The sequence below is a fragment of the Streptomyces spiroverticillatus genome (assembly GCA_014650415.1).
Classification (GTDB): Bacteria; Actinomycetota; Actinomycetes; order Streptomycetales; family Streptomycetaceae; genus Streptomyces; species Streptomyces spiroverticillatus.
This window is the reverse complement of record BMUX01000013.1, coordinates 113,146-227,473: the sequence shown is the minus strand read 5'-3', so window position 1 is coordinate 227,473 and position 114,328 is coordinate 113,146. Positions and strand designations below refer to the sequence as shown.

Here is a 114,328-nt window from a genome sequence, read left to right as displayed (position 1 = left end):
TGTGCGTGGCGGTGAGCATGACGTTGGACTCGGTCCACTCGGGCGGCAGCCTGCGCACGACCTCCTGGACGATCCCGCCGGACATCAGCGGGAGTTCGCACACCACCAGCAGGACGCGCCTGTCGCCGGCGCCGGTGCCCTCGGCGAAGGCGAAGGCCCGCGCGCGCAGGCGCGTGTGGAGGCCCGTGGTCTGCTGTCCGGCCTTCCCGTAGCCGAGCATGCCGCACTCGGCGGCCTCCCCGGTGATGTCGGAGATGCCTCGGCCGGCCAGGTGGGTCATGGATGCTCGCTCTCGGGAAGTGCCTTGTTCTGCACGGGGGTTGCTTCCCCCGCTTCGTCGCGTACGGGTACCGCTCCCCCGGTGCCGGAGGTGTGCGCCGCCCTGCGCAGGAGGAGACCGGCGACGGCGGCGGCGAAGAACATCAATACCCCGTACGTGGCACCGGGGACTGCCATTTCGGTGTTGTGGAGGATGCCCATGGCGATGGTGATGGCCAGGGTGGTGTTGTGCAGGCCGATCTCCATGCAGGAGGCGATGGCCTGGCCGCGCTCCACCTTGCACAGGCGTGGCACCCAGTAGCCGACGGCGAGACTGAGCACCAGCAGGGCGACGGCGACGGGTCCGGTGGAGCGCAGGTAGTCCAGGAGGTTCGCGCGCTCCTGGAGGGCGGCGCCCAGGATGATCGCCACCAGGATGACCACCGAGGCGATCTTCACCGGGCGGTCCATGCGGCGGGCGAAACGCGCGGCACGCGCGCGTACGTACATGCCGATCGCGACGGGGACCAGGACGATCGCGAACACCTGGAGCGTCTTGGCGAACTGGAGGCCCAGTTCGGTGCCCTCGCCGAGGAAGTGCTGCGCGGACAGGTTGAACACCAGCGGCAGGGTGACGACGGAGATCACCGAGTTGACGGCGGTGAGCGTGACGTTGAGGGCGACGTCACCGCCGTAGAGGTGGCTGAAGAGGTTGGCGGCGGTGCCGCCGGGCGAGGCGACGACCAGCATCATGCCCACCGCCAGGACCGGCGGCAGCCCGAAGGCGTTGACCAGGCCGAAGCAGACGGCGGGCAGCAGCACCACCTGGCAGCCGAGTGCGACGACGGTGGCCTTCGGTTGGGTGAGGACGCGGCGGAAGTCGGCGGGGGTGAGGCCGAGCCCGAGGCCCAGCATGATGATCGCGAGGGCGATCGGCAGAGTGACGGCGGCGAGGTCCACGGGGCGTCGGTCCGCGCTGCCGGATCAGTCGAACAGGTCGGGGTCGGAGGCGGTGATCTGGTCCAGCAGCGGCTGCGCCTGGAACCAGCCCGCGAAGGAACCGCCGAGCTGCCCCCGGGTGCGCAGGGCGGTCTCGCGGTCGATGTGCTTCGGAGTGCCCGCCGCCATCGCCAGGAGCTGCGCCTGGCAGGAACGTTCCATCGTGATGAACCACCAGACGGCCTCGGCGACCGTGCGGCCGACGGTGAGCAGGCCGTGGTTCTGGAGGATCACCGCCTTGTACGAGGCGAGGGCCTGCCCGATGCGCTTGCCCTCCTCGGCGTCGCTGACCACACCGGTGTAGTCGGTGTAGAGGCCGTGGTCCTCGAAGAAGGCGCAGGCGTCCTGGGTGATCGGGTCGAGCGGGACGCCGAGGCTGGAGAAGGCCTTGCCGTGCAGGGAGTGCGAGTGGGCGGCGGCGAGGGCGTCGGGACGGGCCTGGTGGACGGCGGCGTGGATGACGAACGCGGCGCGGTTGACCGGGCGGTTGCCGTGCAGGAGGTTGCCCTCGTGGTCGACCAGGATCAGGTCGGAGGCCTTGATCAGGGAGAAGGCCATGCCGAAGGGGTTCACCCAGAACCGGTCGGGGTGCTCGGGGTCGCGGACGGTGATGTGCCCCGCGACGCCCTCGGAGAAACCGAACTTCCCGAACAGCCGGAATCCGGCGGCGAGTTGCTCCTTGCGGTACCGCCGCTCCTCCTCGACGGTGTCGTGGACCGGGGGCGTGGGGAGCGACACTCCAGGCGGCAGGGGGCCCGCGGCTGCGGCGATGACCTGCTCCATGGTGGGGGACGTCATGGCGGGCTCTCCTCGTCGGTCGGGCCGTGCGGGCGTACCGACTGGATGGTTTCCAAGCGGGTCGGCGCTGTCAAGGAATTCGGCGCGAAACACCTTCCGGCGAAATCCCGGCATACCGCCCTGACCTGGGCGAACACCTGATCTCAGGGCCATTGTCAGTGGTGGGGTGCAGACTGGCCGATACCTGGAGACAACGACGTCTGGGAGGTGTCGGCCATGTCCGACGTACTGCTCGCGGTAGGCACACGCAAGGGACTCTTCCTCGGCCGCAGGCGCGGCGGCGGGGAGTGGGAGTTCGAAGGACCGCATTTCAACGCGCAGGCCGTGTATGCGGTGGGGATCGACCGCAGCGGGGACGCGCCCCGGCTGCTGGTCGGCGGGGACAGCGCGCACTGGGGGCCCTCGGTCTTCCATTCCGACGACCTCGGGAGGACGTGGACCGAGCCGGAGAAACCGGCGGTGAAGTTCCCCAAGGACACCGGGACTTCGCTGGAGCGGGTCTGGCAGCTGCACCCGGCGGGGCCCGCCGCGCCGGGCGTGGTCTACGCGGGCACGGAGCCCGCCGCGCTGTACCGGTCGACGGACCGGGGCGAGACCTTCGAGCTCGTACGACCACTGTGGGAGCATCCGACGCGCTCCCGGTGGGTGCCCGGCGGAGGCGGCGAGGCCGTGCACACGGTGGTGACGGACCCGCGCGACGCGGACCTGGTGACGGTGGCCGTGTCGACGGCCGGGGTGTTCCGGACCCGGGACGGCGGGGCGAGCTGGGCGCCGTCCAACAAGGGGGTGTCGGCGGTCTTCCTGCCGGACCCGAACCCCGAGTTCGGCCAGTGCGTGCACAAGGTCGCGCAGGACGCGGCGGATCCGGACCGGCTGTATCTCCAGAACCACTGGGGTGTGTTCCGCAGCGACGACGCCGGGGCCAACTGGTCGGACATCGGCGAGGGGTTGCCGTCCACGTTCGGCTTCGCGATGGCCGCGCACCCGCACCAGGGGGACACGGCGTACGTCTTCCCGATCACGGCCGACTCCGACCGGGTGCCGGCGGACCGCAAGTGCCGGGTCTACCGGACGCGGGACGCGGGCAAGAGCTGGGAGCCGCTGACGGCGGGCCTGCCGCAGGAGGAGCACTTCGGGACGGTGCTGCGCGACGCGCTGTGCACGGACGACAACGAGCCCGCCGCCGGGGTGTACTTCGGCAATCGCAACGGCGAGGTGTTCGCGAGCGACGACGACGGGGACAGTTGGCAACAGCTCGCCTCGCATCTGCCGGATGTGTTGTGCGTACGGGCGGCGGTGATCGCTTGAGGGATGGATTCGGAGAGATCGGGGAGCGGGAGCCCGTTGTCGGACTAGCCCAGTAGAGTGACGCTTCGTGGCAGCAAGATCATTGAAAGAGAGCGTCGAGCCCGGTTGGGCGGACGCGCTGGAGCCCGTGGCCGGACAGATCGCCGCGATGGGCGACTTCCTGCGCGCGGAGGTCGCCGCGGGACGTCGATACGTACCGGCGGGGCCGAACATCCTGCGGGCGTTTCAGCAGCCGTTCGACGAGGTGAAGGTCCTGATCGTGGGTCAGGACCCGTACCCGACACCGGGACACGCGGTGGGACTGAGCTTCTCGGTCGCGCCCGACGTCCGGCCGGTGCCGCCGAGCCTGGACAACATCTTCTGGGAGATGCACACCGACCTCGGGCATCCCCGCCCGTCCAACGGGGACCTCACCCCGTGGACGCAGCAGGGGGTGCTCCTGCTCAACAGGGCGCTCACCACCGCGCCCCGCAGGCCCAACGCCCACCAGGGCAAGGGCTGGGAGCAGGTCACCGAGCAGGCCATCACGGCGCTGGCGGCGCGCGGCAAGCCGCTGGTGGCGGTGTTGTGGGGCAGCAACGCCCGCAGCCTGAAGCGGCTGCTGGGCAGCGTGCCGGTGGTGGAGTCGGTGCACCCCTCGCCCCGGTCCGCGGACAACGGGTTCTTCGGCTCCCGGCCCTTCAGCCGGACCAATGAGCTGCTCACCCAGCAGGGGGCCGCTCCGATCGACTGGAAGCTGCCGTAGCGGGGGCCGCCGCGGACGCCGCCGACGAGTACGCGCTCGGGGTCGACTCGGGCGGCTCCGGCGTCCGCGTCGCCCTCACACCCGTGAAGACGGGCACGCCCGACGGGACGGTGACGTACGCGTCGCCGCCCGTGGTCTCGGACGTGCCCGTGCCCACCGGCCCCGCCGGGATCGACGCCGACGGCATGGCCGCGCAACTGGTGCCCGCCGCGCGGGAGTTGCTGGCGCGCACCGGCGGCGGGCAGCTCGCGGCGGTCTGCGTGGGTGCGGCCGGGATGGCGACGCTGGGTGACGACCTGCGGGCGCGACTGCCCGGGGTACTGGCCGAGGAGTTCGGGGTGCGGCGGGTGGCGCTGGCCGCCGACGCGGTCACCGCGTACGCGGGGGCGCTGGGGCAGCGGCCCGGGGCGGTCGTCGCCGCAGGCACCGGCCTGATCGGCGTGGGCACCGACCTCACCGTCTGGCGGCGGGCCGACGGCTGGGGGCATCTGCTGGGCGACTGCGGCGGCGGCGCGTGGATCGGCCGGGCCGGGCTGGAGGCGGCGATGCGTGCGCACGACGGGCGCGCGGGCGGTTCCGCCGCGCTGCTGCGGCGGCTGGAGGCGGTGTTCGGGTCGGCGGCCGAGCTGCCGGGGCTGCTGTATCCGCGCACCGACCGACCTGCGGTCCTCGCCGCCTTCGCCCCGGAGGTCGCCGCGTGCGCCGCCGAGGGCGACCCGGTGGCCGAGGGCGTGCTGCGGGACGCCGCCCGGCACATCGCGGAGTCGGCGGCGGCCGTGTGTCCGCCGCCCGGTGCCGGGGCGACGCCCGAGGTGGCGCTCACCGGTGGCCTGTTGAAACTGGGCGAGCCCCTTCTCGTACCGCTGCACGAAGAGTTCGTCCGCGCGCTGCCGCTCGCACGGCGGGTGGAGGCGCTGGGGAGTCCGCTCGACGGGGCGCTGGTGATCGCGGCCGCTCTCGCCACCGACAACCTGTCATTCCCGTACGATCCACGCATGTTGTGCGTATTCGGACATCAAACCCGTTGATTTCGCGCGCATTCGTCGTCATTCCCTGGATAAAACGGGACAGATACCTCTCGAATACACCCTCCCCGAACAGCCGCACCCGCAAAGCCAGTAGCATGCGGCGCCATGAGCTCCCCCACTGGGCCCGCTTCCGGCCTGCCTGTACGAATGCCGCGCCCCCGCCAGCCCGGACGACACCGTCGTCCGGAGCCCGTGGCGGCTCCCGAGGGCGCACCCGCACTTGTTCTCGCCGTTCCCGGCGAGCCGACCACCGCCACGCGCTGCCTGGCGGAAGAACTCCTGAGCATCGCGCGTTCCGAGCTGCCGGGCCTGGACGCCCGCATCGGTTACCTGGACGGCGACGACCAGGGCGACTACCCCGAGTACCCGACGCTGGACGCCGTGCTCGCGCACGCCGCGACCGAGCGCACCGCCCGCTACGAGCTGGCCCTGGCCGCCGGCCGCGAGGTGTCGGCCCCCGAGGGCCCGGTCGCCGTCGTGGTGCCGCTGCTGGCCGGGCCCGAGGCGTCCACGATGCGGCGGATACGGCAGGCTCTCGTGGACAGCCACGCCGCCGCCGAGCTGACCGACGTCCTCGGCCCGCACCCGCTGCTCGCCGAGGCGCTGCACGTGCGTCTGTCCGAGGCGGGCCTCTCGCGCGCCGACCGGGCGCGGCTGTTCACGGTCGCCACGGCGGCCGACGGCATCGTGCTGGCCACCGTCGGTGGCGAGGAGGCCGTGCAGGCCGCCGGGATCACCGGCATGCTGCTGGCCGCGCGCCTCGCGGTGCCGGTGATGGCGGCGGCGCTCGACGAGGAGGGCTCCATCGCCTCGATCGCCGAGCAGCTGCGCGGGTCGGGTTCCGCGAACCTGGCGCTCGCCCCGTACCTGATCGGCCCGGAGGTCGCCACCGACCTGCTGGAGACCGCCGCGAAGGAGGCGGGCTGCGCGTTCGCCGAGCCGCTCGGCGCGTACCCGGCGATCGGCAAGCTGGTGCTGTCGCAGTACGCGACGGCGCTGGGCCTCACGCCGCAGCAGGCGGCGCCGGTCCACTGACGGACGCAGACAGGCACAGCGAAAGGCCCGCACCTCATCGCCGAGGGTGCGGGCCTTTCGCGTGCTGAAAAGTGCGTCAGGGGCGTCAGCCGAAGACCACGCAGGACGCGGCCGGGGCCTCGATCGAGCCGCTGCGGCTCGGGACGCCCGACGCGGGGTCCACGTCGAACCAGGTCACGTCGCCGGAGCGCTCGTTGGCGGCGTACAGGCGGCTGCCCGTCGGGTCGAGCGCCAGGTCGCGCGGCCAGTGGCCGCCGCAGGGCACGGTGGTGCGCAGTACGGCCCCGGCGCCGCCGTCGGTCAGCTCCAGCACGGAGATGCTGTCGTGGCCCCGGTTGGCGACCCACAGGAAGCGTCCGTCGTGCGCGACAACACCCTCGGAGGCGTAGCTGCGCTCGGCGGTCTCCTCCGGCAGCAGAGGGGCCTCCGAGAGCGGCGTGAGGGTGCCTGTGGCTGCCTCCCAGCGGCAGACGGTGACCGTGGGGGTCAGCTCGTTCACGACGTACGCGTACGCGCCTGTGGGGTGGAAGGCGAGGTGGCGCGGTCCGGTGCCCGGGCGCAGCGCCGCCTCGGCGTGCACGGTGAGGGCGCCGGTGCCGGTGCCGAGCGCGCAGACCCGTACCGAGTCGGTGCCGAGGTCCACGCTGAGGACCCAGCGGCCGGACGGGTCCGGCAGCACCTGGTGGGCGTGCGGGCCCTGCTGGCGGTCCGTGTCGGGGCCGCTGCCGCGGTGGTGGAGGACGCCGGACGCCGCGTCGGGGGTGCCGTCGGTGCGCAGCGGCAGGACGGTGACGCTGCCGGAGCCGTAGTTGGCGGTGACGAGGTGACCGGCGGCGAGCGCGAGGTGGGTGGGCGAGCTGCCGCCGACCGGGACCGGCTCCCCCAGCGGGCGGGGCAGCGCGTCGGCGAGGTCGAACGCCGCCGCCGCGCCCTCCTCCGTCTCGCTCACCGCGTACAGCAGGCGTCCGTCGGCGGAGAGCGCCAGGTACGACGGGTCGGCGACGGCGTCGGTCGCGCCGAGCGCCGTGAGCGCGCCCGTCTTCGGGTCCACGGCGGCGGTCACGACGCCGCGCCCGCCCGCCGAGGTGAACGAGCCGATGAAGGCGCGCGCCTCCTGGGATTGAGACCCCGTTGCCCTGCTGCTCACCGTGCAGCCCCTTTCCGCGAGTTCGTGTGCGTGGGGCGACGGTAGCAGGGCGGTCTAGACCAACCGGTGCCGCTGTCTAGAGTCCGGCCTCGCCCCGTGCCCGGACGAGTGCGTCGTCGTGGTGCGTGAACAGCGGCGACAGTTCGGTGTTGTCGTACGTCCGGTGGAAGACGCCCGTCGCCGCGCTCGACATCGGCGGCACGATCCACGACCAGTCGGCACCGACCTGGCGGCCCTTGCCCTCCTCGCGGTCGAGGTGGGTGAGGAAACGTTCCGACTCGGTGTGGTGGTCGGTGATGGTGATGCCCGCGCGGTCGAAGGAGTGCAGGACGGCCCGGTTGAGCTCCACCAGGGCCCGGTCCTTCCACAGCGAGCGGTCGCTGGTGACGTCGAGCCCGAGGCGTTCGGCGAGCGGCGGCAGCAGGTTGTACCTGTCGGCGTCCGCGAGGTCGCGCGCACCGATCTCGGTGCCCATGTACCAGCCGTTGAAGGGGGCGCAGGGGTAGCAGATCCCGCCGATCTCCAGGCACATGTGGGAGATCGCGGGTACGGCGTGCCAGCGCAGCCCCCACTCCTGCGCCCAGGTGTCCTCGGGGTGCTGGAGCGGCACTTCGAGCACGGCGTCCTGGGGGAGCTCGTACCACTGCGGCTTGTCGTCGCTCCCCTGCACGATCAGGGGCAGTACGTCGAAGGGGGTGCCGGGTCCGCCGCGCCAGCCCAGCCGCATGGCGAGTTCGGTGAGGCCGGTGTTGCGCGGGTCGCCGACGATCTCGCCGGCGGCGGCGGTGTAGCCCGCGTACCGGATGAGCTGCTCGTTCCAGACCCGCGGTCCCGGGCGGGCGGGGGTGTCGGGGGCGAAGACGGTGATCAGGGGTCGTATCCGTCCCCCGTTGCCCGCTTCCCTCAGGTGCTCGACGCACTCCCTGGCGACGGTGTCGGCGTCGCTGATGTGGCGGCGGTCGCGGACGCGCAGGGAGTTCCAGTAGAGGCGGCCGATGCAGCGGTTGCTGTTGCGCCAGGCGACGCGGGCGCCGAAGGCGAGTTCGCCGGGGGTGTGCCGGTACGTTCCGGTGGCGTCGATCTCCGCGTGCACGGCGTCGAGGCGCGGCCCGGGGTCGCCGTGGGCGGGGGCCTCGCGGTGGTGCAGCCGCACGAAGTCGTCGGCGAGGCGGTGCAGGGTGTCGAGGTCGAGGGCGTAGGCCCGGTTCTCGGGCTGCGCGGCGGCACTCCGCTCCGGCACGGGCAGCAGTCCGCCGTGGGCGACGGGGCACTGGGCGGCCCCCGTGCGGGCGCCCTCGGAGAGGCTCCAGCCCCGGTCGTGGCGTTCGGGGGCGGGGGAAGCCGGTGCCGGGTGGGGCTCCGCCGGGGCGGGGCCCGGTGCACCGGGGAGCTTGGCCGCGTGGAGCGGGGTCACCGGGACCGGAACGCGGCGCTGAGCAGCGTACGGAGCGTCCAGGAGAAGCTGCGCGGGGACCGGACCGCGATTCTGCCGGGGGATTCCGGCAGCCGGGTCGGCGGCGCGTCCCGGGCCGGCGGCGGAACCGGACCCGTCCGGCGGGGTGGAACCGGACCCGTCCGCCGGGTCGGCGGCGAGTCCCGGACCGACGGCCGGGCGAGGGGCGAGTCCGGGCGCCGGTGGGGTCGTAGTGCGGGGCGGCCCGGGGGTGGTTTCGGGTGCTTCCCCGGTATCCATCGCTTCCACGGCGTGGTCCGCCGGTGTTCGGCCGGACATCCGGTCCACGGCTCGCTGAAGATCGTTGCGCATCCTGCTCGCATCCCCGGGCATCGACGATTCACGCCCGGCACATGCGATCTGTTCGCCTCTCCGGGCCGTTCCTCCCGCATGATGCCGCCGGGTTTACCCCCGCTGAGGGCGGATCATCCGGATACGCGTCGGACGACGGGGAGCGCGGGGAAGCGTTCAGGGGCGCGACGCGGATGGCGCGCGCCCCTGAAGGGGTGCAAGGGACTTCACGTGCCGAGCAGTTTGGCCTTCGCCGCGGCGAACTCCTCCGGCGTGATCAGCCCCTGCTGCGCAAGCCGGCCGAGCTGCGCCAACTGCCCCACGACGGACGTGTCGTCGCCCGCGATCCTGGCGCTGATGTGCGTGGCGTCGCTGCCGGCCTGGCTCCTGGTGACGGGCAGGCCGCAGATGCAGCTCCGGGAGGACGGCACCCCGCTGCGCTGAGCGGGACACCGTACCCGTACGTACGCATCAGAACGCCGTACGTACGGATCAGAATCAGCAGTCCGCCACCGAGGAGGGGCGCACCTTCCCGCTCAGGGGCACCGCCAACTGCGCCAGCGCGCTCTCGATGGCGTGCAGGTGCACGAGGGCCGTCAGGTCGGTGGCGTGCTCCTCGCCGGGGGCGGTGTGGGTTCCCGCGACGGCGTTCCCGGGGGTCGTCAGCGCCTCCACGGCCTTCTCCACCCGCCAGCACGCGGCCGTCAGACGGTCGTCGTGGGAGGCCTCCGCGTCGGCGGCGATGCGGGCGAGCCCGCGCACCTCGCGGGCGCAGTCGTCGAGCAGGGCCAGCACCTGGCGCGCCCGGCCCTTGCGCTCGCGCAGCGGGTTCAGGGGGTGGACCAGCGGGGCGAGGGAGAGGCGTACGCGGCCCAGCAGGAGCTCCAGTTCGGCCACGCTCGCGGCGGGGTCCGCGTCGGGCTTCCCGGCGAGCCGGTCGGCCGCCGCGGAGGTGCAGCGGTGCACGCACTGCGCGGCGCGGTGGATCCAGTCGTTGGTGGTCGCGTGGGTGGTGACGGGCAGGACCAGCAGGACCGCCAGGGCCACGCCCGCCGCCCCGACACCGGTCTCGGCGAGCCGCAGGACCAGCAGGTCGTGGTCCAGGACGCCGAGCAGCCCGTACAGCAGCCCGGCCATCACGGTCACGGCCAGCATCATCCAGGTGTACGAGACGGCGGCCGTGTAGAAGATCCCGAAGACGCAGACCGCGACCAGGATCGCGGTCGGGACGGGGGCGCCGTCGAGTTCGACGGCGACGACCAGGCCGATCACGATGCCCGTGAGGGTGCCCGCCACCCGGCGGAAGCCGCGCACCAGGGTCTCGCCGCGCGAGGTGGTGTTCACGAAGATCCACCACACCGTGCCCACCGCCCAGTACCAGCGGTCCTCGGACAGCACCTGCCCGATGGCGAGCGCGAACGCCGAGGCCGCCGTCGCCTGGATCGCCTGCCGGGTGGTCACCCGGGCGAACCGCCGTCCTGGCACCGGGACCGGCAGCACCGGGGGCGGCACGCGCCTCTCGTAGCACCAGAACCCGAAGCGGACCGTCGAGGAGGCCAGCAGCGCGAGCGCGATGGCGGTGTACAGCTCCGGCAGCTGCGCGGGGACGGCGTGCAGGAACTGCGTCATGAAGAAGGTCATGAACGCGAAGATCCCCAGCGCGTGCCCCCGCGGCCCCCAGCGCCGCGCGTAGACCCCCGCGCACACCACGGCTAGGAAGGCGCCGTCGCGCAGCCAGGAGTGGTCGTGCAGCGACGTCGCCAGGGCCAGCACCGGGAAGCCGACGACCGGCAGGAGAGCGGTGGTGACCGCCTGCTTGGCGACCGTGGCGTCGGCGACCGTGAAGAGGGCCAGCAGCGCCGCCAGACCGGCGGTGATCGCCGCGACCAGCGAGTGGCCGACCAGCCCCGACAGGGCGACGGCCAGGGCGATGCCCAGCACGGCACGCAGGCCGCTGCGCAGCCGCATCCGGCCGGGATCCGGCGCCACGAACACCCGCTTCAACACTCCCGCACTCCTTGGAGGACACCTGTTTCGGACATGGAAAAGGCGCCGCTGGTCCGGTCCGGCGGCGTCGCCGGGCCGGGCGCTGCGCGGCGCCATCAGTAGGCAGAGGAAAGCATTAAGTGGGACAGTGGCTCAACTCGCCCTGCGGGAGCTGTGCCATTGGTACAGCCGCAGCAGGGAGCGATGAGCCACGAGGAGGCCAACGGACCATGGTGGTGCGACTTGTCAGTGGATGAGCTGGACACCCGCATTCTGCGGCTGCTGATCGAGCAGCCGCGCACGAGCGTGCGCGAGTACGCCCGCATCCTGGGCATCGCGCGCGGCACGCTCCAGGCCCGGCTGGACCGGCTGGAGCGGGAGGGCGTGATCACCGGCACCGGTCCCACCCTGTCCCCCGCCGCACTCGGGCATCCGGTGCTGGCGTTCGTGCACGTCGAGGTGACGCAGGGGCATCTGGACGAGGTGGGGGACGCGCTCGCCGGGGTGCCGGAGATCGTGGAGGCGTTTTCCATCACCGGCGGTGGTGACCTGATGACACGGGTGGTGGCACGGGACGCCGGGCATCTGGAGGACGTGATCCAGCGGCTGATCCAGGTGCCGGGCGTGGTGCGCACGCGGACGGAGGTGGCGTTGCGGGAGCGGGTGCCGCACCGGCTGCTGCCGCTGGTGGAGGCGATCGGGAGGGCGGCGAAGGGGCGGTGATCCGTTGGGTCATGCTGGACCCATGAGCACTCCGCGGCCTCTTTCGGTCATCTTCGATCTCGACGGCACTCTGGTGGACAGCGAGCCCAACTACTACGAGACGGGGCGCAGGCTCCTGGCGCGGTACGGCGTGCCGGACTTCACCTGGGAGGAGAACGCCCGGTTCATCGGCATCGGGACGCGCGAGACCCTCGACATCCTGCGGGAGCGGTACGGGATCGGCGTCGGCCTCGACGCGCTGCTGGGCGAGTACAACGCGCTGTACCTGGAGCTGGCCCGCGCCTCGACCGAGGTCTTCCCCGAGATGCGCAAGCTGGTCGAGCGGCTGCACGCGGAGGGGGTGCCGATGGCGGTGGCGTCGGGTTCGTCGCGGGAGGCGATCGTGGCGGTGCTGGAGGGCACCGGGCTCGACGCGTACCTGGGCGAGGCGGCGGGCGCGGTGGTGGTGTCGGCGGAGGAGGTGCCGCACGGCAAGCCCGCTCCGGACGTGTTCCTGGCCGCAGCGGCGCGGCTGCGCGCCGAGCCCGGCTACTGCGCGGTGTTCGAGGACGCGGCCCCGGGGGTGACGGCGGCGCTGGCGGCGGGGATGCGGTGCGCGGCGATTCCGTACGCGGAGGGGCCCGCGCCCGATGCCGTACGAGCGTCGGATGTCGTACGAGCAGACGCACCCGATGCCGTACGAGCGCCCGATGCCGTACGGGAAGACGCACCCGGTGACGATCAGCCCGCCCCGCTCGACCCCGCCTTCGCCACCGCCGATCTGCTCTTCTCCGGCGGCCAGGCCGACTTCACGGCGGAGGCGGCCTGGGTCTGGCTGGGGCTGGCCTAGCCGGCAGCGGAAGCGGGCCCTCCCGTCGGACGGGAGGGCCCGCTTCCGGCATCAGCGGCCGAACGTCAGCAGTTGCGCCGACGCCGATCCGCCGCCCGCGACCGCTTCACCCGTCGCGTTCCAGCCGCGCTGCGGCGCCGTGACGGCGGTGTCCTTGCCCTTGCCGTTGAGGCTGAGGGTCAGGCCGCTGTACCGGTTGACCAGCCGGTACTCCCCGGTGGCGACGGACGGCCCACTGACCGGGCCCGCCTGCACGACCTTCTGGAAGGACCACTGCTGGGCGACCTCCGGGGTTGCCCCCTTCGTCCCGACGCGCACCGCCGCACCCCAGGCACGGCCCGCGTCGCCGCTGCCGTCGACGCCGAGCACCTGGCCGGTGGCGGCGTTGGCGATGGTCCAGAAGCCGTCACCGGTGCTGGTGAAGCGCCACTTCTGCGAGGCCGCCGCGCCGTTCGCGGGGGTCGTGGCGAGCCCGCCCCCGCGCTGGGCGAGCGAGAGGCCGTTGCCGGCGGCGATGCGGTACGAGCCGGTCGCGTTCACCGGCGCCTGCGGCAGGTCGGCGGCGGACTTCGGGGCGATGGTGACGTCCGCGTACTCGCCGTCGTACTTCGAGCAGTAGAAGGAGCAGTACGAGCGGAACGTCTTGCCCAGCACCGTTGACGAGGTCAGCGACTTGGAATCGAGGAACCACCGGTACCAGGACGCGTTCGGCAGGCTGTCGACGGCTCCGATGTCGGTCCACTTCTGGGTGGCGAGGTCGTCGGTGGCGTAGAAGCGCAGCGGGGTCTTGGTGTCGGTGGCCTGCGCGATGTTGTTCTGCGGGGTGCCGATGTACTTGCCGAGGTAGGCGTTCCAGGCGACGTTCATGACCGCGAGCTGCGAGTGGTCGGGCAGGGTGCCCGCCTTGACCTGGTCGCGGGCCTTGCCCTTGGTGGTGGGCTTGTAGTCCTCGTCGGGGGCCGTGTAGCCGGTGCCGACGCCTTCGGACGGGATGATGTTGGACTCCTGGCCGCCGGTGCCGGGGCTCTGCCAGGCGCCGTTGAACCACTTCTTCCAGGAGGACTTGGCCATCTTCTGGGAGATCGGTGCGCGGGCCACGTGCTGGAGCCAGACGGCGCCGCCGCCGGACTTGTTCAGGACGCGGGAGGCGTAGAAGGCGTAGAAGTAGCCGGAGGCGTTGTCGACGAAGAGGCGCTGGTCGCCGTCGCCGTAGTGGTACGTCTCGTTGGGGAAGCCCGCGGTGTCGTCGCGCTTGGTGGAGAACGGCGAGGTGATCGCGTGGTCCTTGATGTTCCAGGTCTTGCCCTGGTCCTTGGAGACCGCGTAGTCGATGCCGTCGTAGTGCATGCCGTCGCCGAAGGGGCGGGGCGTGAACTCGTTGTGGACCAGGCCGTACCAGTCGCCGGAGTCGGGGTCGACCCAGATGCCGCTGATGTCGCAGTAGTTGGGCTGCGAGTAGCCGGAGGGCTTCGGGGTGGGGGTGGACTCCTTGCCGGTGGGGCTGTTGTTGCAGCGCCAGGTGGTGTCGTCGTTGCGGTCGAGGGGATTGGCCGGGTTCACGGCGGAGCTGATCGGGTCCAGGGCGGACTCGTCGAAGTTCTTGCCGGAGTAGAAGCTCCACTTGCGCGGGTCGTTCGCCGCGTACAGGGCGTGCGCCTGGCCGTAGTAGAACTTGCCGTTCTTGTCCGTGTAGACGGAGGCGGGGGTGTCGTCGGGGCGCTGGTACTCGACGGCCGCTCCGGCCGAGAGGTTGTACGCCGTCGGTGCGGGCGCGGTGGGCGCGTTCCACTTCTGGGTGGGCTGGGCGGGGTCGCAGGGGGCGAGCCCGATCCGCGCGTTGTTGACGACCGAACCGCCTTGCACGGCAAGGCACTTGCCGGACTTGGCGCTGTATATCGTGCCGTCGGGCAGGAACTTGAACTTCTGCTGCCGCGCTCCCGACGTACAGGAGTAGAGCTGTACGAGCGCACCGTCGGCGTTCGAACCGCCGGTCACGTCAAGGCACTTGCCGTAGACCGTGACGCGCCCGTCGCTCTCCCAGGTCCACTTCTGGGCGGAGGCGCCGTTGCAGGTGAAGACCTGGATGACGTTGCCGTTGCCGGTGCCGAAGTCGGCGTCGTCCAGGCACTTGCCGCCGATGGTGACGGTGCCCGCGGCGGCCTTGGGGGCCTGCGCCGCGGGGGCGCCGGACGCCGCGCCCGTGGTGAGGGCGGCGGCGAGCGTGATGGGCAGCGCGAGGCCCGCCCTGCTCCACTTCGCCAGTCTGTGCTGCCTGTGCGGCCTTCGCTGCATGGGGATCCTCCGGTACGGGATGGGGGGCGGAAGGTGCGATGCGGTACGGGGGAGGCGCACGGGCCGGGGCCCGCTCAGAGCACCCCGAGTTCGCCTGCGAGCACGAGGCAGGAGGCGCCCACCAGGGTCAGATCGACGTCCCCCGCGAGCGCCCTGACCTGCAAGGACGCACTGATGGGGGCGAGGGTTCGGGCGCGGGCGGTCGCGGTGACCGCATCCAGGAAGCGGCCCTCGACGAGGTCGGCGGGGCCGGTGAGGACGACCTCGTTGAGGTTGAGGACGCTGATGATCGGGGCGAGTACGGTGCCGAGCGCGCGCCCGGCGGCCGACGCGATGCCGGGGCGTTCGGCCTCGGGCGCGCGGGCGAGGCGGGCCCGCAGACGGGTCGCGTCGATGAGCTGATCGAGGCAGCCGCGCCGCCCGCACACGCAGGGCTCGCCGTCCTCGTCGACGGTGACGTGCCCGATCTCGCCGGCGGCGAACTGCTCGCCCTCGACCAGCCGGCCGCCGACGACCAGGCCCGCGCCGACGCCGTGCGCGGTCGCGACGACCATGAGGTTCTGCACCTGGGTGCGCCGGAAGTGCAGGACGGCGAGGGCGTCGACGTTGACGTCGTTGCCGACGTAGGCGGGCACGCCGGTGGTGGCGGCGAGCCGCTCGGCCAGGGGCAGGTCCTCCCACTCCAGGTGCGCGGCATGCCGTACGACTCCGGTGTCGTCGATGATGCCGGGCGAGCCCACACCGATGCCGAGGACCCGGCGCGGCGACAACTCCACGAGCTGCTGGGCGAGTTCGAGCACGGTTTCGGCCGCCTGTGCACCGAACGCGCCGCCCAGCGGCACCTCGGCCCGGACGACGACCTCGCCGCGCAGATCGAGGACGGCGCCGGTGAAGCGGTCGCTGTGCGAGAGGTCGAGGGCGACGATACCCACCGCGTCGTCGTCGATCCTCACGAGCGTGGCGGGCTTGCCCAGGCGGGCGTCCTTGCGGGGTCCGATGTCCACGACCAGTCCGTCCGCCTGGAGTTCGGCGACGAGCGCGGAGACGGTGGGGGCGGTGAGACCGGAGGCCCTGGCCAGGTCGGAGCGGCTCATGGCGCCCTCGCGGTAGAGCGTGGCCAGGACGTACGAGCGGTTGTGCACCCGGCTGTCCTGGGTGCGGGCCTTGGTGCGGGCCGGGGGTCTGCGGCGGGCCGACGAGACCTGGAACAGGCCCCTCTGACGGCTGCTCTCCTGCACGGTGCCGGACCGCCTTCGGTCGGATCGGGGGACGCCCCGGGGTTTCTAAGGCGTCTTTAGTTAAGACGCTTCAGATGGTCGATCCGCTGTCGTGCAACTGTCAAGGGACAGAACGGAATTGGGCCCCGCGAGCACCACTGCTCCGGGCCCATAACACGCGTCGTATGCCCTTCCGGGATGACCCATGTCGTCATGTCCACGCCCATACTCGCGACGTACGTGTGAAGCACGTGTGACGTACGGGTAAGGCGGCGCTCACAACTACGGGTGCGACGCCCCTCGGCGCCCTCGCCCGCACACGTACGGCAACGAACAGCTCTCCCACCCCCACCCACGAACGGAGTGGACGTTGCGACCCAGCAGATGGACGGCGACGGTGGCGGCGCTCGCGCTGACCACGGGACTCGTGAGCACGCTCGCGAGCACCGCGGCGGCCGACGTCAAGCCCCCGCCCGGACCCCAGGCAGGCAGTACCCCCGCGGCGCGTGCGATCGCCGCGGCCGACGCGGCGGTGAAGAGCGGCTTCGACGCCGCCGTCAACGCCGCCTCGGAGACGTATGAGAGACAGCAGGTCACGCCCTGGGTGAAGGGCCTGTACTCGGTGGCGTACGAGCGAAGATACCGGGGCCTTCCGGTGGTCGGCGGCGACGCGGTCGTGCTCGCCGACGGCGAGGGGAACGTACGCTCCCTCCAGTCGGCCTCACAGACCCGTATCGACGTGTCGATCCAGCCCTCGGTCACCGCCAAGCGCGCCGAGACCGTCGCGCGCACCAAGCAGGTGAAGACCGACAAGGTGAGCGGCAGCCGCCTGGTCGTCAAGGTCAAGGACGGCAAGCAGGTCCTCGCCTGGGAAACGACTCTGATCGGTCGTCAGGCGAAGGCGCCGAGCAAGCTGCACGTCTTCGTGGACGCGCGCACCGGCAAGGTCGTCGACAGCTACGACGAGGTCGTCGCGGGCACCGGGAACAGCAAGTGGAACGGCCCGAGCCCGATCCAGATCGACACCACCAACACCAACGGCACCTACACCCTGCGCGACCCGAACCGCCCCGGCCTCAGCTGCGCCGACTACAGCGGCGGCCAGGTCTTCTCGAAGTCGACGGACAGCTGGGGCAACGGCAACCCCACGTCCAAGGAGACCGGCTGCGTCGACCTGATGTACGGCGCGCAGCAGCAGTGGAACATGCTCTCCCAGTGGCTCGGCCGCAACGGCGTCAACGGGCAGGGCCGCAGCTTCCCCGGCAAGGTCGGGCTGAACGACCTCAACGCGTACTGGGACGGCAGCTCCGTCACCATCGGCCACAACAGCGCCAACGAGTGGATAGCCGGCGCCGATGTCGTCGCCCACGAGTACGGGCACGCCATCGACTCCAACACCCCCGGCGGCACCAGCGGCCAGGAGTCCGGGCTCGGCGAGGCGACCGGCGACATCTTCGGTGCGCTGACCGAGGCGTACATGAACCAGCCGGCCCCCTACGACGTCCCCGACTTCACCGTCGGCGAGATGATCAACCTCCAGGGGCGCGGGCCGATCCGCAACATGTACAACCCGTCGGCCGTGAACAACGACCCGTCCTGTTACAGCTCCTCGATCCCCGGCACCGAGACGCACGCCGCCGCGGGCCCGATGAACCACTGGTTCTACCTGCTGTCCGAGGGCACCAACCCCGGTGGCGGCAAGCCGAATTCGAGCACCTGCAACCAGTCGACGCTGACCGGCGTCGGCATCCAGAACGCCGGAAAGATCTTCTACGGGGGGATGCTGCTGAAGACCAGCAGCATGTCGTATAAGAAGTACCGTACGGCGACGCTGACTTCGGCGAAGAACCTGGACCTGGCGACCTGCAACCTGTTCAACAAGACCAAGGCCGCCTGGGACGCGATCAGCGTGGGCGCGCAGCCCGGTGACCCGACCTGCGTGCCGAACAACCAGGACGACTTCTCGCTGGCGCTGAACCCCACGTCGGGCACCGTCCAGCAGGGCTCTTCGGTCTCCACCACCGTCACCACCAACACCACCACGGGCAACGCCCAGCAGGTGGCCCTGACCGCGAGCAACCTGCCCGCCGGGGTCTCCGCCTCCTTCAACCCGGCGACCGTGCAGTCCGGCCAGTCCTCCGTACTGACCCTGACCGCCACCGCGAACGCGGCACCCGGCTCGACCACGATCGGCGTCAAGGGCCAGGGCACCGCGCTCTCCCACACGGTCGACTACGTGCTCAACGTGGGCGGCACCGTGCCGCCCACCGACCCGCCGAACATCAGCGTCGACAACGTCCGCGCGCACCTCGCCCAGTTCGGCACGATCGCCTCGCAGAACGGCGGCAACCGCCGTGCGGGCAGCGCCGGTTACACGCAGTCGCTGGCGTACGTGAAGGGCAAGCTCACGGCCGCCGGTTACCAGGTCTCCGAGCAGGCGTGCACCAGCTGCACGTACCCCTCGAACAACCTGATCGCCGACTGGCCGGGCGGACCCGAGGACCAGACGATCATGTTCGGCGCGCACCTGGACGGCGTCTCGGCGGGCCCGGGCATCAACGACAACGCCTCCGGCTCCGCGACGCTCCTGGAGAACGCGCTGGTCCTCGCCCAGAAGAACCCGACGATGACCAAGCACGTGCGCTTCGCCTGGTGGACGGACGAGGAGCAGGGCCTCAACGGCTCGAAGTTCTACGTCAACCGGCTGACCACCGCCCAGCGCGCGGCCATCAAGGGCTACTACAACTTCGACATGGTCGGCTCCACCAACGCCGGCTACTTCATCAACAACGTCAACTCCACCACCGCCGCTCCCCTGAAGGCCTACTGGGCCTCCCTCAACCTCGCCCCCGAGGAGAACGTCGAGGGCCAGGGCCGCAGTGACGACGCCTCCTTCCAGGCGGCCGGCATCCCGACCTCCGGCTACGCGGCCGGGGCGAGCGCCCGCAAGACCGCCGCACAGGCGCAGAAGTGGGGCGGCACGGCGAACGCCGCGTACGACTCCTGCTACCACAGCGCCTGCGACACCGTGAACAACATCAACGCCACGGTCCTGGACCGCAGCGCCGACGGCGTCGCGTACGGCATCTGGAAGACCTCGGTCGGCACCGGTACGCCGTCGCGGGACTTCTCGGTCGGCGTCAACCCGGCAGCGGGCAGCGCCAACCCGGGCGGGAGCACCACCGCCACGGTCACCACCCAGACCGTGAGCGGCGACCCGCAGCAGGTGGCCCTGACCGTCTCGGGCGCGCCGTCCGGCGTGACGGCGACCGTCAGCCCGACCTCGGTGCAGTCCGGCAGCAACGCGACGCTGAACGTGGCGGTCGGCGCGAACACCGCCGCCGGTACGTACACGCTGAACATCACCGGTACGGGCACCACCACCCACAGCACCAGCTACACGCTGACCGTGGGCGGCGGCACCGGCTGCACCCCGCGCCAGCTGGTCACCAACGGCGGCTTCGAGAGCGGCCAGACCGGCTGGACCACCACCAGCGGTGTCATCACCACCCAGGCGGGCCAGCCCCCGCACGGCGGCACCTACAAGGCGTGGCTCAACGGCTGGGGCACCCCGCGCACCGACAACGCGGCCCAGACGCTGACAATCCCGAGCGGCTGCGCCTCGTACAAGCTCTCGTACTTCCTCCACATCGACACGGACGAGAACGAGAACGTGGCGTACGACAAGTTCACCGTCTCCGTCGGCAACCAGACGCTCCAGTCCTTCTCCAACGTGGACGCCAACACCGGCTACGTGGAGAAGACGGTCGACCTGGCGCAGTTCGCCGGACAGACGGTGGCGCTGAAGTTCAACGGCACCGAGGACCAGTCGCTCCAGACGTCGTTCGTCGTGGACGACGTGACGGTGCAGGTGAGCTGATCCTGCTCCAGGAGTGACCTCGCTCCTGAGGTGAGCCCACTCCTCCCTGGCGGCCCTTCCCCCGACTGCGGTGTCGGGGGAAGGGCCGCCTTTCGTACGTCGAAATCAAGCCAACATCCCTGTTGCGCCTGCGACTTGCGGGGTGATGTGACCGGAGCCACACCCTCCACCGGTCCCTACTTAGGCAAGCCTAAGCTAAGTTAACTCCTGTCCGCCTCCCACCAGGAGGCACCTGACGTATCGGAGATCGACTCGGCATGTCCACCATCACCCGCCGCTTCCGTCGCACCGCCGCCACCGCCGTCGCCCTCGCCGCGGGCAGCTCCCTCGCCCTGACGGGCACGGCCACCGCGCAGGGCAAACCGGCCGCCGGTTCGACGGTGACCTCCGCCCAGCTCACCGCCGGCCTCTACCAGTCCGCGTACTCGGAGCGGAACCACGTGCTGTGGGCGACCGCCGCCGTGGGCCGCCCGCCGGTCACCAAGTCCTCGCTGCTGAAGGTCGATCCGCGCTCGCTGGCGGTGAAGGCGACGTACACCCCGCCGGTCACCGACCCGGCCACCGGTGCCGTCGAGGCCGTCTACGGTGTCGCGGTGGACGACGAGCACAACACCGTCTGGACCACCAACACCCGCAACAACTCGGTCTCCGTCTACAGCCAGCGCGACGGCAAGCACCTGGCGAGCCTGCCGAACGTGGCGCACGCCCGCGAGATCGTCGTCGACGAGCGCCGCGACACGGTGTGGGCGAGCGGCTTCGGCGACGGCACGCTGGTCGCCTTCGACTCGCGCACCTTCAAGGAGAAGAAGCGCGTCACGGTGACAGGCAGTCAGCCGACCGGGCTCGCCGTGAACGAGCGCACGGGCACGGTGTACGCGGCCGACCTGGGCGGCGACCGGATCGTCGAGGTCTCCCCGTACGCCAAGGAGCCGCGCCTGATCCCGACCGGTGACGGCCCGATCTCCGTGGCCCTCTCCGCCGACGGCCGCACGGCCTACACGGCCGACCAGGCGGCGGGCACGCTCTCGGTCGTCGACCTCCGCAAGGGTGCGGTGTCCAAGACCGTCCCGACCGGCGCGGGCGCGCTCTCGGTCGCGGCCGACGCGCGCACGGGCAAGGTCCTGGTCGCGAACCGCGGCGCGGGCAACGTCACCGTGGTCGACCCCCGTCGGGGCACCGTCGTGGAAACCCTCGCCACGGGCGCCAACCCGAACCACATCACGGTGACGCGGGGCACGGCGTACGTCGTGGACAAGTCCGCGGTGGGTGCGGAGCGGCAGGACCAGGCGCACCGGATCCGCATCGCCCGCTGACCCTCCGCGGGCCGGCTCCACTCCCCCTGGCTGTGCCCGGGACCCGAGGTGACGGGCCCCGGGCACAGCGGTGTGCGGTGCCCCTCCAGGGGCGCGGGGCTGTACCGCTGTGCGGCTGCCGCCGGGGGGGCCGCTGTACGGCTCCGCCGCGCGGGCGCGACGTCCTGCGCCGGGCGCGCTCCTGCCGTGCCCCTTCAGGGGCGCGGGGAACTGCGCGACCAGCCACCCACCCAGCCGCGCGGCCGAGCGCTTTAGGTGAAGGGGCGGGGCTGGGGCCTCCTTGGCCCAGCGGGCCGGGGCCTCGCCTACCCGGCACCGGGAGGCGCCCCGAGGGCCCCGGGGCCGCGCGCACCCGGCGTGCAAGGTGCGGGCAGGGGCCGGTACCGGGGCGGGCCCGGAGCGAGAGGGGCCGCCCCCCTTGCCCGCCCGTCCCGCCCCCGGGGGGCGGCCCCGCCGCCCAAGGGGGCTGGGGAAAAGGGGAAGGGGAGAGGGGACGACGTCGGCGCCCGGTGTCGCGGGCGTACAAGTGAGGGGCCCGGCGCGGGAATGCGCCGGGCCCCTCGCGTCGGGCCGGGACCTACGCCCCGCTCTCCCGCAGCATGTCCTCCCGCTCGACGTACTTCACCCGCTCACGCCCCTCCAGCGCCCCCAGCGCCTTCTCCGCCGCGTCGAGCTTGTACCAGCCCTCCCACGTCGTGAAGCGAACCCCCCGCTCCCCGAGGAACGCCTCGACCGCCTCCGCCTCCGGCGCAGCCGGCTCGTGCAGCCGCCCGCCCGCGAAGTCCTCCAGCAGGTTCGCGACCGTCTCGTTCGCGTCGCCCTTGGTGTGGCCGATGAGGCCGACCGGACCGCGCCGGATCCACCCGGTGACGTACGTCGACTGGAGGTGCTCCCCGGACTCCTCGATCACGCGGCCGCCCGCGTCCGGAACCGTCCCCGACGCGACGTCCCACGGCAGCTTCGGCAGCTCGTCCGAGAGGTAGCCGACCGCGCGGTACACGGCGCCGAGCTCCCAGTCCTTGAACTTTCCGGTGCCCTTGACGTTGCCCGTGCCGTCCAGCTCCGTGCGCTCGGTGCGCAGGCCGACGACCTTGCCGTCCTCGCCGAGGATCTCGGCCGGGTTCTCGAAGAAGTGGAGGAACAGCTTGTGCGGGCGGTCGCCGATGTCGCGGATCGCCCAGTTCTCCAGGGTCTTGGCGACCATGTCGGCCTGCTTGTTGCCGCGCCGGGTGGCGATGGAGCCCTCGTCGTAGTCGATGTCCTCGGGGTCGACGATGACCTCGATGTTCGGCGAGTGGTCGAGCTCGCGCAGCTCCATGGGGCTGAACTTGGCCTGGGCCGGGCCACGGCGCCCGAAGACGTGCACCTCGAGAGCCTTGTTGGCCTTGAGGCCCTCGTGGACGTTCGGCGGGATCTCGGTCGGCAGCAGTTCCTCGGCGGTCTTCGCCAATATGCGCGCGACGTCGAGCGCCACGTTGCCGACACCGAGCACGGCGACCTTCTCGGCCTCCAGCGGCCAGGTGCGCGGGACGTCGGGGTGGCCGTCGTACCAGGACACGAAGTCGGCGGCTCCGTACGAGCCGTCCAGGTCGATGCCCTTGATGTCGAGGGCACGGTCGGCGGTCGCGCCGGTGGAGAAGATCACCGCGTCGTAGAAGGACCGCAGGTCGTCCAGGCTGATGTCGCCCGGGTAGTCGACGTTGCCGAACAGCCGCACCTGCGGCTTGTCGAGCACCTGGTGCAGGGCGGTGATGATGCCCTTGATGCGCGGGTGGTCGGGGGCGACGCCGTACCGGATCAGGCCGAAGGGGGCCGGCATCCGCTCGAAGAGGTCGATGGACACACCGGGTTCGACCGCCACGGCGGATTTCAGCAGCGCGTCGGCGGCGTAGATCCCGGCGGGGCCGGCTCCGACAATTGCTACCCGCAGGGGGCGAGGCATGATCAGTTTCCCTTCGAGGAACGACAAGCGGAATCCAGCTGCGACCGGCTGCGGCGAGCTGGTGGCCGGCTGCGGAGAACTGGATCACCCCGAAGCCTAAACTAAGGCAAACCTAAGTCAGTAGCCGGGTCCGATCTATGACCCCATAAGGCCGACTTATGAGATCCCAAAGCAATCCTGAAGCCCTCCCCCGCCTTCCCGATCCCTCTTGACTGGATACCCCCCAGGGGTATGGTGAGTGCCACGAGCACACGCTCCGCACCCCCCATTTCCGAGGAGATCGCCATGAACACAGGCCTGAGGATCACCGCGTACGGTGCGGCTGTCGCCGCGACGTTCGGCGCGGCCTACGGCATCGGCAAGGGCGTCGGCCCGCTCGGCGAGGAGCCGAAGCCCGCCCATGCCGCCGAGCAGCACAAGGAGCCAGGTCCCGGCGGCAAGCAGGCCACCTCCCCCGCGGGCGGCCTCCAGATCTCCGAGGCCGGGTACACCCTCGCGCTGGAGACGCCCCGGGTCTCCCCCGGCGAGCGCACGGCGCTCCGCTTCTCCATCAAGGACGCGCAGGGCCGCAAGGTCACCGCGTACGAGCGCGAGCACGAGAAGGAACTCCACTTCATCGTCGCCTCGCGCGACCTGACGGTCTTCCGCCACCTGCACCCGACGCGCGCCGCCGACGGCACCTGGTCGACCACCGCCGACCTGCCGGCGGCGGGCGGCTACCGGGCCTTCGCCGACTTCAAGCCCGCGAAGAAGGGGGCGAAGGCCCTCACCCTCGGCGCGGACCTGGCCGTCTCCGGCGCGTACACACCGAACCCCTTGCCCACCCCCTCCCGCACGGCGACGGTGGACGGCTACCAGGTCACCCTCACCGGTGCCCTCAAGCCGGGCAAGAGCACGCCGCTCACCCTGAAGGTCGCCAAGAACTCCCGGCCGGTCACCGACCTCCAGCCGTACCTCGGCGCGTACGGCCACCTCGTCGCCCTGCGCTCCGGCGACCTCGCCTACCTCCACGTGCACCCGCACGGCACCCCCGGCGACGGCACCACCCGCCCGGGCCCGGCGGTGACCTTCAGCGCGACCGCCCCGAGCCAGGGGACGTACCGCCTCTTCCTGGACTTCCGGCACGAGGGCAAGGTCCGCACGGCGGCCTTCACCGTCGAGGCGGGCACCGCCGGGGACACAGCCGCTGCGGACGACACCGCGCAGCCGGACGCCCACGACGACGCGCACGGCGCGACCGACCAGCACTGACTCCGCGCCCGGAAACTCACGGGCCCCAACTCACGGGCCCCAACTCACGCCCTCCAGAACACCCCTGATGCCACATCAATTTCATCTGTTGCTCGCATCCCTCTACCACTGGCATGTGAACTGTGAAATTGTACGGTCACACTTTGCAGGGCCATGACAGCCCCGCACGTGCTCAACTGCCCTGTCTCATCAGGTCAGTTGCGGTCAGTCCCCCCACGCGGCCGTGCCCCACGCACGCCTGCCGACCGGCCTGGAGGCCCCTTTCCCATGCGCAGACCCCCCACGTCCCGCAAGATCTCCCGCCTGCTCATACCCACCGTGGCCGCCGCCGGCCTCGGGCTGAGCCTGCTCGCCCCCGTCAGTACGGCGGCACCGGCTCCCCTCGACGCCCGCAAGCCGGTGCCGAGGGCCGCGACCGCTCCGCTGCCCGCAACGGCCACCGTGCTCGCCGCCGACCTCGCCCCCGGACACGCCGCGACTCCCGCGCGCGGGCTGGCGAAGGAGGCGCGTTCCGCCCAGCGGGCGCCGCGGCCCGCGACCCAGACCGCCAAGGAACGCAAGGAGGCCCTCGCGGCGGCCGTACCCGCCGCGGAGTGCAACGTCGGCGACTTCACCTCGAAGACCGGCGCCGCGCTCGTCGACCAGATCAAGCAGTCCGAAACCACCTGCGTCAACACGCTGTTCAGCGTGCGCGGTGCGGACGCCAGAGCCCTGTTCCGCGAGGAGCAGATGGTCACGGTGGCGAACGCACTGCGCGACGTCTCCGCCAACTACCCCGGGGACAACAGCACTTCGGCCGCCCAGCTGGTCCTCTACCTGCGCGCCGGCTACTACGTCCAGTGGGGCGAGCCCGACAACGTGGGCGAGTACGGTCCGGCGCTGAAGAGCGCGATCCAGAGCGCCCTGGACGCCTTCTTCGGCTCCGCCCATGCCTTCGACGTCACCGAGGCCAACGGCGACACCCTCTCCGAAGCGGTCATCCTCATCGACAGCTCCGGCGAGAACATCCGCTTCCTCAACGTCGTCAAGCGCCTGCTGAAGGACTACAACTCCTCGTACGACGCGTTCTACGGCATGGTCGCGGCCGTCAACAACACGTACACGGTGCTCTTCCGCGGCCACCAGCTCCCGGACTTCGCGGCGGCCGTCAAGGCCGACCCGAGCGTCCTGACCGGTCTGCGCGACTTCGCCGTGGCCCACGACGACCTGCTCGGCACCGACCGGTCCTACCTGACCAGCAACGCCGGCCGCGAGCTCGGCCGCTTCCTGCGGCACGCCGAACTCAGGGACACCGTGAAGCCGTTGGTCAAGGAGCTGCTCTCCCGCAGTCAGATCACCGGCCGCACCGCACCGCTGTGGGTCGGCCTCGCCGAGATGGCGGACGCGTTCGACAAGGCGAACTGCGCCGAGTACGGCACCTGCGACCTCCAGGACCGGGTCCGTGACGCGGTCCTGCCGGTCAAGCACTCGTGCGGCCCCAGCGCCAAGATCCTCGGCCAGCAGCTGACCCAGGCCGAACTGGCCGCCACCTGCACCAGCGTCCTCAACCAGGACCAGTTCTTCCACAACGTCGCCAAGGACCCGGGCCCGGTCGAGGACGACAAGAACACCAACATCGAGATCGTCGCCTTCGACTCCGGCGACGACTACCGGACGTACGCGGGTGTCGTCTTCGGCATCGACACCAACAACGGCGGCATGTACCTGGAGGGCGACCCGGCCGCCGAGGGCAACCAGCCCCGCTTCATCGCCTACGAACAGCCCGCGTCCGACGGCTCGTTCCAGATCTGGAACCTCAACCACGAGTACACGCACTACCTCGACGGCCGCTACAACATGCACGGCGACTTCGCCGCCGGGCAGACCACCCCGACCGTGATGTGGGTCGAGGGCTTCGCCGAGTACATCTCGTACGCGTACCGGGGCGAGACCTACGACCGGGCGATCGAGGAGGCCGGCCGCAACACGTACAAGCTCAGCCAGCTCTTCGAGAACACCTACGAGAACTCCGACACCACCCGCATCTACCAGTGGGGCTACCTGGGCGTCCGCTACCTGCTCCAGTCGCACCCGGACGACGTGGCCACCCTCCTCGGCCACTACCGCTCGGGCGACTACGAGGCGGCGCACACCTTCCTGCGCGACACCATCGGCACCCGCTACGACGCGGACTTCACCGACTGGCTCGGCAAGTGCGCGGGCGGCGCGTGCGGTGAGCTGCCCGCCGTGAGCGGCCGCTGACCCCTGCGCCCAACGGGCCCGGTGCCCCCGCACACGCCGTCGTGCGGGGGCACCGGGCCTTCGCAGTTCCCTGGCCCGCGAGAGCTGGGCAAGCCCGGGGCGAAGGACTAGCGTGCACAGTGCCGCCCCGGCCCCCGGCTGCGCCACCCGCATCGCCCCGAGCCGAGGAAGCCATGAACTGCTACGACTGCCATCTGCTGAGCATCACCACCCCCGCCGTCGCCGTCTGCTGCCACTGCGGTGCGGCCGTCTGCCCCGAGCACACCAAGGCCGACGCCCAGGACGTACACCGCACCGAGGGCATGGGCCTGAGCACGCTCGACCGGTCGGCCCGCCGTCTGACCTGTCTCACCTGCCACGACGCGGAGCACCAGCTCTGACCGGTCACGCCCGGGGCCGCATCCCGAACAGGAAGCGGGTCACCCGGGTGCGGCGGACCAGCAGGTCGTAGGCGAGGAAGGTGACGGTGAGGGAGATCGCCACGATCGCGAGGTACTTCACCGGGATCGGCGCCGGCCAGCCCGTCACGAAGTAGGCGGCGGCGACCACGATCGGCTGGTGCAGGACGTACAGCGGCAGCACGGCCGCGGCGAGATAGCCGTACAGACGCCCGCGCCCGGGACCGGCCGCCGCATCCCCTTCGTCGTGCGACCGCTTCAGCCGCCGCCGGTCGAGGAGCCCCGTGACCGCGACCACCAGACACCAGCCGGCCGCGCCGAACAGTGCCCGCGAGACGGTGGCCAGGACGGTCATCTCCGTGAACGGCTCGTCGGCCAGGGCGAATCCGGGGGCCGCAGCCACGAACACAAGCACCCCGAGCCAGGCGGCGACCGCCGCCTCGCGCCGCAGCACGGTACGGAACCGCTCGTCGCAGGCCAGCACGTAGCCCGCGACGAAGAACAGCAGGTACGACCAGCGGTGCCAGCCCGCGTACTCCTGCTCCAGCCGTGCGAAGGCACAAATCGCAGCGAAGACCAGGGCGGGCAGCAGCACCAGGCCCCGCCGCCGCACGGCCGCCTCCGCCACCCGGTCGCCGACGCGCCGCACGCGCGCGTGCGGCAGGTACCGGTACAGCGGCACCAGCAGGAGGGAGAACGTCAGCAGGAGTACGACGAACCAGAGATGGCCCGTCTCGAAGTGCTCGCCCTGGACGACGAAGGGGAACTCCTCGGGCTCCAGGTGCACGTCGTAGAAGCGGGGCAGGAAGCCGAGGTACGACTCGTGGTACCCGGCGTCCGCCGCACGCAGCCGCAGCCACTGCGGCAGCGGGTTCAGCAGGAGCGTTACGAGGACCAGCGGAACCCCGAGCCGCAGCAGCCGCTCCACCGCGAAGCCGCCCGCGCCGCGCCGCCGCAGCGAGTGGCGGGCGCCCAGGCCGGAGATGAGGAAGAGCGCGGCATCGCCCAGACCACCCCGAGCCCGGCGATGATCACGACGGCTTCGGTGGTCTCGTCGTTCTTGACGTAGAAGTCGTCGTCGGCGGCGAAGACGAGCGCCGAGTGGAAGAAGATCGGCCCCAGCACGACGAGCAGCCGGATCAGGTCCAGTTCCGGCCGCCGCTCCGGCAGCGGCACCCGCTCCGGCTCCGGTTCCGGCTCCGTACGCGTCGTCATGGCCGCGCCCCCCGTCCGCCCGTACCCACCAGTGTGGGAAGAGCCGCAGCCGGGCGCCGGCCGCCGGGCAGAACCGGCGGAAAAGGGGGCCCCGGCGGCCTCAGCCCAGGAAGCTCAGCCGGACCTTGCGGTCGGGATTGTCGACGTTGGTGTCGACCAGGCAGACGGACTGCCAGGTGCCCAGTTCCAGGCGGCCCCCGATGACCGGGAGCGTCGCGTGCGGGGGCACGAAGGCGGGGAGGACGTGGTCGCGGCCGTGGCCGGGGGTGCCGTGGCGGTGCTGCCAGCGATCGTCGGCGGGCAGGAGGGTGTGCAGGGCGGCCAGGAGGTCGTCGTCGCTGCCCGCGCCGGTTTCGAGGACGGCGATTCCGGCGGTGGCGTGCGGGACGAAGACGTTGAGGAGACCGTCGCGGCCCCCGGCTGCCCCGGCGAGGAAGTCGGCGCAGGCCGAGGTCAGGTCGGTGACGGTCTCCGTCGAGCCGGTGGTGAGATGCAGGACGCGGGTGGTGAATGTGTCGGCCATATTTCCATGTTCGCCCATGGGGCCCGGAAATGGCCGCCTGGTGGGATTCGGCATCCGGATGGTGGGACGACGGTTGACCGTGGTCCGGCGTGCTCGCTACGTTCTGCGCCATGTTGCGTTCAGCTCATCTCACCACGCGCGGTCACATCGACCTGCTGCGGGTGGCCTCGGCCGGTTGTCGCCGCGGCTGCTGACGCCTTTTCACCTCTCGACGCGCCTCGTGTGTGCGTGTCACCCCTGTGCTGATTGAGGGCTGAGCCCTCGTCGTCTTCGTGCCCTCTCCGCCGTCCGCGCGGGTGCCGGGGCGCGCCCGCATTCCTTCTCTCCCTGGGAGCCGTTCCATGACCGTCAGCCATGCGCCGCCGGATATTCCGGATTTGTCCGTACGTGCCGAGGCCGCTGCCAAGACCGCCGCCGTGGCCGGGCCCGAGCTGGAGCCCGTGGAGCCCCGGGGGTCGCGCAAGGGCCGGTTGCGCAAGGTGCCGCGGTGGCTGCGGCGGACGGTGGGGCCCTTGCTGCTGCTGGTGCTGTGGCAGGTCTTCAGCGCGACCGGGGTGCTGCCGGGCGACGTGCTCGCCTCGCCCGGGACCATCGCCCGGGCGGGCGGCGGGCTGATCGCGGACGGGACGCTGCCGGACGCGATGGCCACCTCGCTCCAACGGGTCGCCGTCGGGCTGGTGTTGGGCGTCGCGGTGGGCGTTTCGCTCGCGCTCGTGTCGGGTCTCTCGCGGCTCGGCGAGGACCTGGTCGACGCCAGCGTGCAGATGCTGCGGACGGTGCCGTGGGTCGGACTGATCCCGCTGTTCATCATCTGGCTGGGCATCGGGGAGGCACCGAAGGTCGCGCTGATCGCGCTGGGTGTCGCCTTCCATCTGTACCTGAACGTGTACGCCGGGATTCGCGGGGTCGACGCCCAACTCGTGGAAGCGGGCGAGGCGTTGGGGCTCGGCCGGTGGGGGCTCGTACGGCACGTGGTGCTGCCGGGGGCACTGCCCGGGGCGATGACCGGGCTGCGGTACTCGCTGGCCACGGCGTGGCTGGCACTCGTCTTCGGCGAGTCGATCAACGCCGATGCCGGGATCGGATTCCTGATGAACCAGGCACGCGAGTTCTTCCGCACGGACGTGATCGTCGTCTGCCTGGTCGTGTACGCATTCCTCGGCCTGATCGCCGATGCCGTCGTCCGTCTCCTCGAAAGGCTGCTGCTGCAATGGCGACCGACCTTCACCGGGCAGTGAGCCCGGCCTCCACAGACACCGCTGCCGCCGTACGGGTGGAGGGGCTGACCCGTTCGTTCGACGGGCGTGCGGTGATCGACGATCTCGAACTGACCCTGCAGCCGGGCGAGTTCACCGCATTGCTCGGGCGCAGCGGGTGCGGGAAGTCCACGCTCCTGCGGGTACTGGCCGGGCTCGACCGGGAGATCGAGGGCACCGTCCTCGTGCCCAAGCGCAGGGCGGTCGCCTTCCAGGCACCCCGGCTGATGCCGTGGAAGCGGGTGTGGCGCAACGTGCTGCTGGGGCTGCCCGGGGATCCCGGCAGGGAGGTGGCGGAGGCCGCACTGGAGGAGGTCGGGCTCGGGCACCGGTCCACCGCCTGGCCCAAAACCCTGTCGGGCGGCGAGGCCCAACGGGCTTCCCTCGCAAGGGCGTTGGTGCGCGAGCCTGATCTGCTGCTGCTCGACGAGCCGTTCGGGGCGCTGGACGCGCTGACTCGGATCAAGGCCCAGCGGCTGGTCGCGGAGCTGTGGCAGCGGCGCGGCTGCGCCGTCCTGCTGGTCACCCACGACGTCGACGAGGCGCTGCTGCTGGCGGACCGTGCACTCGTGATGCGGGACGGGGTCATCGCGTACGACACCCGGGTCGACCTGGAGCGGCCGCGCACCGTCGGCTCGGACGGGTTCACCGCGCTGCGCTCACGGCTGCTGACCGAGTTGGGGGTGGAGGAGGCGGGTGCGGACGTCTCCCGTGCCGCCTGACCGTTCCCCTCCACGAATTCCCCCCTTGCTGTCCTGAACATCCCGAGAAAGGCCCTGCCGTGAAACGGCCCCTGCTGATCGCCGCCCTGCTGCTCCCCCTGACCTCTCTGCTGCTCACCGGTTGCGGCGGCGCCTCGTCCGCCGACACGTCGGGGGGCTCGTCCTCCGACGGTTCCGGTTCCGTGACGCTCAACGTCGGTGACCAGAAGGGCGGTTCGGAGGCCATCCTGCGGGCGGCCGGCGAGCTGGACGACCTCACATACAAGATCAAGTGGTCGACGTTCACCTCCGGGCCGCCGCTGCTGGAGGCGATCAACGCCAAGGCCGTGGACGTGGGCGGCGTCGGCAACACGCCGCCCGTGTTCGCCGCCGGTTCCGGGTCGAAGATCACGGTGATCGGTGTGTCGCACGGTTCGTCGGCGGGCGAGGCGATCGTCGTGCCGAAGGACTCGCCGCTGAAAACGCCCGCCGATCTCAAGGGCAAGTCCGTCGCGGTGGCCCAAGGAAGCTCCGCGCACTACCAGTTGGTGGCCGCGCTGAAGAAGGCCGGGCTCTCGCTGAGCGACGTGAAGGTGAAGCTGCTCCAGCCCGCCGACGCGCTGGCCGCGTTCAGCCGGGGCAAGGTCGACGCGTGGTCGATCTGGGACCCGTACACCTCGCAGGTCCTGCGCACCCCGGGCACCCGCGTCCTGACGACGGGCGAGGGCGTCACCAACGGGCTGTCCTTCCAGGTCGCGGCGCCGGGTGCGCTCAAGGACCCGGAGAAGTCGAAGGCGCTCGACGACTATCTGAAGCGGCTGGAGCGCGCGCAGGCCTGGGTGTTCAAACACCCGGAGGAGTGGGCGAAGGTCTGGGCGAAGGAGACCGGGCTGCCGTACGAGGTGGCGCTGGACTCCGTGAAGCGCACGGCCGGGACCCGGGTGCCGGTCGCGCTGGACGACGCGGCCATCGCCTCCGAGCAGCAGATCGCGGACACCTTCGCCGAACTCAAGCTGATCCCGAAGAAGTTCGTGTTCAAGGACTACGTCGACACGCGCTTCAACGGCAACCGTCCGCCCTCCAGCACCCCTCCCCTCTCGTACGGAAAGGCGTCCTCCTGATGAGCGTCCACCTGCACTGGTTCCTGCCCACCGGCGGCGACGGGCGCACGCTCGTCGACCGGCACGCGTACACGGACGGCGGCATCAGCCGCTCCCGGATCGCCCCGACGGCCGGGGTGCGGCCGCCAGACATCGAGTACCTGACCCAAATAGCCAAGGCCGCCGAGCAGTTGGGCTTCGAGGCGGTGCTGACGCCCACGGGGACGTGGTGCGAGGACGCCTGGCTGACGACGGTGGCGCTGGCCCAGCACACGGAGCGGCTGAAGTTCCTGGTGGCGTTCCGGCCCGGGGTGATCTCGCCGACGCTCGCCGCGCACATGGCGGCGACGTACCAGCGGATCACGAAGGGGCGGCTGCTGCTGAACGTGGTGACGGGCGGGGACTCGGTCGAGCAGAAGCGTTTCGGGGACCACCTGGACCACGACCGGCGGTACGCGCGGACGGCGGAATTCCTGGAGGTCGTGCGCGGGGCGTGGGGCGGCAAGCCGTACGACTTCACGGGCGAGCACTACCGGATCGAGGGCGGGCTGACCGCGCTGCCGCCGGACCCGCATCCGGAGATCTTCTTCGGCGGGTCCTCGGCTGCGGCCGGTCCGGTGGCGGCGCAGCACGCGGACGTGTATCTGACGTGGGGCGAACCGCCGGCGCAGGTGAAGCAGAAGATCGACTGGATCCGGGGGCTCGCGGAGGAGCGGGGGCGCACCGTCCGGTTCGGCATCCGGCTGCACACGATTTCGCGGGACTCGGCGAAGGAGGCGTGGGCGACGGCCGACCGGCTGCTCGACGACCTGAGCCCGGAGACGATCGCGGCGGCGCAGGAGGCGCTCGGCAAGAGCGAGTCCGTGGGGCAGCAGCGGATGCTGGCCCTGCACGGCGGCTCGCGGGAGGGTCTGGAAATCTCGCCGAACCTGTGGGCGGGTGTGGGTCTGGTGCGGGGCGGGGCCGGGACGGCGCTGGTGGGGAGCCATGCGGACGTCGCGGACCGGATCGAGGAGTACCACGCGATCGGGGTCGAGCACTTCGTGCTCTCCGGCTATCCGCATCTGGAGGAGGCGTACTGGTTCGGGGAGGGGGTGCGGCCGGAGCTGGTGCGGAGGGGGCTGGTAGCGGGGTTCTGACCGAATCCGGCCGGATTCTGGCCGCCGGGAAGATCCACGGCCCGCACCCCGTTGGTAGAAACATGAACAACTTCGGGGTGCGGGACGTGGACGTCGTCGTCATCGGTGCCGGGCAGGCCGGACTCTCGGCTGCCTACCATCTGCGCAGGTCGGGGCTGGTGCCGGAGCGGGACTTCGTCGTCCTGGACCATGCTCCGGCGCCGGGTGGCGCCTGGCAGTTCCGGTGGCCTTCGCTGACGTACGCGAAGGTGCACGGGATGCACTCGCTGCCGGGCATGGAGCTGACGGACGCCGATCCGGCGCGGCCCTCCTCGGAGGTGATCTCGGAGTACTTCGCCGCGTACGAGGAGGCCTTCGACCTGCGCGTCCACCGGCCGGTGCATGTGGAAGCCGTGCGGGAGGGCGAGGACGGGCGGCTGCGGGTCGAGACCTCACAGGGCGTCTGGCAGACGCGGGCACTGATCAGCGGGACCGGCACCTGGGACCGGCCGTTCTGGCCGCGCTACCCGGGGCAGGAGCTCTTCCGGGGGCGTCAGCTGCATACCGCGAACTACCCGGGACCAAAGGAGTTCGCAGGTCAGCGGGTCGTGGTGGTGGGCGGTGGGGCGTCGGGGACGCAGCACCTGATGGAGATCGCCCCGTACGCCGCCGGGACGACCTGGGTGACGCGGCGGCCGCCGGTCTTCCGCGAGGGCGAGTTCAGCGAGGAGTGGGGGCGGGCCGCCGTCGCGCGGGTCGAGGAGCGGGTGCGGCAGGGGCTGCCGCCGGAGAGCGTCGTCTCGGTGACGGACCTGCCGGTCAACGACGCGATACGCGCGGCGCGGGCGAACGGGGTGCTGGACCGGCTGCCGATGTTCGACCGGATCACGGAGACGGGCGTGGCCTGGGACGACGGGCGCACCGTCGACGCGGACGTCATCCTGTGGGCCACCGGCTTCCGGGCGGCGGTCGACCACCTGGCCCCGCTGCGCCTGCGGGAGACGGGCGGCGGCATCCGCCTGGAGGGCACGCAGGTGGCCCGGGACCCCCGGATCCAACTGGTCGGCTACGGCCCGTCGGCCAGCACCATCGGCGCGAACCGTGCGGGCCGCGTGGCGGTGCGGAACGCGCTGCGGGTGGTGAAGGGGGCGGCCGCACGGGCAGGGGTGTAGTCGACCCCTCCGGCGCCGCCACGCCCCCTCCGGGTGCTAGCCCTTGCGGCGGTTGGCGTTGAATTCGGCCACGTTTCGCTTCTGGACCTCGTAGTCGTGCGTGAAGCGTGTGTCGCCCGGTTTCACCGTGACGAAGTACAGCCAGTTCCCCGCCGGGGGTGTGCGGGTGGCGCGGACGGCTTCCAGGCCGGGGTTGCCGATGGGGGTCGGCGGCAGGCCCTTGCGTTCGTAGGTGTTGTACGGGCTGTCGATCCGGGTGTCCTCGTGCGTGGTGTCGAGGGTGCTGCGGTTCATCGCGTAGTTGAGGGTCGAGTCCATCTGCAGCGGCATGCCGGCGGCCGTGCGGTTCGCGATGACCCGGGCCACCTTGCCCATGTCCTGCGGGGTGTCGGCCTCCGCCTGGACGATGCTCGCGATGACGAGCTCGCGGTGCACGTCGGGGCCCGTGCCCAGGCGTTCCTTCGCCGTCTTGACCATGTACGTGAGCAGGCTCTGCGCGGTGGCGCCGTCCTTCACCGGGTACGTCGCCGGGAACAGATAGCCCTCCGCGTTGCCCTTCGCCGCGGCGGGAAGGCCCAGGTTCGCGGTGGCCGCCGCCTTCTTCGCGGTGCCGGGCGCCGCTCCGACGGCCTTGTCCACGGCCGCGTACACCTGCGAGGAGCGCCAGCCCTCGGGGATCGTCAGGGCTTTGGCGTGGCCGCCGCCCTCCTTCTTCCACAGCAGGAACAGCACCACTCCCCCCGCGACGACGCCGAGCACGGCGAGGGTGCACACCAGCAGGACCAGTCGGCCCCGCGACCTGCGGCGCGGCGGGGGCGTGACTTCCGAGGGCTCGAACTCCATACCGGAACGCTAACCCGGCGACCGAGCCGTCCCGCTGCCGCCTCGGCCTGATGGACGCACCACGGCGAACACGCGAACACGGGATCGGATGTTCGCTGGAACGCGTGATCGCACCGGCTTTCCTTGCCCAACTCCCTTGAGGCGTACGAGGCTTACGGTGCGCAAGCGACGGGCTGCAGACCGTGTTCGCGCTGTCCCACACATGCACGCGTAGGCGGCACACGGGTGCCGCAGCACAAGGAGAACCCAGATCATGAACCTCATCACCGACCTCCTCGCCGGCGTCTTCCACTTCCTGGGCTGGATGGTCTGACCGAGGTCCCGCCGCAGCGCCGTTCCTCCCCCGTCCCAGGGGAGGGGCGGCGCTGCCGCATTTCCGAGCGTGGGCGGGCGTTCCCGCTCACGGTGCCGTGAGGATCTCGGTCCGGGAGTCGCGGCGCACCAGCGCGGCGTACCGCCCGTCGCGGGCGAGCAGTTCCTCGTGCGTGCCCCGCTCGCGGACGCGGCCGGCGTCCAGGACCACGATCTGGTCGGCGTCACGGACCGTGGAGAGGCGGTGGGCGATGGTGATGGTGGTGCGGCCGGCGGAGAGGTTGTCGATGGCCTGCTGCACGGCGTGCTCGGTGCGGGTGTCCAGGGCGCTGGTCGCCTCGTCCAGGATCAGGACGGGCGGGTCGCGCAGGATGGTCCGGGCGAGGGCCAGGCGCTGCTTCTCGCCGCCGGAGAAGCGGTAGCCGCGTTCGCCGACGAGGGTGTCGTAGCCGTCGGGCAGCGAGGCGATGTGGTCGTGGATCTGGGCGGCTTGGGCGGCCGCGACCAGTTCTTCGTCGGTGGCGTCGGGCTTGGCGAAGCGGAGGTTGTCGGCGACGGAGGCGTGGAAGAGGTACGTCTCCTGGGAGACGACGCCCACCGCGCGGGCCAGGGAGTCGAAGTCCAGGTCGCGGACGTCCGTGCCGTCGAGGGTGACGCGGCCGCCCGTGACGTCGTACAGCCGGGGCACCAGGTAGCTGAGGGTGCTCTTGCCGGAGCCGGTGGGGCCGACGACGGCGAGGCTGCCGCCCGCCGGGACCGTGAGGTCGATGCCGGTGAGGGTGGGGCCGGATGTCGCGTCGTAGGAGAAGTCGACGTTCTCGAAGCGGACCTCGCCCCTGGGGGTTTCCAGCCGGACCGGGTTCTCGCGCTCGGTGATGTCGACGGGCAGGTCGAGGTATTCGAAGATGCGCTGGAAGAGGGCGAGCGAGGTCTGCATCTGGACGCCCGTGGACAGCAGGCTCACGGCGGGGCGCAGCAGGCCCTGCTGGAGCGAGACGAAGGCGACGAGCGTGCCCAGCGAGACGACGGGCGCTCCGGCGTTCATGGTCAGTCCGGCCGCCCAGTAGATGACGGCGGGCATGGCGGCCATGACGATGCCGATGGTGGACATCCGCCAGCGGCCGGCCATGTTGGACCGTATTTCGAGATCGACGAGGCGCTCGGACTCCTCGGCGAAGTTCTTGGTGAGGGAGTCGGAGCGGCCCATGGTGCGGCCGAGGAGGATGCCGCTGACCGACAGGGACTCGGTGACCGTGGCGGACATGGCGGCCATCTGCTTCTGGCGCTTGGTGGTGATCTTCTTGCGTTCGCGGCCGACCTTGCGGCTGATCCACACGAAGACCGGCAGCAGGAGCAGCGAGACGATCGTCAGCCGCCAGTCCAGGGCGAGCATGGCGACGACGGTGGCGACGACGGCGGTCAGGTTGGAGACCAGGGAGGTCGCGGTGGAGGTGACGGTCGCCTGCATGCCGCCGATGTCGTTGGCTATGCGGGACTGGACCTCGCCCGTCCGCGTGCGCGTGAAGAAGGCGAGCGGCATCCGCTGGAGCTGGGCGTAGACGGCGGTGCGCAGGTCGTGCATGACGCGCTGGCCGACCGTGGTCGATATCAGGGTCTGGAGGACGCCGAAGACGCTGGTCATGACGGCGGTGACGATCATGCCGAGCGCGAGCAGGGTCAGCAGGCCCGTGCGCCCCTGGGGGATGGCGACGTCGAGGATCTCGCGCAGCAGGAACGGCGAGGCGACGCCGACCAGCGAGGACGCGCCGACGAGCAGGCCGACGAGGGCGAGCCGGAAGCGGTAGGGGTGGAAGAGGCGCAGGATGCGGCGGACCTCGGCGGGCGGCTGCTGCTTGCCCGGTTCGGAGTCGGGGGGCGTCCAGAGTTTCTCGGGGGTCATCTGACGGTCGGGGTGCATGGGCTCCCTCGGAGGGGTCGGCGGCGGGGCGGTCGTGGTCTCGGTTTGAAGAGGTTAGTTCATTGTTACCTCTACTCACAATGCACGGGGTCCTGTTATTGTTCCCGGCATGAGCACACATTCGGACGACGGCATGCTGGCGGAGCAGCTCCTGCGGCTGACCCGGCGCCTGCACCGCGCGCAGAAGCGCCAGCTGGAGCCGATCGGCATCACTCCCGGCCAGGCCCGGCTGCTGCGCGTCGTCTCCCGCTACTCGCTGCGCGACGGCGCCGCCCCCCGCATGACGGACCTGGCCCGCGGCCTGGAGGTCGTGCCGCGTGCCGTGACGACCCTGGTGGACGGCCTGGAGCAGCAGGGCCGGGTGCGCCGGGTGCCGGATCCGGAGAACCGCCGGGTGATCCGGATCGAGCTGACCGACGGCGGCCGGGACACCCTGGACGCGCTCCGCAGCGCGCGCCGGGACGCCGTAGAGGACATCCTGGCTCCATTGACCGCCGACGAGCGCAAGGTCCTCGGCGGCCTGCTGTCCACCCTGGTCGACGGGGGCCTGCCGCAGCCCTGCTGACGCGAGTCCCCGCCGCACCGCCACGGCCGTGCAGCCGTGACGCCGTGAAGCTGTGACGCCGTGAGAGGAACCGCCGCATGCCGCTCCTGGAGCCGAAGCCGGAGGCCCTGCGCCCGACGACCGCACCGGATCCCGCTCCCGACCGGGTGCCCGCCGCCCTCGCGGAGGGGACGCCGCTGCCGCTGCGCCGGGACCTGAGCGCGCTGCTCGGGGCGGAGAAGGTGCTGTGGAAGGTCTCCGACCTGGTGCGGTACGCGGCGGACGCCAGCCCGTACCGGTTCGTGCCGCAGGTCGTGGTGGTCGCGGAGGACGTCGACGACGTGTCGGCGGTCCTTTCGTACGCGCACGGCAAGGGCCGCGAGGTGGTCTTCCGCGCGGCCGGGACCTCGCTGAACGGGCAGGCCCAGGGCGAGGACATCCTGGTGGACGTGCGCCGCCACTTCTCCGGCGTGGAGGTCCTGGACGACGGCGCCCGCGCCCGTATCCAGCCCGGCACCACGGTGGTCCGCGCCAACGCCTCCCTCGCCCGGTACGGCCGGGTGCTGGGCCCCGACCCGGCGAGCGCCATCGCCTGCACGCTGGGCGGGGTCGTCGCCAACAACGCCTCCGGGATGGCCGCGGGCACCACCCGCAACAGCTACCGCACCCTGGCCTCGCTCACCTTCGTCCTGCCGTCCGGCACGATCGTCGACACGGCCGACCCGACGGCGGACGAGGACCTCGCGCACGCGGAGCCCAAGCTCGCCGAGGGCCTGCTGGCGCTGAAGCGGGAGATCGAGGCGGACCCGGAGCTGGTCCGCCGCATCCGCGCCAAGTACGAGATCAAGAACACCAACGGCTACCGGCTCGACGCGTTCCTCGACGGGCGGACGCCGGTGCAGATCCTGCGCGGACTGATGGTCGGCTCCGAGGGCACGTTCGGGTTCATCTCGGAGGTCGTCTTCGACACGCTCCCCCTGGACCGCAGCCTCTCGTCCGCCCTGCTGTTCTTCCCGACGCTGTCCGCCGCCGCTGCCGCCGTACCGCTGTTCAACGAGGCGGGCGCCCGCGCCGTGGAGCTGATGGACGGCAACACGCTGCGCGCCTCGGTGAGCGTGGCGGGCGTGCCGCAGGACTGGGCGGAGCTGCCGAAGGAGACGACCGCGCTCCTCGTGGAGTTCCGGGCGCCGGACGAGGCGGGGCAGGAGGAGTACGAGAAGGCGGCGGCCGAGGTCCTGGGGCAGCTCGAACTGGTCTCCCCCGTCCCCTCCGTCACCAACGCCTTCACCCGCGACGCCACAACCATCGCCGGGTACTGGAAGGCCCGCAAGGCGTTCGTCACGGCCGTCGGCGGCGCCCGTCCGTCCGGTACGACGCTGATCACCGAGGACTTCGCCGTCCCGCCCTCCCGCCTCGCCGAGGCCTGCGAGGCACTCCTCGAACTCCAGGAGACGCACGGCTTCGACGCCGCCGTCGCCGGGCACGCCGCCCACGGCAACCTGCACTTCCTGCTGGCCTTCGACGCGGGCGACCCCGCCGACGTCCGCAGGTACGCGGCCTTCATGGACGACTTCTGCCGGATGACGGTCGAGCGCTTCGACGGCTCCCTGAAGGCGGAGCACGCGACGGGGCGGAACATCAGCCCGTTCCTGGAGCTGGAGTGGGGCCCCCAGGCCACCGAACTCATGTGGCGCACCAAGGAGTTGATCGACCCGGACGGCGTCCTCGCCCCGCGCATCGTCCTCAACCGGGACCCCGAGGCCCATCTGCGCGGCCTGAAGACCATCCCCCGCGTCGAGACCGAGGCCGACCCGTGCATCGAGTGCGGCTTCTGCGAACCGACCTGCCCCAGCGGCGACCTGACCACCACACCCCGTCAACGCATCGTGCTGCGCCGGGAGTTGATGCGCCAGCCGTTGGACTCGCCGGTCGGCGTGCAGCTCCTCGACGCGTACGGGTACGACGCCGTGGACACCTGCGCGGGCGACTCCACCTGCAAGATCGCCTGCCCGGTCGGCATCGACACGGGCGCGCTGATGAAGGAGTTCCGCCACCGCAGGCACTCGCCCCGCGAGGAGCGCATCGCCGCGCTCACCGCGAAGAACTTCAAGGCGGTCGAGGCTTCGGCCCGCCTCGCCGTGGCGGCCGCCGACAAGATCTCCGACCGGCTGCTGACCTCCGTGACGGGTCTGGCGAGGAAGGCGGTACGTCCCGACCTCGTCCCGAGCTGGCTCCCGGAGATCCCGGGCGCCGCAGCCCGTGCGCTCCCCCGCACCTCCCGCTCCGGGGCGCACGCCGTGTACTACCCGGCCTGCGTCAACCGGATCTTCGGCGCCCCGGAGGGCCACACGGGCCCCTCCCTCCCGGAGGCGGTCGTCGCGGTGTCGGCGCGCGCCGGAAAGCCGGTGTGGATCCCCTCCGACGTGCGCGGCACCTGCTGCGCCACCATCTGGCACTCCAAGGGGTACGTGGACGGCAACACGGTGATGGCCAACCGCATCGTGGAGGCCGCCTGGGGCTGGACGGCCGGCGGTCGGCTCCCGCTGGTCGTCGACGCGTCGTCGTGCACGCTGGGCATCGCGCACGAGGTGGTGCCGTATCTCACCGACGAGAACCGGGAGTTGCACGCCGAGCTGAAGATCGTGGACTCGATCGTCTGGGCCGCCGATGAGCTGCTGCCGACGCTGACCGTGCACCGCACGGTCGCCTCCGCCGTGCTGCACCCCACCTGCTCGATGCAACACCTGGGCGACGAGGCGCAGTTGCGTCAGGTGGCCGAGGCGTGCGCCGACGAGGTGGTGGTCCCGGACGACCTGCGCTGCTGCGCGTTCGCGGGCGACCGGGGCATGCTCCACCAGGAGCTGACCGAGTCCGCCACCGCCCGGGAGGCCGCCGAGGTCGGCGCGCGGGAGTACGACGCGTACCTCTCGGCGAACCGGATGTGCGAGGTCGGCATGGACCACGCCACGGGCCGCCCGTACCGCTCCGTACTCCTGGATCTGGAGCGCTCCACACGACCGTGAGACGACGGCCCGCACCACCGCGAGGGGCGGCTCTCAAACCTTCCCGCGCAAGAATCCATCAACCGGACGGAACAAGTCCAACTCCCTTTGCCCACAAGCCCCTTGTGCCCCACCCGGTCCCTCCGTGAGGGTGATCGACACCCGATCCCTTTCACGGAGGTCCGATGTACGACGACACGGCGACACCGACCCCTGACGAAAACACCGGCCCCGACGGCGTGACCCGCCGCTCCGCGCTGCGCACCGCCGGAGCAGTCGGCGCGGGACTCGGCCTCGGCGCGGGGGGCGCACTCGGCGCGGCGGGCACCGCGCACGCCGCCTCGTCCCGGGACGAGGCGCCCCGCCGGCGCGGCAAGACCATGGCGAACGTCCCCTTCGAGCGCCGCAGCACCGTACGCGTCGGCATGATCGGCCTCGGCAACCGGGGCGACGGCATGATCGACCTCTTCCTCGCCCTGCCGAACGTCAAGGTCGTCGCCGTCTGCGACCCGGTCCGCGCCAAGGCCGAGAAGGCGGCAGCGAAGGTCGTGAAGGCGGGGCAGCCCGCCCCCGCGATCTACGCCAAGAACGAGGACGACTACAAGAACCTCTGCAAGCGCGGCGACATCGACTTCGTGTACGTCGCCACCCCGTGGGACTTCCACTACGAGATGTGCAAGACCGCCATGCTCAACGGCAAGCACGTCGGCGTGGAGTGTCCGCTGGCCATGCGCATGGAGGAGCTCTGGGACCTGGTCGACACCTCCGAGCGCACAAGACGCCACTGCATGCAGCTGGAGAACTGCTGCTACGGCCGCAACGAGATGCGCGTCCTGCGGATGGCCCACGCGGGCCTGTTCGGCGACCTCCTGCACGGCGCGGGCGCCTACAACCACGACCTGCGCGGCCTGATGTTCGACCCCGACTACTACGAGGGCCCCTGGCGCCGCCTGTGGCACACCCGTCTGCGCGGCGACCTCTACCCCAACCACGGCTTCGGCCCGGTCGGCAACTACATGGACGTCAACCGGGGCGACCGCGCGGTGAGCGTCGTCAGCGTCGGCTCCCCGGCGCTGGGCCTGGCCGAGTACCGCAAGAAGCACATGCCGCCGGGCGACCCGAGCTGGAAGGAGTCGTACATCGAGTCCGACCGTACGATCAGCCTCGTCCAGACCGCCAAGGGCCGCGTCATCCGGCTCGAACACGACGTGTCGACCCCGCACCCGTACAGCAGGATCAACAGCCTCGGCGGCACGCTCGGCCTCTTCGAGGACTACCCGCCGCGCATCTACCTGGAGCCCACCAACACCAACGACCAGTGGGACGACTTCAAGAAGTACGCGGAGTGGGACCACTGGCTGTGGAAGGAACACTCCAACCCGCCCGGCGGCCACGGCGGCATGGACTACCTGATGCTGTTCCGGCTGATGCAGTGCATGCAGCTCGGTCTGGTCCCCGACTTCGACGTGTACGACGCGGCGACCTGGACGGCGCCGGTCCCGCTGAGTCATCTGTCGATACGGGCCAAGGGCGCCCCGCAGCAGATCCCGGACTTCACCCGGGGCGAGTGGAAGAAGGCGCGGCCGGGCGTGGACTCGGAGAAGCCGAAGGCGTAACGGGGTGAGGAGCGGGGTCCTCCCGGGCCCCGCTCCGCCCTTCAAGAGCCCCGCTCAGCTCCTCAGATAGGCGGCGTCCCCCATCACCATCACCGGTTTCCGCCCCGGGTCCACGCTCCGCAGCAGCGTCTCCATCGCCGCCCTGGAGACGCTCACGCACGCCGAGGTGCCGCTGCCGTGGTCCATGTGGAGCCAGATCCCGCCGCCCTTCTTCCGGCCCTGGGGGCGGGTCGGGTCGTTGGGCGGGGTGCCCTTGACGCGGTTGTAGTCGATGGCGATGACGTAGTCGAAGTCGTGCCAGTGCGTCTTGGCCCAGGAGCGCGGCGCGGCGATCGAGGCGCTGCGCGTGTACGGCAGCTTCGCCCCCGGGTCGGGGAGCACACCGCCGGCGTCGGTCAGCGTGAAGACTCCGGCGGGGCTGCGCCTGTCGTCCTCGCGGTGGTCGGGGGTCCAGCCCTTGACGCCGTTGTGCGCGGGCCAGCGGCCCCGCTGCTTCCAGTTCGGGCCTTCCTTGTCGTACAGGACGACCGTGGCGTCCGCCGAGTCCCTGGACTTCCCGTACACGGCGACGACCTGCCGCGAGTCCGCCGGGATCTTCGCGGTCAGCCGGTCGCCGACCCCGGGGATGCGGGTGGGGTCCTGGGTGGGGGCTGCGGGCGGCGGCGCGCTCTTCTCCTGCGGTGGGGACTCGCCGCAGCCGCCCACCGCCAGCAGGAGCAGCCCGGCCGCCGCCGCACGAAATCCCGTGCGGACGGCGGCCGGTGTGCGGGACCTCTGCGCGGAAGCTGCGAAAGCCGAGAAAGCCATGCGTCCCATGCTGCCACTGCTCACCGAACAGCCGTTCAGCAGTGGGTGCGGTCCTCCACGAGCGTCCCCTGCACGGTCTTCACGCTGCGGTCGTAGCAGCCGATGCCGGAGCCGCTGAGCCGGTAGCGCTCGCCGGTGGTGGCGACCGCGTGCCGCTGGTCGCGCGGCACGTTCGCGGTGTACGTGGCGTCGCCGCTGTATACGTGGTCCAGCCGGGTGTGACCGGTGCGCCGCTTGCCGGTGAAGGACGCCGTGTCCGCCTTGTCGCCGAGGGTGAGCACGGTGCGCAGCCGGTCACCTGTGCCGAGCGTGGTCGTGCCGTCCATGGCGTACGTCCGGCGCGCCTCGGTGCTGCGCGTGGGCCCGTGGGCGCCCGTGACCGTCACCGTCTCGTCGTCCCGCCACTCGCCCTTGAGGGCGTCCAGGCTCTCGCCGTCGGTCCACCGGTGCACGGAGGTGTTCTCCAGGGTGCGCGCGACGCGGGTGGTGACACGGCCGCGCGAGGTGTTGACGTACCCCTCGACGGTCAGTGCGTGGCCGCCGCGCGTGTCGAGCCGGTGCTCCGAACCGGGTGTGTACGTCGTGGAGTTGGCCGGCGCGCCCTCGGTGTGGCGGATGAGGCCGCCGGTGACGACGCGGCTGCCGTGGTCCTGCCAGACGAGGACGTTCACCGGGTGGCTCCAGCCCTCCTGCCCGGCCGGTACGCCGACGACGCCGACCTCGATCTTGTGCGGGCGGCCGTCGTTGAGGATTCCGGCGAACGGCGTCAGGTCGTACTGGATGGGCTTGACGTCGAGCGCGCGGGGGCCGGGGACGGTGTACCAGAGGAAGGGGTTGGACCAGCCGCCGGTCCACACGGTCGGGAAGGGCGCGGCGATTCCGGCGAGCTTTCCGTCGACCTTGAGCTGGACCTCGCGGTAGGGGCCGTCGGCGGACTTGCAGGAGTACGGGGCCTTCTCGGGCACGGAGAGGTACCAGTACTCCTCGCAGCCGCCGCCGGAGCCGGTGGCGTACACCTCGGCGAGAATGCGCTGTGCATTGCGCGGGGTGACAAGGGAGTTGTCGTTGAGGGTGAGCACGCGGTCGGGGGTGGCGGCGGGCTTCGTGCGCCGGTCGCGGCCCTCGGCGGCGTAGAAGGTCAACGTCGCCTTGACGTCGATGACGCCGGTGTACGTCTCGTTGACGACATTGCCGATGAGCATCTCGACGTCCTGCGTACGGCGGAAGGTGTCGCTGTAGCGGGTGACGTCCTTCTCCACGGACCAGGTGATGCCGTCCGGGGAGGGCTGCGGGGTGGACGTGCGGAGGACTTCGACACCGCCGACGTGGAGGTGGCCGAGGCGGTCGTACTGGCGGCCCTTGACCTTGCCGTCGAGGCGCAGGACCACCTTGCTCCACGTGTCGCCGCACTTCTTCGGCGGGGTGTAACTGCCCTTGTACGGGGTGAAGTCGCGGAACTGGGCCTCGCCCAGGGTCACTTGGCAGGACCGGGTGTGCGGCTTGACCACGGGCGGGGCGGCGGTCAGCGGGTCGTGCCAGTCGGTGCCGAACTCCGGCGGCGGCACCGGGCCGGGCGCGGCGGCGGCCGGGGTGGCCCCGAGGAGCGCACTGGCGGCCAGCGCGAGACCGCTGAGCATGGACATGGTCCTTCGTTGTCTCATGCGACAGGAGTGAATCGCGGGACGCACGGGAACACCAGACCCGGTCGCCGCCGGTGCTGGGAATTTGGCGGGTTCTGTGGGGGCCTGCGCATTAATCGATTGCCCGCGACCCCCGAAAAGCGCGAACCTTGCACGGTTTGCGGCATCGGATCGGTTCCGCTCCCCCCGTCCCCCGTATCCGCTCACCGCCCCTGCCGGCGGCGCGTCGACCCGTAGGAACTCATGCAGATCAAGGATCTTCCGTATCAAGACCCCGGCGAACCCGACGTTCGCTCCGGGGGCCGGTTCCTGCTGTGGCTGGGGCGCAGCCAGCTCGGCGGGCAGGTGAAGGCCATGGGCTGGGGGCTGCTGCACCAGCTCGGGGTGGCCGGGCTGCCGCTCGGGGTCGGCATGGCTGTGCAGGCCGTCGTCGACCGGTCGGGCACACGGCTCGCGCTGGGTGCGGGGCTGCTGGTGCTGATGGGGATCGCGCTCGCGCTCGGTGACACGATGCTGCACCGGGTCGCGGTCACGAACTGGATCACGGCGGCCGCCCGCGTGCAGCAGTTGCTGGCGCGCAGGACCGCCGAGCTGGGAGCCGCGCTGACCCGCCGGGTGGCGGCGGGCGAAGTCGTGGCGGTTTCAACAGGTGACGTCGAAAAGATTGGGTGGTTCGTCGAGGCGCTGTCGCGGTTCGCGGCGGCCGTCCTCGCGCTGGTCGTCGTCTGCGTCGGCCTGGTGGTCTACCAGCCCGCGCTCGGCGTGGTCGTCGCCATCGGCGTGCCCGCGCTCGCGCTCGCCGTGCTCCCGCTGCTGCCCAAGGCCACCGCGCGTGCCGACGTGCAGCGCGAGAAGGCGGGCAGGGCGACGGAGCTGGCGTCCGACACGGTCGCGGGTCTGCGCGTGCTGCGCGGCATCGGCGGCGAGGAGCTCTTCCTCGGGCGCTACCGCGAGGCCTCGCAGGAGGTCAGGAAGGCCGCCGTGCGCAGCGCCCGCATGTGGGCGCTGATCGCCGCCGTCCAGGTGCTGCTGCCGGGTCTGCTGCTGGTGGGCGTCGTCTGGTACGGGGCCTCGCTCGCCCGGCAGGGCACGGTGACCGTCGGCGAACTGGTCACCGTGTACAGCGCGGTGACGCTGTTGATGTACCCGCTGCGGCACTTCGAGGAGATCGCCATGGCGTACTCCTTCTCGAAGCCGTCCGCCAAGCGGGCCGCCCGGGTGCTGGCCCTGCGGCGCACCGCGCCCGGCGACGGGCAGGAGGCCGCGCAGTACCCGACGGGCGACCTGTACGACCCGGTGACCGGACTGCTCGCCCCCTCGGGCGTGTTCACCGCCGTGGTGTGCGGCGACCCGGACCTGGCGGGGCGGCTCGCGGAGCGGCTCGGCGGGCATCCGGCGGGTGCGGAGGACGACACGGAGAAGGTCGCTTCCGTACGGCTGGGCGGGGTCGCCCTGGACGAGCTGCCGCTCGTCGCGGCCCGCGCCTCCGTCCTCGTACAGGACAAGGACCCGGTGCTCCTGTCGGGCACGCTGCGCGAACTGCTCGACGTGCCGGCCTCCGGGAAGGTGTCCGCCGAGGACGCCCTGGACGCGGCGCAGTGCACGGACGTCCTGGCGGCGCTCGCGCAGGCGTCGGCCTCCGGAGCGGGGGACGGCGACCCTATGGAGACGCGGATCACCGAGCGCGGCCGGTCGCTCTCCGGCGGTCAGCGCCAACGTCTCGCGCTGGCGCGGTCGTTGGTGACCGACCCGGAGGTACTGGTGCTCGACGAGCCGACGTCGGCCGTCGACTCGCACACCGAAGCCCGGGTGGCAGCGGGTGTCTCCCGGCTCAGGTCCGGTCGTACGACCGTGGTCCTGGCCTCTTCCCCGCTGCTGCTCGACCAAGCGGAACGGGTGGTGTTCGTGCACGACGGGGAGGTGGCGGCGGTCGGCGAGCACCGCGAACTGCTGCACACCGAACCGCGCTACCGGGCGGTCGTCACGCGTGAGACGGACGACGAGGCGGAGGCGGGCGCGGAGTCGGAGGCGGGCGCGGAGATACACGAACTGTCGGCCCGGGATGCGAAGGCACGAGAAGAGATCGAGGAATCGGCATGAGCGCCACCACGACCAAGGGCGCCACGGCAACTACGACGGCCAAGCGCTCGCCCCGGATCGGGGTGTCTCCCCCGGCGTACGACCCGGCCGCCCCCGAGTCGGCGACGACGCTGCCGGTGGGCAGTCCGGCGACCGTGCGCGGGTACGTCACCGGGCTGCTGCGGCGGCACCGGAAGTCCTTCGCCGCGCTGATCGGCTTCAACACGCTCGCGGTGATCGCGTCGATGGCGGGCCCGTACCTGCTCGGCGGGGTCATCGAGGACCTGACGGAGGGCGCGAAGGAGCTGCATCTGGAGCGCACGGCGGGGCTGTTCGCCGCCGCGCTGCTGGTGCAGGCCTTCTTCGTACGGCAGACCAGGGTGAACGGTGCGATGCTCGGCGAGCGCATGCTCGCGGACCTGCGCGAGGACTTCCTGGTCCGATCCGTCGCGCTGCCGCCGGGTGTGCTGGAGCGGGCGGGCACCGGTGACCTGCTGTCGCGCATCACCACCGACATCGACCGGCTCGCGAACGCGATGCGGGAGGCCGTCCCGCAGCTTGCGATCGGCGTGGTGTGGGCGGTGCTGCTGCTGGCCGGTCTGACGGCGACCGCGCCGCCGCTGGCGCTGGCCGTGCTGCTGGCGCTGCCCGTGCTGATCATCGGCTGCCGGTGGTACTTCAAGCGGGCGGCCTCGGCCTACCGCTCGGAGGCTGCCGGGTACGCGGCGGTCGCGGCGATGCTCACCGAGACGGTCGACGCGGGCCGCACGATCGAGGCGCACCGCCTCGGGAACCGGCGGGTGGCGCTCTCCGACCAGCGGGTCCGGGAATGGACCGCGTGGGAAAATTACACCCTCTGGCTGCGCACCGTCCTCTTCCCCGTGGTCAGCGCCACGCACGTCACCATCCTCTGCGGGTCGGTCGTGATCGGCGGAGTGTTCGTGCTCCAGGGCTGGTTGACGGTCGGTCAGCTGACGACGGGTGCGCTGCTGGCGCAAATGCTGGTGGATCCGGTCAACCTGATCCTGCGCTGGTACGACGAACTCCAGGTCGCCCAGGTGTCGTTGGCCCGACTGGTGGGCGTGCACGACATCGAGCCGGACGCCGGGGACGAGAAGGTGACGCCCGACGGGCGGCGGCTGCGCTCGGACGAGGTGAACTTCGGCTACCGGGAGGGCATCGACGTACTGCACCAGGTGTCGCTGGACGTCGCACCGGGGACGCGGGTCGCACTGGTCGGCCCCTCGGGTGCCGGGAAGTCGACGCTCGGGCGGCTGATGGCGGGCATCTACGCGCCACGCACGGGTGAACTCACCCTCGGTGGGGCCGAGTTGGCCCGGATGCAGGCGGAGCGGGTGCGGGCGCACGTGGCGCTGGTCAACCAGGAGCACCACGTGTTCGTGGGCTCGCTGCGGGACAATCTGCGCCTCGCGCGGGTCGGAGCCGAGGACGCCGAACTGTGGGCGGCTCTCGGGGCCGTGGACGCCGACGCCTGGGCCCGGGGCCTGTCCGACGGGCTGGACACCGAGGTGGGGTCCGGGGGCTTCGCCCTCACCCCGGCGCAGGCGCAGCAGATCGCGCTGGCCCGGCTGGTGCTGGCGGACCCGCACACGCTGGTCCTGGACGAGGCGACGTCGCTGCTCGACCCGAGGGCGGCCCGGCACCTGGAGCGTTCCCTGGCCAGGGTGCTGGAGGGCCGTACGGTGATCGCCATCGCGCACCGGCTGCACACCGCGCACGACGCGGACGTGATCGCGGTCGTCGAGGACGGCCGGATCGCCGAACTCGGCAGCCACGACGAGCTGGTGGCGGCGGACGGGGCGTACGCGGCGCTGTGGAGGTCGTGGCACGGGTAGGGGCCATACGGACGAGGGGCCGGCCCGGGAATTCCCGGGCCGGCCCCTCGTTGCGTGCACGGCTCGTTGTGTACGGCTAGGTCAGGACCCACATCCGCCAGCCCAGCCCCACGTATTCGCACCGGAAATCCTTCCAGGCACCGCCGAGATAGCCGGTCTGCCCGGCCACCACGCAGTCGTACTCGGTCTGGAAGACACCTGCGGGATTGAGGTGCCAGTCGTCGGCGCCGCGAATCTGCGCGCTCGCCGGAGCGGCGAGGGCCATTGCCCCGACCGCCATTGCCGCGAACATCAAGGACAGTTTGCGCTTCATTCTTGCCTCCTTGAGCGGTGGTTCGTTCAGCCCGACGAACCGAAGCGGACACTGTAGGCGGGCTGCGGCGGCGGGTTGTACTGGTCCCAGGTCCCGCCGACCCCGACGATCGCCGAGAGCTGCGAGCACCCTCCGTCGAGGAAGACGAAGGCCGTGGCGTCGGTGTCGTTGCTCGCGTGGGCCGCGCCGCCGCTCAGCGGGAGGCACACGTCGTTGGGCGGCGCGAACAGGGCATCCACGGACCCGTCGTTGCGGCTGAAGGTGAACTGTCCGCCCGCCGCCCCGGCGCTGGACGGCAGTGCGGCCACCAGGAGGAGCGCTCCGGCGGCGGCGAGAACGGTCCGGCGCAGCGCCGCGGAACTCCCCTGTTTTTCTTTGTCGCGTCTTCTTGTGAACACAGCAACTCCCTCGGATTGTCACTGCACTTGGTGAGTTGACGTTTCGAGGATTCCACGCATGATTTTCTCGCCACAACGGCTTGCACGGGCGTGCGCTCACCGCCCGGATGCCTCCGGAGCACTTCACCCGGACAGCGCGCTGCGCCATCCGGGTGAAGTGATTTCAGGACGAGGGCAATTCACGGCGGATTTGTTTCCAGCAGGAATTGCCGCAACAGGGCCTCTACTTTCCCGCGAACCTCTCCAGCGCCTCCGCCATCGCCTCGCCCATTCCCGTTCCGCCCATGTGGCCCGAGTCGTCGAAGATCCGCAGTTCCGCGCCGGGCCAGGCCTGGGCCAGCTCCCAGGCCGTGTGCGGGGGCCCGCCCAGGTCGTGGCGGCCCTGGAGGAGCACGCCCGGGATGCCCGCCAACTTGCCCGCGCCGCGCACCAGTTCACCCTCCTCCAGCCACGCCCCGTGCGCGAAGTAGTGGGACGCGATGCGCACCAGCGAGATCCGGCCCGCCTCCGGCCGCCCCGCGTACGGAGCGGTGCTCGGCCGCACCGGCTCCAGGCCCAGCACCGCGTCCTCCCACGCACACCAGTCGGCGACCGCCTTGTCCCGCACCGCGAGGTCCGCGCTCGACGCACGCCGCGCATAGGCCGCCACCAGGTCGTCCCGCTCTGCTTCCGGGATCTGCTCCCGGAACCGGGCGTGCGCCTCGGGGAAGAAGCGCCCGGCTCCCCCGTACAGCCAGGCGATCTCCGAGCGCCGCGTCGTCGTCACTCCGGCGAGGACGACCTCGCTCACACGCTCCGGGAAGGCCTGGGCGTACGCGAGGACCAGCGTCGACCCCCACGACCCGCCGAACAGCAACCACCGTTCCACACCCAGGTGTTGGCGGAGCTTATCCATGTCGGCGATCAGGTGCGCGGTGGTGTTGTGCTCCAGGCTCGTGGCCGGGTCCGCGACGTGCGGGGTGCTGCGGCCGCAGCCGCGCTGGTCGAAGAGGATCAGCCGGTAGCGGTCGGGGTCGAAGTGCTTGCGGTTGCGCGGGGAGCTCCCGGACCCCGGCCCGCCGTGCACGACCAGCGCGGGCTTGCCGTCCGGGTTGCCGGAGACCTCCCAGTGGATGCGGTTGCCGTCGCCGACGTCGAGGAGTCCTTGGTCGTACGGATCGAGGATCGGGTACGGGGCGGGCATGGCCGGGACCTCCTGGGGTGCGGGTGACGGCGGGCCGGGATCGGGCCCGGCCCACCGTAACGCCGCCCCCCGCGGCTCAGCCCGTGATCCCCTCCCACGCCTCGCGCCGCTCGCCCGTCGGGTCGTGGGCCAGTTCCGGCTGCGCCGTGATCAGCATCTGCGGGCGCGTCTTCTCGTCGTACGCGGGCCACTCCGGGCCGCCGGGCAGGCTCGGGCGGCCGTCGCGGACCAGGGAGAGGACGGCGTCCTGGAGGGCTGCCGACGCCGCCTTGTCCGCCTCGCTCATGTCCATGAAACCGTCGGCCGGTTCGCCGCTCAGCGAGCACAGGTCGAAGGAGGGCTCCCGGCTCCACAGGCAGGGGATGTCGGCCGCGTGCGTGGGGCCGAGCATGTTGTACGGCTCCATGGGCGGCTGGTGGTCGAAGCGGTGCATCCACGCCTTGCCGCCCGCGCGCACCTGGGCCTCGGCGACCCGTATCGACGGCATGACGAACATGGCGTCGCCGAGCAGCGTCTTGCGGGGGTTGCCGCCGACGGCCGCCCCCTCCGGCTCGAACTGCTCGTACCGGCGCAGGAGTTCGGTCCACGCCTGTGGTCCGGTCCGCTCCTCCAGGGAGCGGGTGATCGGGTTGTCCTCGGCCATGAACGTGAAGATGGCCATCTCGTCACGGCAGCACGCCACCAGCAGCGGTACGTCGGCGACCGCGCCGTCCGCCACGGCGGCCAGCGGCACGTACGGGATGAGGTCGCCGTCGACGACCGGCACGAACGGGATGCCCTGCCTGCCGTCGTGGCCGCCCGCGTGGGCCAGCTCCTCGGTCGCGGCACGCAGCTCCGCCAGGGGTACGTCGCGGATGCGGCCCGGCTCCGTCTCCGGGATGCCGAGCCGGGCCAGGAGCGCCTTCGCGGCGGCCGTGCCGGTCGCGGCGTCCTGCTGGTCGGCGGCGCTGCCGCTGAGCAGCACCGCGCCGTGGAAGAGGCCGCGGGCTGCGGGGACGCCGAGGAGGGTGCCGACGCTCATGCCGCCGGCCGACTCGCCGACGATCGTCACGCGGGAGGGGTCGCCACCGAAGGCCGCGATGTTGTCCCGCACCCACTGAAGGGCGGCGACCTGGTCCCGTACGCCCACGTTGGAGTCCGCCACCGACGGGTCGACGCCCGCGAGGTGCAGGAAGCCCCAGGAGCTGAGCCGGTAGTTCAGGGTCACCACGACCACGTCGCCGCGCTCGGCGAGGACCGAGCCGTCGTAGTCCGCGCCGGTGCCGAAGACGAAGCCGCCGCCGTGGATCCAGACCAGGACCGGGCGGGGCGACGGGGCGGGGGCGGCCGGGGCGAAGACGTTGAGGTAGAGGCAGTCCTCGCTGTCGCGGTCGTACGGGGGTGCCGTCGGGTCGAAGCGGGAGAGCTGCACGGCGGCGGGACCGTACGCCGTCGCCTCGCGCACCCCCTCCCAGGGCGAGACGGGCTGCGGGGCGCGCCACTTCAGCTCCCCCACCGGCGGCTGTGCGAACGGGACGCCGAGCCAGGCGTGGCTGTCGTGGCGGACGGTGCCGCGCAGGGCTCCGGCCGTGGTCTCGACGACGAGCTGCCCGGCGCCGGGCGCTTCGGCTGCGTCGACCGCTTCGCTTATTGACACGTGTCACTGCCTTTCGTGGAAGGTGCACTGGCCAGAACGTACACCCGCCCCTGACGTGCGAAAAGGGGCCGTCCGGGCATCCCCGGGCGGCCCCTTTTCGGTACGGGGTCAGATGAAGCCCAGCGCCGCCGCCCCGCCCACGCCCCCGGCCAGCATGAACACCGGCATCAGCACCTTCAGCTCCACCCAGCTCCCGGCCCGGAACCGCATCGGCTTCGGCGGCCCCAGCGGGTACCACCGCTTGCCCGCGATGGGGATGGGCCACAGGATCGGGCAGCCGGAGACGGTCAGCGCGTCCCCGATGTCGTGCACCAGCGCGCCCAGGACGATCGGCAGGCCCAGCCACAGGTACTCCTGGCCGGGGGCCTCGAACAGCCAGCTCGCGCCGTTGCCCGGCTTGTCCAGCACGCCCCCCAGGATCCAGGCGCTGGTCGCGCCCAGCAGCCACACCAGGACGTCGCTGGAGACCCGGGCGGCCCGCCACAGCAGGCCCTCCACCGCGAGCACCAGGTGCACGAAGAGGATCGCCAGCACCGCCCAGCGCCCGCCCCATATGGCCGCCGCCGAGCAGCCCGCGCCGACGGCCACGGCCCACACCCAGGTGTGGGTGAGGGTGCGGTGTCCGCCGGTGCGGCGCGGGTCCTTCTTGGTGCGGGTCGCCTTGTAGACGGCGTACGACAGTTTGTCGACGATCTCGCAGAGCAGCCGGGAGATCGGTCCGAAGGCGCGCGAGATGGTCGCCGACTTGTGGTCGAGGTCGGGGGCGAGCGCCGCCCCCGCACAGATCAGTGCGCCGACGACGAGCACCGGCCAGGGCATCGCGTGGCCGGCCGCGGCTGCCGCGGCTCCCACTCCGAGCCAGGCGGCCGCTCCCGACAGTGAGTGCGCCGGTCCCATCATGGTCGTACCCGCCCCATTTGCTGCGTGTTCCCCCATCTCTTCCCTGGCGCGGCCGAGTTGAGACCCGGCCGCCGATGGGCTGACCCGTCACCCTATCCGGGATGATCTTGTGCATACCCTCCGGTTCCCCGATCCGGGAGCGCACCGGGCAAGATGGGGGCGTGACCCTTATCGATCAGCTCCCGCCGAACGCCGACCCCGACACCCTCTTCGAGGCCTTCTCGACCTGGGCCCAGGGCGAGGGCATCGCCCTCTACCCGGCGCAGGAAGAGGCGCTGATGGAGGTGGTCACGGGCGCGAACGTGATCCTTTCCACGCCCACCGGCTCCGGAAAGAGCCTGGTCGCGGCGGGTGCGCACTTCACGGCGCTGGCCCAGGACAAGGTCACCTTCTACACCGCGCCGATCAAGGCGCTGGTCTCGGAGAAGTTCTTCGACCTCTGCAAGCTCTTCGGCACCGAGAACGTCGGCATGCTCACCGGCGACGCCTCGGTGAACGCGGACGCCCCGGTCATCGCCTGCACGGCCGAGGTGCTGGCCTCGATCGCGCTGCGCGACGGCAAGGACGCCGACATCGGCCAGGTCGTGATGGACGAGTTCCACTTCTACGCGGAGGCGGACCGCGGCTGGGCCTGGCAGATCCCGATCCTGGAGCTGCCGCAGGCGCAGTTCATCCTGATGTCGGCCACGCTCGGCGACGTTTCGATGTTCGAGAAGGACCTCACGCGCCGGACGGGCCGTCCCACGGCTGTCGTACGCTCCGCCACGCGCCCCGTCCCGCTGTCGTACGAGTACCGGATGACGCCGATCACCGAGACGCTCACCGAGCTGCTCGACACCCGGCAGTCGCCGGTCTACATCGTGCACTTCACGCAGGCGGCGGCCGTCGAGCGGGCGCAGTCGCTGATGAGCATCAACATGTGCTCCAAGGAGGAGAAGGAGAAGATCGCCGACCTGATCGGCAACTTCCGCTTCACCACCAAGTTCGGCCAGAACCTCTCCCGGTACGTCCGCCACGGCATCGGCGTGCACCACGCGGGCATGCTGCCGAAGTACCGCCGCCTGGTGGAGAAGCTGGCGCAGGCCGGTCTGCTGAAGGTCATCTGCGGTACGGACACGCTCGGCGTCGGCGTCAACGTACCGATCCGTACGGTGCTCTTCACGGCGCTGACGAAGTACGACGGCACGCGCGTCCGCACGCTGCGCGCCCGGGAGTTCCACCAGATCGCCGGCCGGGCCGGCCGGGCGGGCTTCGACACGGCGGGCTTCGTCGTCGCGCAGGCCCCCGAGCACGTGGTCGAGAACGAGAAGGCGCTCGCCAAGGCGGGCGACGACCCGAAGAAGCGCCGCAAGGTGGTCCGCAAGAAGGCGCCCGAGGGCTTCGTCGCCTGGTCGGAGTCGACTTTCGACAAGCTGATCGGCTCCGACCCCGAGCCGCTGACCAGCCGTTTCCGCGTCACGCACACCATGCTGCTCTCGGTGATCGCGCGCCCCGGCAACGCCTTCGAGGCGATGCGCCACCTCCTTGAGGACAACCACGAGCCCCGCAAGGCGCAGCTCCGGCACATCCGCCGGGCCATCGCCATCTACCGCTCGCTGCTCGACGGCGGTGTGGTGGAGCAGCTCGACACTCCCGACGCCGAGGGCCGGATCGTACGGCTGACCGTCGACCTCCAGCAGGACTTCGCGCTCAACCAGCCGCTGTCGACGTTCGCGCTGGCCGCCTTCGACCTGCTGGACCCCGAGTCGCCGTCGTACGCACTCGACATGGTCTCCGTCGTCGAGTCGACCCTCGACGACCCCCGGCAGATCCTGGGCGCCCAGCAGAACAAGGCGCGCGGCGAGGCCGTCGGCCAGATGAAGGCCGACGGCATGGAGTACGAGGAGCGGATGGAGCGCCTCCAGGAGGTGACCTACCCCAAGCCCCTCGAAGAGCTGCTGTGGCACGCGTACAACGTGTACAAGAAGAGCCACCCGTGGGTCGGCGACCACCCGGTCTCGCCCAAGTCGGTCATCCGTGACATGTACGAACGGGCCATGACCTTCGCCGAGTTCACCTCGCACTACGAACTGGCGCGCACCGAGGGCATCGTGCTGCGCTACCTGGCGAGCGCGTACAAGGCCCTGGAGCACACCATCCCCGACGACCTCAAGTCGGAGGACCTCGAGGACCTCATCGCCTGGCTCGGCGAGCTGGTCCGCCAGGTCGACTCCTCGCTCCTGGACGAGTGGGAGCAGCTCGCGAACCCCGAGGTGGAGACGGCCGAGCAGGCGCAGGAGAAGGCCGACCAGGTCAAGCCGGTCACGGCGAACGCGCGGGCCTTCCGGGTCCTGGTCCGCAACGCCATGTTCCGCCGGGTGGAGCTGGCCGCGCTGGACAACGTGCACGCGCTCGGCGAGCTGGACGCGGAGTCCGGCTGGGACGAGGACGCGTGGGGCGAGGCGATGGACGGGTACTGGGACGAGCACGACGACCTGGGCACGGGCCCGGACGCGCGCGGCCCCAAGCTCCTGATCATCGAGGAGGACACGGCGCACGGACTGTGGAAGGTCCGGCAGATCTTCGCCGACCCGGCGGGCGACCACGACTGGGGCATCAGCGCCGAGGTCGACCTCGCGGCATCCGACGAGGAGGCGCGGGCGGTCGTGCGCGTCACCTCCGTCGGCCAGCTCTAGATCCCGTACGAGAATCAGGGGAACGAGGAACGACATGACGAACCCGGCCGAGAGACTCGTCGACCTGCTCGACCTGGAGCAGATCGAGGTCAACATCTTCCGCGGCCGCAGCCCGCAGGAACACCTCCAGCGGGTGTTCGGCGGGCAGGTCGCGGGCCAGGCGCTGGTCGCGGCGGGCCGCACCACGGACGGCGACCGTCCGGTGCACTCCCTGCACGCGTACTTCCTGCGTCCTGGCCGCCCCGGTGTGCCGATCGTCTACCAGGTGGAGCGGGTGCGCGACGGGCGTTCCTTCACCACCCGCCGGGTGACGGCCGTCCAGCAGGGCCGCACGATCTTCAACCTCACCGCCTCCTTCCACAAGCCGGAGGAGGGCGGCATCGAGCACCAGCTCCCGCCGCGCCGCGAGGTCCCGGACCCGGAGTCGCTCCCCTCCGTCTCCGAGGAGATCCGCGACCACCTGGGCACCCTCCCGGACGCCCTGGAGCGCATCGCCCGCCGCCAGCCCTTCGACATCCGTTACGTCGACGGCCTGCGCTGGACCCGCGAGGAGATCGAGGGCGCGGAGCCGCGCAGCGCCGTGTGGATGCGCGCGGTGGGCCCCCTCGGCGACGACCAGCTCGTCCACACCTGCGCCCTGGCCTACGCGAGCGACACGACCCTCCTTGACGCGGTCCGTCTCCCCGTCGAACCGCTGTGGGGCTCCCGCAACTTCGACATCGCCTCCCTCGACCACGCGATGTGGTTCCACCGTCCGTTCCGGGCGGACGAGTGGTTCCTGTACGACCAGGAGTCCCCGATCGCGACGGGCGGCCGGGGCCTGGCCCGCGGCCGGATCTACGACCGCGAGGGTCAGCTGCTGGTGTCGGTGGTGCAGGAGGGCCTGTTCCGGAAGCTGGGCGATTGAGCGGCATACGGGCGTTGCGCGTACGGCTGTACGCGCTGGGAGCGGCGGCGATCACCATCGCCGCCGCTCTCGGCGTACGGGCCGTCTTCTCCGGTTCCTTCGCGAAGTACGCCGGGGACGCGCTGTACACCGTCCTGCTGTACGCGCTCGTGGTGGCCGTCGCGCCCCGGGGGCGGCCGGTGGTCGCTGCGGCGGTGGCGCTCGGGATCAGCTGGGCGGTGGAGTTCGGGCAACTCACTGCCGTACCGGCCCAGTTGAGTGCGCGCAGTGGGCTGTTGCGGTTGGTGTTCGGGTCGACGTTCAACGCGCCGGATCTGTTCTGGTACGTCGTCGGGGCGGCCGGGGCGTACGGGGTGCACCGGTGGTGGCTCAAGCGCGATAGGGCCCGGCTATCGGGTGCATACCCTAATCGGCCGTTGTCGGGGCCCCTCTCCTGAGCGAGCCTGGCCAGGACCGGCGCCGGGGTCGGCGCCGGCGCCGGCTTGGTCCAGTGAAGGGGAAGGCATGGCACCCGTGGTGGAGCGCAATCGAGACGCGACCGCACCGCACCTGCGGCTGAATTTCATCGACGGACAGTGGGTGGCGGCGGAGTCCGGGCAGACCCGGGAGAACGTCAATCCGGCCGACTTCTCGGACGTGATCGGCGAGTTCACGGAGTCGGGCGGGGTGGACGTCGACCACGCGGTGGACGCGGCGTCGGCGGCGCTGGCGTCGTGGCGGGGGCTCGGACCGATCAAGCGGGCCGTCTACCTCACCGAGGCGAGCCGGATCCTCGGTGAGCGCGCGGAGGAGATCGCCGCCGTCATCACGCGTGAGCAGGGCAAGCTGCTCGGCGAGGCGCGGGGCGAGGTCGAACGGGCGCGCGCCATCCTGGACTTCACGGCGGGGCAGGCGCGGACGCTCGGGGGCGTGACGGTCCCGGCCGAGGACGACCGCACCTTCTCGTTCACCTTCCGCAAGGCGATCGGTGTGGTCGCGCTGATCGCGCCGTGGAACTTCCCCTTCGCCATCCCGATGTGGAAGGTCGCCCCCGCACTGCTGTCGGGGTGCACGGCGATCCTGAAGCCGTCGCCGCTGACGCCGCTGACGTCGGCGCTGCTGGTGGAGGTCTTCGAGCAGGCGGGGGTGCCCAGCGGGGTGCTCAACCTGATCCAGGGCGACGTGGCCGCCGGTGAGGCGCTGGTCGCGAATCCGGCGGTGGCGGGCATCAGCTTCACCGGTTCGCTGCCGGTGGGCACGGCCATCCACGCGGGCGGGGCCCATCGACTTCTTCGTACGCAGTTGGAGCTGGGCGGCAAGAACGCCGTCATCGTCTGCGACGACGCCGATGTCGACAAGGCCGTGGACGCGGTCGTGAAGGGCGCGTTCGGGCAGGCGGGGCAGCGGTGCAGCGCCACCAGCCGCGCGGTGGTGGACGTGAGCGTGCGGGACGAGTTCCTGGAGAAGCTGATCGCCCGGCTCGGCGAGCTGAAGGTGGGCCCCGGCGACGACCCGGAGTCGAAGATCTGCCCGGTGGTCAACACCGCCCGGCTCGATGCCGCGCTGGACGCGATAGCGGGGGCGCAGCGCGAGGGCGGCAAGGTGCTGTGCGGCGGCGAGCGCGAGGTGCGGGACGACCTGCCGGAGGGCTGCTACGTCCAGCCGACGGTCGTACACACCGCGTGGGACAGCGAGTTGGCGCAGGAGGAGGTGTTCGGGCCGGTCCTCGCGGTGATCGACGCGGACGGTTTCGACCACGCGATGGAGATCTCCAACTCGGTGAAGTACGGCATGTCGGGGACCATCTTCACCGCCTCGCAGTCCCGTGCGTTCGAGGCCATCGAGCGCTTCGAGGCGGGCATGCTGCACGTCAATCGCCCGGGTGTCGGCGCGTACGCGCACCTGCCGCACGTCGGGTCGAAGGCCTCGCAGTACGGGCCGCCGGAGTGCTCGCCGGAGGTCTTCGACTTCTACACGGAGTGGCACTCGGCCTGCATCACCTACTGATTCGGCCGTTGTACGAGGAGGGCCCGGCACCCCGTGCAAAGGGGGGCGCCGGGCCTTCCTCGTACGTGCGGACCTCAGCCCTCGGCGAGCCTGCGCAGCACCGGGGCCAAGGCCACGACCGCGCGGGCCTCGTCCGCGTCGAGCGCGGCGAGCCGGGCGGCCAGGTCCTCGGCCTCGTCGCGGGCCAGCTCGCTCAGGGTTCCGGTGCCCTGCTCGGTGAGCCGCACCGAGGAGGCCCGCCCGTCGGTGGGGTCGGGTTCGCGGCGTACGAGACCGCGGTGCTCCAGGGCGGCGACGGCCGCGGTGGCGGTGGGCTGGGAGCAGGGCACCTTGGCGGCGAGTTCGCCGATGCGGGCGGGGCTGTTCTCGTACAGCAGGGACAGCACGATGAGCTGGGTGGGCTGGAGGCGGCCGACGGGGGCGGCGCGGTGCAGGCTGCGCAGCAGGCGGTGGAGGGAGACCACCAGGTCCCGCACGTCCGTGTCGGGAATTTCCCTGCTTCGGACTTCCGCCCCCGGTGTGCCCACGTCAACCCGCCTCCGCCCCACGATCAGGTCAAGAGAGTGTCAGGGTCGGCTTGTACATGTCCAGCCACAGGGCGAGGTCGAGGGCGAGTTCGAGGCCGCGCCGGGAGGCCATGGTGGACTGCGGGGAGGCCGTCTCGGCCGCCCTGCGCAGCCGGTCGCGGTCGACGACGTCGAAGACCCGGTGGCCGGGGTCGGCGAGGAGGTCCTTGGCGTGGTCCTGGAGGGCGAGCGCGTACTTGGGGTCCTGGGTGGAGGGGTAGGGGCTCTTGACCCTGTCGTACACCGACTTCGGCAGGACGTCGGCGGTGGCCTCGCGCAGCAGGGTCTTCTCGCGGCCGTCGAAGGACTTGAGGGCCCACGGCGCGTTGTACACGTACTCCACCAGGCGGTGGTCGCAGAACGGGACCCGGACTTCGAGCCCGGTGGCCATGCTGGCGCGGTCCTTGCGGTCCAGCAGGACGCGCACGAAGCGGGTGAGGTGGAGGTGGCTCATGCGCCGCATCCGGTACTCGAAGTCGCTGTCGGAGTCGAGGCGTTGGATGCCGGAGGCGGCGGTGGCGTAGCTGTCCTGGACGTATGTGCCGAGGTCGAGGGTCTCGACCAGGGCGGGGCTCAGGACGGAGTCGTCGTCGGTGCCGAAGTGGCGGCCGGTCTGTCCCAGCCAGGGGAAGGTGTTGCCGGTGCGGGCCCCTTCGTCGAGAACTGGAGGTAGCCGCCGAAGACCTCGTCCGCCGACTCGCCGGAGAGGGCGACGGTGGAGTGTTCGCGTATCGCCTTGAAGAGGAGGCAGAGCGAGGCGTCCATGTCGCCGAAGCCCATGGGCAGGTCGCGGGCGCGGATCACCTTGGCGCGGACCTCGGGGTCGGCGAGGGCGTGCGAGTCCAGGACGATGTCCTGGTGCTCGGTGCCGGAGGCGCGGGCCACGTCGTGCACGAAGGGGGTGTCGGGAGTACCGCGGAGTTCGTCGGCGACGAAGTTCTCGGTCTGGCCGACGAAGTCGACGGCGAAGCTGCGCACCCGCTCCCCCGACGGCGCGAGCTGCCGGGCCGCGAGCGCGGTCATCGCGGAGGAGTCGAGGCCGCCGGAGAGCAGGGTGCACAGGGGGACGTCGGCGACGAGCTGGCGGCGGACGATGTCGTCCATGAGCGTACGGACGTGGGCGACGGTGGTGTCGCGGTCGTCGGTGTGCTCGGTGGAGGTCAGCTCCCAGTAGACGTGCCGGCGCAGGCCGGTGCGCGAGACGGTGACGACGGTGCCGGGTTCGACCTCGTGCATGCCCTCCCAGACGGCGTGGCCGGGCGTCTTGACGAAGGCGAGCAGTTCGCGGATGCCGTCGAGGCCGACCTCGTGGCGGGCGAGCGGGTTGGCGAGGATCGCCTTGGGCTCGGAGCCGAAGAGGACGCCGTCGGGGGTCTCGTAGTAGTAGAAGGGCTTGATGCCCATCCGGTCGCGGATCATGACGAGCTTGTGGGTGCGGGCGTCCCAGATCGCGAAGGCGTACATGCCGTTGAGCCGGGAGGCGACCTCCTCGCCCCATTCGAGGTAGCCGTGCAGGACGACCTCGGTGTCGGAGTGGGTGGTGAACTCGTGTCCGCGTGCGGTGAGTTCGGCGCGGAGTTCGGTGAAGTTGTAGGTCTCGCCGGAGTAGACGACGGCGACGGTCCCGTGCGGGGTGTCCACCGTCATGGGCTGGCGGCCGCCCGGCAGGTCGATGATGGCGAGCCTGCGGTGGCCGAGGGCGGCAGGTCCTGACACCCAGGTGCCGCGGTCGTCGGGGCCGCGGCAGTCCATGGTCTCGGTCATGGCGTCGATGCTCTGCCGGTGGGCGCGCAGGTCTCGGTCGTACGAGATCCATCCGCTGATTCCGCACATGTGGGGGGGCTCCTCCTGCATCCGGGCCGGCCCGTGTCGCATCCCGACCGGGCCAACCAGTTGTATCGGGCACCTATATTTCGAGGATGTGTCAGGAAGTGGCGGCCCGTCAACTCACCGGTAACCCAAGAAAGGGCAAGTGGGCGCGGTTCGGCCGACTTTCGACCCGGTCCCAAGGGCGGGGACCGTATACGGCCCCCGGCCGATCACGGCCTCCGGGCGCCTCGGCCATACTTCGGCGCATGACTGCTACTTGGCCGAAACACCTCGACGTCGGCGCCGTCCGCTTCGCCCGGCCCACCGCCCACTACGACGCCCTGCTCGCCTTCTACCGCGACGACCTCCAGCTGCCGGTGCTGGCCGACTGGCGGGGCCACTCCGGATACGACGGCGTGGTGTTCGGGCTGCCCGGCACCCCCGTGCACATGGAGATCACCCAGCACGGCAACCCGCCTCGGATACCCGAGCCGCACCCGGAGAACCAGCTCGTCCTGTACGTCCGCGGGCCCGGGGCCGTCGCGGCGGGCGTCGCCCGGCTGCGCGAGCGGGGCCACGAACCGGTGGCGACGGCCAACACGTACTGGCCCGAGCGGGGCGCGGTGGCCTTCGCGGACCCGGACGGCTGGCTGGTGATCCTGGCGCCGTGGGTGTTCGGCGAGGACCCGGTGCCCCAGCCCGCGTAGGGGCACGCAGGAAGGGCCCCGGCGGTCTCGCGTCCGCCGGGGCCCTTCGCGTCACTCCGCATGCATCAGCTGGGGATGAGCTCCTGGGCCAGGCCGAAGGAGAGGGTCATGCCCGCGCCGCCGACGCCGTTGACGACGGTGACGCCCGGCTCCGGATTGACGACCAGCTCGGTGCGGCCGTCGCGCAGGGACGGGTAGAAGCCGACCCAGCGCTCGGTGATCTCCGCGTTCGGGAACTTCGCGAAGGTGGCGAGGTAGTCGAGGACCGCCTTGTTGATCTCCTCGCTCTCGAACGGGTCGAGGGTCTTGGCGTACGCGTGGCTGTCGCCGATGGTCAGGCGGCCGTCGGCGGTCTGCGAGAGCAGGACGTGGATGCCGTTCTCGCGGTGGAAGGGGTACTGCTCGCCCATCCGCCGGGCCAGCTCGGTGCGCGAGGTGCAGTCGTCGAAGGCCGCGTAGTGCAGGAGGGTCAGACCGCCGCAGAGCATCGGGCCCAGCTCCCAGCCCGCGGGCTGGGCACCCGTACGCATCATCTGGAGCTTGCAGCGGACGATGCCGGACTCGGCGAAGACCTCCGGGTAGAGGGTCTCGAAGTCGTTGCCGCTGCACACGAAGAGGTTGTCGACCTGCCAGTCGCCGGCCGTGGTGGACACGGTCGGCATGTCGACACCGCGCACGGTGGTGCCGAAGCGGATGTCGACTCCGTACTCCTGGATCAGGTACTCGGCGACGGCGGGTATCGCCCGTCGCGGGTCCACGTTCAGCTCGGTCGGGCTCCACATCGCGGCGAGAAGACCGTCCTCGACGGCGGTGGAGCTGCGCTCCAGGGCCTCCTTCGCGGAGATCATCTTGGTGCCGTTCTCGCGGGCTGCCTCGGTGATGTCGACGAACTCCTCGAGTACGGCGACCTCGTCGGCCTCGTGAGCGAGGTGCAGCGAGCCCGTCGGCGCGGCCCACAGGCCGGTCTTGGCGGAGATCTCCTGCCACACCGCACGGCTGCGCAGCCCTCGCTCGTACATCGCGCCGCGCTGCTGGCCGACCGACCAGATCATGCCGAAGTTGCGGATGGAGGCACCGACCGCGTAGTCGTCGCGCTCGAAGAGCACGACCTTGTCACCGCGCTTGGCCGCCGCCAGAGCGTGGGCCAGGCCGACGATGCCGCCTCCGACGATGGCAGTGTCCGCACGGTTGACGGCTGCGCTGCTGACAGACATGTGGTCCCCTATCTCAGAACGTACGTCGGTACAAGATCAGTTCACGGTGTACGGGAGGCGACGTCCGGGCGGACGCCGCCTTGCCCGGAGGTTGCGCGGCCCGGGGATCGCCCGGGCCGTCGCCGGTCACGCGGCCCGGGGAACCCGGTTCCAGTGCGGGACCATCAGCACGCCGGCCAGCAGGGCGGCCACGGCGAAGATGGTGAACAGGACGCCTCCGGAGAGGAATCCGGGGAGCAGTCCGCCGAGGATGGCGCCGACCGAACCGCAGCCGTTGACCAGGCCCGCGGCGGTGCCCGCACCCTTGGCGCTGCCGAAGTCGACGGCGGCGACGCAGGAGATCATCGCGTCGGCGGCGTACACCGACACTCCGATGACGGCCAGTACGGCGATCATGATGCCGACGCTGCCGGTCGCGGTGAGCGGCATGAACAGCGCGAGCGCCGCGGTCAGGACGCCCAGCGCGATGACGCAGGCGGGGGCGCGGCGGGACTTGAAGACGTTGTCCGAGACCCAGCCGATGATGATCGGCGCGACGACTCCGGCGACGCCGAAGGCGACCGGGATGAGCGTGGCGCCCGCCTTGTCGATCTCCGGGATGCGTTCGGCGACGATGACCGGGCCCCAGAGCAGGATGGCGTACCGGGCGGGCTTGAGCAGGAAGTAGCAGAGGCCGAGCGTGAGGACCATGCGGTCGCGCAGGGTCTCCTTGTAGAGGGCGAGGCCGGTGAGCGTCTCCTCCTCGGGCGCGTCCGCGTCGGCGGGTGCGGCGTTCGGGTCGTGGTCGGGGTCCTCGAGTCCCACGTCCTTGGGCGAGTTGCGCTGGAAGACGAGGAAGAGGCCGAGGACGACGGCGAGCGTGGCCGCTCCGGCGAAGAAGGCCGCCTGCCAGCTGTCGAACACCGAGTACGCCATCCAGCCGAGGAACGGCGGGGCGGCCAGGCCGCCGAAGGCGTAGTTGGTGCTCCACAGCCCCAGGATGCGGCCGCGCTCCTTGACGGTGAAGAAGTTGCCCATGTTCTTGCAGAGCGGCGCCCAGCCGGCCGACTGCGAGAGGCCCTGGATGACCATGGCCCCGCCGAAGACGAGGACGGCACTGCTGAGGCCCATGAGACAGGCCGCGACGATGGCCCCGATCATGCCGCCGATGACGACGACGCGCGGACCGAAGCGGTCCGCCCACATGCCCCACAGGAACTGGCCCGCGGCGTAGGCGGCGAGGTAAATGGAGTCGATGACTCCCAATACCCCTTTGGTGAGGACGGTGTTGACGGCCGGGTCGTCGAGAATGCCGAGCTTCGCGACGGAGAAGGCCTGCCGTACGAAGTAGAAACCGGCGTACGCGACCCAGGTGATCGCGAAGATCTGCCAGCGCCAGCGGGAGGCGCGGGCGGACCGCAGAACAGGATTGACCTGATCCAGCGCTTCGCGGGTCGTGATGGTCTGTGCGTCTTTGGATCCTTGCTGTGGTGCGAGGTCGGCCATGGCGGCGGCGTCCTGTCCTCGACGTGCACGGGTAGGGGAATGAGCGGCCGTACGGACATGAGTGGCCGTACGGAGGTGTCGTGCGGCGGTACAGCCGTGCCCGCACCTCGAACAGAGCGGTGTGCGGGCACGGCACGGCCCCGGCGCGCGCCCAGGCATGCGCGCCGGGGCCGGGTCTGTGTGGTCAGGGGGGCTGGTGCTGCTGCGCGGCGATCAGGCGGTCAGCGACCGGCCCGCCGCGAGCGTGGTGCCCACCCAGTAGGAGTCGAAGTTGCGCAGCCGGTGTCCGGCGGGCAGCTCGACGGGCGCGTTCACCAGGAACGGCACCTTCTGCTCGGTCAGGCCGCCGTGCGAGCGCAGCGGCTCCTTGAAGCCCGAGATGTCGTGGCGCGAAGGCGTCGTGCCGAGGGCGGTGTTGCGGGTGGCGATGACGACGATGTCGCCGATGCGGTCGCCGGGCAGCTCGAAGCGCTCGCAGGCCTCCTCGCGGGTCAGGACGGTGTCGACGCCGTCGATCGCGGCGACCTCGCCGACCAGGGCGGCGACGTCCGTGCCCTCGGGCAGGTGGACGGTGGCGTAGGAGCCGAGCGCGCCGTGGTGGACGGTGTACGGGTCGGTGATCGGCAGGATGACCCGGGAGGCGCCCTCGCCGAACTTGCCGTCGAAGAAGTCCTGGAGGAAGACGACCTGGGCCACGCCGTCGGCGTCGCTCTTGGCGTTCATGCCGTGGTCGGCGGTGATGACGAGGATCGCGCCGAGGGCGTCGATCTTCTCGAAGTAGCCGTCGAGCATGCCGTAGAAGTCGTTGGCGACCGGCGAGCCCGGGGCGTGCTTGTGCTGGATGTAGTCGGTGAGCGACAGGTACATCAGCTGCGGGCTGTCCTTCTCCAGGACGTCGACGCCTGCGGCCATGACCAGTTCGCTCAGCTCGGCGCTGTAGACGGACGGCAGTTCCATGCCGACGCGCTCCAGGACCTTGGTGATGCCGTTGTCCTCGTCGGTGACCTGGTCGGCCTTCTCCGCGGAGAAGTTGATGCCGTCGACCAGGTCGCGGCCCAGCAGGCGGCGCAGCTTGTCCTTGGCCGTGATGCAGACGACCTTGGCGCCGGCCTTGGAGAACTCCGAGAAGATGGTCGGCACCCGCAGCAGCTCCGGGGCGTTCATCATGATCTCGGTGCCGGACTCGGTGTCGTAGAAGTAGTTGCCGCAGATGCCGTGGACGGCCGGCGGCTGACCGGTGGCGATGGAGATGTTGTTCGGGTTGGTGAACGACGGCATCGTGCAGTCGCCGCGCAGGTCGGCGCCCCGCTCCAGCATCTTCTCCAGGAACGGCATCCGCCCGTCCGCGATGGCCCGCTCGTGGTACGCGTCCTCGCTGCCGTCGATGCAGACCACGACGACGGGCCGCTGGGGCCACGGGTAGTCGCGGCCGTTGACCTGAAGCTGCTCCATGTACGGACACCCCTGAAGTTCGAAGTCGCGGGGCGGTAGCTGCCGCCCCGTGTGACATAGGTAGCACCCGGCGACAGGGCGGAAGAACCTCTCGGTTTGCTATGGGGCCCATAGCCGCATTCAAGCCAACGCGACCCCTCCCCTTTGAGACCGATCGCGGTTAGGCTCACCGCGCGCACAGTTGATCAAGGAGGGCACGTGGAACTGAACCTCCACCGGCTGTGGATCTTCATGCAGGTCGTCGAGCACCAGGGGTTCTCGGCCGCCGCGCAGAAGCTGTACATGAGCCAGCCCTCGGTCTCCAACCAGGTGCGCCGGCTGGAGCAGTCCCTGCGGGTGACGTTGATCGACCGCTCCGGCGCCCGGACCCGCCCCACGGCGGAGGGCGAGGTGCTCGCCGAGTACGGCAAGCGGGTCTTCCTGCTGGCCGAGGAGGCAGTCTCCGCCGTGCAGCAGGTCAGCGGTCTGGCGTCGGGCCGGCTGCTGGTCGGGGGGTCCACGACGGTCGGCACCTATCTGCTGCCGCCGCTGCTGGCCCGCTATCAGCAGGACCATCCGGGGATCGTCTGCGACCTCTTCGTCGGCAACAACGAGGCTGTACTGGAGCGCCTGTTGGGCGGGGGCATCGGCATCGCCGTGGTCGCCGGGACGCCGACCGCCAACCAGCTCGTGGTCGAAACGGTCCTGGACGAGCGTCTGGTGGTCGTGGCCTCCTCCTCGCATCCCCTGTCCGGTGCGGGCGAGGTCGGCCCGCAGGAGCTGCGCGAGTGCCGCTTCCTGCTGCGCGAGCCGGGCTCGCAGACCCGCGAGCTCCAGGAACAGGTACTGGGCGACTGGGAGTTGACCGACGTCCCGCACGGCGACGTGTGGGGCCCGGAGGCCGTCAAGCAGTGCGTGGCGGCGGGTCTCGGCATCACGCTGATCTCGGAGCACGCGGTCGTCGACGACGTACGGTCCGGGGCGCTGACCGTGGTGCCGGTGAGCCCGGCACCACGCTCGCGCCCCGTGAACCTGGTACGGCGGCGCGACCGGCTGCTGTCCCCCGCGGAGCGCGCCTTCATGAAGGTGCTCCGCGAGATCGGCAGCTGGCCGCGCGAACTCCCGCCCGGTTAGCCCGCGTTACTTCCAGATGCGGACGTGGTCGACGTACATCGTCGACGTGTAGTCGAGCGCGGCGGTCGTGACGTCACCGGCCGCCCACTCCAGGATCTCGTGCGACAGGATCGGGTACTCCTTCACCTGGCTGATCAGCTTGGGGTCGGTGACGGTGCGCACGACGGTGCCGTCGTACGTGAACTCCATACGTGTGGCCGTCCAGTTGAGGCCGATGGTGTGGTAGTGGTCGGCGTGCAGACCGGGTGCCGGGACGACCTGGGCGGACTGCACGTGGTCGGCGCCGTAGCCGTCGTAGTGGATGGTCGCCGCGTACTTGTCGGTGGCGTACGCGCTCTCGATCAGGTCGATCTCGGCACCGTCCTCGGCGCTGCCCTTGATGTCTCCCCAGGAGTGGGTCTGGAGCCAGACCGCGCCCAAGTGGCCGTTGGTGGGCGGGACATGGAGTCTCGCCTCGAAGGTGCCGTGGGTGTAGTCGAAGATGCCGTCGGTGTCGACCCTGCCCCCGGCGTACTGCTTGTCGCCGAGCTTGCGGAGGTCGATGGCGAGGTTGCCGCCGTTCTCGGGGACGACGCGGACATTCTGGGGCTTGTACCACCAGCGCAGGCCGTCGGCGCGGTCGGCCTCGGTGCGTTCCTGGTCGCGGGCCTTCCACTTGGCGGTGTTGAGGGCGGTGCCGGTGAACTCGTCGCTGAAGACGAGCGTCCCGGCGGGGCCGGCGGTGGGCTGGACGCCGGCCGGGGTGGCGGGGTCGACCAGGGAGGCGGCGGTGGTCTCCGCCTGTGCCGGGCCCGTCAGCAGGGCGGCGGCCAGGAGGGCCGCCGCGCCCGCTGCCAGGCGCGTACGGAACGTACCGATCATCGTGACTCCTTTGTCAGACGACACTGGACGGGCTTCCCGTCGACGGTGCGCACCGCGACGAGGGTGGTCCCGCCCTGGATGCGGGTGGTGCACTTCTCCCCCGCCGCCGCCCGCCAGCGCCCCACGAGGGTCACGTGCAGGGTGTGCGGGGCGCTCGGTTCGGCCAGCCACGGCCGGGAGAACGGGCTCCAGTGCCCGTGGTACTCGCCCTTGCTGTCGTACTGGGCGCGGTCGCGGCCCGCGTACAGCCGCAGGTCCGGGTCGCACACGGACAGCACGAGGGCCCCGGAGGTCTCGGTGCGGACCAGCAGCATCGACGGGGTGTCCACGGCCCGTACGACGGTGGAGTCGGTGAGGGCGCGTGTCGCGTCGAACACCGCGTACCCGGTGATTCCGGTGGCCCGGTCCCGTACGACGTGGGCGGTGTCGTCGTGCCGTACGACGGTGTACGGGGCCCGCCCGGCGTCCGCCATGTCGGCGGCGAACGCGGCCATCGACTCGGGCGTCGCGCCGACGACGGTCGCGTAGTGGTACGAGGCGCCGCGCGGGGCGGTGCCGTGCCGCAGCCAGGCGGTGGCGAAGTCGCCCCGGGTCTCGGCGTCGGTGCCGTGGTGGCGGGAGGTCTGGGCGGTGCGGGTGAGGGAGAGCCGCTGCCCGGCGGGCAGGTAGTAGCCGAGGCCGGTGGCGTCCAACAGCCAGGCAGCGCTTGCCCCTTGATGCTCGTACGGGAAGGCGGTGACCGGCGTCGGACCTCCCACGTGGGTGGGGGCTTCCCGGGTCGCGAGGCGGGACTGGAAGAGCGTCGTCTCGGTCTCGTGGACGGCGTCGGTGTTCTCGATGCCGGAGCCCAGCGCGATCACCCGGTTGTCGAAGAGGAAGACGGACGTGCGGGCGCGGTGGCTGGCGTCGTACTTGGGGATCTCGCGCAGCCGCATCGCGAACATGCCGTTGCGGCCGTCGATGGTGTGGCCGCCCGCGAAGGCCTCCTCGCTCAGCATGACCTCCTCGATGGCACCGGTGAGGTCGCCCTTGAGGAGGTTCCACGGCTTGTGGAGGGTGGTGGTGCCGGGGCGGCGGTTCCAGTCGTAGCCGTCGTGGCTGTAGCCGCTGTCGAGGTTGGTGACGGGGGCGTTCGGGGTGGGACCGCGGTGCAGGACCTGGATCTGGCCGTAGGTGTTGTAGCGGCCGTACCAGTTGGAGCCGTCGTAGATCTCCGTGGACCACAGGTAGCGGTTGTGGCCGCGCACGGTGACCTGCCAGTCGTCGCGGCGCTGCACGGCGAGTGCGCCGTAGTTGTACGCCCAGGCTCCGGACGGGGCCTTCTCGGCGGTGATGTTCGCGGCGGCGAGCTGCGCCGCGATCTTCTTCTGGGCGGAATTCGGGCTCGCGGGGAGCAACCGCAGGAACGCCGCGCCGAGTTCGGGGTCGAAGGGCTCTTTTCCGTCGGGGGTTCCGGCGATGGCGAGCCACTGGAAGGGGGTGATCTGAAGGCCGGTGGTGCCGATCGGGTTGCGCCCGGAGAGGGAGATCGGCCAGTGCGAGGTGTTGGCGACGACGCGCATCGTCAACACGGCCTGCTTCAGGGCCTCGTGACCCTTCGTCGGAATCCGGAAGAGGCCGCCGCTCATGACGTACACGAGCGGTGCGAAGCCGGTGAAGCCGTCGCGGGCGTAGTCGGGGAAGAAGCCGACGTGGTGGAAGGTGGTGCCGTCGGTCTTCAGACCGTCCTGGATGCCGTCGGTGGGCAGGAGGTACTGGCCGAGCCAGTCGCGCAGCACCTTGAGGCAGGCGACCTGCTTGGCCTCGGTGTCCTGGAGGAGGGCGACGGCCAGCTTGCCGCGCGCGGTGGTGTTGAGGATGTCGGCGGTGGAGCCGTGCGCGTTGCGGTGCTCCAGGCCCCGGAAGAGCCGGCCGAAGCCGCACAGCCAGGTGAGGTCGGCGCGCACCGCCTCCAACAGGCCCGCCTCGCGCAGGACTTCCCGCATGAGGAAGACGGAGTCGTAGTAGCCCCGGATGTCGTAGCCGAGGTGGTGGATGGTGCCGAGGCAGCTGCCGTACGTCCAGCCCTGCTCGCGGAGCCGCTCGACGAGCCTGATGTACAGCTTCCCCAGGGCGGGCCGGTGGGCCGCCGAAGCCGCGTCGTACGCCTGGGCGATCTTCTGCTGGAGGTCGGTGACGGCGCGCAGGGTGAAGGCGCCGACGAACTTCTTCAGGTCGGCGGCGAGGGCGGGCGGGTAGATCTGCGCCTGGTACGAGAAGACGGGGCGGCCGGTGAGCAGGGCGTCGGTCTGCGTGGTGAGGGTGGTGACGTAGGCGTCGTCGACCTTGACGGAGGCGGCGAGGTAGTCGTCGTGGTAGCGGGTGATCAGGGCTTGGAGGGCTGCGCTTTCGGCTGCGCTGGGGCGCGGTGCGGGGATGCGGGTGCGGCGCAGGATGCGGTCGAAGAGGTAGAGGGCCTGCCAGTGCTGCTGGTCCCAGTCGTCGCCCTCGACGCAGATGTCGGGGGCGTGGACGTCGCGGGTGGGGGCGTCGGGGCGCAGGGCGACGTTGAGGAGGAGCTGGTCGAGGTAGAGGGTGCCGGCGCGGCGCGGGGCGACGATGCGCATCGTGTCCATGCCGGGGCGCGGGCGGCCCTTCATGTCGTACGCGTACCGGGCCCACACGGTCCGCCACCCGGTGAAGTTCAGGTCGAACTCCAGGTGGCAGTCGGTGCGTTCACCGCGTCCGAACTCGAAGCGGACGACGTCGTCGACGGCCTTCTCGTTGTAGATCCAGACGGAGAAGGTGTCGACGGTGCCCTGCCACTGCTGGTCGGCGAGCGGCCGGGGCTCGTACGGGTCGGGGGCCCAGCCGAGGTCGGCGTCGACGGTGACCGTCGAGCGGGTCCCGTGGTCCCAGCGCAGGGCGTGCGTGCCGCACACGGAGCGGGCGTCGCTGATCGCCAGCGTGCTGCCCCGCCCGGCGGTGAACTGCCGGGGCACGGCGGTCTCCAGCAGGAACGCGGGCGGCTGGAGCGCGAGCGCCCGCTCTTCGAGCTCGTGCAGGGGTACGTCGCCTTCGTGCGGGAGTACGTCGCCGGGCCCGGCCGCCTGCGCCTGTGGGACGGCGGTGAAGGGCAGGGCGACGGCACCGGTCGCGGCGGCGCCGTACGCGAGGAGGCGACGGCGGGACACAGGGGTGGCGGGGCGGTTCACGGGGGACTCCCAGCGTGCGGGGGCGGGCGGCCGAATTGCCTGCGGACGCTAGGGAGTGATGAGAATAGGATTCAAGGAGCATTACGAAGCCGGGGGCAACTGTGACCGCCAGAGAACTGAAGTTCCGCAAGCTGACGGCCGACCTGCGGCGCGGCATCCAGGACGGCACCTGGCCGCCCGGCAGCAAGCTCCCCACCGAGCGGGCGCTGGCCGCCGAGACGGGTCTGTCGGTGACGACGGTGCGCCGGGCGTACGAGGACCTGGTCGCGCAGGGCATGGTGGAGCGGCGGCAGGGCGCGGGCACGTTCGCGCTGGGCCGGGTCCCGGGGGTGCCGCACCACCGGCGGATCGTCGGCGTGCTGGTCCCGGACACGACGCTCTACTATCCGCGGGTCCTCCAGGGCATCCAGGAAGTGCTGTCGGAGGCGGGGGCGCAATTCGTGCTGGCCTGCTCGCACTACGACCGCCAGGCCGAGGACGACGCCATCGCGGAACTCCTCCTGTCCGGGGTGCACGGCCTGCTGCTGGTCCCGGGCCTGCACGACGAGGGCGATCCGGCGCGGCGGGCGGAGGAGCTGCTGGGGCTGCCGGTGCCCGCGGTGCTGGTGGAGCGGCGGCTGACGGCGGCGGGCCCCGGCGACCCGACGGAGCACGTGTGCACGGACCACGAGGGCGGGGCGTACGAAGCGGTGCGGCACCTGCGTGCGCTCGGCCACGAACGCCTCGGCCTGGTGGTCCGCACGGACGCGGCGACGGCGGCCCCCATCCGGTCCGGATTCGCGCGTGCCGTCGCGGACTTCGGGCTGCGGGAGCCGGTGCACGACGCGGACGTGATGGACGCGTGGACCCCGGCGCGGGCGGACGCGGCGGTGGCGGCGCTGGTCGCGGGCGGGGTGAGCGGGGCGCTGTGCTTCGGGGACCGGGAGGCGGCGCTGATCCAGTCGGCGGCCCGGCGGGCCGGGCTGCGGGTGCCGGACGATCTGGCGCTGGTCAGCTACGACAACGAGTTCGCGGACGTGGCGGAGATTCCGCTGACCGCCGTGTCGCCGCCGAAGTTCCAGGTGGGGCGGCTGGCGGCGCAGATCCTGCTGCGGCGGCTGGCGGAGGGCGACGCGTCGCCGCTGCACCAGGTGCAGTTGCGGCCGAATCTGGTGGTGCGGGCGTCGTGCGGGGCGCGGCGGGAGTAGGCGTCACCGTCCCTGCTGGTCGAGGGCGGCGGCGATGCGGCGGGCGGTGGGACGGTGGGTCACCCGGTGGGCGAGGTCGGTCAGTTGGTCACGGGCGGTGGGGTCGCCGCCCGTGAGGGCCAGGGCGGTGATGGCGGCGTCGGCCACGCCCGGGGCGGTCCTCCTCCCGTCCCGCAGCGGGCGCAGGGCCGTGATGGCGAGTGCGGCCAGGGCGTGCGCCGTGCCGGGACGGGGCGGCAGCAGTCCGAGTGACCAGGCCGCTCCGCGCAGGACCAGGCAGTTGTACGGATCGGGCGGGTGCCCGGTGTCGGGGTGCACGCTGCGGTGGGCGGACAGCGGCACCGTGCGGGGCAGGCCGAACGCCGCGCACCAGCCGTGCAGACGCTGCCGGGACACCTCCGGCCCGGCCCGGGCGAGCACGGTGCGGGCGGTGCGGGCCCACCGGGCGGAGGGAGTGCGGGCGGTGGGTGGCGCGGGGTGGGCGAGGAGGGCCTCCAGCGGTCCGGCGGACGCCTCGCGCAGGGCCAGGTCCGCCCAGGCCTCACCGGGGTTGAGCGCGGGCCCCGGCAGCACGGCGGCGGCCTCGCGGAGAGCGGGCGGGGCGCCGGGGGCGAGGGCCGTGCGGCGGAACACCGCGACGACGGCGGGGCCGGGCGGACGGCCGGCGTCCAGCTCGGCGAGGGCCAGTTCCCAGTCCCGGGTGCCGGGCCCGATCTCGTACAGGCGACTGAGCCCGTCCAGCCGCTCGCACCGCTGCGCGGCGAGGAGACCGCCGTCCAGGCCCCGGACGATGCCACTGGCCAGGGTGAGGAGCTCGGTGCGCACCTGGGTGGGGGTACGGCCGAACTCCTCGAAGGTGCGGGTGCCGTGCAGCGGGACTCTCGGCAGCCAGTGCGCCCAGATCCGGCCGAGGGCCAGCCGGTCGGCGTCGGGCAGCGCGTGCAGGAAGGCCATGACGGGCGGGCCGGGCCCTGTCGACGCCCCGTTGCGGCAAGCCAGGTGCAGTACCCCGTGTGCGAGAGCGGGCAGGCGCCCCCGTGCGGCGAGCCGCTCGAACTCGGCCGTCCCCGGGTCACGCACCTCCGTACTCATGGAACGAGCGTAGGACGCACCACTGACAACGCCCCCGTGAACGAGGCGGCTCAGGCGATCCGGTGCAGGTCCGCCGCCCGGACTTCGCCCCGCAGCTCCTCCCCCGCGACGAACCTCCGTGCCTCCTCCACCGCGAACGCGCCCAGCAGCCGCACCTCGGTGCCCATCGCCCCGGCGATGTGCGGGGTGACCAGCACGTTGGGGAGGGCGAGCAGGGGGTGGCCGGGCGGGAGGGGTTCCGGGGCGGTGACGTCCAGGACGGCGTCGACGCGCCCGCGTGCGCAGTGCGCGGTGAGCGCTTCGGTGTCGACGAGGCCGCCGCGTGCGGTGTTGATGAGCACCGCGCCGTCGCGCATCAGCTCCAGGGCGCGGGCGTCGATCAGGTGGCGGGTCTCGGGGAGCATCGGGGCGTGCAGGGTGACGACGTCGGACTGCGCCAACAGGTCGTCCAGGGGCAGGAGTTCGGCCCCCAGCCCGGCTGCGTCCTCCTTCGCCAGATACGGGTCGCTGACCACGAGCCGTACCCCCGCGTCCGCCAGCCGCTCCAGCACCAGCCGCCCGATGTGCGAAGCCCCGACGACACCCACCGTGCGGGTCGCGCGCCCGGTGCACGGGCTGACGGTGAGGTCCTGCGGTCGCCCCGCCCGGTAGTCGGCGGCGAGCCGGAAGGCTCGTTTGGCGGCCAGCCGGATCGCGGAGACGGTGTAGTCGGCGACCGGTCCGGCATTGGCGGAGGCGGCGGAGGAGACGACGATGCCGCGCTCCCACACCTCGGGGGCGTAGACCTGCTTGACCGAGCCCGCCGCGTGGAAGGCCGCCCGCAGCCGGGGCGCGCCGGCCAGGGCGGCGGCGTCCACCGGCGGGCAGCCCCATCCGGTGATCATGAGGTCCGCCTCGGCCATCGAGTCCGTGAGGTCGCAGAACGCGGCGAGGGTTGCCCGCACGTCCTCGGGCAGGGCCAGTGCCGCGACGTCCGCGCGCATCGCAATCAGGGCTGTGGGACGGCCAGTTGAAGTGGTCACGTAGCCATAGTGAGAGACACGACCAGAGCAATCAATGATCAATCACCCCTGCCCCGGCCAATTACTCCCCCATTGCTGTCTGATTGCTCATTGCGCGATCTCCACCCCACCACCAAAATCAGGCCAGCACGCACCACGCATTCACACCGGGACCCACACTCCTGCCGCACCCCTGGGGGACGCACCATGACCGCCGCAGCCCACGTCACCGCCGAGATCGCCTCGCAGCCCGCCTGCTGGACGCGGGCCGCCGAACTGGCCGCCGTCGTCGGACACGGCCTGCCGCAGCCCGGCGAGCGGGTCGCCGTCGTCGGCTGCGGCACGTCGTTCTACATGGCGCGCGCCTACGCGGTGCTCCGCGAGCGTGCGGGCCAGGGCGAGACCGACGCGTACGCCGCCTCCGAGGCCGCGCTGGCCCGACCGTACGACCGTATCGTCGCCATCACCCGCTCCGGCACGACGACCGAGGTCCTCGCCCTCCTCGACGAGGTGCACGGCCGCATCCCGACCGTCGCGCTGACCGGGGTCCCGGACGGCCCGGTCGCCGACTGCGCGAACGCGCTCGTGGACCTGTCCTTCGCCGACGAGAAGTCCGTCGTGCAGACCCGATTCGCCACGACCGCCCTCCAACTCCTGCGCGCGGGGCTCGGTTTCGACCTGAGCGCCTCGGTCGCGGACGGCGAACTCGCCGTCGAGGAACCCCTCCCCCTCGCCTGGGCGCACCGCGGCCAGTTCACCTTCCTGGGCCGCGGCTGGACCGTCGGCCTGGCCGACGAGGCGGCGCTGAAGCTGCGCGAGGCGGCCCGCGCCTGGACGGAGTCGTACGCGGCGATGGAGTACCGCCACGGACCCATCAGCATCAGCGACGAGAACAGCCTCGTCTGGTCCTTCGGCGAGCCCCCGGCCGGCCTGGAGGACGAGGTGACGGCGACCGGCGCCCTCTTCACCGCCGACGCGCTCGACCCGGTGGCCTCCCTGGTCCGCGCCCAGCGCCTGGCCGTGGAACTGGCCGCCCGCCGCCGGATGAACCCCGACCGCCCCCGCAACCTCTCCCGCTCCGTCATTCTCACGGGGGCGGCCGCCTGACCGGGGCGCCGCCGGGGATAGCCTGCGGTTGGTCTCCGACGAATCACGCCGGACGCATCAGGAGGAGAGGCCTCATGAGCCTGTACGACATCCCGCTGCACACCCTGGACGGCGCACCGACGAGCCTGTCCGCCCACAAGGGCAAGGCCGTGCTGATCGTCAACGTCGCCTCGAAGTGCGGTCTGACCCCGCAGTACGCGGGCCTGGAGGAGCTCCAGAAGACCTACGGCGACCGCGGCTTCACGGTCCTCGGCGTGCCGTGCAACCAGTTCGCGGGCCAGGAGCCGGGCAGCGCGGAGGAGATCGCCACCTTCTGCTCCGCGAGCTACGGCGTGACCTTCCCCCTCCTGGAGAAGATCGAGGTCAACGGCGAACACCGGCACCCCCTCTACACCGAGCTGACCAAGCTCGCGGACGCGGACGGCGAGTCCGGCGACGTCCAGTGGAACTTCGAGAAGTTCCTCCTCTCCCCCGCCGGCGAGCCCGTCGCCCGCTTCCGCCCCCGCACGGAACCGGGCGACACCGTGCTCGTCTCCGCCATCGAGGCCAACCTGCCGGCCTGACCGGCCCAGCACGCCGCCCGGCACCCGGGCGGCGTCGCTGTCGGCGCTCCCGCCGACCAGGCCCGTGAACCGATCCGTCCGCTTGCGCGTCCCAGAGTCGTACCCGGCTTCGCCGCCATGTGCACGACGGGACCGCCCCGGCGCGGAGAGGATCACAGTGACAGGCAAGAAGGTGTGGGTTCTGGGCGCCGCGACGTTCCTGCTGGGAGCGGGGGCGGCGTTCGCGGTGGCCGGCTCGGCGGACGACGGTCCGGAAGTGACCGTCCAGCCTCAGTCCGCGGCCACGTCGGACGTCCCGCAGACCCGCGAAGGGCTCGTGACCGCGTGGACGGCCGAGCTGCGCAGGGCGGGCACGACCAAACCGGACGGCTGGGAGCTGCTGACGACGGAGGAGATCCGCGGCCGGTACCTGTCCCAAGTGCACGCCAACGCACCGGACGCCGCCGAGGTCGACCCGGGCATGGTCAAGCGGGACTGAAGGTGCGTACGACGAAGGGGTTCCGCAGCCGGTCGCCCGGCCGCGGAATCCCTCGGGCCGCGTGGCCTACTTGTTGATCTCGTTGATCACTGCCACGGCCTTGTCGCCGTGCTCCGAGCCGAACAGATCGCCGTTCTTGCGGGTGACGCCGTCGCCCTCGGCGTTGCCGGCGGATCGCCCGGTGTACTCGGCGGCGTCGGACGCGGTGACGAGCTGGGGCCCATGAGATCACCCCCGCATGACTTCGGTGCTGGTGAACTGTCAGGCTCTGCAGCCTCCGTGTCACCACTGACACGGGTTCAGTGGCAGCCCTGATGCCCCTCCGCCCCCCAACTCCTAGCTTTTTTAACGTCCGTTGACAGACATGGGGGTTCACATGAAATCGAGGATCACCAAGCGCCGCGCCTTACTCGCGGCCGGGGCCGCCGCCTCAGCAGCCGGCCTGCTGCTGACCACCGCACCGCAGGCCGCGGCCGCCGTGCCGTACCGCAACTGGACGCAGACGGCGGGCAATTCCTCCGGCGTGCGGTTCTCTCCGTGCGGAGACTGGTGGGAGGTGTGGGACAACGTCAAGAACGACCTTCGCGGGCCCCTTGTCGAGTACAACTACAAGGGCGTCAAAGACGACTGGAAGGTTGTCCCCGTCTGGGCTGATGACAACTACGTCAAGCGTCAGTTCAACATGAACGAGAAGTACCACGTCTACTTCCGGATCCACTATGGCGATCACACCTCGCCCACTGTCGAGTACAAGACCAGCGGCGGCTGCTAGCTGTCCTCGCCGGGGATCCGCACCGCCAGGTTCCCTGCCACCTGCTGCCCCTGGCCGCTTTCTCCGGCCAGGGGCACCTTGTGCGAGTCAGGCCTCGAGCGCATCCAGGCACGTCCCGTACCGGCCGCCGAGCTCATCGGCAGGTGCCCCGTGCAGGTGCTCCCCGCAGAAGTACCCGCCGCACCCATATGCGGAGACTTGGGCTCCGATCGTCCGCGGGCCGGCCCCGCGCGGGGTTGTCCGAGGAGCCGGGGCACGCGAGGGACTGCGCCCCGTACGGGAACGTGAAGGCCTCCCGGCGAACGCTGGGAGGCCTTCAAAGCAGTCTGGTTCTACGCGTGTCTCACCGGGCATTCGGCCCTAGCGGATCGGCATGCCCGACAGTGTGCGGGCGATGACCAGGCGCTGGATCTCGCTCGTGCCCTCGAAGATCGTGTAGATCGCCGCGTCGCGGTGCATCCGCTCCACCGGGTACTCGCGGGTGAAGCCGTTGCCGCCGAGGATCTGGACGGCCTGGGCGGTCACCTTCTTGGAGACCTCGCTCGCGTAGAGCTTGGACATGGAGCCCTCCGCGGCCGTGAACGGCTTGCCGGAGACGGCCATCCAGGAGGCGCGCCAGACCAGCAGGCGGGCGGCGTCGATCTGGGTGCGCATGTCGGCGAGCTGGAAGGCGATGCCCTGGTTGTCGATGATGGGGCGGCCGAACTGTTCGCGGGTCTTGGCGTAGTCCAGGGCGACTTCGTAGGCGGCGCGGGCCGTGCCCACGGCCATCGCGCCGACGGCGGGGCGGGAGGCCTCGAAGGTGGCCATGGCGGCGTTCTTGACGCGCTCGCCGCCTCCCTTGGCGGCCCGCTCGCGGGCGCGGGCCAGGCGCTCGTCCAGCTTCTCCTTGCCGCCGAGGAGGCAGGAGCCCGGGATGCGTACGTCTTCGAGGACGACCTCCGCCGTGTGCGAGGCCCGGATGCCGTGCTTCTTGAACTTCTGGCCCTGGGAGAGCCCGGGGGTGGCGGGGGGCACGATGAAGGAGGCGTGGCCCTTGGAGCCGAGGGCCGGGTCGACGCAGGCGACGACGACGTGGACGTTGGCGATGCCGCCGTTCGTCGCCCAGGTCTTCGTGCCGTTGAGGACCCACTCGTCCTTGGCCTCGTCGTAGACCGCGCGGGTGCGCATCGAGGCGACGTCCGAGCCCGCGTCCGGCTCGGAGGAGCAGAAGGCGGCGACCTTCACGTCGTTCGCGTCGCCGTACATCTGCGGTATCCAGGTGCCGATCTGCTCCTCGGTGCCGTTGGCGAGGACGCCGACGGCGGCCAGGCCCGTGCCGACGATGGAGAGCGCGATGCCCGCGTCGCCCCAGAAGAGCTCTTCCATGGCCATCGGGATGCCCAGACCCGTAGGGTCGAAGTACTGCTGTGCGTAGAAGTCGAGGGAGTAGATTCCGACCTTGGCGGCTTCCTGGATGACGGGCCAGGGGGTCTCCTCCCGCTCGTCCCACTCCGCGGCGGCCGGACGGATCACGTCCGCGGCGAAACCGTGGATCCAGTCGCGGACCTGCTTCTGGTCGTCGTTGAGATCGAGCGTGAACTCGGCCATGTCCCCTCCAGCACGTGCACGTTACTTGCGGTAACCACGAGTGTGTTACCCACGGGTAGCCCCTGTCAACAGTCGGCCGTCGACGGGCAGTGTTACGTTGCGCGGGCGTCACGGAACGGAATCACCTGGGCGGGGAGAGCACACGATGGAGACCACAGAGCAGGCCACGGCGCAGCGGTCGACCGCCGAGGCCCGGCGGCGCGAGCTGCTGGAAGCCGCGGACCGGGTGGTCCTGCGGGACGGCCCGCAGGCCTCCATGAACGCCATAGCGGCCGAGGCCGGCATCACCAAGCCGATCCTCTACCGGCACTTCGGCGACAAGGGCGGCCTCTACCGCGCCCTCGCCAAGCGGCACACGGACGCACTGCTGGCCGCCCTGCGGGCCGCGCTGGACGCGCCCGCCGAGCGGCGCGAGCGGGTGGAGCGGACGCTCGACACCTACCTCGCGGCGATCGAGTCGCGTCCGCAGGTCTACCGCTTCCTCATGCACCCGGCGGAGGACGCCGCCGCGCCGACGCCCGAGCAGGGCTTCGACGTCGGACGGCACTCGGCGCCGCTGCTGCGGCGGATGGGCGAGGAGCTGGCCGAGGTGATCGCGGAGCGGGTGGACCTCGGGCCGAACAGTGAGCAGCTGGCGCGGGTGTGGGGTCACGGGATCGTCGGCATGATGCATGCGGCGGGCGACTGGTGGCTCGGTGAACGCCCCTGCTCACGGGCGGAGTTGGTGAGCAGCCTGGCGGACTTGTTGTGGGGGCGGCTGGCGGCGGCCGGCGACCGCCCAGGCGGGCCCGGGTTCTAGGTACGGATTCCAGTCGGCCCTCTTCGCGGGGCGCACCCGGCGCGGGTACTGAGCCGGGGGCGGCCCCGCCGCTCAAGGGGACGAGGGGGGGAGGGCGGAGCCCAAGGGGGTTACCGGGGCAACGGGGCTACCGGGGCAACCCCCTAAGCCGTACGCCCCCACTTCGCCCTGCGCGCCTCCCGCAGCACCTTCGCCCTGCGCCAGCCCGTGAGCCGGTCCGGGTAGACCTTGCCGTCGAGGTGGTCGCACTCGTGCTGGAGGCACCGGGCGAAGAACCCGGTGCCGGTGACGGTCACCGGCTCGCCGTCAAGCGTGAAGCCCTCGACCACCGCGTGGTCGTAGCGCGGCGTGCCCGCCTCCAGGCCGGGGAGGGAGAGGCAGCCCTCGGAGCCGCGCACGACGGGGCCGTCCGCCTCCACCAGCCGCGGGTTGACCACGTGCCCGAGGTGGCGGACCTCCTCGTCGTCCGGGCAGTCGTAGACGAAGACGCGGAGCGACTGGCCGACCTGGTTGGCGGCGAGGCCGACGCCCTCGGCCGCGTACATCGTCGCGAACATGTCCTCGACGAGCCCGGCCAGGGACGCGTCGAAGTCGGTGACGGGCTCGCACGGGGCGTGCAGGACGGGGTCGCCGTGCAGCGTCATGGGGCGTACGGTGCCGGAACTGCCGGGAATGGGGCGGTGTCGCATGGCCGCTAGCGTACGTTCCGCCGCGCGTCACGTACCGTCGAGGCTGGTCCGCGCCCTTTCCCACGGGTGCCGCGGTTCGGGCGTACGGCGGGACCTCGATAGGCTGAGCCCGGACTGTTGACCGGTGGACCTGGGGCAAGTGCGGCGCCGGATGCAAGGAGGATCAGTGACGATGGCAGGCAACACGGAGCCGTTGTCGCCGCGGGCCAAGCTGGCCGTGACGGCAGGCAAGGCCGCGGCGGCGGTGTCCCGCGCCGCGGGACGCGGAAGCGGCTCGGTGATCGGCGGAAAGGTCGCGCTCAAGCTCGACCCGGACCTGCTGGGACGACTCGCGAACCACCTGGACGTGGTGCTTGTCTCGGCGACCAACGGCAAGACGACGACGACCCGGCTGATCGCGGAGGCCCTGAGGGCCAGCGGTCCGGTCGTGTCGAACGCGCTCGGCGCGAACATGCCCGCGGGCATCACCTCCGCCCTCGCGGGCGGCTCGGACGCCAAGTACGGCGTGATCGAGGTCGACGAGAAGTACCTCGCGGGCGTTGCCCGTGACGTGACGCCCAAGGCGATCGCGCTGCTGAACCTCTCGCGCGACCAGCTCGACCGCGCCGCCGAGACCCGGATGCTCGCGGAGAAGTGGCGCGAGGGGCTGGCCGGGTCGAAGGCCGTCGTCATCGCCAACGCCGACGACCCGCTGATCGTGTGGGCGGCGTCCTCGTCGCCGAACGTGGTGTGGGTGGCGGCCGGACAGGAGTGGAAGGACGACGCCTGGTCGTGCCCCTCCTGCGGCGGTGTGATGCAGCGTCCCGGCGACGACTGGTTCTGCGGCGAGTGCGGCTTCCGCCGTCCGACGCCGAGCTGGGTGCTCTCCGGCGACCACGTCCTGGACCCGCACGGCTCCGCGTGGCCGATCCACCTCCAGCTCCCGGGCCGCGCCAACAAGGCGAACGCCGCCACGTCGGCCGCCGTCGCGGCGACCTTCGGGGTGCCGCCGCAGGTGGCGCTGGAGCGCATGTACCAGGTGCAGGCGGTGGCCGGACGGTACGACGTCGTCCAGTACCAGGGCCGTGAGCTGCGGCTGCTGCTGGCGAAGAACCCGGCCGGCTGGCTGGAGACGTTCTCGCTGATCAACCAGCCGCCGACGCCGGTGATCCTGTCCGTCAACGCCCGCGGCGCCGACGGCACCGACACCTCCTGGCTGTGGGACGTCGACTACACCCGGCTCGCCGGTCACCCAATCTTCGTGCTCGGCGACCGCAAGCTGGACCTCGCGGTCCGCCTCGAAGTCGCCAACCTGGAGTTCCGGGTGTGCGAGACCCTCGACGAGGCCGTGCAGATGGCGCCGCCCGGCCTGATCGAGACGATCGCCAACTACACCGCGTTCCAGGACCTCCGCCGCCGCGTCGGCAACTGACAGAAACCGCAGGGACATGACTCGAATGAATGACAGCAGTCTGCGGCTGGTCTGGATCTACCCGGACCTCCTCAGCACGTACGGCGACCAGGGCAACGCCCTCGTCGTCGAGCGCCGGGCCCGCCAGCGCGGCCTCGACGTGCAGCGGGTCGACGTACGCAGCGACCAGCCGGTGCCCACCTCGGGCGACATCTACCTGATCGGCGGCGGTGAGGACCGCCCGCAGCGGCTGGCCGCCGAGCGGCTGCGCAAGGACGGCGGGCTCAGCCGGGCCGTCTCCAACGGCGCGATCGTCTTCTCGGTGTGCGCCGGTTACCAGATCCTGGGCCACGAGTTCATCAACGACCTCGGCCAGCGCGAGCAGGGCCTCGGCCTCCTCGACGTGATCTCCACCCGTGGTGAGGGCGAGCGCTGCGTCGGCGACGTGCTCGCCGACATCGACGCCCCGCTGAACCTCCCGCAGCTCACCGGCTTCGAGAACCACCAGGGCATCACCCACCTCGGCCCCACCGCCCGCCCCTTCGCCCGGGTCCGCCTCGGCAAGGGCAACGGCACCGGCGACGGCACCGAAGGCGCGTACAACGACACCGTGTTCGGTACGTACATGCACGGCCCCGTCATGGCCCGCAACCCGCAGATCGCGGACCTGCTGCTGAAGCTGGCCCTCGATGTGAACGCGCTGCCGCCGACCGACGACCGCTGGTACGAGGCGCTGCGCGCCGAGCGCATCGCCAGCGCCACGCAGCCCGCCTGACGCCTTCTCACGGCGCACGTGACCCTGTTTCACGTGAAACGTCCACCCGTTGGACGCCGGGTTCGGTCCCGTCACCCCGCACTTGTAGGGTGACGGGACCCGCCCGGACGACGTGGTCCGGTCATTCGGCCCACGTTGCAAAGGTTTTCGCGCCATGCGCATTGGTGTCCTCACCTCCGGCGGCGACTGCCCCGGCCTGAACGCCGTCATCCGCTCCGTCGTCCACCGTGCCGTCGCCGACCACGGCGACGAGGTCATCGGTTTCCACGACGGCTGGCGGGGCCTCCTCGACTGCGACTACCGCCCCCTCGACCTCGACGCCGTGAACGGCATCCTGGCGCGCGGCGGCACCATCCTGGGCTCCTCCCGCGTCCAGCCCGCGCACCTGCGCGGCGGCGTCGAGCAGGCCCGCGGCCACGTCAAGGACCTCGGCCTCGACGCGATCATCCCGATCGGCGGCGAAGGCACCCTCAAGGCCGCGCACCTGCTCTCCGAGGCGGGGCTGCCGATCGTCGGCGTACCGAAGACGATCGACAACGACATCGCCTCCACCGACGTGACCTTCGGCTTCGACACCGCCGTCGGTGTCGCCACCGAGGCGCTCGACCGGCTGAAGACCACCGCCGAGTCGCACCAGCGTGTGCTGATCGTCGAGGTCATGGGCCGGCATACGGGGTGGATCGCCCTGCACTCGGGCATGGCGGCCGGTGCGCACGCCATCGTTGTGCCGGAGCGGCCCTTCGACATCGACGAGCTGACCGAGCTGGTCGGCAAGCGGTTCTCGGCGGGCAAGAAGTTCGCGATCGTCGTCGTCGCGGAGGGTGCGAAGCCGCGCGAGGGGTCGATGGAGTTCAACGTCGGCAAGACCGACCAGTACGGGCACGAGCGCTTCGCCGGAGTCGCCAGCCAGCTCGCCATCGAGCTGGAGGAGCGCCTCGGCAAGGAGGCCCGCCCGGTGATCCTGGGCCACGTCCAGCGCGGCGGCACCCCGACCGCGTACGACCGCGTGCTCGCGACCCGCTTCGGCTGGCACGCGGTGGAGGCGGCGCACCGCGGCGAATTCGGGATGATGACGGCGCTGCGCGGCACGAACATCGAGATGGTGCCGCTGGCCAGCGCGGTCGAGGAGCTGAAGACGGTTCCGGCGGCGCGCTACGGGGAAGCGGAATGCGTGCTGTAGGCCCGATGGACTCCTGACACTGCCCCCGGTCGCGGACGCGGCCGGGGGCGGTTCTACTCTGGACCGGACAACCCGGCACTAATCAGGAGTCAGCGGATGGACCACAGCGGGCACGGCATGAACATGGATCTGCCGCCGTTCACGCTGGGACGGGGCCTGGAGCTCTCCCCCGATCCCTTCTTCCTGGTGACGTGCCTCGCGGCGCTCGCCCTGTACGGGTGGGGCGTGGTGCGGCTGCGCAAGCGGGGCGACGACTGGCCGGTCGGCCGGACGGTCTTCTTCGTGATCGGCGTGCTCACCGTGCTGCTGGTGATGTGCACCAAGCTCAACGACTACGGCATGGTCATGTTCAGCGTGCACATGGTGCAGCACATGATCGTCAGCATGCTGTCGCCGATCCTGCTGCTGCTCGGTGCGCCGATCACGCTCGCGCTGCGCGCGCTGCCGGTGTCGGGGCGCGGCCGCAAGGGACGCAAGGGGCCGCGCGAGCTGCTGCTCGCGCTGCTGCACAGCCGGTACATGAAGATCATCACGCACCCGGCGTTCACGATCCCGCTGTTCATCGCGAGCCTGTACGGCTTCTACTTCACGCCGCTGTTCGACATGCTCATGGGCAACGCGGTCGGGCACGTGGTGATGATGGTGCACTTCCTGGCCGTGGGTCTGGTCTTCTTCTGGCCGATCATGGGCGTGGACCCGGGGCCGCACCGGCCCGGTTACGTGATGCGGATGCTGGAGCTGTTCGCGGGGATGCCCTTCCACGCGTTCTTCGGCATCGCGCTGATGATGGCCTCGCAGCCGATGGTGGAGGCGTACAAGAACCCGCCCGCCTCGCTGGGCATCGACGCGCTCGCCGACCAGAACGCGGCGGGCGGCATCGCCTGGGCGTTCAGCGAGATCCCGTCCGTGCTGGTGCTGATCGCGCTGGTCTTCCAGTGGTACCGCTCCGAGCAGCGCGTGGCGCGGCGCTCGGACCGGGCGGCGGACCGGGACGGTGACAAGGAGCTGGAGGAGTACAACGCGTACCTGGCCTCCTTGCAGGCGCGCGGCGGCCAGTCCTAGCGCGAGTGTCCGCAAGGCTGTAGCGGTGGCGTGCCCCGGCGGGTGACGATGACCCTCCACTCGTAGGTGAGGGGGCGCGCATGAACAATTCGCCGAAGTCGATGGGGGCGCTGACCGTCGGGATGCTGGTCGTGGTGACGGCGTACACGGCGGCGATGGGCAGCAACGGCTGGCTGTGGTTCGGCTGGGTGGTGCTCCTGCTGGCCACCGTGGGGACGATCGCGACGTCGCGGGGCCGCTGATCCCGCAGCGGCCCCGCCGCAGCCACGCGTCAGAAGCGGAAGACGGGACCCGTCGCCGCGTCGAGTTCGCAGGCGTTGCCGAAGGTCTTCTTCCAGTGCACGGGCTGCCCGCGCCAGGTGCCGTCGGCCGTGGCGGTCACCGGGTCGTACTGCTTGGTGCAGGGGTGCGGATTGCCGGGCAGCGCGTCGAAGCTTCCGCGCGCCCAGGTGAGGTCGTCGCACGCCTCCCTCGGCTGCGGGTGTCCGCCGCCCACCGGGGCCGAGCAGTGCAGGCTGACGCCCCGGATCCAGGTGTCCTGCGCGCCGCTCACGGTGAGCAGCAGCCCGCGCTTCGGCGTCGGGTGGGCGTCGGCGACGGCGGTGGCAGCGGGGGCGAGTGCGAGCAGGGCGACTGCGGCGAAAGCGGTGGTACGGAAGGGGCGCATGCGTCTCTCCAGGGACGGGGCGGGGGTGTCCCGGACTCCGCACGGGCGGAGCGGGGGTGGGTCCGCACGAGCGCACCCGTCGTGCCCCCGCACCCGCAACGGGCCACGCCGTGCGGGTCGCCCGCCCGGAGGGTCCCATTGGGCCGTCCGGCCCTGCGGATTCCGTCCCGAGGACGCCCGTCGGTGACGTACCGTAATCCCATGATCGTCTTTGTCCCGGCCGGACTCTTCCTCCTGGCGCTGGTCGTCGGCATGCTGCGCGACCGGCGGCGGCTGCGCAACGGCTTCTATCTGGTCTTCGCCCTGTTCTTCACGCTGGTGGGCGTGATGCTGAAGGCGGGGCAGAAGCATCCCGCCCTGGCGGCCGGCATCGCCGGGGGCCTGCTCCTGCTGGCGCTGCTGTCCGCGCTGGTGCTGGCCTGGTTCCTGGTACGGAACGGGCTGACGATGGTCCGCAAGGAGGGCCGCAGCCCGGCGAACCTGCTGTCGCTGCTGGCGGGCCTGGGCATGATCGGCCTCGGCGCGATGCTGGTCGCCTCGCTCGCGACGGGTTCGCGCGCGCTGAGCACGGTGACGGTCGTCGCGGTCCTGGTGGTCGGTTACGTCTCCTTCCTCTTCACCTGTTTCCTGCTGTACTCCCTGCTGTACGGCTGGTTCAGGCCGCGCGGCCGGATCGACTTCGTGGTGGTGCTGGGCTCCGGGCTGATCCGCAACAAGGTGCCGCCGCTGCTCGCGGGCCGCCTCGACAAGGGCCGCAGGGTGTACGAGTCCCAGCTCGCGGCCGGGGGCAGCCCGATGCTGGTGACCTCGGGCGGGCAGGGTCCGGACGAGGACCGGCCGGAGGGGCAGGCGATGGCGGAGTACCTGATCGAGGCGGGTGTGCCGGAGGACCGGATCATCCAGGAGACCCGGTCGCGGACCACCGAGGAGAACCTCGCGTTCAGCGGTGCGCTGATGCGGGACGTGGACCCGGGCTACCGCTGTGTGGTCGTCACGAACAACTACCACGCTTTCCGGGCCGCGTTGATGGCCCGCAAGACCGGCATCAACGGTCAGGTGGTGGGCTCGCGGACGGCCCGGTACTTCTGGCCGAGCGCGATCATCCGGGAGTTCGTGGCGGTCTTCATGCAGCACAAGGTGGTCAACTTCGGGATGTGCGCGCTGCTTGCGGCCATGGGGTCGCTGGCCGGGCTGGTGGTGTAGGCGCAGGCCCGGGACGGGGTCGCGCTCCGTCCCGGGCAGGGCGTGGGTCAGGAGGTCGCGGTCTGCTTCCTGAGGCCGCGCGCCAGGACCGCGTACAGCAGCGCGGAGACGACGAGGCCGGCGGGCAGGGCGAGGTCGATGCCGCCCAGGGCGGTGGCGATCGGGCCGGTGTAGACGTTGTTGACGCACAGGGCGGCCACGGCGACGCCGCAGACCAGGGCCACGGTGCCGGCCGGGTTGAAGCCGCCGGTGAACCAGTAGGGGCCCTGGGGTGATTCGTCCATCAGGGCGCGGCCGTCGTAGCGGTTGCGGCGCAGGATGATGTCGGTGGCGTAGACGGCCATGGCCGGGCCGACGATGGCGACGGTGACCTCCAGCATGCTGTTGACGGTGTCCAGGAAGCCGGCGGTGAACAGCCCGTACAGGGTGAGGGCGACGGCCACCACGCCGTCGACGATGACGCTGCGGGAGCGGCGGATGCTGACGCCGACGGCCTGGAGCGCGAGGCCCGCACTGTAGGAGGTGAGGGCGTTGATGGCGATGGTGCCGAGGACCAGGGCGAGCAGCAGGACCGGTCCGAACCAGCCGGGCAGCAGCTTGCGCAGTCCCGCCTGCGGGTCCGTCATGTCCACGGCGGTCGCGGCGAGGGCGCCCAGAGTGCAGACGAAGACGCTGGGCAGGAAGCCGCCGAGGGCGGTCCAGCCGAGGACCGCTTTCGGGGAGGTCGTGCGGGGAAGGTAGCGGGAGAAGTCGGCGCTGGTGGTGTACGAGAGCGGGGCGGCCGCCATCAGCGCGACGCCGCCGATCAGCGTGGCCCACAGCGGGGTGCCGGTGAGCTTTTCGGCGGGTGCGTAACCGAAGTCGGCGTGCTGGAACACGGCGACCGCGACGACGGCGAAGACGGCGCTCAGGGCGAGGGTGATCGGCAGGTACAGCTTCATGATCAGGCCGTGCCCGTAGACCCCGATGGTCAGGGTGAGGGAGGCGACGACGATCACCACGACGACCTTGACGAAGGTGTTCGCGGTGATGCCCGTCATCTCGACCAGGGCGAAGGCGGCGGACGCGGCGGCGGCCAGGTTGATGGCGAAGTAGCAGACGGAGATCAGCCAGCCGACGATCGCGTTGTTCACGCGGTTGCCGAGGACTCCGTACATCGCCCGCGTGATGACCTCGCTCGGGGTGCCCGCCGACGGGCCGGATATCGCGAGCAGGCCGGTGAGCAGCCAGAACAGGTTGCCGATCACGATCGCGGCGAGTGCCTGTCCGAGGGTGAGGCCCATGAGGATCAGGGAGCCGCCGGTCACCAGGGCGAGGAAGGTGACGTTGGCGGCGGCCCAGACGGAGAAGAGCTGCCGGGGGTGGCCGTGGCGTTCCCGGTCGGGGATGTGGTCGATGCCGTGGGCCTCGACGCGTACCGCCCGCTCGGAGGATGGCGGCTCCTCCGAGTCGTCGGCGCTGACGCCGGGTTGCGGGTCGGGAATCGTGGACGCCATCAGGGACCCTCCAGTGTGCTGTTCACCCACTGCTTGCTTGTTGGTCGCACACTCAATAGCATCGATTCCATGCCGTCAAGCATCGAGAACAAGCGAATCCGCAAATCTCCCGCGTCCAGACGTGCGGAAATCGTTGCGGCGGCCTCTGTGGTTGCTCTGGCCGAAGGACTGGAGCGGATCACGCTGCGCCGGATCGCGGACGAGTTGTCCGTGCGACCGGGTCTGATCAGCCATTACTTCCCGGCGGTGGAGGATTTGGTGGCGGAGGCGTACGGCAGCGCCGCCGATGCGGAAATCGAAGAGCTGCTGCCCGCCGACCGGGCGGATTCGACCCCGACCGAGCACCTGGCCCGCTTCCTGAGACTGACGACCGGGGAGGCGTACGACGACATCAGCCGCCTCTGGCTGAACGCCCGCCACCTCAGCCGCTACCGTCCCGCCCTGCGCGAGCGGGTCGCCGAGCAGGAGAACGCCTGGCGCGACCGGCTGCTGGCGCTGGTCCGCGAGGGCGTCGAACTCGGCGAGTTCCGCACCGAGGACCCGCTGGTGTCGTCCATCCAGATCATGGTCGTGCTCGACGGCCTGGGCATGCTCGTCAACGGCACCTCGCTGGACAACGATCCGCCAGAGATCAGGCGGCTGCCGCTGACGACCGCGGAGCGCGTGCTCGGCCTGCCGTTCGGCACGCTGTCGGACACCAACACCAACACGGACACCGCTGACTGACCGCCGCCGCCCGGGGCATCCCCCCCCTCACGCTTCCCCCCTGAACCGACCGCCTTGCAAGGAGCCTTCGTGCGCACGTCCCTCATCCTGCTCTCGGCCCGCCTGCTCGACCCGGCGACGGGCGGCTTCCTGCCGCACACCGCGCTGGCCGCGGCGGACGGGCGCATCACCGCCCTCGGCGACGACGCGGAGATCCGCGCGCTGGCGGACGCCGGGACCACGGTGATCGACCTGAAGGGTGCGGTCGTCACGCCGGGCCTGGTCGACGGCCACATCCACCCGGTGCACGGCGCCGAGCTCACCAGCGGCCTGGACCTGTCGGGCTGCACCGACCTGGAGCAGACCCGCGAGGCCCTCGCGGGCGCGGTCCGCGAGCTGGCCCCCGGCGAGTGGCTGCACGCCTGGGGCCTGGACCCCAACGTCTTCGGTGAACTCCCCGTCGAGACCACCCCGTTCGACGCGGTACTGGGTGATGTCCCCGCGTTCCTGCTGCTCTTCGACGCGCACTCGGCGCTGGCCAGCCGTCGCGCGCTGGAGCTCGCCGGGGTCGACGGCCCCCGCACCTTCGACCAGGCCACCGCCGACGTGGTGTGCGACGCCGACGGCCGGCCCACCGGGCTGCTCCTGGAGGAGGCGGCCTGCGAACTCGTCGAGAGCGTCGCCCCGCAGCCCACCCGCGAGGAGCGCCGCGACCGGCTCGCTGCGGCCCTGCGCGCCATGGCCGCCTCCGGGCTGACCGGCGGCCACGCCATGGACGCCAACGGCGACAGCCTGGAGCTCATCGCCGAGCTGGCGGAGGCGGGCGAACTGCCGCTGCGGCTGCGGGTGGCCCCCTGGTGCCAGCCCGGCACCGACGCGGAGGGCGTGCGCGCCCTGATCGAGCGGCAGGGTCCGGGCGGCCGCCTGTGGGAGGTCGCGGGCGTCAAGATCTTCATGGACGGGACCATCGACAACGGCACCGCCTGGCTGGAGCAGCCGGACTGCCACGGCGAGTCCGTGGACGCCTTCTGGCCGGACCCCGAGGAGTACACCCGGATCGTCGCCGAGCTGCACCGGGCGGGCGTCCCCACGGCCACCCACGCCATCGGCGATGCGGCGGTACGTCATGTCCTGGACGCCGTCGAGAAGGCGCAGGCCGAGCACGGGGCCGGGCCGCGGCACCGGGTCGAGCACATCGAGACCGTCCCGGACGACACCCTGCGCCGCTTCGCCGGACTGGGCGTCGTGGCCTCCATGCAGCCCACCCACTGCTGCGACTTCACCCGCGCCGACCACACCGACAACTGGTCCCGCCGGCTGGGCGAGCCGCGCGCGTCCCACGCCTGGCGCTGCCGCGACCTGCACGACTCCGGCGCGGTCGTGGCCCTCGGCTCCGACTGGCCGATCGCGCCCTTCCCGCCGCTGGGCGTCATGGCGGGGGCGATCCACCGCCGCCCCACCCGCGACCTCACCCAGGACCCGCACGGCCCCGAGCAGGCGCTCACCGCGCTGGAGGCACTGCGCGGCATGACCGTCAACGCGGCGTACGCGGCGGGCGAGGAGGACGTGGCGGGCCGGCTCGCCGTCGGCCACCGGGCCGACCTGACGGTGCTCGCCGCCGACCCGCTGACGGTCCCGGCCACCGAACTCGCCGACGTACCCGTGCTCCTGACCGTCCTCGACGGCACCCCGACGCACCGCGCCGCCGGGCTCTGACAGCCAAAGGGGGCGCGGGCTCGGCCCGCGTCCCCGCCCCTCCCTGAACTTCCCCTCCCCCAGGACCACTTGGGCACGTTGCGGCGCTCCGTCGGGTGTGTTCTCTTGGTGGCGATCACCTGCGTACGAACGAGGGGGGACACCGTGGCGAACGCGTCGGGGCAGCTGCTGGCCATCAGCGACCTGCACATCGGCTACGCCGAGAACCGTGCCCTGGTGGAGAGAATGACGCCCGGCTCCGACGACGACTGGCTGCTGGTCGCCGGTGACGTCGCCGAGACGGTGGACGACGTCCGCTGGGCCCTCAAGACCCTGGCGAGCCGCTTCCGCAAGGTGCTCTGGGCCCCCGGCAATCACGAACTGTGGACCCACCCCCGCGACACCGTCACCCTCCGGGGCGTCGCCCGCTACGAGCACCTGGTGGAGATGTGCCGCGACCTGGGCGTGGTGACGCCCGAGGACCCGTACCCGCTCTGGGAGGGCCCCGGCGGGCCGGTCGCCGTCGCCCCGCTGTTCCTGCTGTACGACTACAGCTTCCTGCCCGCCGGCTGCACCACCAAGGAGCAGGGCCTCGCGTACGCGAACGGGACGGGCATCGTCTGCAACGACGAGCACCTGCTGCACCCCGACCCCCACCCCAGCCGTGAGGCCTGGTGCCGCGACCGGGTGGCCCGGACGGAACGGCGGCTCGCGGAGCTGCCCGAGGACCTGCCGACCGTGCTCGTCAACCACTACCCGCTGGACCGCCACCCCATGGACGTGCTGTGGCACCCCGAGTTCGCCATGTGGTGCGGGACCCGGCTGACCGCCGACTGGCACCGGCGCTTCCGGGTGGCCGCCATGGTCTACGGCCATCTCCACATCCCCAGGACCACCTGGCACGAAGGGGTCCGCTTCGAAGAGGTGTCGGTGGGCTACCCCCGGGAGTGGCGCACCCGGCAGGCACCGCCCGGCGCGCTGCGCCGCATCCTTCCCGCCGACGCGCGCGAGGAAGGGGCGGAGCGGTGATCGAGGAGCTGCTGCCCGCCGCGGTGGTGGCCGTGGAGAGCCGGGAGGGTGCGGACGACCTCGCCGAGCTGTTCCCGGAGGAGGAGCCGGTGGTGGCGTCGGCGGTGGTCAAGCGCCGCCATGAGTTCGCGGCCGTACGCAGCTGCGCCCGCCGGGCCATGGAGAAGCTGGGGCACGCCCCGCAGCCCGTGCTGCCGGGCGAGCGCGGCGCCCCGCGCTGGCCCGACGGCCTGCTGGGCAGCATGACGCACTGCGACGGCTACCGGGCGGCCGCCCTCGCCCGTACCGCCGACCTGGCCTCGCTCGGCATCGACGCGGAACCCCACGGCCCGCTCCCGGACAAGATCCTGCCCGCCGTGTCGCTGCCCGCCGAGCGGGACCGCCTGGCGGCGCTCGCCGCGGGGCGGCCGGGCGTCCCCTGGGACCGGTTGCTGTTCAGCGCCAAGGAGTCGGTCTACAAGGCCTGGTTCCCGCTGACCGGCACGTGGCTGGACTTCGAGGAGGCGGACATCGAGCTCCGCCCCGATCCCGGGGCAGCGGACCGGGGCAGCCTCCGCGCACGGCTCCTGGTGCCGGGGCCGGTCGTCGGGGGGCGCAGGCTCGGGCAGTTCGAGGGGCGGTGGACCGTCCGCGAGGGGCTGGTCCTCACTGCGGTCGTGGTCCCGCACGGCTGAGCGCTGCGGGGGCCCGTTGCCCGCCGGACAACGGCGGTCAACGGGCCCTGCATCACGGCGACTTGCTCAGAGGGCCTTGCTCAGAGGGTCTTGCTCAGAGGGCCTTGCTCAGAGGGTCTTGCTCAGCCTGTCCGCGAGCAGTGCCGCGAAGCGCGCCGGGTCGGCCAGGTCCCCGCCCTCCGCGAGCAGGGCCGTGCCGTACAGCAGCTCCGCCGTCTCGGCCAGCGCCGGGTCCCCGGCCCTGGCCTCGTGCGCGGCCCGCAGCCCGTCGACCAGCGGGTGCTGCGGGTTGAGCTCCAGGATGCGCTTGACCGGCGGGAGTTCCTGCCCCATCGCCTTGTACATCTTCTCCAGGGCCGGGGTGAGCCCGTCGTTGTCGCTGACCAGGCAGGCCGGGGAGTCCGTGAGGCGGGTCGTCAGCCGTACGTCCCGGACGTCGTCCAGCGTCTCGTTCAGCCAGGTCAGCACGGGCGCGTAGGCGTCGGCCTGCTCGGCGGACGGCTCCTCGTCGGTGGGCAGGTCGACCGCGCCCCGGGCGACGGACTGGAACTCCGTGCCCGCGTACTCCCGTACCGTCTCGACCCAGATCTCGTCCACCCGGTCGGTGAGCAGCAGCACCTCGTAGCCTTTGGCCCGGAAGGCCTCCAGGTGCGGGGAGTTGGCGACCTGGGCGCGGCTCTCGCCGGTCATGAAGTAGATCTTGTCCTGGCCCTCCGGCCGGCGGGCGAGGTAGTCGGCCAGGGTGGTGGGGTCGTCGCCCGCGGTGGAGGCGAAGGAGGCGATGTCGAGGATCGCCTTGTGGTCCTCGGACGGGTCCAGGAGCCCTTCCTTGACGACGGGCCCGAACTCCCGCCAGAAGGTGCGGTACTGGTCCTCCTTCTTGTTCATCAGGTCCTTGACCGAGGCCAGGATCTTCTTCGCCAGCCGGCGGCGGATCAGCTGGATGTGCCGGTCCTGCTGGAGGATCTCGCGGGAGATGTTCAGCGAGAGGTCGGCCGCGTCGACGACGCCCTTGACGAAGCGCAGGTGGTCGGGGAGGAGTTCGCGGCTGTCGTCCAGGATGAAGACGCGCTTGACGTACAGCTGGAGGCCGTGGCGGGCGTCGCGCTGGTAGAGGTCGTGCGGGGCGCGCGAGGGCAGGAAGAGCAGGGCCTCGTACTCGAAGGTGCCCTCGGCCCGCATCTGGACGATGTCGAGCGGATCCGTCCAGTCGTGGCTGATGTGCCGGTAGAACTCGTGGTACTCCTCGTCGCTCACCTCGGCGCGCGGGCGGGCCCACAGCGCCTTCATGGAGTTGAGGGTCTCCTCGCCCAGGCGCACCGGGAAGGAGAGGAAGTCGGAGTACCGCTTGACGATCTCGCGGATCTTGCGCTCGTCGGTGTAGTCGTGGAGCGCGTCCTCCTCGTCGGCGGGCCGCAGGTGCACACAGACCGAGGTGCCCTCGGGGGCGTCCTCGACGGTCTCGATCGTGTACGTGCCGTCGCCGGTCGACTCCCAGCGCACGCCCGTCGTCTCGCCGGCCTTGCGGGTGATCAGGGTGGTCCGGTCGGAGACCATGAACACGGAGTAGAAGCCGACGCCGAACTGGCCGATCAGCTCGGCTGACTCCTTGCTCTCCTTGTCGGCCTTCAACTTTCGCAGCATCTCGGCCGTGCCGGACCTGGCGATGGTGCCGATCAGCCCCACCACCTCGTCACGGGTCATGCCGATGCCGTTGTCGCGCACGGTCAGCGTGCGGGCCTGGCTGTCGGCCTCGATCTCGATGTGCAGGTCGTCCGCCCAGAGCGCCTCGTCCTGGAGCCCGGCCAGGCGTCGCTTGTCCAGGGCGTCCGAGGCGTTGGAGACGAGCTCGCGCAGGAAGATGTCCTTGTTCGAGTAGATCGAGTGCACCATCAGTTCCAGCAACTGCCGTGCCTCGGCCTGGAATTCCAGCGTCTCGGTGCTCATGCTTTCCCTCCGCGATGAATTGTTCTGTGCGGGGTTCACCTTCCCAGAGGCGGGGCAGGCAGCAGAAACCCGGTCCTCGCGGCGTCCATGACAGTGTCCATGACAGTAGGGAGACACAGGGTGTTCTACTACGTCCTGAAGTACGTTCTTCTCGGCCCGCTGTTGAGGATTCTCTTCCGGCCGAGGATCGAAGGGCTGGAGCACGTCCCCGAGGACGGGGCGGCGATCGTCGCCGGGAATCATCTGTCGTTCTCGGACCACTTCCTGATGCCTGCCGTGCTGAAGCGGCGGATCACCTTCCTCGCCAAGGCCGAGTACTTCACCGGGCCCGGCGTGAAGGGGCGGCTGACCGCGGCGTTCTTCCGCAGTGCGGGGCAGATCCCGGTGGACCGGTCGGGCAAGGAGGCCGGGAAGGCGGCGGTGCGGGAGGGGCTCGGGGTGCTGGGGAAGGGCGAGTTGCTCGGGATCTATCCCGAGGGGACCCGGTCGCACGACGGGCGGCTGTACAAGGGGAAGGTCGGGGTCGCGGTGATGGCGATCCGGGCAGGGGTGCCCGTGGTGCCGTGCGCGATGGTGGGGACCTTCGAGATCCAGCCGCCCGGGCGGAAGATCCCCAAGGTGAAGCGGGTGACGATCCGGTTCGGGGAGCCGCTGGACTTCTCCCGGTACGCCGGGATGGAGGACGAGAAGACCGCGCTGCGGGCCGTCACCGACGAGATCATCTACGCGATCCTGGCGCTGTCCGGCCAGGAGTACGTGGACCGCTACGCGGCCGACGTGAAGGCCGAACAGGCGGCGCAGGGGCGGAAGTTCCCCCGGCTGAGGCGCTGAGCGCGCGGGGCCGGACAAGGGGCAGGGGCGGCCGGTGGGAGAGCACCGGCCGCCCCTGCTGTGCGTAACGGACCGTCAAGTCAGGGTGCCCGACGGGTCGTTACGGCTTGGGGGTGGCGTGCGGGGCGCACGTCGACTCCTTGGGTCCGGCCTTGCCGGTGAGGAGGTATCCCTCGACCCGCGGGTTGATGCAAGGGTTGACCAGGTTGGTGACACCGTGCGAGCCGGCGTCCTTCTCGATGATCAGGCTGGAGCCCTTGAAGCGCTTGTGCAGTTCGACGGCGCCCTGGAAGGGGGTGGCCGCGTCACGCGTGGACTGCACGATGAGGACCGGCGGCAGGCCGCGGCCGGTCTTGACCTGCACCGGGGTCTGCTGCTTGGTGTGCCAGGTGGCGCACGGCAGGTTCATCCAGGCGTTGGACCAGGTCAGGAACGGGTACTTCTGGTGCAGCCGGGTGTTGTCCCGGTCCCACTTCTGCCAGCTGGTGGGCCACTTGGCGTCGGCGCACTCCACGGCCGTGTACACCGCGTTGCCGTTCTCGTCCGCGATGTTGCCCTGGATGTCGGTCATGTCGGGCGAGGCCGCCTCGATGACCGGCTTCGGGTCGCCCGCCGCGTACGCGCTGAGCGCCTTGGCGACCGGCACCCACGAGGAGTCGTAGTACGGGGCGCCCTGGAAGAAGGAGATCAGCTCGGCCGGTCCGACGACCCCGCCGAGCGGCTTCTTCTTGGCGTCGGCGCGCAGCTTCTGCCACTGGGCCTCGATCTGCGCCCGGGTGGTGCCCAGATGGAAGACCGCGTCGTTCTTGGCGACCCAGTCCTGCCAGTCGTTCCAGCGCATCTGGAAGGCGACGTCCTGGTTGAGGTTGGCCTCGTACCAGATGTTGTCGCGCGAGGGGTCGACGACGCTGTCGACGACCATGCGGCGCACGTGCGACGGGAAGAGCGTGCCGTAGACCGCGCCCAGGTAGGTGCCGTAGGAGACACCCACGAAGTTGAGCTTCTTGTCACCGAGTGCGGCCCTGATGACGTCCAGGTCGCGGGCGGTGTTCGGGGTGGTCATGTGCGGCAGCATCCAGCCGCTCTTCTCGGCGCAGCCGTCCGCGTACTCGGCGGCGAGCTTGCGCTGCGCGCGCTTGTCGGCCTCGCTGTCGGGCACCGGGTCGGCCTTGGGCGCCTTCACGTACTCCTGCGGGTCGACGCAGGAGATCGGGGTGGAGTGGCCGACGCCGCGCGGGTCGAAGCCCACGAAGTCGTACGCCTTGGCCGCGCCCGCCCAGATCGCGTTCTTGTTGGTCACGCGGGTCGGGAAGCGCAGGCCGGAGCCGCCGGGGCCGCCCGGGTTGTACAGCAGGGAGCCCTGGCGGTCCTGCTTGGAGCCGGTGTTGCCGATCCGGTCGACGGCCAGCGTGATCTGCTTGCCGTGCGGCTTCTTGTAGTCCAGCGGGACGGTGACGAAACCGCACTGGATGGGCTTGGCCAGGCCCCAGTCGGCCGGGCAGTCCTTCCAGGAGATGCCCTGCCGGGCGGCCCGGTCGGCGGCCACCTTCACGCCGTAGGCCTCCGAACCTCCCCGGTCCTGGAAGCTGCTGGAGCTCTTGGTCTGCTGTCCGGTGTCGGCGCCGGCGGCCGGTGCCGCCACCGCCCCGGCTATGAGTGTGCCCGCGAGCAGGGTGCCGGCTGAGCCGAGCACGGCGGTGCGTCGCACGTGGGACCTCCCCCTCAGAGTTGCGCGAGGTCCTGAACTGGACCCCGAGCGGCATCCTTGCGGTTGCGTGGATGCTGGGACCAGACCGTACGTGTGTTTCTTTACCGAACCAATAGCCGGTGCATGGAGTCCGCTCAGCGGTGCGGCGGGAACCTCCGCACAAGATCCTTTGCGTCCACCCATGCATGAACCTGTCATCACGGGTTAGTCGGATGTCCTCAACACACCTTCACAACAGGGGAGTTCAGATGTCCAGCACCAGCGGCACGCGGTCCAGTACGAACGGTCTGGCCGTCGCAGGGCTCGTCTGCGGAGTCGTCGGGATCTTCATCGCCAACCTCATCCTGGGTCCGCTCGCCATCATCTTCGGCGCTGTCGGCCTGAAGCGTCCCGGCGGCACGGGGATGGCGAAGGCAGCCATCATCCTCGGCATCGTGGACATCGTGCTGTTCTTCGTGGTGATGCTCGCGTTCAGCAGCGGCGGCGGCTTCAGCTGGCGCATCGGCGGCTGATGGCCCTTTCCTCCAGGTCGTCGAGCGCTCCGTCCATCATCAGCCGCAGCGCCCTGGCGTCCCGGGCCACCGCCGTCACCAGCACTCCCCCGCCCCCCAGCGGGGTCAGCACCGCGGTCTCGCCGAGCAGGCGGGGCCGCGGTTCGCTGTGCGCGGACTCCTCTTGCACGACCAGGAGCTGACCCACCGCCCGGTGGCCGCCCAGCACCGCGCCGCCGTCCCAGCCGCCGGGCGCGCCCGGACCGTACGCCAACTCCTGGTCGAGGAGCGGGCGTCCGGCGCGGCGCACGGTGAGACGGGTGAAGAGGGTGCCGGTCTCCTCGCCGTGGCGGCCCAGGACCTGTTCCTCGCGGTAGACGAGGCGGGCGGTGGGGGCGAGGTCGACGGTGGTGGTCATGCGCAGGTCGCTGCCGTGGGCGGAGATGAGCTGCTCGGGCAGCCAGCACAGCTCGGCGTCCTGACCCACCGTCAGCCGTACGTCGTACGTGGCCTGTTGGGGGACGCGACCGGGCAGGGCGACAGTGGCGGCGGCCGCGTCGACGGTCAGCCGAGCCCCCTCCCGCACCTCCGCCTCGATGGCGAGCCGGTCGCCGCCGAGCGGTGCGCTCATCGCGCCGACGACGGTGACACGGCCGTGGTCGGGGCCTTCGGCGGATCTCGTACGTCGCAGGGCGAGCGGCCCGTCGCCCTCCAGGACGGGGAGCCGGCCGCCCGGGGCGGCGACGATGCGGGCGGTGGCGGTGAGGCTCATACGGTGACGGGCCCGGTCCAGGAGGCGAGCTGTGCGCGCACCCAGTCGGCGACCGGCTTGACCTTGTCGCCGGTGGTCAACGAGGTGAAGGCGACGGGGAGTTCACCGCGCTGCTCCTTGGCGTCGCGGGCCATCCGCTCCAGGTCGGAGCCGACGTAGGGGGCGAGGTCGGTCTTGTTGATGACGAGGAGGTCGGCGGTGGTGACGCCGGGACCGCCCTTGCGGGGGATGTCGTCGCCGCCCGCGACGTCGATGACGAAGATCTGCGCGTCGACCAGGCCCTTGGAGAAGGTCGCGGTGAGGTTGTCGCCGCCGGACTCGACGAGGATCAGATCCAGCGGCCCGACCGCCTCCTCCAGGTCCTCCACCGCTTCCAGGTTCGCGGAGATGTCGTCGCGGATGGCGGTGTGCGGGCAGGCGCCGGTCTCGACGGCCTGAATGCGCTCGGGCGGCAACACGGCCTGGCGGAGCAGGAATTCGGCGTCCTCGCGGGTGTAAATGTCGTTGGTCACGACGGCGAGGGAGAGGGTGTCGCGCAGTTCGCGGCAGAGGGCCGCGACGGTGGCGGTCTTGCCGGAGCCGACCGGGCCGCCGAGCCCGATGCGCAGGGCACGGCGGGAGCCGTCGGGGCGGTGGGCGTCGGCGCTGACGGCGGTGGCGTGGGGGCCGTGGTCGAGGTGCATGGTGCGGGCTCCTTGGTCGTGCGGGTGTGGTTCTAGGAGGCGAAGAGGCGTACGGGCCAGGCCGCGTGGGCCTCCGCCGTGATGTCGAGGAGCGGTGCGGAGGCGGCGGGCAGGGCATCGATGCCCCGGTGTGCCGCTTCGGCCGCGCGCCCGGCGACCTGGTCCATCTCGGGGGCGAGGCGGGCGAGGACGCCGGTCGCCCGGAAGGGGTCGAGGCTCAGCAGCCGTACGACCGCGGTCGCGGGCCCGCTGACGCACTCGTACACGGCGCAGTGCGCGGCGTCCTCGGGCCCGAGTCCGGCCGCCCGGGCGGCGAGCCCGAGCACGACGGGCTGGTGCGCCCCGCGCGGCCGGGCTACGGCGAGCGCGTCCAGTTCCGGGGACGGCCAGGTGGAGCGTGCCGCCCGCATCATCTGCCGCCCCAGCTTGCGGGCGGTGGCCCGCAGCGCGGGCGAGGGCGTCCGGGCGTCGGCCGCCTCGTCCAGCTCCAACGGGTCGAGCCCGATCGCGGCGCCCGCCGCGAGCCCGGCCGCGGTGAGCCCGGCGGTGTGCAGGCGCCCCCGGCAGAACTCCTCCAGATCCCGGTGGTCCCTGATCCGCCCCGCCTTGACGGCCCCCTCCGCTCCCCCGGAATGCGCATGCCCTCCGGCGGGAAACCGCCCGTCGGCCAGGACGAGGAGGGCGGCACGGGAGGCGGTGGGGCGGGGTGGGAGGGTGCTGGTCGGGGTGGTCGGGCGGGGCAGGGTTGCGCCCTCCGTGCCGACGTACGCCGCGGCCTCCGGTGGGACGCCCTCCCCCGTGGCCGGCGGCGACGCCGTGGCAGGCGCACCCCTCCCCCGGCTCCCCGCCCCCGTACGGGGCACCGCCGCGAGCCGCTCCCCCAGGGGGGTGACTCCCGGGCGGCCCGACGGGGGTTTGCTCGGCAGGGGGCGTCGGCCCCCGGGACGTACCGGAGAAGGTCCGGCGGACGACGCGTCGGCCGTCACCGTGTCGGTGCGCGCGCCGGCCGGACCTGTCGCCGCGGCGAACCCCTCGTGTGTCATCGCTGCGGACCTCAGAACAGGAAGTAACGCTGGGCCATGGGCAGTTCGGCGGCCGGTGCGGGTTCCACCGGGTCGCCGTCGATGGTCACCGTGAAGGTGTCCGCGTCGACCTCCACCCTCGGCATCGCGTCGTTCTCCCGCATGTCCGCCTTGGTGACACCGCGTGTGCTGGTGATCGGGGCGAAGGCCTTGCGGATGCCGTAGCGGTTGCCGAGGCGTTCGGTGATGCCGTCCTCGATGGCCGCCTCCGCCACGAAGTTGAAGGAGTTGGCGGCGGGGGCGAGCCCGGTCGCGCCGTACATCGGGCGGGGCAGGATCGGCTGCGGGGTCGGGATGGAGGCGTTGGCGTCGCCCATCTGCGCGTACGCGATCTGGCCGCCCTTGATGACCAGGAGGGGCTTCACGCCGAAGAAGGCGGGCTCCCAGAGGACCAGGTCGGCGAGCTTGCCGGGCTCGACCGAGCCGATCTCGTGGCCGAGGCCCTGCGCGACGGCGGGGTTGATCGTGTACTTGGCGACGTAGCGACGCGCCCGGTGGTTGTCGGCGCGGCCGTCGCCGGGCAGGGAGCCGCGTCGCTTCTTCATGACGTGGGCGGTCTGCCAGGTGCGCAGGACGACCTCGCCGACCCGGCCCATGGCCTGGGAGTCGGAGGAGATGATCGAGATCGCGCCGAGGTCGTGGAGGATGTCCTCCGCCGCGATGGTGGACGGCCGGATGCGGGACTCGGCGAAGGCCAGGTCCTCGGGGACCGCCGGGTTGAGGTGGTGGCAGACCATCAGCATGTCGAGGTGTTCGTCGAGCGTGTTGAGGGTGTGCGGGCGGGTGGGGTTGGTCGAGCTGGGGAGGACGTGCGGCTCGGAGACCACCGTGATGATGTCGGGTGCGTGACCGCCGCCCGCGCCCTCCGTGTGGTACGCGTGGATGGTGCGGCCCGCGATGGCGGCGAGGGTGTCGCCGACGAACCCGGCCTCGTTCAACGTGTCGGTGTGGATGGCGAGTTGGGCGCCGGTCTCCTCGCAGACGGAGAGGCAGGCGTCGATGACGGCGGGGGTCGCGCCCCAGTCCTCGTGGATCTTGAAGCCGAGTGCGCCGCCCCTGAGCTGTGCGTGCATGGCCTCGCGGGACATCGTGTTGCCCTTGCCGAGCAGGCCGATGTTGACGGGGTGGTGCTCCAGCGCCGCGAACATCCGGGCGAGGTGCCAGCTGCCGGGGGTGACGGTCGTCGCCTTGGAGCCCTCGGCGGGACCCGTGCCGCCGCCGACCAGGGTGGTGATGCCGGAGGTGAGGGCCTGGTCGACGACGGTCGGCGAGATGAAGTGGACGTGCGCGTCGATCGCGCCGGCGGTGACGATGCGGCCGTTGCCCGCGATGATCTCGGTCTCGGGGCCGATGACCAGGTCGGGGTGGACGCCGTCCATCGTGTCGGGGTTCCCGGCCTTGCCGATGCCGGTGATGCGGCCGTCGCGGATGCCGACGTCGGCCTTGACGATGCCCCAGTGGTCGAGGATCACGACCCCGGTGATGACGGTGTCGGGGGCGCCCTCGGCGCGGGTGGTGCGGGCCTGGCCCATCGACTCGCGGATGACCTTGCCGCCGCCGAACACCGCCTCGTCGCCGGCGAGTCCGGGCCCGCCGGAGCGGTCCTCCTCGATCTCGATGAGCAGATCGGTGTCGGCGAGGCGGATGCGGTCGCCGGTGGTGGGGCCGAACAGGTCGGCGTAGACGGCGCGGGAGATCCCGGGGTGCGTGGACCCCGAGTGCGTACGGTCAGACATCGAGGGCACCGCCGATCTCCCCGCGCAGTCCGGCGACGACCCGCCGGCCGCCCAGGGGTACGAGTTCCACGTCGACGGGGACGCCGGGCTCGAAGCGCACGGCCGTCCCGGCGGCGATGTTCAGCCGCTGTCCGCGGGCGGCGGCGCGGTCGAAGTCGAGGCCCGGGTTGGCCTCGGCGAAGTGGTAGTGGGAGCCGACCTGGACGGGCCGGTCGGCCGCGTTGAGGACGGTGAGGCGGGTGACGGGGCGGCCCTCGTTGAAGAGGACGGGCTCGTCGGCGTAGAGGATCTCGCCGGGGACGACCGGCTTCGGCGCGGGGGTCACTGGATCGGCTCGTGCACGGTGACGAGCTTGGTGCCGTCCGGGAAGGTGGCCTCGACCTGCACGTCGTGGATCATCTCCGGGATGCCGTCCATGACTTCGTCGCGGTGCAGCACCTTGCGCCCGGAGGACATCAGCTGGGCGACGGTGTGGCCGTCGCGGGCGCCTTCGAGGATGTGCGAGGTGATGAGAGCGACGGCCTCGGGGTGATTGAGCTTCACCCCGCGCGCCCTCCGCTTCTCGGCCACGTCGGCGGCCACATGGATGAGCAGGCGTTCCTGCTCGTGCGGGGACAGCTGCACGCTTCCCACCTCCTGGTTGTCAAACACCCTGCGCATGTACGGGGCGGAGGTACCAGAAAGGTGTAAAGGGCACCCGCCTCGGCGCAGCGGGACCATATCCGACTTCAACACTTCGTTGAGGCGTCAATCCCGGCCACCCGGCCAGGAATTGCACGTTAGAGCCCGAGTTTTTCCAACGCGTTAACTGACGCTTTGCCAGCCCATGATCAAGTGGGGCCGTCCGCTCAGCGCGGCTCCTCGCCCCGGTGTTCGGCCGCGATGCCGAAGCGCCGGCGTTCGCCGGGAGCGGACAGCGAGGTGCCCAGCGACGAAACCGAGCTGATCACCTGCTCCTCCGCCGCGGGTTCCGCTTCGTTCTCCAGTCGCTCCAGGTCAGCGGCGGATACGAGGGCGACGAGCGGCTTCCCGTGGCGCGTCACGACCACCCGCTCCCCGCCGTATACGACGCGGTTGATCAGGTCGGCGAGCTCGGCCCGGGCTTGCGTCACCGGAATCTCGTGGGTCATGCTCCCCATCGTACTGAACGTACGTCCTGTACATTTTTTACGGAGACAGGCGCACGCCGCACTTCAGCCGAAAGAGAGCGCGCCATGAACGGTTTCCTCCCGACCCCGCCGTCCGCCCGCTACGTCCTGCCGTCCTTCACCGAGCGCACCAGCACCGGAACCCGGACCCTCGACCCGTACTCGAAGATGCTCGGCGAGCGGATCGTCTTCCTGGGCACGCCCGTGGACGACGCCGCGGCCAACGACCTCGCCGCCCAGTTCATGTATCTGGAGCACGACGCCCCGGACCGGGACATCTCGCTCTACATCAACTCCCCCGGCGGCTCGTACACCGCGATGTCCGCGATCTACGACACGATCCAGTTCGTGACCTGCGACGTCGAGACGATCTGTCTGGGGCAGGCGCTGGACGCGGCGGCCGTGCTGCTCGCGGCGGGCACGCCCGGCAAGCGGTGCGCCCTGCCCGGGGCGCGCATCACACTCAGCCAGCCCGCGCTGGACGAGCCCGCCCAGGGACAGCCCTCCGACCTGGAGATCCACGCGGCGGAGCTGGTGCGGCTGCGGGCGATGACCGCCGGGCTGCTGGCCCGGCACACGGGACGCACCGCAGAGCAGGTCGAGACCGACTTCGACCGTACGAAGGTGCTCGACGCGACGGCGGCGCAGGAGTACGGCCTGGTCGACCGGATCATCGCGAGCCGCCGGGCCGCGATGTCCGTCACGGAACGGTGAGCGGGGCATGCTGCCGCCCGAACTGCCGCCACTGCCCGCACTGACCCGCGCCGAGTGCGAGGTCGTGGACACCTACCTGGAGGTGGTCGACCTGCTCGGCCGCATCAACCCGGCCCGCTCGACCGACACTTACGGCGCGCTGCGCGCCGCACAGGCCCTCGTCGGGAGGGCCGCCGCACTGCGCGAGGCACTCACCCTGATGCATGACAGGGGGGAGAGCGGACTGCACCCGGTGACGCTGGGGCGGGCGCTGCGCGTCCTGGACGGAGAAAGGCGGGCGAAACGGCTCACCGTGCCACCGGAGCACGTGAGTTGATCACTCGCGAGCGCGCGGAGGGGAGCGCAGCGGTACCAGGCCACCTCCCCCGTTCGGCCCATCCGTGTCTACGGAAGCGGTACTGATCGAGTTGCGCCATTCAGCCGACCCCGGGACGGAATGAGCTGCTCCGGCGCTGGTGCGGGCCTCCTCGGGTCCCGACGCGCAAGATCGGTGCGGCGCTTGTCCACCCGAACGGCCGAGTGGTGAGGAGCCTCACAAACCCCTGCTTCCGCTCGGAAACCGGACGTCGACCGGGTCAAGATCCGTGGGACGACAAGCCCCCGCCGTCCTGGCGGGGCGGTCCTGGCGGGCGCCGCACGAGTACGGGCGCCGGCCGGGACGTCTGGTCGACGAAGGGTTGCGCATGCCTGCGCACGTCAACTGCCACACTTTGGGGAACGACGACCCGGCGAAGAACGGCCCGGGGACACACCGCCCGGAGAACAGCCACCGGGCACACAACAGCCTGCCGGAGGACCGCCGGCCCCCGGTCGGCCCGCCCGCCGGCCCGCTCACCGGCCCGCCCCCCGGGCGCCTGGCGACGAAGACCGCGCCCGACCCCCGGCCCCCGAAGAACGCCACCCGTCCCGCGCGCTACGGCCCCTCCCTGCTCGCCAGGGCCTCCACCGCCGCCACGCTCACCTTCGCGGTGGTCGGTGCCGGTCTGGTGGTACCCGGGGCGAGCGCGGAGGCCGAGGCCGCGACGCTCGCGACGAAGGCCCTCAACATCGCCGCCTCCAAGCGCGGCGCCCCCTACAAGTTCGGCGCCACCGGCCCGTACCGGTTCGACTGCTCAGGACTGACGCTGTACTCGTTCAAGCGGGCCGGGAAGACCCTGCCGCGCACGGCGCAGTCTCAGTACAACAAGACCCGGCACATCTCCGCGTCCCAGCGCCAGCGCGGTGACCTGGTCTTCTTCCACCGGGGACGCAGCGTCTACCACGTCGGCATCTACGCCGGGTCGAACAAGATCTGGCACTCGCCCCGGCGCGGCACGGTGGTGCGGCTGGAGCGGATCTGGTCGAAGAGCGTCTGGTACGGCCGGGTGAAGTGACGGACCTGCTCCTCGGGCAGGCCAACTCGCCCTGCACGGCGGCGCGTCGGGGGCACCATCCCCGACGCGCCGCCGCCTGTCCGGCCGCTGGTCCGCGTACAACTGATAGGCGTACATCGGCGTACAGGAGAAGTCAGCTCTGTACGGGCACGGTCCACGGCAGCGCGATCCACACCGTCTTGCCGCCCTCGGCGGTGGGGGTGACCGAGAGCCGCCCGCCGCACTCGGCGACGAGCGAGCGGATGATGACCATGCCCCGGCCGTTGTCCTGCTGCACGGCGGCGGGCAGCCGTTGGGGCCAGCGCGGATGGCTGTCGGTTACCCCGATGCGCAGTCGCTCGTCCCGCTCCAGTTGCACGTCCACCGTGAAGGTGGGCGACTGGCCGAAGGTGTGCTGCACGGCATTGGTCGCCAGTTCCGAGACGATCAGCCGGACGGTGTCGGCGGAGTCGGAATCCGCCGACAGGCCCCATTCGGCGAGGACTTCGGCGACGTATTTCCGGGCCGTGGACACCGAGGCGGGTTCGCTCGGCAGGGTGACGGATACTTCCTGGTGGTCTGCCATGGCGACGCTGTCCCTTTCCCACCGGGGCCGGACTCTAAGTCGTACGCGGATCTGTGCGGGGGCGGCCCCGGAGTTGTTCCGCGCCAGAGTGTCACTCATGGTGCGTGCACGTGCGGTGTTCCTCCCAGACATACATATATCTGCCACTCAAAGTAGTGAACTCTGCGACGCAAGACCGTATGTGACCGCAGACTGACTTCCGGCGGGGATGGGATGCAACACCGGAAGGAGTCGGGAATGCGCCACGGTCCCGCGGTACGCCGCCGCAAGTTGGGTGAGGAACTGCGCAGACTGCGCGACAGGGCGGGGCTCACGAGCCCGGAGGCCGCGCGCCTCGTCGGCTGGCACCAGTCGAAGGTGAGCCGGATCGAGACGGGCCGCAGCGGCGTGAAGCCCGAGGACGTGGCCCGGCTGCTGGAGGTGTACGACCTCCAGGATCCCCAACTGCGGCTTTTGCTGGAGGCGTTGGCGCAGACGGCGGGCGAGTCGGGGACGCAGTGGTGGCACGCCTATCGGGGGCTGCTGCCCAGCCAGTACCGGGACTTCATCTCGCTGGAGTCCTCCGCCTGTTCGGCCCGCACACTGGAGACCTCGGTGGTGCCGGGTCTGCTCCAGACTCCGGAGTACGCGCGCGAGGTGACGCGGGCGATGCTGCCGAAACTGTCGGCGAAGAAGATCGACACCTTGGTGGAAGTGCGACTGGCACGACAGGAAGTGCTGCGTTCGCAGGACCCGTTGGTACTGAGCGCGGTGCTGGACGAAGCGGTACTGCGCAGGCAGGTGGGCGGCGGACGCGTCATGAAGGAACAGATCCGGCATGTGCGGGAGGCAATGGAATTGCCGCACGTCCGGTTACAGGTGCTCCCCTTTGCGTCGGGAGCGCATACGGGTCTCACCGGTGCTTTCGTTATCTTCTCCTTTCCGGCCATTGCCGATCTGGATGTGGTTGTTATCGACCACTTGGCGAGTAGCCTCTCCCTGGAACGGAAAGAAGACCTTGCGGAATACTCCGCGGCATTCCGCAAGATCCAGGAACAGGCACTGTCCCCGCAGGAGTCGCTGCACCTGATCGACGACATCGAAAGCGGCGCCTGACCACTTCCCCGTACCGGTGACGACGCGCAGGGAGACACCATGTCCCCACATCTCGGAGTCATACCTTCCAGCTCGCTTCTGCCCGACGCAGCGTGGCGTCGCAGCAGTCGCAGCACCGGCATGAACAACTGCGTGGAAACCGCTTCGGCCCCCGGCGGCCTGCAAGCCGTCCGGGACTCCAAGCGCGTGATGCTGCCCGCCCTCCTCTTCACCCCGCACGCATGGCGGAGCTTCGTCGGCGCCGTGCGAGAAGAGGCACTTTGACGCACACCTGACGGACCCTCAACACGCGGGTGCGGTACGGACGATGGCGTCCACCGCACCCGCGATCTGTGTCCCGTCCAGGTCGGCCCGCGCGGTCAGCCGCAACCGGGAGATCCCGTCCGGCACGGACGGCGGCCGGAAGCACCCCACCCCGAGCCCCGCCGCCCGGCAGTCGGCGGCCCACCGCAGTGCCGCCTGAGCAGTCGGCGCCTGTACGGAGACCACGGCCGCGTCCGGCACCGCGGCGACCAGACCGGCGCCGGTCAGCCGCCCGTGCAGGGTGCTCGCGACCTCGCGCGCCCGCAGGGCCCGGCCGGGCTCCCGGCGCAGCAGCCGCAGCGCGGCGAGCGCCCCGCCGACGGCGGCCGGGGCGAGCCCGGTGTCGAAGATGAAAGTGCGGGCGGCGTTCACCAGATGGTCGATGACGTGCGCGGGCCCGAGCACCGCGCCGCCCTGGCTGCCCAGCGACTTGGAGAGGGTGACGGTGGCGACGACGTCCGCGGCGCCCGCCAGCCCCGCCGCGTGCAGGGCGCCGCGCCCGCCCTCGCCGAGCACACCGAGCCCGTGCGCGTCGTCGACGACAAGACCGGCCCCGAACTCCCTTACCACTGAAGCGAGTTCGGCGAGTGGTGCCGCGTCACCGTCCACCGAGAAGACGGAGTCGCTGACCACCAGGGCCTCCCCCGCGTGCCCGTCGAGACACTTGCGCACGGCGGCCGGGTCGGTGTGCGCGGCGACGGCGGTCTCCGCACGCGAGAGGCGGCAACCGTCCACGATGGAGGCGTGGTTGCCCGCGTCCGAGACGATCAGGGAGCCGCGCGCGGTCAGCGCGGTGAGCGCCGCGAGGTTGGCCGCGTACCCGGAGGAGAGCACCAGCGCGGCCTCGAAACCGGTGAACTCGGCCAGTTCCCGCTCCAGTTCGGCGTGCAGCTCGGTGCTTCCGGTGACGAGCCGGGAGCCGGTGGCCCCGGCACCCCAGCAGCGGGCGGCCTCGGCGGCGGCCTCGGTGACCTCCGGGTGGCGGGTCAGCCCGAGGTAGTCGTTGCTCGCGAGATCCAGCAGGGGGCTGTCGGCGGCGCGCGGCCGCAGGGTCCGCACGAGCCCGGCGCGCTCCCGTTGCGCGGCCTGTTCCGCGAGCCGTCCGAAGGGGGTCGGGGCGGTGACACGATCAAGCATGGAAGGACCCTCCGTGGAGCCGGGAACGGGGTGCGCCGGTCCGGGTCCGCACACACGGGGACACCGGCCGCTTTTGTAGGCAGCCCACAGACACTAGCCGCCCCGAACCGCTCTCAGGGTGTGGCAATACCCACACCTCGAACCCGCCCTCTTGTACGGATCCTCCTTGGCCCGGGGCAGTGCCGTAGGTCAGGATCATGCCCATGGACCTACTGAACACGCTGGTGGAGAAGGGGCTTCGGCGCGAGCTGCCGACCCGCGAGGAAGCGCTCGCCGTGCTGGCGACGACCGACGACGAACTGCTCGACGTGGTGGCCGCGGCCGGCAAGGTGCGCCGCCAGTGGTTCGGGCGGCGGGTGAAGCTCAACTACCTCGTCAACCTCAAGTCGGGCCTGTGCCCGGAGGACTGCTCGTACTGCTCGCAGCGGCTCGGCTCCAAGGCCGAGATCCTCAAGTACACCTGGCTGAAGGCCGACGAGGCGTCGAAGGCGGCGGCGGCCGGCGTCGCGGGCGGCGCGAAGCGGGTCTGCCTGGTGGCGAGCGGGCGCGGGCCGACGGACAAGGACGTCGACCGGGTCTCCAAGACCATCGAGGCGATCAAGGAGCAGAACGAGGGCGTCGAGGTCTGCGCCTGCCTCGGCCTGCTCTCCGACGGCCAGGCCGAACGCCTGCGGGCGGCGGGTGCGGACGCGTACAACCACAACCTCAACACCTCCGAGTCGACGTACGGCGACATCACCACGACCCACACCTACGCGGACCGCGTGGAGACCGTGCAGCAGGCGCAGGCAGCGGGTCTCTCGGCGTGCTCCGGTCTGATCGCGGGCATGGGCGAGACGGACGCCGACCTGGTCGACGTCGTCTTCTCGCTGCGCGAACTCGACCCGGACTCCGTGCCGGTGAACTTCCTCATCCCCTTCGAGGGCACCCCGCTCGCCAAGGAGTGGAACCTCACCCCGCAGCGGGCACTGCGCATCCTGGCGATGGTCCGGTTCGTCTGCCCGGACGTGGAGGTACGGCTCGCGGGCGGCCGCGAGGTCCACCTGCGCACCATGCAGCCGCTCGCCCTGCACCTGGTCAACTCCATCTTCCTGGGCGACTACTTGACCAGTGAGGGCCAGGCGGGCCAGGCGGACCTGGACATGATCGCGGACGCGGGCTTCGAGGTGGAGGGCACGGACACGACGACCCTGCCGGGGCACCGGGCGGCGGCGGGCGGCGGTTGCGGTTCGGGGTCCGCCTCCTCGGAGGACGGCTGCGGATCGGTCTGCGGTACGACGTCCCCGGAGGAGCCCTCCGTGCCCGCCGCGCGCGAGGAGGCCCGTACGGACCTGGTGTCGGTACGTCGCCGAGGCGCCGGAACGGACCTCGCCCCCAATGCCTGACCAGCACCTCTCCCCCACCGAACTGCTGCGCCTTGACAGGGAACACGTCTGGCATCCGTACGGTCCGATGCCGGGCCGCACCGAGCCGCTCCTCGTCGCCTCGGCGTCGGGCGTACGCCTGCGGCTCGGTCAACCCGCCTTCGGGCAGACCGAGTTGATCGACGGCATGTCGTCCTGGTGGTCGGCGATCCACGGCTACAACCACCCCGTCCTCAACGAGGCGGCCCGCGGGCAGCTCGACCGGATGAGCCACGTCATGTTCGGCGGCCTCACCCACGAGCCGGGCGTACGGCTGGCCGCCAAGCTGGTGGAGATCACCCCGGAGCCACTGCGCCACGTCTTCCTCTGCGACTCGGGCTCGGTGTCGGTCGAGGTCGCCGTCAAGATGTGCCTCCAGCACTGGCGCTCTGTGGGCCGCCCGGCCAAGCAGCGCCTGCTGACCTGGCGCGGCGGCTACCACGGGGACACCTGGCAGCCGATGTCGGTGTGCGACCCGCAGGGCGGGATGCACGAGCTGTGGCAGGGCGTCCTGCCGCGCCAGCTCTTCGTGCCGGAGCCTCCGGTCTCGTACGAGGAGTCGTACGCGGAGCTGCTGCGCGACACGATCGCCCGGCACGCGGACGAGCTGGCGGCGGTGATCGTGGAGCCGGTGGTCCAGGGTGCGGGCGGGATGCGTTTCCACGCGCCGGAGTACCTGCGGGTGCTGCGGGAGGCGTGCGACGCGCACGACGTGCTGCTGGTCTTCGACGAGATCGCGACGGGGTTCGGGCGGACGGGCACGCTGTTCGCGGCTGAGCAGGGGGGCGTGTCCCCTGATGTGATGTGCCTCGGCAAGGCCCTGACCGGGGGTTATCTGACGATGGCGGCCACGCTGTGCACGTCGCGGGTCGCGGACGGGATCTCGCAGGGCGAGGTGCCGGTGCTGGCGCACGGGCCGACGTTCATGGCGAACCCGCTGGCGGCGGCGGTGGCGTGCGCCTCCGTCGACCTGCTGCTGTCGCAGGACTGGCAGGCGGAGGTGAAGCGGCTGGAGGCGGGCCTGTGGGAAGGGCTCGCGCCGGCGCGGGAACTGCCCGGGGTGCGGGACGTGCGGGTGCTGGGGGGCATCGGCGTGGTGCAGCTCGACCATCCGGTGCCGATGGCTGCCGCGACGGAGGCGGCGGTGCGGGAGGGGGTCTGGGTGCGGCCGTTCCGGGACCTGGTGTACGTGATGCCGCCGTATGTGACGGGGGACGAGGATCTGGCGCGGATCGGGCGGGGGGTTTGTGCGGCGGTGTCTGCGGGCCGCTGAGGCGCGGGGCGGGGCGGATTCCGCCGTGCGGGGCGGTGGGGGGGTGCTGTTCCTGCCGGGGGCTCCGCCCCCGGACCCCCGGATTTCGCCCCGGTCCCGCCCCTTTCCCTAAAGCGCTCGCCGCGCGGCTTGATGGTGGCTGGCGTCTTGCGCAGTTCCCCGCGCCCCTGGAAGGGGCGCGGATGAAGCGGCCCGTGCGGGCCGACCCGTACAAGAAGGAGGAGCACTCATGACCGCTCTCGTCGTCACCGGGACCAATACCGACATCGGTAAGACCGTCGTCACCGCCGCCGTCGCCGCCCTCGCCCGCGCCGCGGGCCGGCGGGTGGCGGTGTTCAAGCCCGCCCAGACCGGCGTCGGGCCCACAGAGCCCGGTGATGCGCATGTCGCCGCGCGGCTGGCGGGGGAAGGGGTCGTCCCCGTCGAGCTGGCGAGGTTCCCGGAGCCTCTGGCTCCGGCGACCTCCGCCCGGCGGGCAGGCATGCCGCCGGTCACCCCGCAGGCCGCCGCCGACGCCGTCCGCAAGCTGGAGGCCGAGTACGACCTGGTGCTGGTGGAGGGGGCGGGCGGCCTCCTCGTTCGCCTGGACGACGAGGGCGGCACCCTCGCCGACGTCGCCGCACTCCTCGACGCCCCGGTTCTCGTCGTCGCCGCCCCCGCCCTCGGCACGCTCAACATCGTGCAGCTGACCGGCGAGGCCCTGCGCGCCCGGGGCCTGACCACGCGCGGCGTCGTCATCGGCGCCTGGCCCGACGAGCCGGGACTCGCCGAGCGCTGCAACGTCGGGGAGCTGGCGGAGATGGCGGGCGCACCCCTGCTGGGGGCGGTCCCGGCGGGCGCGGGCGGCCTCGACCCCGCGGAGTTCGGAACCCGCGCATCCCAGTGGCTGGCCCCGGAGCTGGGCGGCACCTGGAACGCCGAGCAGTTCACCGCCGACCGTACGTAGGCTGGAGATCATGCGAGCACGTATCGACGAAATCGTCTTCGACTGCGCCGACCCCGCCGCCCTCGCCCGGTTCTGGGCGAGTCTGGTCGGCGGTGAGCCCCAGGACCGCGATGCCACCTGGTCGTACATCGACGTCCCGGATTTCACCCGGCTGGCCTTCCAGCGCGTTCCTGAAGGCAAGTCGGTCAAGAACCGGTTGCACATCGACCTGGTGGCCGAGGACATCCCGAAGTTCAGCGCCGAGGCGGTGGAGCTGGGGGCGGAGCTGTCCGGCGGGATCGTCACGGACGAGGTGGGGTCCTTCCAGGTGCTGCTGGACCCGGAGGGCAACGAGTTCTGCTTCGTGAGCGACTGACGGGCTGTCACCGGCGGGCCCCGGGGGGACAATCGCGGTGTCCGTCCGCATCCCGGGGTCCTCGGACTCCACGGAGGAGGTCCGCGATGGCCGAACGACCGCGATTCCCCCAGAGCATTCGTCGCCGCATCACGAACGTCGGGCGCCGCACCCGCAGGGTCCCCCACGACGCCGTGCACCACCCCCTGTTCGCCCGGTTCTACGCCCGCCTCAGCGTCCGTGCCGACGTACGCGGCGGCATCGCGGCGCACCGGGAGGAGCTGCTGTCCGGGCTCTCCGGCCGGGTGCTGGAGGTCGGCGCGGGCAACGGGCTGAACTTCGCCCACTACCCGGCGACGGTCTCCGAGGTCGTCGCCATCGAACCGGAGCGCTCCTTGCGCCAGTTGGCGCTGGAGGAGGCCGTGAAGGCGGGCGTCCCGGTGGACGTGGTGCCCGGTGCGGCGGAGGCGCTGCCGGTCAAGAGCGAGGCGTACGACGCGGTGGTGTTCTCGCTGGTGCTGTGCAGCGTACGGAACGTGGACCGGGCCCTCGCGGAGGCGAGGCGCGTACTGCGGCCCGGCGGTGAACTGCGCTTCTTCGAGCACGGGTTGGACGAACGGCGCGGGATGGCCGCCCTCCAGCGCGGCCTGGACAGGACCGTGTGGCCCCTGCTGTTCGGCAACTGCCACACCTCCCGGGACCCCCTCGCCTCGATCCGCGCCGCCGGGCTCGAACTCGGCGCCCACCGGCGGTTGAACGTGCCGGAGAAGGGGCCGCGACTGCCGTCGTCGGCGTGCGTGCTGGGGGTGGCGAGGCGTCCCGAGGGCGGTTAGGTTCGAGGGCCGTGCATGCAATGAGCATCCGTCAGTTACCTTGCGCTGGAGGCGACTTCGTGGTCAGGCCGTTCCGATTTTCGGTGAACATGGTGACGCTGTCCGACCCCGGCGAGTGGGCCACCAGATGCCGTCGGGCCGAGGAGATCGGGTACGACGTGATCCAGGTGGCCGACCACCTGGGGATGCCTGCCCCGTTCCCCGCGATGGTCGCCGCGGCGGCCGTCACCGAACGCCCCCGGATCGGTACCTTCGTCCTCAACGCGGCCTTCTGGAACCCGGCCCTGCTGGCCCGCGAGGTCGCGACCGTGGACAACCTGACCGGCGGCCGGCTGGAGGTGGGCATCGGCGCGGGGTACGTCCGGGAGGAGCACGAGACGGCCGGGATCGAGTACCGGTCGCCCGGCGGCCGGGTCGACCATCTGGTCCGTACGGTCGAGGAGTTGGACCGGTTCCTGACCGACGAGGCGCACCTGCCGAAGCCGTCGCAGCGGCCCCGACCGCCGCTGCTGATCGCGGGCGGCGGGGACCGGGTGCTGAAGCTGGCGGCCGAGCGTGCGGACGTGGTGGCGTTCGCGGGCGGGCTCCAGGTCAAGCCGGGCGAGCTGCGGGTGCTCAGCGCCGACGGACTGGACGAGCGGGTCGCGCTGTGCCGCAAGTTCGCGGCCGGGCGCACGGCGGAGCCGGAGCTGAACCTGCTGATCCAGATGGTGGTGATCACCGACGACCGCAGGGCCGCGCTCCAGGACTACTTCGCCTTCGCGCCGTATCTGACGGAGGAGGAGGTGCTGGGGCTGCCCGTCCTCGCGGTCGGCACGGTCGAGCAGATCGCCGACCAGTTCCGGGCCGCCCGGGAGCGCTACGGCTTCTCCTACTTCAGCATCCTGGAGCCGTACATGGAGGCCTTCGCCCCGGTCATCGCCGAGCTGCGCGGCACCTGACCGCACGGCCGCCTGCCCACATGGTGGGATACCCCCTCGCCCCCGGCCGCCGCCCGGTGGTGGGATGCCCCCATGAACGATCTTGAAAGCGTCCGGCTCCGCCCCGCGGCCCCCGCCGACCTCGACGCCGTCCTCGCCTTCTGGAAGACCGCCGCCGAAGGCACCAGCATCAGCGACGACCGGGACGGCGTCGAGCGCCTGGTGGCCCGCGACCCCGAGGCCCTGGTGCTGGCCGAGCGCGGCGGCGAGCTGGTGGGCACCGTGATCGCCGGTTTCGACGGCTGGCGGTGCAGCCTGTACCGGCTGGCCGTGCACCCCGACCACCGGCGCCGCGGCATCTCCAAGGCGCTGCTCGCGGCGGCCGAGGAGCGGTTCGTGGCGCTCGGCGGGCGGCGCGGGGACGCGATGGTGCTGAACGCGAACGAGACGGCGCACTCCGCCTGGCGGGCGGCCGGGTACGCGCCCGAGCCCCAGTGGTCCCGCTGGGTCAAGCCGCTCGCAGGCTGAGCGTGCGCGCCCGGGGGCCGCTCTGCCACGCGGCCGAGCAGCCCCCGTACCAGTGACTTTACCGATCGTTTACCATGGGTGGCTCATTCTGGTGAACCGAGGGGCCCGGCATCCGCC

At 71.4% G+C, this 114,328-nt stretch carries 103 protein-coding genes and 1 pseudogene (1 of these 104 cut by a window edge); 58 read left to right on the top strand and 46 right to left on the bottom strand.

Features of this window, described 5'->3' with window-relative positions:
* The 3 genes in view from IE269_RS30185 to IE269_RS30175 are tightly spaced (at most 24 nt apart) and all read right to left on the bottom strand, a layout consistent with a single transcriptional unit that may run on beyond the window.
* Positions 1–280, bottom strand: partial view of a neutral/alkaline non-lysosomal ceramidase N-terminal domain-containing protein gene (locus tag IE269_RS30185; protein WP_189826368.1) — the beginning only. It extends 1,622 nt beyond the left edge of the window; 280 of the gene's 1,902 nt are visible here — the first part of the coding sequence; it begins with the start codon at positions 278–280; its stop codon lies off the left edge, out of view.
* Entirely contained in the window at positions 277–1,218 is a 942-nt protein-coding gene (locus tag IE269_RS30180; RefSeq protein ID WP_229898364.1) for a bile acid:sodium symporter family protein, read from the bottom strand. Before IE269_RS30180 ends, IE269_RS30185 begins: the two co-directional genes overlap by 4 nt.
* A gap of 24 nt (positions 1,219–1,242) precedes the next feature.
* On the bottom strand, positions 1,243–2,055 hold the full coding sequence (locus IE269_RS30175) for a class II aldolase/adducin family protein (protein WP_189826367.1): 813 nt from the start codon (positions 2,053–2,055) through the stop codon (positions 1,243–1,245).
* Between the two features lie 216 nt (positions 2,056–2,271).
* Here IE269_RS30175 and IE269_RS30170 point away from each other — a divergent pair, with 216 nt between their 5' ends.
* The 4 genes from IE269_RS30170 (at position 2,272) to IE269_RS30155 (ending at position 6,171) form a co-directional block, all read left to right on the top strand.
* Complete coding sequence (locus tag IE269_RS30170) at positions 2,272–3,363, top strand: WD40/YVTN/BNR-like repeat-containing protein (protein WP_189826366.1); 1,092 nt, start codon at positions 2,272–2,274, stop codon at positions 3,361–3,363.
* 67 nt (positions 3,364–3,430) lie between these two features.
* Complete coding sequence (locus tag IE269_RS30165; protein WP_189826365.1) at positions 3,431–4,108, top strand: uracil-DNA glycosylase; 678 nt, start codon at positions 3,431–3,433, stop codon at positions 4,106–4,108.
* Positions 4,093–5,136 carry an N-acetylglucosamine kinase gene (locus IE269_RS30160; RefSeq protein ID WP_189826411.1) on the top strand — a complete coding sequence of 348 codons (1,044 nt, stop codon included), beginning with the start codon at positions 4,093–4,095 and terminating at the stop codon, positions 5,134–5,136. Before IE269_RS30165 ends, IE269_RS30160 begins: the two co-directional genes overlap by 16 nt.
* A 105-nt stretch (positions 5,137–5,241) precedes the next feature.
* Positions 5,242–6,171, top strand: coding sequence for a sirohydrochlorin chelatase (locus IE269_RS30155; RefSeq protein WP_189826364.1), 930 nt, complete (start codon positions 5,242–5,244; stop codon positions 6,169–6,171).
* A gap of 85 nt (positions 6,172–6,256) precedes the next feature.
* Here the strand turns inward: IE269_RS30155 and IE269_RS30150 are convergent, their stop codons facing one another.
* From IE269_RS30150 to IE269_RS30135, 4 genes are all read right to left on the bottom strand, one after another.
* Positions 6,257–7,318 carry a lactonase family protein gene (locus IE269_RS30150; protein WP_189826363.1) on the bottom strand — a complete coding sequence of 354 codons (1,062 nt, stop codon included), beginning with the start codon at positions 7,316–7,318 and terminating at the stop codon, positions 6,257–6,259.
* A gap of 76 nt (positions 7,319–7,394) precedes the next feature.
* Complete coding sequence (locus tag IE269_RS30145; RefSeq protein ID WP_268253634.1) at positions 7,395–8,495, bottom strand: nitric oxide synthase oxygenase; 1,101 nt, start codon at positions 8,493–8,495, stop codon at positions 7,395–7,397.
* 794 nt (positions 8,496–9,289) lie between these two features.
* Entirely contained in the window at positions 9,290–9,385 is a 96-nt protein-coding gene (locus IE269_RS43355) for an SHOCT domain-containing protein (RefSeq protein ID WP_229898363.1), read from the bottom strand.
* A gap of 175 nt (positions 9,386–9,560) precedes the next feature.
* Positions 9,561–11,069, bottom strand: a complete 1,509-nt coding sequence (locus tag IE269_RS30135) for an FUSC family protein (RefSeq protein WP_189826361.1) — start codon at positions 11,067–11,069, stop codon at positions 9,561–9,563.
* Between the two features lie 222 nt (positions 11,070–11,291).
* Between IE269_RS30135 and IE269_RS30130 the strand changes: the two genes are divergently transcribed.
* Together IE269_RS30130 and IE269_RS30125 are read left to right on the top strand one after the other, a co-directional pair.
* Positions 11,292–11,771, top strand: coding sequence for an Lrp/AsnC family transcriptional regulator (locus IE269_RS30130; RefSeq protein WP_189826360.1), 480 nt, complete (start codon positions 11,292–11,294; stop codon positions 11,769–11,771).
* 22 nt (positions 11,772–11,793) lie between these two features.
* Positions 11,794–12,600, top strand: a complete 807-nt coding sequence (locus tag IE269_RS30125; protein WP_189826359.1) for an HAD family hydrolase — start codon at positions 11,794–11,796, stop codon at positions 12,598–12,600.
* Between the two features lie 51 nt (positions 12,601–12,651).
* Here IE269_RS30125 and IE269_RS30120 read toward each other — a convergent pair whose 3' ends face one another.
* On the bottom strand, positions 12,652–14,892 hold the full coding sequence (locus tag IE269_RS30120) for a ricin-type beta-trefoil lectin domain protein (protein ID WP_189826358.1): 2,241 nt from the start codon (positions 14,890–14,892) through the stop codon (positions 12,652–12,654).
* A gap of 74 nt (positions 14,893–14,966) precedes the next feature.
* Complete coding sequence (locus tag IE269_RS30115) at positions 14,967–16,130, bottom strand: ROK family transcriptional regulator (RefSeq protein ID WP_189826357.1); 1,164 nt, start codon at positions 16,128–16,130, stop codon at positions 14,967–14,969.
* Positions 16,131–16,479: 349 nt separating this feature from the next.
* Here IE269_RS30115 and IE269_RS30110 point away from each other — a divergent pair, with 349 nt between their 5' ends.
* Both IE269_RS30110 and IE269_RS30105 read left to right on the top strand, forming a co-directional pair.
* Positions 16,480–19,989, top strand: coding sequence for a M28 family peptidase (locus IE269_RS30110; RefSeq protein WP_438817646.1), 3,510 nt, complete (start codon positions 16,480–16,482; stop codon positions 19,987–19,989).
* Between the two features lie 257 nt (positions 19,990–20,246).
* Positions 20,247–21,302 (top strand): YncE family protein, encoded by a 1,056-nt coding sequence (locus tag IE269_RS30105; protein ID WP_189826356.1) that lies wholly within the window; start codon positions 20,247–20,249, stop codon positions 21,300–21,302.
* A 577-nt stretch (positions 21,303–21,879) separates the two neighbouring features.
* On the opposite strand, the gene IE269_RS30100 is transcribed toward IE269_RS30105, so the two are convergent.
* On the bottom strand, positions 21,880–23,244 hold the full coding sequence (locus IE269_RS30100) for an FAD-dependent oxidoreductase (protein ID WP_189826355.1): 1,365 nt from the start codon (positions 23,242–23,244) through the stop codon (positions 21,880–21,882).
* 285 nt (positions 23,245–23,529) lie between these two features.
* Here IE269_RS30100 and IE269_RS30095 point away from each other — a divergent pair, with 285 nt between their 5' ends.
* The 3 genes from IE269_RS30095 to IE269_RS30085 all read left to right on the top strand — a co-directional run bounded on the left by IE269_RS30095 (position 23,530) and on the right by IE269_RS30085 (position 27,116).
* Positions 23,530–24,495, top strand: a complete 966-nt coding sequence (locus tag IE269_RS30095) for a hypothetical protein (RefSeq protein ID WP_229898362.1) — start codon at positions 23,530–23,532, stop codon at positions 24,493–24,495.
* Between the two features lie 267 nt (positions 24,496–24,762).
* Entirely contained in the window at positions 24,763–26,736 is a 1,974-nt protein-coding gene (locus tag IE269_RS30090) for a collagenase (RefSeq protein ID WP_189826354.1), read from the top strand.
* A gap of 173 nt (positions 26,737–26,909) precedes the next feature.
* On the top strand, positions 26,910–27,116 hold the full coding sequence (locus IE269_RS30085; RefSeq protein ID WP_189826353.1) for a DUF2180 family protein: 207 nt from the start codon (positions 26,910–26,912) through the stop codon (positions 27,114–27,116).
* A 4-nt stretch (positions 27,117–27,120) separates the two neighbouring features.
* Here the strand turns inward: IE269_RS30085 and IE269_RS30080 are convergent, their stop codons facing one another.
* The 3 genes from IE269_RS30080 to IE269_RS30075 all read right to left on the bottom strand — a co-directional run bounded on the left by IE269_RS30080 (position 27,121) and on the right by IE269_RS30075 (position 28,872).
* Entirely contained in the window at positions 27,121–28,092 is a 972-nt protein-coding gene (locus tag IE269_RS30080; protein WP_229898373.1) for an acyltransferase family protein, read from the bottom strand.
* Complete coding sequence (locus tag IE269_RS43350; protein WP_229898361.1) at positions 28,020–28,349, bottom strand: hypothetical protein; 330 nt, start codon at positions 28,347–28,349, stop codon at positions 28,020–28,022. Before IE269_RS43350 ends, IE269_RS30080 begins: the two co-directional genes overlap by 73 nt.
* Before the next feature lie 100 nt (positions 28,350–28,449).
* On the bottom strand, positions 28,450–28,872 hold the full coding sequence (locus IE269_RS30075; protein WP_189826352.1) for a YjbQ family protein: 423 nt from the start codon (positions 28,870–28,872) through the stop codon (positions 28,450–28,452).
* A 110-nt stretch (positions 28,873–28,982) separates the two neighbouring features.
* On the opposite strand from IE269_RS30075, the gene IE269_RS43850 reads away from it, so the two are divergent.
* The 6 genes from IE269_RS43850 to IE269_RS30050 all read left to right on the top strand — a co-directional run bounded on the left by IE269_RS43850 (position 28,983) and on the right by IE269_RS30050 (position 34,219).
* The gene (locus tag IE269_RS43850; protein ID WP_368861145.1) at positions 28,983–29,066 is read left to right on the top strand and encodes a putative leader peptide; all 84 of its coding nucleotides are present in this window, start codon (positions 28,983–28,985) and stop codon (positions 29,064–29,066) included.
* Positions 29,067–29,213: 147 nt separating this feature from the next.
* Positions 29,214–30,110, top strand: coding sequence for an ABC transporter permease (locus tag IE269_RS30070; RefSeq protein ID WP_189826351.1), 897 nt, complete (start codon positions 29,214–29,216; stop codon positions 30,108–30,110).
* Positions 30,083–30,850, top strand: a complete 768-nt coding sequence (locus tag IE269_RS30065; RefSeq protein WP_189826350.1) for an ABC transporter ATP-binding protein — start codon at positions 30,083–30,085, stop codon at positions 30,848–30,850. The genes IE269_RS30070 and IE269_RS30065 overlap by 28 nt, the downstream gene beginning before the upstream one ends.
* A gap of 59 nt (positions 30,851–30,909) precedes the next feature.
* Positions 30,910–31,950 carry an ABC transporter substrate-binding protein gene (locus IE269_RS30060; RefSeq protein WP_189826349.1) on the top strand — a complete coding sequence of 347 codons (1,041 nt, stop codon included), beginning with the start codon at positions 30,910–30,912 and terminating at the stop codon, positions 31,948–31,950.
* Positions 31,950–33,068, top strand: coding sequence for an LLM class flavin-dependent oxidoreductase (locus tag IE269_RS30055; protein ID WP_189826348.1), 1,119 nt, complete (start codon positions 31,950–31,952; stop codon positions 33,066–33,068). Before IE269_RS30060 ends, IE269_RS30055 begins: the two co-directional genes overlap by 1 nt.
* Before the next feature lie 62 nt (positions 33,069–33,130).
* Positions 33,131–34,219 (top strand): NAD(P)-binding domain-containing protein, encoded by a 1,089-nt coding sequence (locus IE269_RS30050; protein ID WP_189826347.1) that lies wholly within the window; start codon positions 33,131–33,133, stop codon positions 34,217–34,219.
* A gap of 36 nt (positions 34,220–34,255) precedes the next feature.
* On the opposite strand, the gene mltG is transcribed toward IE269_RS30050, so the two are convergent.
* Both mltG and IE269_RS30040 read right to left on the bottom strand, forming a co-directional pair.
* Complete coding sequence (gene mltG / locus IE269_RS30045) at positions 34,256–35,062, bottom strand: endolytic transglycosylase MltG (protein ID WP_189826346.1); 807 nt, start codon at positions 35,060–35,062, stop codon at positions 34,256–34,258.
* 400 nt (positions 35,063–35,462) lie between these two features.
* Positions 35,463–37,274 carry an ABC transporter ATP-binding protein gene (locus IE269_RS30040; RefSeq protein ID WP_189826408.1) on the bottom strand — a complete coding sequence of 604 codons (1,812 nt, stop codon included), beginning with the start codon at positions 37,272–37,274 and terminating at the stop codon, positions 35,463–35,465.
* A 127-nt stretch (positions 37,275–37,401) separates the two neighbouring features.
* Here IE269_RS30040 and IE269_RS30035 point away from each other — a divergent pair, with 127 nt between their 5' ends.
* The 3 genes from IE269_RS30035 to IE269_RS30025 all read left to right on the top strand — a co-directional run bounded on the left by IE269_RS30035 (position 37,402) and on the right by IE269_RS30025 (position 42,454).
* Positions 37,402–37,857, top strand: a complete 456-nt coding sequence (locus tag IE269_RS30035; protein ID WP_189826345.1) for a MarR family winged helix-turn-helix transcriptional regulator — start codon at positions 37,402–37,404, stop codon at positions 37,855–37,857.
* 77 nt (positions 37,858–37,934) lie between these two features.
* The gene (locus IE269_RS30030; RefSeq protein ID WP_189826344.1) at positions 37,935–40,859 is read left to right on the top strand and encodes an FAD-binding and (Fe-S)-binding domain-containing protein; all 2,925 of its coding nucleotides are present in this window, start codon (positions 37,935–37,937) and stop codon (positions 40,857–40,859) included.
* 164 nt (positions 40,860–41,023) lie between these two features.
* Positions 41,024–42,454, top strand: a complete 1,431-nt coding sequence (locus IE269_RS30025; RefSeq protein WP_189826343.1) for a Gfo/Idh/MocA family protein — start codon at positions 41,024–41,026, stop codon at positions 42,452–42,454.
* A 54-nt stretch (positions 42,455–42,508) separates the two neighbouring features.
* Here IE269_RS30025 and IE269_RS30020 read toward each other — a convergent pair whose 3' ends face one another.
* Both IE269_RS30020 and IE269_RS30015 read right to left on the bottom strand, forming a co-directional pair.
* Positions 42,509–43,261: a L,D-transpeptidase family protein gene (locus IE269_RS30020; RefSeq protein ID WP_189826342.1), complete on the bottom strand. Its 753-nt coding sequence runs from the start codon at positions 43,259–43,261 to the stop codon at positions 42,509–42,511.
* Between the two features lie 35 nt (positions 43,262–43,296).
* Positions 43,297–44,922 (bottom strand): peptide-N4-asparagine amidase, encoded by a 1,626-nt coding sequence (locus IE269_RS30015; protein ID WP_308436992.1) that lies wholly within the window; start codon positions 44,920–44,922, stop codon positions 43,297–43,299.
* A gap of 222 nt (positions 44,923–45,144) precedes the next feature.
* Here IE269_RS30015 and IE269_RS30010 point away from each other — a divergent pair, with 222 nt between their 5' ends.
* Both IE269_RS30010 and IE269_RS30005 read left to right on the top strand, forming a co-directional pair.
* A complete protein-coding gene (locus IE269_RS30010; RefSeq protein ID WP_189826341.1) occupies positions 45,145–47,001 on the top strand; it encodes an ABC transporter transmembrane domain-containing protein in 1,857 nt (618 codons plus the stop codon).
* Entirely contained in the window at positions 46,998–48,836 is a 1,839-nt protein-coding gene (locus tag IE269_RS30005; RefSeq protein ID WP_189826340.1) for an ABC transporter ATP-binding protein, read from the top strand. The genes IE269_RS30010 and IE269_RS30005 overlap by 4 nt, the downstream gene beginning before the upstream one ends.
* Positions 48,837–48,912: 76 nt before the next feature.
* Here IE269_RS30005 and IE269_RS30000 read toward each other — a convergent pair whose 3' ends face one another.
* From IE269_RS30000 to IE269_RS29980, 5 genes are all read right to left on the bottom strand, one after another.
* Complete coding sequence (locus IE269_RS30000) at positions 48,913–49,149, bottom strand: hypothetical protein (RefSeq protein ID WP_189826339.1); 237 nt, start codon at positions 49,147–49,149, stop codon at positions 48,913–48,915.
* A 26-nt stretch (positions 49,150–49,175) separates the two neighbouring features.
* Entirely contained in the window at positions 49,176–49,547 is a 372-nt protein-coding gene (locus tag IE269_RS29995; protein ID WP_189826338.1) for a hypothetical protein, read from the bottom strand.
* Between the two features lie 223 nt (positions 49,548–49,770).
* Positions 49,771–50,730: a prolyl aminopeptidase gene (gene pip, locus IE269_RS29990; protein WP_189826337.1), complete on the bottom strand. Its 960-nt coding sequence runs from the start codon at positions 50,728–50,730 to the stop codon at positions 49,771–49,773.
* Positions 50,731–50,806: 76 nt separating this feature from the next.
* The gene (locus tag IE269_RS29985) at positions 50,807–52,366 is read right to left on the bottom strand and encodes a carboxylesterase/lipase family protein (protein ID WP_189826336.1); all 1,560 of its coding nucleotides are present in this window, start codon (positions 52,364–52,366) and stop codon (positions 50,807–50,809) included.
* Positions 52,367–52,474: 108 nt separating this feature from the next.
* Positions 52,475–53,266: a metal-dependent hydrolase gene (locus IE269_RS29980; RefSeq protein ID WP_189826335.1), complete on the bottom strand. Its 792-nt coding sequence runs from the start codon at positions 53,264–53,266 to the stop codon at positions 52,475–52,477.
* A 161-nt stretch (positions 53,267–53,427) separates the two neighbouring features.
* Here IE269_RS29980 and IE269_RS29975 point away from each other — a divergent pair, with 161 nt between their 5' ends.
* The 4 genes from IE269_RS29975 to IE269_RS29960 all read left to right on the top strand — a co-directional run bounded on the left by IE269_RS29975 (position 53,428) and on the right by IE269_RS29960 (position 58,834).
* Positions 53,428–55,941, top strand: a complete 2,514-nt coding sequence (locus IE269_RS29975; RefSeq protein ID WP_189826334.1) for a DEAD/DEAH box helicase — start codon at positions 53,428–53,430, stop codon at positions 55,939–55,941.
* Between the two features lie 34 nt (positions 55,942–55,975).
* A complete protein-coding gene (locus IE269_RS29970) occupies positions 55,976–56,848 on the top strand; it encodes an acyl-CoA thioesterase (protein ID WP_189826333.1) in 873 nt (290 codons plus the stop codon).
* Entirely contained in the window at positions 56,845–57,285 is a 441-nt protein-coding gene (locus IE269_RS29965; protein WP_229898360.1) for a ribosomal maturation YjgA family protein, read from the top strand. The genes IE269_RS29970 and IE269_RS29965 overlap by 4 nt, the downstream gene beginning before the upstream one ends.
* A gap of 67 nt (positions 57,286–57,352) precedes the next feature.
* A complete protein-coding gene (locus IE269_RS29960; protein WP_189826332.1) occupies positions 57,353–58,834 on the top strand; it encodes an aldehyde dehydrogenase family protein in 1,482 nt (493 codons plus the stop codon).
* A 74-nt stretch (positions 58,835–58,908) separates the two neighbouring features.
* Here IE269_RS29960 and IE269_RS29955 read toward each other — a convergent pair whose 3' ends face one another.
* Complete coding sequence (locus IE269_RS29955) at positions 58,909–59,361, bottom strand: MarR family winged helix-turn-helix transcriptional regulator (RefSeq protein WP_229898359.1); 453 nt, start codon at positions 59,359–59,361, stop codon at positions 58,909–58,911.
* 28 nt (positions 59,362–59,389) lie between these two features.
* Positions 59,390–61,233 (bottom strand): annotated as a pseudogene (gene asnB / locus IE269_RS29950) (asparagine synthase (glutamine-hydrolyzing)).
* Between the two features lie 242 nt (positions 61,234–61,475).
* On the opposite strand from asnB, the gene IE269_RS29945 reads away from it, so the two are divergent.
* A complete protein-coding gene (locus IE269_RS29945) occupies positions 61,476–61,916 on the top strand; it encodes a VOC family protein (RefSeq protein ID WP_189826331.1) in 441 nt (146 codons plus the stop codon).
* Between the two features lie 65 nt (positions 61,917–61,981).
* Here IE269_RS29945 and IE269_RS29940 read toward each other — a convergent pair whose 3' ends face one another.
* From IE269_RS29940 to phnA, 3 genes are all read right to left on the bottom strand, one after another.
* A complete protein-coding gene (locus IE269_RS29940; protein WP_189826330.1) occupies positions 61,982–63,130 on the bottom strand; it encodes a TIGR03364 family FAD-dependent oxidoreductase in 1,149 nt (382 codons plus the stop codon).
* 126 nt (positions 63,131–63,256) lie between these two features.
* Positions 63,257–64,615 (bottom strand): MFS transporter, encoded by a 1,359-nt coding sequence (locus IE269_RS29935; protein ID WP_189826329.1) that lies wholly within the window; start codon positions 64,613–64,615, stop codon positions 63,257–63,259.
* A gap of 213 nt (positions 64,616–64,828) precedes the next feature.
* Complete coding sequence (phnA, locus tag IE269_RS29930) at positions 64,829–66,067, bottom strand: phosphonoacetate hydrolase (protein ID WP_189826328.1); 1,239 nt, start codon at positions 66,065–66,067, stop codon at positions 64,829–64,831.
* Between the two features lie 198 nt (positions 66,068–66,265).
* Between phnA and IE269_RS29925 the strand changes: the two genes are divergently transcribed.
* Complete coding sequence (locus tag IE269_RS29925) at positions 66,266–67,180, top strand: LysR family transcriptional regulator (protein WP_189826327.1); 915 nt, start codon at positions 66,266–66,268, stop codon at positions 67,178–67,180.
* A gap of 6 nt (positions 67,181–67,186) precedes the next feature.
* On the opposite strand, the gene IE269_RS29920 is transcribed toward IE269_RS29925, so the two are convergent.
* Together IE269_RS29920 and IE269_RS29915 are read right to left on the bottom strand one after the other, a co-directional pair.
* Positions 67,187–68,041, bottom strand: coding sequence for a glycoside hydrolase family 16 protein (locus tag IE269_RS29920; RefSeq protein WP_189826326.1), 855 nt, complete (start codon positions 68,039–68,041; stop codon positions 67,187–67,189).
* On the bottom strand, positions 68,038–71,235 hold the full coding sequence (locus IE269_RS29915; RefSeq protein WP_189826325.1) for a chondroitinase family polysaccharide lyase: 3,198 nt from the start codon (positions 71,233–71,235) through the stop codon (positions 68,038–68,040). Before IE269_RS29915 ends, IE269_RS29920 begins: the two co-directional genes overlap by 4 nt.
* A 101-nt stretch (positions 71,236–71,336) precedes the next feature.
* Between IE269_RS29915 and IE269_RS29910 the strand changes: the two genes are divergently transcribed.
* Positions 71,337–72,422: a substrate-binding domain-containing protein gene (locus IE269_RS29910; protein ID WP_229898358.1), complete on the top strand. Its 1,086-nt coding sequence runs from the start codon at positions 71,337–71,339 to the stop codon at positions 72,420–72,422.
* Positions 72,423–72,425: 3 nt separating this feature from the next.
* On the opposite strand, the gene IE269_RS29905 is transcribed toward IE269_RS29910, so the two are convergent.
* Both IE269_RS29905 and IE269_RS29900 read right to left on the bottom strand, forming a co-directional pair.
* Positions 72,426–73,514, bottom strand: a complete 1,089-nt coding sequence (locus IE269_RS29905) for a hypothetical protein (protein WP_189826324.1) — start codon at positions 73,512–73,514, stop codon at positions 72,426–72,428.
* A gap of 50 nt (positions 73,515–73,564) precedes the next feature.
* Entirely contained in the window at positions 73,565–74,536 is a 972-nt protein-coding gene (locus tag IE269_RS29900) for a hydroxyacid dehydrogenase (protein WP_229898357.1), read from the bottom strand.
* Between the two features lie 186 nt (positions 74,537–74,722).
* Here IE269_RS29900 and IE269_RS29895 point away from each other — a divergent pair, with 186 nt between their 5' ends.
* From IE269_RS29895 to IE269_RS29880, 4 genes are all read left to right on the top strand, one after another.
* Entirely contained in the window at positions 74,723–75,622 is a 900-nt protein-coding gene (locus tag IE269_RS29895) for an SIS domain-containing protein (RefSeq protein ID WP_189826323.1), read from the top strand.
* A 74-nt stretch (positions 75,623–75,696) separates the two neighbouring features.
* A complete protein-coding gene (locus tag IE269_RS29890) occupies positions 75,697–76,185 on the top strand; it encodes a glutathione peroxidase (protein WP_189826322.1) in 489 nt (162 codons plus the stop codon).
* A 157-nt stretch (positions 76,186–76,342) separates the two neighbouring features.
* Positions 76,343–76,663, top strand: a complete 321-nt coding sequence (locus tag IE269_RS29885; protein WP_189826321.1) for a hypothetical protein — start codon at positions 76,343–76,345, stop codon at positions 76,661–76,663.
* Positions 76,664–77,039: 376 nt separating this feature from the next.
* Complete coding sequence (locus IE269_RS29880; protein WP_189826320.1) at positions 77,040–77,435, top strand: hypothetical protein; 396 nt, start codon at positions 77,040–77,042, stop codon at positions 77,433–77,435.
* 360 nt (positions 77,436–77,795) lie between these two features.
* On the opposite strand, the gene IE269_RS29875 is transcribed toward IE269_RS29880, so the two are convergent.
* Positions 77,796–79,025, bottom strand: a complete 1,230-nt coding sequence (locus IE269_RS29875; protein ID WP_189826319.1) for an acyl-CoA dehydrogenase family protein — start codon at positions 79,023–79,025, stop codon at positions 77,796–77,798.
* A gap of 145 nt (positions 79,026–79,170) precedes the next feature.
* Between IE269_RS29875 and IE269_RS29870 the strand changes: the two genes are divergently transcribed.
* Entirely contained in the window at positions 79,171–79,824 is a 654-nt protein-coding gene (locus tag IE269_RS29870) for a TetR/AcrR family transcriptional regulator (RefSeq protein WP_189826318.1), read from the top strand.
* A 143-nt stretch (positions 79,825–79,967) separates the two neighbouring features.
* Here IE269_RS29870 and def read toward each other — a convergent pair whose 3' ends face one another.
* On the bottom strand, positions 79,968–80,513 hold the full coding sequence (gene def, locus IE269_RS29865) for a peptide deformylase (RefSeq protein ID WP_189826317.1): 546 nt from the start codon (positions 80,511–80,513) through the stop codon (positions 79,968–79,970).
* A gap of 172 nt (positions 80,514–80,685) precedes the next feature.
* On the opposite strand from def, the gene IE269_RS29860 reads away from it, so the two are divergent.
* The 5 genes from IE269_RS29860 to IE269_RS29840 all read left to right on the top strand — a co-directional run bounded on the left by IE269_RS29860 (position 80,686) and on the right by IE269_RS29840 (position 85,162).
* Positions 80,686–81,924, top strand: a complete 1,239-nt coding sequence (locus tag IE269_RS29860; protein WP_189826316.1) for a Mur ligase family protein — start codon at positions 80,686–80,688, stop codon at positions 81,922–81,924.
* A 25-nt stretch (positions 81,925–81,949) separates the two neighbouring features.
* Positions 81,950–82,678, top strand: a complete 729-nt coding sequence (locus IE269_RS29855; protein WP_189826315.1) for a type 1 glutamine amidotransferase — start codon at positions 81,950–81,952, stop codon at positions 82,676–82,678.
* Positions 82,679–82,832: 154 nt separating this feature from the next.
* Entirely contained in the window at positions 82,833–83,858 is a 1,026-nt protein-coding gene (locus IE269_RS29850; protein ID WP_189826314.1) for a 6-phosphofructokinase, read from the top strand.
* Between the two features lie 96 nt (positions 83,859–83,954).
* Entirely contained in the window at positions 83,955–84,920 is a 966-nt protein-coding gene (locus tag IE269_RS29845) for a cytochrome c oxidase assembly protein (protein ID WP_189826313.1), read from the top strand.
* Between the two features lie 80 nt (positions 84,921–85,000).
* The gene (locus IE269_RS29840; RefSeq protein ID WP_189826312.1) at positions 85,001–85,162 is read left to right on the top strand and encodes a hypothetical protein; all 162 of its coding nucleotides are present in this window, start codon (positions 85,001–85,003) and stop codon (positions 85,160–85,162) included.
* A gap of 29 nt (positions 85,163–85,191) precedes the next feature.
* On the opposite strand, the gene IE269_RS29835 is transcribed toward IE269_RS29840, so the two are convergent.
* Complete coding sequence (locus tag IE269_RS29835; RefSeq protein WP_189826311.1) at positions 85,192–85,587, bottom strand: SSI family serine proteinase inhibitor; 396 nt, start codon at positions 85,585–85,587, stop codon at positions 85,192–85,194.
* 201 nt (positions 85,588–85,788) lie between these two features.
* Between IE269_RS29835 and IE269_RS29830 the strand changes: the two genes are divergently transcribed.
* A complete protein-coding gene (locus IE269_RS29830) occupies positions 85,789–86,790 on the top strand; it encodes a YdcF family protein (RefSeq protein WP_189826310.1) in 1,002 nt (333 codons plus the stop codon).
* 47 nt (positions 86,791–86,837) lie between these two features.
* Here the strand turns inward: IE269_RS29830 and IE269_RS29825 are convergent, their stop codons facing one another.
* A complete protein-coding gene (locus IE269_RS29825) occupies positions 86,838–88,286 on the bottom strand; it encodes a purine-cytosine permease family protein (RefSeq protein ID WP_189826309.1) in 1,449 nt (482 codons plus the stop codon).
* A gap of 69 nt (positions 88,287–88,355) precedes the next feature.
* On the opposite strand from IE269_RS29825, the gene IE269_RS29820 reads away from it, so the two are divergent.
* The 4 genes from IE269_RS29820 (at position 88,356) to IE269_RS29805 (ending at position 92,389) form a co-directional block, all read left to right on the top strand.
* Complete coding sequence (locus IE269_RS29820) at positions 88,356–89,012, top strand: TetR/AcrR family transcriptional regulator (protein ID WP_189826308.1); 657 nt, start codon at positions 88,356–88,358, stop codon at positions 89,010–89,012.
* A gap of 69 nt (positions 89,013–89,081) precedes the next feature.
* The gene (locus IE269_RS29815) at positions 89,082–90,707 is read left to right on the top strand and encodes an amidohydrolase (RefSeq protein WP_189826307.1); all 1,626 of its coding nucleotides are present in this window, start codon (positions 89,082–89,084) and stop codon (positions 90,705–90,707) included.
* 144 nt (positions 90,708–90,851) lie between these two features.
* Positions 90,852–91,715, top strand: coding sequence for a metallophosphoesterase family protein (locus tag IE269_RS29810; RefSeq protein WP_189826306.1), 864 nt, complete (start codon positions 90,852–90,854; stop codon positions 91,713–91,715).
* Positions 91,712–92,389 (top strand): 4'-phosphopantetheinyl transferase family protein, encoded by a 678-nt coding sequence (locus tag IE269_RS29805; RefSeq protein ID WP_189826305.1) that lies wholly within the window; start codon positions 91,712–91,714, stop codon positions 92,387–92,389. The genes IE269_RS29810 and IE269_RS29805 overlap by 4 nt, the downstream gene beginning before the upstream one ends.
* A 108-nt stretch (positions 92,390–92,497) precedes the next feature.
* Here the strand turns inward: IE269_RS29805 and htpG are convergent, their stop codons facing one another.
* Positions 92,498–94,336 carry a molecular chaperone HtpG gene (gene htpG / locus IE269_RS29800; protein WP_189826304.1) on the bottom strand — a complete coding sequence of 613 codons (1,839 nt, stop codon included), beginning with the start codon at positions 94,334–94,336 and terminating at the stop codon, positions 92,498–92,500.
* 120 nt (positions 94,337–94,456) lie between these two features.
* Here htpG and IE269_RS29795 point away from each other — a divergent pair, with 120 nt between their 5' ends.
* Positions 94,457–95,167, top strand: a complete 711-nt coding sequence (locus tag IE269_RS29795) for a lysophospholipid acyltransferase family protein (RefSeq protein WP_189826303.1) — start codon at positions 94,457–94,459, stop codon at positions 95,165–95,167.
* Positions 95,168–95,267: 100 nt separating this feature from the next.
* Here IE269_RS29795 and IE269_RS29790 read toward each other — a convergent pair whose 3' ends face one another.
* Positions 95,268–96,875 (bottom strand): alpha/beta hydrolase, encoded by a 1,608-nt coding sequence (locus IE269_RS29790; protein ID WP_229898356.1) that lies wholly within the window; start codon positions 96,873–96,875, stop codon positions 95,268–95,270.
* Between the two features lie 248 nt (positions 96,876–97,123).
* Between IE269_RS29790 and IE269_RS29785 the strand changes: the two genes are divergently transcribed.
* Entirely contained in the window at positions 97,124–97,387 is a 264-nt protein-coding gene (locus IE269_RS29785; RefSeq protein WP_189826302.1) for a DUF4190 domain-containing protein, read from the top strand.
* On the opposite strand, the gene IE269_RS29780 is transcribed toward IE269_RS29785, so the two are convergent.
* The 7 genes from IE269_RS29780 to IE269_RS29750 all read right to left on the bottom strand — a co-directional run bounded on the left by IE269_RS29780 (position 97,365) and on the right by IE269_RS29750 (position 102,769).
* Positions 97,365–98,138 (bottom strand): urease accessory protein UreD, encoded by a 774-nt coding sequence (locus tag IE269_RS29780; protein WP_189826301.1) that lies wholly within the window; start codon positions 98,136–98,138, stop codon positions 97,365–97,367. The genes IE269_RS29785 and IE269_RS29780 overlap by 23 nt on opposite strands.
* The gene (gene ureG, locus IE269_RS29775) at positions 98,135–98,821 is read right to left on the bottom strand and encodes an urease accessory protein UreG (RefSeq protein ID WP_189826300.1); all 687 of its coding nucleotides are present in this window, start codon (positions 98,819–98,821) and stop codon (positions 98,135–98,137) included. Before ureG ends, IE269_RS29780 begins: the two co-directional genes overlap by 4 nt.
* A gap of 32 nt (positions 98,822–98,853) precedes the next feature.
* Positions 98,854–99,564 carry an urease accessory protein UreF gene (locus IE269_RS29770; RefSeq protein ID WP_189826401.1) on the bottom strand — a complete coding sequence of 237 codons (711 nt, stop codon included), beginning with the start codon at positions 99,562–99,564 and terminating at the stop codon, positions 98,854–98,856.
* Between the two features lie 311 nt (positions 99,565–99,875).
* A complete protein-coding gene (locus tag IE269_RS29765) occupies positions 99,876–101,639 on the bottom strand; it encodes an urease subunit alpha (protein WP_189826299.1) in 1,764 nt (587 codons plus the stop codon).
* Positions 101,632–101,964: an urease subunit beta gene (locus tag IE269_RS29760; protein ID WP_189826298.1), complete on the bottom strand. Its 333-nt coding sequence runs from the start codon at positions 101,962–101,964 to the stop codon at positions 101,632–101,634. The genes IE269_RS29765 and IE269_RS29760 overlap by 8 nt, the downstream gene beginning before the upstream one ends.
* Positions 101,961–102,263 (bottom strand): urease subunit gamma, encoded by a 303-nt coding sequence (locus IE269_RS29755; RefSeq protein ID WP_189826297.1) that lies wholly within the window; start codon positions 102,261–102,263, stop codon positions 101,961–101,963. The genes IE269_RS29760 and IE269_RS29755 overlap by 4 nt, the downstream gene beginning before the upstream one ends.
* A 224-nt stretch (positions 102,264–102,487) precedes the next feature.
* A complete protein-coding gene (locus IE269_RS29750) occupies positions 102,488–102,769 on the bottom strand; it encodes a type II toxin-antitoxin system Phd/YefM family antitoxin (protein ID WP_189826296.1) in 282 nt (93 codons plus the stop codon).
* Positions 102,770–102,853: 84 nt separating this feature from the next.
* Here IE269_RS29750 and IE269_RS29745 point away from each other — a divergent pair, with 84 nt between their 5' ends.
* The 3 genes from IE269_RS29745 (at position 102,854) to IE269_RS29735 (ending at position 104,874) form a co-directional block, all read left to right on the top strand.
* Positions 102,854–103,501: an ATP-dependent Clp protease proteolytic subunit gene (locus IE269_RS29745; protein WP_189826295.1), complete on the top strand. Its 648-nt coding sequence runs from the start codon at positions 102,854–102,856 to the stop codon at positions 103,499–103,501.
* A 7-nt stretch (positions 103,502–103,508) separates the two neighbouring features.
* Positions 103,509–103,817, top strand: a complete 309-nt coding sequence (locus IE269_RS29740; protein ID WP_189826294.1) for a hypothetical protein — start codon at positions 103,509–103,511, stop codon at positions 103,815–103,817.
* A gap of 610 nt (positions 103,818–104,427) precedes the next feature.
* Positions 104,428–104,874 (top strand): C40 family peptidase, encoded by a 447-nt coding sequence (locus IE269_RS29735; protein ID WP_229898372.1) that lies wholly within the window; start codon positions 104,428–104,430, stop codon positions 104,872–104,874.
* Between the two features lie 133 nt (positions 104,875–105,007).
* On the opposite strand, the gene IE269_RS29730 is transcribed toward IE269_RS29735, so the two are convergent.
* Complete coding sequence (locus IE269_RS29730) at positions 105,008–105,439, bottom strand: ATP-binding protein (protein ID WP_189826293.1); 432 nt, start codon at positions 105,437–105,439, stop codon at positions 105,008–105,010.
* A 237-nt stretch (positions 105,440–105,676) separates the two neighbouring features.
* Here IE269_RS29730 and IE269_RS29725 point away from each other — a divergent pair, with 237 nt between their 5' ends.
* Positions 105,677–106,534, top strand: coding sequence for a helix-turn-helix domain-containing protein (locus IE269_RS29725; protein ID WP_189826292.1), 858 nt, complete (start codon positions 105,677–105,679; stop codon positions 106,532–106,534).
* Between the two features lie 39 nt (positions 106,535–106,573).
* Positions 106,574–106,798 carry a DUF397 domain-containing protein gene (locus IE269_RS29720; protein ID WP_189826291.1) on the top strand — a complete coding sequence of 75 codons (225 nt, stop codon included), beginning with the start codon at positions 106,574–106,576 and terminating at the stop codon, positions 106,796–106,798.
* A gap of 18 nt (positions 106,799–106,816) precedes the next feature.
* Here the strand turns inward: IE269_RS29720 and IE269_RS29715 are convergent, their stop codons facing one another.
* Entirely contained in the window at positions 106,817–107,974 is a 1,158-nt protein-coding gene (locus tag IE269_RS29715; protein ID WP_189826290.1) for an 8-amino-7-oxononanoate synthase, read from the bottom strand.
* 203 nt (positions 107,975–108,177) lie between these two features.
* On the opposite strand from IE269_RS29715, the gene bioB reads away from it, so the two are divergent.
* From bioB to IE269_RS29680, 7 genes are all read left to right on the top strand, one after another.
* Entirely contained in the window at positions 108,178–109,359 is a 1,182-nt protein-coding gene (gene bioB, locus IE269_RS29710) for a biotin synthase BioB (protein ID WP_189826289.1), read from the top strand.
* Positions 109,352–110,650 carry an adenosylmethionine--8-amino-7-oxononanoate transaminase gene (locus IE269_RS29705; protein ID WP_189826288.1) on the top strand — a complete coding sequence of 433 codons (1,299 nt, stop codon included), beginning with the start codon at positions 109,352–109,354 and terminating at the stop codon, positions 110,648–110,650. Before bioB ends, IE269_RS29705 begins: the two co-directional genes overlap by 8 nt.
* A gap of 229 nt (positions 110,651–110,879) precedes the next feature.
* Complete coding sequence (bioD, locus tag IE269_RS29700) at positions 110,880–111,596, top strand: dethiobiotin synthase (protein WP_189826287.1); 717 nt, start codon at positions 110,880–110,882, stop codon at positions 111,594–111,596.
* A 10-nt stretch (positions 111,597–111,606) separates the two neighbouring features.
* The gene (locus IE269_RS29695; RefSeq protein ID WP_189826286.1) at positions 111,607–111,951 is read left to right on the top strand and encodes a VOC family protein; all 345 of its coding nucleotides are present in this window, start codon (positions 111,607–111,609) and stop codon (positions 111,949–111,951) included.
* A gap of 86 nt (positions 111,952–112,037) precedes the next feature.
* Positions 112,038–112,763: a class I SAM-dependent methyltransferase gene (locus IE269_RS29690; RefSeq protein ID WP_189826285.1), complete on the top strand. Its 726-nt coding sequence runs from the start codon at positions 112,038–112,040 to the stop codon at positions 112,761–112,763.
* A 59-nt stretch (positions 112,764–112,822) separates the two neighbouring features.
* Positions 112,823–113,704 (top strand): LLM class F420-dependent oxidoreductase, encoded by an 882-nt coding sequence (locus IE269_RS29685; protein WP_189826284.1) that lies wholly within the window; start codon positions 112,823–112,825, stop codon positions 113,702–113,704.
* Positions 113,705–113,776: 72 nt separating this feature from the next.
* Positions 113,777–114,211, top strand: coding sequence for a GNAT family N-acetyltransferase (locus IE269_RS29680; RefSeq protein WP_189826283.1), 435 nt, complete (start codon positions 113,777–113,779; stop codon positions 114,209–114,211).
* The last annotated feature ends 117 nt before the right edge of the window (positions 114,212–114,328 follow it).

Coding starts and splice junctions, on each gene's coding strand:
- IE269_RS30175 (WP_189826367.1), bottom strand. CDS start 2,055: ATGACGTCCCCCACCATGGAGCAGGTCATCGCCGCAGCCGCGGGCCCC.
- IE269_RS30170 (WP_189826366.1), top strand. CDS start 2,272: ATGTCCGACGTACTGCTCGCGGTAGGCACACGCAAGGGACTCTTCCTC.
- IE269_RS30155 (WP_189826364.1), top strand. CDS start 5,242: ATGAGCTCCCCCACTGGGCCCGCTTCCGGCCTGCCTGTACGAATGCCG.
- IE269_RS30125 (WP_189826359.1), top strand. CDS start 11,794: ATGAGCACTCCGCGGCCTCTTTCGGTCATCTTCGATCTCGACGGCACT.
- IE269_RS30120 (WP_189826358.1), bottom strand. CDS start 14,892: ATGCAGCGAAGGCCGCACAGGCAGCACAGACTGGCGAAGTGGAGCAGG.
- IE269_RS30105 (WP_189826356.1), top strand. CDS start 20,247: ATGTCCACCATCACCCGCCGCTTCCGTCGCACCGCCGCCACCGCCGTC.
- IE269_RS30100 (WP_189826355.1), bottom strand. CDS start 23,244: ATGCCTCGCCCCCTGCGGGTAGCAATTGTCGGAGCCGGCCCCGCCGGG.
- IE269_RS30095 (WP_229898362.1), top strand. CDS start 23,530: ATGAACACAGGCCTGAGGATCACCGCGTACGGTGCGGCTGTCGCCGCG.
- IE269_RS30090 (WP_189826354.1), top strand. CDS start 24,763: ATGCGCAGACCCCCCACGTCCCGCAAGATCTCCCGCCTGCTCATACCC.
- IE269_RS30085 (WP_189826353.1), top strand. CDS start 26,910: ATGAACTGCTACGACTGCCATCTGCTGAGCATCACCACCCCCGCCGTC.
- IE269_RS43350 (WP_229898361.1), bottom strand. CDS start 28,349: ATGACGACGCGTACGGAGCCGGAACCGGAGCCGGAGCGGGTGCCGCTG.
- IE269_RS30075 (WP_189826352.1), bottom strand. CDS start 28,872: ATGGCCGACACATTCACCACCCGCGTCCTGCATCTCACCACCGGCTCG.
- IE269_RS43850 (WP_368861145.1), top strand. CDS start 28,983: ATGTTGCGTTCAGCTCATCTCACCACGCGCGGTCACATCGACCTGCTG.
- IE269_RS30070 (WP_189826351.1), top strand. CDS start 29,214: ATGACCGTCAGCCATGCGCCGCCGGATATTCCGGATTTGTCCGTACGT.
- IE269_RS30065 (WP_189826350.1), top strand. CDS start 30,083: ATGGCGACCGACCTTCACCGGGCAGTGAGCCCGGCCTCCACAGACACC.
- IE269_RS30055 (WP_189826348.1), top strand. CDS start 31,950: ATGAGCGTCCACCTGCACTGGTTCCTGCCCACCGGCGGCGACGGGCGC.
- IE269_RS30050 (WP_189826347.1), top strand. CDS start 33,131: ATGAACAACTTCGGGGTGCGGGACGTGGACGTCGTCGTCATCGGTGCC.
- mltG (WP_189826346.1), bottom strand. CDS start 35,062: ATGGAGTTCGAGCCCTCGGAAGTCACGCCCCCGCCGCGCCGCAGGTCG.
- IE269_RS30040 (WP_189826408.1), bottom strand. CDS start 37,274: ATGACCCCCGAGAAACTCTGGACGCCCCCCGACTCCGAACCGGGCAAG.
- IE269_RS30035 (WP_189826345.1), top strand. CDS start 37,402: ATGAGCACACATTCGGACGACGGCATGCTGGCGGAGCAGCTCCTGCGG.
- IE269_RS30030 (WP_189826344.1), top strand. CDS start 37,935: ATGCCGCTCCTGGAGCCGAAGCCGGAGGCCCTGCGCCCGACGACCGCA.
- IE269_RS30025 (WP_189826343.1), top strand. CDS start 41,024: ATGTACGACGACACGGCGACACCGACCCCTGACGAAAACACCGGCCCC.
- IE269_RS30020 (WP_189826342.1), bottom strand. CDS start 43,261: ATGGCTTTCTCGGCTTTCGCAGCTTCCGCGCAGAGGTCCCGCACACCG.
- IE269_RS30015 (WP_308436992.1), bottom strand. CDS start 44,922: ATGAGACAACGAAGGACCATGTCCATGCTCAGCGGTCTCGCGCTGGCC.
- IE269_RS30010 (WP_189826341.1), top strand. CDS start 45,145: ATGCAGATCAAGGATCTTCCGTATCAAGACCCCGGCGAACCCGACGTT.
- IE269_RS30005 (WP_189826340.1), top strand. CDS start 46,998: ATGAGCGCCACCACGACCAAGGGCGCCACGGCAACTACGACGGCCAAG.
- IE269_RS30000 (WP_189826339.1), bottom strand. CDS start 49,149: ATGAAGCGCAAACTGTCCTTGATGTTCGCGGCAATGGCGGTCGGGGCA.
- pip (WP_189826337.1), bottom strand. CDS start 50,730: ATGCCCGCCCCGTACCCGATCCTCGATCCGTACGACCAAGGACTCCTC.
- IE269_RS29980 (WP_189826335.1), bottom strand. CDS start 53,266: ATGATGGGACCGGCGCACTCACTGTCGGGAGCGGCCGCCTGGCTCGGA.
- IE269_RS29970 (WP_189826333.1), top strand. CDS start 55,976: ATGACGAACCCGGCCGAGAGACTCGTCGACCTGCTCGACCTGGAGCAG.
- IE269_RS29960 (WP_189826332.1), top strand. CDS start 57,353: ATGGCACCCGTGGTGGAGCGCAATCGAGACGCGACCGCACCGCACCTG.
- IE269_RS29945 (WP_189826331.1), top strand. CDS start 61,476: ATGACTGCTACTTGGCCGAAACACCTCGACGTCGGCGCCGTCCGCTTC.
- IE269_RS29940 (WP_189826330.1), bottom strand. CDS start 63,130: ATGTCTGTCAGCAGCGCAGCCGTCAACCGTGCGGACACTGCCATCGTC.
- IE269_RS29935 (WP_189826329.1), bottom strand. CDS start 64,615: ATGGCCGACCTCGCACCACAGCAAGGATCCAAAGACGCACAGACCATC.
- phnA (WP_189826328.1), bottom strand. CDS start 66,067: ATGGAGCAGCTTCAGGTCAACGGCCGCGACTACCCGTGGCCCCAGCGG.
- IE269_RS29920 (WP_189826326.1), bottom strand. CDS start 68,041: ATGATCGGTACGTTCCGTACGCGCCTGGCAGCGGGCGCGGCGGCCCTC.
- IE269_RS29905 (WP_189826324.1), bottom strand. CDS start 73,514: ATGAGTACGGAGGTGCGTGACCCGGGGACGGCCGAGTTCGAGCGGCTC.
- IE269_RS29895 (WP_189826323.1), top strand. CDS start 74,723: ATGACCGCCGCAGCCCACGTCACCGCCGAGATCGCCTCGCAGCCCGCC.
- IE269_RS29890 (WP_189826322.1), top strand. CDS start 75,697: ATGAGCCTGTACGACATCCCGCTGCACACCCTGGACGGCGCACCGACG.
- IE269_RS29880 (WP_189826320.1), top strand. CDS start 77,040: ATGAAATCGAGGATCACCAAGCGCCGCGCCTTACTCGCGGCCGGGGCC.
- IE269_RS29875 (WP_189826319.1), bottom strand. CDS start 79,025: ATGGCCGAGTTCACGCTCGATCTCAACGACGACCAGAAGCAGGTCCGC.
- IE269_RS29870 (WP_189826318.1), top strand. CDS start 79,171: ATGGAGACCACAGAGCAGGCCACGGCGCAGCGGTCGACCGCCGAGGCC.
- def (WP_189826317.1), bottom strand. CDS start 80,513: ATGCGACACCGCCCCATTCCCGGCAGTTCCGGCACCGTACGCCCCATG.
- IE269_RS29860 (WP_189826316.1), top strand. CDS start 80,686: ATGGCAGGCAACACGGAGCCGTTGTCGCCGCGGGCCAAGCTGGCCGTG.
- IE269_RS29855 (WP_189826315.1), top strand. CDS start 81,950: ATGAATGACAGCAGTCTGCGGCTGGTCTGGATCTACCCGGACCTCCTC.
- IE269_RS29850 (WP_189826314.1), top strand. CDS start 82,833: ATGCGCATTGGTGTCCTCACCTCCGGCGGCGACTGCCCCGGCCTGAAC.
- IE269_RS29845 (WP_189826313.1), top strand. CDS start 83,955: ATGGACCACAGCGGGCACGGCATGAACATGGATCTGCCGCCGTTCACG.
- IE269_RS29840 (WP_189826312.1), top strand. CDS start 85,001: ATGAACAATTCGCCGAAGTCGATGGGGGCGCTGACCGTCGGGATGCTG.
- IE269_RS29835 (WP_189826311.1), bottom strand. CDS start 85,587: ATGCGCCCCTTCCGTACCACCGCTTTCGCCGCAGTCGCCCTGCTCGCA.
- IE269_RS29830 (WP_189826310.1), top strand. CDS start 85,789: ATGATCGTCTTTGTCCCGGCCGGACTCTTCCTCCTGGCGCTGGTCGTC.
- IE269_RS29825 (WP_189826309.1), bottom strand. CDS start 88,286: ATGGCGTCCACGATTCCCGACCCGCAACCCGGCGTCAGCGCCGACGAC.
- IE269_RS29820 (WP_189826308.1), top strand. CDS start 88,356: ATGCCGTCAAGCATCGAGAACAAGCGAATCCGCAAATCTCCCGCGTCC.
- htpG (WP_189826304.1), bottom strand. CDS start 94,336: ATGAGCACCGAGACGCTGGAATTCCAGGCCGAGGCACGGCAGTTGCTG.
- IE269_RS29785 (WP_189826302.1), top strand. CDS start 97,124: ATGTCCAGCACCAGCGGCACGCGGTCCAGTACGAACGGTCTGGCCGTC.
- IE269_RS29780 (WP_189826301.1), bottom strand. CDS start 98,138: ATGAGCCTCACCGCCACCGCCCGCATCGTCGCCGCCCCGGGCGGCCGG.
- ureG (WP_189826300.1), bottom strand. CDS start 98,821: ATGCACCTCGACCACGGCCCCCACGCCACCGCCGTCAGCGCCGACGCC.
- IE269_RS29765 (WP_189826299.1), bottom strand. CDS start 101,639: ATGTCTGACCGTACGCACTCGGGGTCCACGCACCCCGGGATCTCCCGC.
- IE269_RS29750 (WP_189826296.1), bottom strand. CDS start 102,769: ATGACCCACGAGATTCCGGTGACGCAAGCCCGGGCCGAGCTCGCCGAC.
- IE269_RS29745 (WP_189826295.1), top strand. CDS start 102,854: ATGAACGGTTTCCTCCCGACCCCGCCGTCCGCCCGCTACGTCCTGCCG.
- IE269_RS29740 (WP_189826294.1), top strand. CDS start 103,509: ATGCTGCCGCCCGAACTGCCGCCACTGCCCGCACTGACCCGCGCCGAG.
- IE269_RS29730 (WP_189826293.1), bottom strand. CDS start 105,439: ATGGCAGACCACCAGGAAGTATCCGTCACCCTGCCGAGCGAACCCGCC.
- IE269_RS29725 (WP_189826292.1), top strand. CDS start 105,677: ATGCGCCACGGTCCCGCGGTACGCCGCCGCAAGTTGGGTGAGGAACTG.
- IE269_RS29720 (WP_189826291.1), top strand. CDS start 106,574: ATGTCCCCACATCTCGGAGTCATACCTTCCAGCTCGCTTCTGCCCGAC.
- IE269_RS29715 (WP_189826290.1), bottom strand. CDS start 107,974: ATGCTTGATCGTGTCACCGCCCCGACCCCCTTCGGACGGCTCGCGGAA.
- bioB (WP_189826289.1), top strand. CDS start 108,178: ATGGACCTACTGAACACGCTGGTGGAGAAGGGGCTTCGGCGCGAGCTG.
- IE269_RS29705 (WP_189826288.1), top strand. CDS start 109,352: ATGCCTGACCAGCACCTCTCCCCCACCGAACTGCTGCGCCTTGACAGG.
- bioD (WP_189826287.1), top strand. CDS start 110,880: ATGACCGCTCTCGTCGTCACCGGGACCAATACCGACATCGGTAAGACC.
- IE269_RS29695 (WP_189826286.1), top strand. CDS start 111,607: ATGCGAGCACGTATCGACGAAATCGTCTTCGACTGCGCCGACCCCGCC.
- IE269_RS29690 (WP_189826285.1), top strand. CDS start 112,038: ATGGCCGAACGACCGCGATTCCCCCAGAGCATTCGTCGCCGCATCACG.
- IE269_RS29680 (WP_189826283.1), top strand. CDS start 113,777: ATGAACGATCTTGAAAGCGTCCGGCTCCGCCCCGCGGCCCCCGCCGAC.